This window comes from Natrinema zhouii (assembly GCF_013456555.2).
Lineage (GTDB): Archaea > Halobacteriota > Halobacteria > Halobacteriales > Natrialbaceae > Natrinema > Natrinema zhouii.
Window position 1 is genome coordinate 1,575,852 of record NZ_CP059154.1, and the last position, 115,343, is coordinate 1,691,194.

Below are 115,343 nucleotides of genomic sequence, written 5' to 3' on the forward strand. Positions count from 1 at the left end.
CGTAGATCGTTGCGTCGCTGATCGCACAGATCGGTCCGACCGGCAGATCGGATTCCGCGATCACCCACTTCTCGGTGCCGTCGTACTTGTCGAAGGCGACGAGTTTTTTGTTGTATTCTGGACGGTCGGATAATTCGTGTCCGGGGAAGTAGGTGTAGACGGTGTCACCGCTGATGACCGACGAGACGATGTCGCGGTTAATATCTACTTGCCAGCTAGTGTCGTCGTCGGGGTCAATAGCGCCGACCTCGTACGTGCGGTCATCTGCGCCGACGAACATCTCGTTACCGATCACTACGTCGACTCCTTCCGAGCGCGCTTCTGGAACGATTACCTCTCCCGTTTGTGCGTCGACGATGGTTCGGGCGTACGAAAGCGAGTCGAAGAGAACCGCCGTCTCCGTTGCACGGATCGTATCGTTCGGCCCGCGCTCGAGCCGTTCGTTCCGCCAGACTTCGGCGCCGGTTTCGGGGTGCAGCGCGAGTCGAGTCCCGGCCGCGGCCGACTGAGCTTCCACTGCGGCGTAGACGACGCCGTTCGCCGCAGCGGTAGTGTCGCGAAGGTCTAACGCTTCCTCGGAACTGTCGCGGCTCGATGCGGTGACCGAGTCGAGTTCCCACCGGACCGTGCCGTCGTCGGTCTCGAGGGCGTACAGGGTCCCGTCGGCAACGACGAACACGGCGCCGTAGGCGACCGTCTGGGTCTGGATTGGCTCCTCGGGATTGAACTCGGTCTGCCAGCGGACGCTGCCGTCCGATGCGTCGAGCGCGAAGAGTTCCTCACCCGTGACGTAGACGGTGTCGCCGACGACTGACGGATCGCTCACGATAATGTCGTCGTTCTTCCAGCGCAGCGACCCGTCCGCCGCGTCGTAGGCGGCGACGCCGAACGGGTCTTCCTCGTACGTGTGTGTCGTCGCGTAGACGGTCCCGTCGGCCACGGCGACCGACGGGACCCGATGTTCCCACCACTCGAGTTCGCCGTCCGCGGCGGTCCAGACGGCCTCGAGGTCGCCGTCGAACTCGTAGCCGTCTTCGATGAACCGTGCGTGGCCGGCGCTGCCGGCGAACGACGCCCAGTCCTCGTCCACCATCTCCGGATTCGGAGAGACGTCCGGATCCGGCAGATTCGCGGCGTCGTCACCTTCGGATCCCGCACCGATCGACGCAAGCCCACCAGCCGAAAGCGCTGCACCAGTCGCCAGTACCGAACGGCGATTCCATTCTCCCATACGCCATCGGTACCAGAGACACTGCCGTTACTATCTGGTATCTAAGTCTGAATTACCTCTCCAATAATTGTTTCAAATTAAAAACTATTCAAACGCCGATCCTCACGCTTTAACGCGTGGACGATGTCGACCGTCGCATGCACCGTGGGACCGACGACCGAACTCGAGTGATGCTCTCAACCGGCCACGAGATCACGCTCCCGCTCGAGCTATCGTTCGCGATGGGCGGCGTTACCGTTCCGGCCCGACGCGCGCGACTCGAGGCGGTCCTCCCGGAGGGGGTCTCGTCACTCGCGATTGCCCCCGGCGTCGGCTGCGTCGCACTCATCGGGATTCAGTACCATCGGGTCGGTGGCGGGGATCGAGAGGAGATGGGGCTCGAGCCCTACGACGAGTTCGCCGTCATCATCCCGGCGGTCCGCGGGAGTCGAACGACCCTCCCGCTCGCACAGCTCGCGGACGGCGAAATCGGGGGCTACGTGCACTGGCTCCCGGTCACGACCGATCCCTCGGTCGCACTCGGCCGCGAGTGCTGGGGCTATCCAAAGGAACGAGCTGACATCACGGTGACCGACGGCCCGGACGGTGTTCGAACCGTCGTCGACGGCGACCGCTACGGCGGGCTCGAGACCATCCGACTCGAGGTCTCCCGTCCCCAGCTCAGTTCTCGAGCGCGCGACTGGACGATGGCCAGTTTCACGCGGAAAGACGGCGCTCTCCTGCGGACGAACGCCCAGATTCGGGGCGAGGTGGCGATCGGAATCGGACCGTCAGTCGGGACTCGTCTCGAGGTCACGGCGGAGCTTGCACGGGAGCTCGGCCTGTGGCCGCGACCGCTCACCCGACTGTACGGCTCGGACGTTCGAGCGCGTCTGTTCGACGGCGAGCGGGTAGACGAGTAGCGCAATGCTGGCGACGCCAACGAATTCGAACGGGCCCAGACGAAGCTGAACGGGTCCGAACGGATCTGACCGGATTAGAGCGGTTCCTGCACCCGATTTCGGCTCTTACGGCCGAATCGGTCCCAAAGAACACGCGTAAGTGCGGTGACTCCAAACCGGGTAGTATGACCGAGGAAACCGATCTCGAGGAACTCAGACGCGGCACCGATCTCGTCAAGCGCGGGTTCGCCCGAATGCAGAAGGGCGGCGTCATCATGGACGTCGTCGACCCCGAACAGGCCCGCATCGCCGAGGAGGCCGGCGCTGTCGCGGTGATGGCGCTGGAAGCCGTCCCCGCGGACATCCGCAAGCGCGGCGGCGTCGCGCGGATGGCGGATCCCGGTGACGTCGAGGAGATCGTCGAATCGGTCTCGATCCCCGTCATGGGGAAGGCCCGAATCGGCCACACGAAGGAAGCACAGATCCTCGAGGCCGTCGGCGTGGACATGATCGACGAGAGCGAAGTGCTCACTCCCGCGGACGACGCCTACCACATCGACAAGCGCGAGTTCACCGCGCCGTTCGTCTGCGGCGCGCGCGACCTCGGCGAGGCGCTGCGCCGGATCGATGAGGGCGCGGCGATGATCCGAACCAAGGGCGAGGCCGGCACCGGCGACGTCAATCAGGCCGTCCACCACCAGCGGACGATCAAGGGCGCGATCCGCAAGCTGGAGGGCATGAGCCACGAGGAGCAGGAGGCCTTCGCTCGCGAGATCGAAGCGCCCGCGGAACTGGTCCACGAAACCGCCGAGATGGGCCGGCTTCCGGTCGTCAACTTCGCGGCCGGCGGGATCGCGACGCCCGCCGACGCCGCGCTCATGATGCACCACGAGTGCGACGGCATCTTCGTCGGCAGCGGCATCTTCGGCGCGGAGAACCCGCCCGAGATGGCCGACGCCATCGTGCAGGCGACGAACAACTGGGACGAGCCCGAGACGCTCGCCGAAATCTCGAAGCACCTCGGAAAGGGCATGAAAGGCGACGCGAACGCCGATCTGCCCGAGGAAGAGAAGCTGCAGGGTCGGGGCGTCTAACGGGCACAGCGAGAGCCGGGTAGTGGGTGACGGTCGTCTCTACGACCGAACGCTCTATTTTACGGTGCGGTCGCGACTGTCGGAGCCGTCTACGATCGATACGCGGGGTTCGTCACCGCGAGAAAAACGAGATACGTCACCAGCGAACCAACCGTAAACGAGAGGACGATCGAGGGGGCGACTCGAGCACCCACAACAACTCCTGCGAGTGCGACGACAAGCGTCGCGCCCTGAACGGCGGGGCGCTCCCAGTATCGGCGGACAGCGTCGGGATCTCGAGCGGCGATAGCCTCGAATACGAGCGTCGAGACGGCTCCGACCGCGAGAAATGACGGTGAAAGCACCACGTCGACCAGTACGGACGCGACGGCAGCCGCGACGAGAACGACGACCGCTAGCAGCGCGTCGGATCGAGCGCCCATCTACGAGCCGTCCCGGTACAGTGTCGCCCCCTCGCTGATCGCGGTCTGGTAGGCTCGGCTCTCGACGCCGGCCGCGTCGAAGGCGTCGACCATCGCCGACGCGATCGCCCGTCGATCCCGGCGGTGACAGACTGCCAGAATTCCCGGCCCGGCACCGCTGACCGTCACCCCGGTCGCGCCCGCCTCGAGGGCGGCCTCGCGAACGGCCTCGTAGCCGGAGATGAGCTTGGTGCGTTCGGGCGTGACGATATCGTCGTTCATCCCCCGTCCGACGAGGTCGGGATCGTCTCGAGTCATGCCGACGGTCAGCGTCGCCGCGTTGCCGACCGTGGTGACGACCTCGTCCATGGTGGCCGAATCGGGGACGACGCCGCGCGCGTCCCGCGTCGAGACGGATATTTCGGGGAGGCAGGCGACGACGGGGACGGAGGCGTCGACCTGCGTGACGCCGTCCTCGGTGACGACGGTGAAGCCGCCGAGCAGGGAGGGCGCGACGTTGTCAGCGTGTGCTTCGCCGGAGACGACCGCCTCGCCCTTGGCGGCGACGCTGACGAGGTCCTCGCGGGTGCGGCCGCGGTCGTAGAGGACGTTCAGCGCGACTGCGGCGGCGGCCGCACTCGCGGCTGACGAGCCCAACCCCGAGGAGGGGCGGACGCCCTTGTCGATCCGAATTCGGGCCGGCGCGTCCAGGGCCTCGGCGACCGCACCGACGGTATTCTTGGCCGGATCTTCCGGGATGTACTCGCTGCCCGCCCCGGTAACCGTGATCGTCGTCTCCGGAGCGCGCTCGACTCGGACGACGTCGGCGGGCGTTCCGAGAGCGAGGCCGAAGACGTCGAAGCCACTCCCGAGGTTCGCACTCGTCGCGGGTGCCCGCACGGTGAGCATGCCGATTCCTTCCGAGACGGCAGTCAAAAAGGTAGCGAACGAGACCGGCGCCGGTCGCACATCGACTGCGACGACAGTAACCCGTTCTCGCGTCGAGTGCTGGCGGCTTCCCTGCAATCAGGGACCGCCAGCGCAGTTACTCGTCGTCGTCGGGCGCCGTGCCGAACGTGAACACGTCGTCGCTGTCAGACGACTCGTCGTCTTCGTCGTCGCTGGTTTCGGTCGCATCACTGTCGACCGTTGGCTCGTCGCTTTCTGCGCCACTGTCGCCTCCGGCGGCCGGTTCCTGCTCGTGGCTGGAGTCCGTGCCGTCGACACTCCCGTCATCGAGTCTATCGTCGACCGGTTCGGACTGTTGGGCCGCCGTATCGGTATCGATTGCCGACTCGTCTGCCGGTTCGAAGCCGGGACTCGTGTCGTGATCGTCAGTCGCGAGCGGATCGCTCGTCTCCGCCGCAAGGGGATCGGTCGCACCGCCGTCGCGGTCTTCGATCCCGAGGATCTCTTCCGCACCGATCTCGCCGGAATCGCCGTCGTGCTCCCCGTCAGCGGTCGGATCGGCGTCCGTTCCCTGGTCGGTTTCGCGATTCGACGGCTCGACGGACGTGTCGGCTGGGACAGGTTCGGGTGCTTCGTCGACCGAGTCGTTCCCGAGTATGTCAGCGACTGACTGGTCGGTATCGGTCGCGTCGGCAGCCGAATCGGTCATCCTGGCCTCGTGCGTGTCGTCTGCACTGTCGTCGAACGTGAGGGTGTTGTCCGAATCGGTCTCGCTCGGCTCGTCGTCCGTTTCGAACGTGATCCCTCGATTCTCGGCGTCCGGTCCGCTGGCCGCCTCGGTGTCGACCTCGAGCGTCGACTCGGTCGCTGCCAGCTCCGCATCGGTATCGATCATTGACTCGAGGTTCGCGTCGTCGGGGTCGACGTCGGTGTCGAATCGGTCGAGCGCTTCGGAGAGCTGTGCAGCCTGCTGGGAGAGGTTCGAGGCGGACTTCGTCACTTCGGTCATCGCCGTGGTCTGCTCTTCGGCGGCGGCGGCGACGTTTTCGGACTCGGCGGTGGTCTCCTCGGAAATCGTCGCTGCGTCGTCGATCATCGCGACGACCTCCTGGGTCGAGGCTGCCTGCTCCTCGGTCGCCGCGGAGATTTCCTGCACGCCGACGTTGGTCTCCTGGGCGAGCTGGGCAATCTGCTCGAGTGCCTGCACGGCCTCCTGGACCTGTTCACTGGCGTTCTCGATGTCGTCGCTCGTGCCTTCGACCTCGGCGGCGGACTCCTCCGTCCGCTCGCGGATCGACTCGAGCCGGTCCTCGGCCTCGTCGGCCGCCTCGGCGACGTCCTCTGAGAGGGCCTTGACCTCCTTGGCGACGACGGAGAATCCTTCGTCGTCCTTCCCGCCAGCGGATCGAGACGCCTCGATGTTGGCGTTCAGCGCCAGCATGTTTGTCTGGCGAGCAATCTCGGAAATCGTGTTGATGAGTTCGTCGATCTGCTGAACCTCCTCCTCGAGGCGACGTATTTCGGTGACGGCACCGCCGGCCCCGTCCTCGATATCATCCATTGCAGTGATCGCCGCCTGTGCGGCTTCCTGTCCTTCCTGTCCGGTGTCGACGGTCCGTTCGGCGATATCGGCCACCTCGTTCGAGGAGGCGGCGATTTCCTCGGTCGTCGTCGACAGGCCGCTCATCTCCTGATTGACGGACTGGAGCGATTGATCCTGCCGTTCTGCACCATCGGAAATCTCCTGGATCGAACCGGTCACCTGCTGGGACGCGGAGCGAACCTCTTCGCTCGAGGCTGTCACCTGCTCGGAGGCGGTCGCGACGTCGGTCGCGAACCGGTTGAGTTCGGCGACGGTCCGCTCGATCTCGGCGATCATCTCGTTGAACTCCGAACCGATCGCCGCCATGGCTTCGTTGTCGCTCTCGGCGTCCATCCGAGCGGTGAAGTCGCCGTCACCGGCTGCCTGCATGACGGTGGAGTATTCGTCGGCCTTTTGCTCCAGGCTCTGATTGATGCGTTCGGTCTCCTCCCGGGCCTGTTCAGCCTCCATGCGAGCGGATTCCGCCTCGTGAATCTGGGTCTTCAACGAATCGCGCATCGATGCGAATCCGCCGTACAACTGCCCGATGCTGTCGATACGAGACGAGCTGAGGTCGACCTCGAGGTCCCCCTCCTCCATCTGTTTCGTCTTGCCCGTGAGTCGATCGATCGCCGTCGCGGTGTTTCGTCCGAGCACCGCGCCGATGAGGACGATCGCGGCGACTCCGGCGAACGTAGCGATATACCCGAAGTCCTGGACGGTCTGAACGAAGCCGTAGACCTCGGACGTCGGCGCGTGGGTTACGACGACCCAGTTAGTCCCTTCGACCGGCGCGTACCCGACTGTGTACGGTTCGTCGATAACCGTCGGTGTGGCGGACATCTGAACGACGCCAGCCTGCTGTTCGAACGAGTCCATCGAGCCGCGGAGTTCTTCGCCCAATCGGACCGGTTCCATGGCTGCTTTATCGCCGTATTCGGTGAGCACTCGTTCGGTGTTTTCGTCGAAGACGACGTTGCCCTTGTTGTTGACGACCATCGTGAACCCGCCGTCAGCGCGTTCCCCGCCCTGGAAGTCGCCCGCGATATCCGAGACGCGGACCTCGAGGACGAGCATCCGGTTCTCGCCCCCACCGATCGGACTCACGAACCCGACGACCGGCGTCCCGCCGACGTCGTAGACGTCAGAGACGTACACCTCACTCACCTGATCGAGCACGACGGAGTTGAGCCAGTCTCGTTCATCATCCTGGAAGCTCACGTCGCTCTTCATCGTCGTACTGCCGATGACCCGCTTGTTTTCGGTGTCGTGATCGATTACGTGGGTCGCATGAGCGTCGCCGAACAGTTCGGATTGCTTGTTCTGGAGGAACAGCGTCACTTCCGAACTATCCTCGCTGCGCAACGTCTCTGACGTCGATGTACTGCGCGTCGCCATCTCGTTGCGGTCTTGCCACCGTGAGATCGTCTTCGCTTCGGATGAAGCGAGCGACTGATACTCCGAATTGACGCTGTTTTCGGTCTGCGCCGTGATCTCTCCGGTTGCGAACGTACCAATTCCCCCCACGATTAACCCGATAGCGAGGAGCGCTATAGCGAATTTTAGCGCATACCTCTTTCGAATAAAGTCCGGTATTAGTTGCCGTATCGGCCGAGACATAGTCGGTAAATAGTTTGTTTCTATATAAAACGTCCGGCCAAGGAATAGAGTCCTTTTATCCGACACATCTACCACCCCCGGAAAAGCATAATTATAAGTTATGGAATAGGAAGAAATTTAGATATGTGGCCCTCAGTATTAATTGTGAACACTGTTACTTATTGAAATGGCCAAAACTGTTATATAATCTGTCAAACAACGACGACTGTGCCTCAGAAAAACGCCCCGAGTTCACAAAACAACTTGCCGAGTCGGCGAACGCTGCTCAAGGCAAGTGTTGGTATTGGCGGTGTCGGATTGGCTGGCTGTCTCGATCAATTCGGTTCCGAGACCTCGAAAGAGGTCGACAGCGAATATCCTTCTCTCGGTACGTACCCTGTTACCGGCGACATCGTGAAGTTCGGATTCAACGTGCCGCGGTCGGGAGCGTACTCTTCGGAGGGGGGAGACGAACTGCGTGCCTACAAACTCGCAGTAAAACACCTCAACGAGGGCGGCGGCTGGGTCGACAGCTTCGACGACCTCTCGGGCGACGGGCTGCTCGGCAAGGAGGTCGACTACGCAATCGGCAACACGGAGACGAACGCGGAAACCGCCGCCGACTCCGCCCGTCGACTGATCAATCAGGATGACGTCATCATGATCAGCGGCGGCGCCTCGAGCGCGACCGCAATTGCCCAACAGGAGGTCGCACAGGAGAAGAAGGTACTCTATATGTGCGCGCTGACCCACTCCAACGATACGACCGGAAAGGACTGCGTTCGCTACGGCTTCCGCGAAGTGTTCAACGCCTACATGTCGGGACAGGCGCTCGCGCCGATCGTCACGGACGATTACGGCAGCGACCTCAGTTTCTACCAGCTGTATGCAGACTACTCCTGGGGACAGACCCAGCAGGCCTCGATGCAGTCGGCGTTCGAGGACGAGGGCTGGTCGCAGATCAACAGCATCCCGACACCGCTCGGAACGAAGGACTACTCGTCGTATCTCGAGCGGGCACGCGACTCCGGTGCGGACGTCATCTTCCTGAACCACTATGGACTCGACGGCGCAAACTCGCTGACGGATGCGGTAGAGATGGGGCTGGACGAGGAGGCCGAACTCATCGTTCCCCTCTACAACCGACCGATGGCCCAGGCCGCCGGCGGCGCGATCGACGGGATTTACGGGACGGTCGCGTGGGACGCGCAGATCGAAAGCGATCTGTCGAACACGTTCACCGAGACGTTCCAGAGTGAGTACAACGACCGCATTCCGTCCGGCACAGCGCACCTCGCGTACGCGCAGACGCTCCAGTACGCCGCTGCCGCCGAACGCGCGGAGACGTTCTCTCCGCCACACGTCATCCGCGAACTCGAGGGACACGAGTACGATATCGGGATGGGGCAGGAGACGATGCGCGCTTGCGACCACCAGGCGCAGCGCCCAGTTCCCGTCGTCAAGGGGCTGCCAGAGTCCGAACAGCAAGAGGGTGTCTTCTACGAGATCGAAGAACTCGTCTCCAGCGACCAGGTGTCCTACGACTGCGACAGCGGGCCGGCAGCGCAGTGTTCGCTCGGCGAGTACGGCGACGAATAGGGGGATATCCGTACGTTTCGCCGAACCGTGCCGGTCGAATTCGTCTACTATGATTGATGTGGTGATGGTCGATTCTCTGTAGTCCAACGGACGCTATCGATGACGAAGAGCGAGTGCGCCGACGAGGACTGCTTCTTCAACACCGATCGATGTGGAACTCGTTTCAGCTGGTGAGAGACCGTCGAGCAGCTTCCGTCGGACACAGTGAAGACGGCGGTCGCGAACCGCCGTTCGCAATCGAGACGTTGAACCCGAACTCGAGCAGTAGAGTCCGAACTCGAGCGGTAACTCCATCGGGAAAGCGATGAGCCCCCTGCCCCAGCGCGGGAACACGTCGGCGAGAGCAGCGGATCCGCTGCGAGCGCTCAATCAGTTACGAGTCGTCGGCTTAGTCGTCCGCGTTCGCCTCGAGTGGCTCGTCGATCTCACCGAACCGACCGCCGCCGACCAGCAACGCGCCCGCGAGCAGGCCGCCGACGACTGCGAATCCGGCGATCAGTACGAAGAACGCCGTCTGCGAGAGTTCGCCGAGGACGAAGCCGCCGATCGCGATGCTCAGCGAACCGATCCCAAACTCGGCGAGGTAGGTGTAGCCGTAGGAGAGCCCGCGGGCGTCCGGCGGCGTGTAGATCGCGACGGCGTCCTGGTAGAACGGCTGAATGGCGAAGAGGAAAAAGCCGAGAGCACCACAGAGCGCGACGATCGGAACGAGCCCCGATTCCAGCGCCGTCACCGGAATGAACGCGAGTGCGAGTATCGCGAGAACGACGAAGATGCCCGCGAGCCCCTGCATCGGCGCGACGCGCTTCGTCAGCTTTCCGCCGGCGTACTGGCCCGCCATCCCGACGACCAGCAGGCCGACGTATATGTAATCGGCCGGCTGGATCCCCTCGAGGCCGGCCGGCAGCGCGAGGGACTCGATCACCGGGAGGCCGTGGAGGATCTCGGGGAGATACGTGAGCGTCCCGCGGTAGTAGAGCCCCTCGAATGTGACGAGGACGAAGACCGCGGCGAAGACGCTCGCGAACAGCGTTCGCGTGTTCCCGACGAGGTCCGACAGCGATAGCGCCTCGTCGGGACCGGCCTCGGCGTCGTCCACGACGGCCGCAGTCGGGTCGAACGAGGCGCTAATGCCGTAGAGGACCGCGAGGATTCCCGGAACGGCGAGTATCGCCGCGACGACGGACCATTTGAGGAAGATCAACAGAGTGGCGGCGACGAACGGGCCGAGCGCGATGCCGGCGTTGCCGGCGATCCCGTGATAGGCGAAGACGGTGCCCCGGTCCTCGACGCCGGTGCTGATGAGGGCGAGTCCGGCGGGGTGGTAGACGCTGGCGGCGACCCCCCATAGGATCAGACCGCCCGCGATGGCGTAGATCGAATTCGCGGCGGCGAGGACGAGAAAGGAGAGACTCATTCCACCGAGACAGGCCAGCACGATGGAACGGGGGCCGTACCGATCCGCGAGGATCCCGCCGGGAAGCGCTCCCAGCCCGAACGGCGCGTAGCCGAGCGCGACGACGATCCCCAATCGCGCGACGCCCACGTCGAACTGGGTCAGCCAGACGACCAGAAAGATCGGAATCGAGGTTTCGAACCAGTGGACGAGCGCGTGGCCCGCCATCGTAAAGCCCGCGATCGATCGGTCGTTCGGGCTCAGGGACATATCGGTCGTTGCTCGAACTCGGGTTCCCCGCCCACTTAGCGGCTTGGAAACCGGTACAACCCGGGTGCGCAACGTCGGCGCTACGAAATGAGCATCTGCTCGAGGTCCGCCGGGAGGATCACGTCGAGCTCGCCGGCGGACTCGTACTCGCGGATCGTTTCGATCGTCGCTTCGAACGCGGTGAGGACCTCTCCCTCGAGTCGGTGGAAGAACAGGGAGGTGATCCCTCGCATCGACGCCGTGCGCTCGATGGCGGTTCGAGCCTGTTCGACGCCGGGATCGCCGATTCGAGACATCTGTTGCGGGTTCACGGCGTACCCCTGAACGGGGCGACCGCCCGCGAAGCCGATATCGTGGTACTGCTCAACGAGGTCGAGCGTCCGCTCGTCGTACTCTCCGAACGGGTACGCGAAGTACTGCGCGCCCTCCTCGAACCCCTCCGTCTCGAGCCAGTCTTTGCCCCGGCTGATCTCCGATTCCTGCGCCGCCGGATCGAGCGTCGGCAACTCCGGGTGGGAGTAGCAGTGGTTGGCGATAACCCAGCCGGCGTCGTGGAGTTCGTGGACCTGATCGACCGTCAGACGAGGGAACCCGCCGGGGTCGTCGGCACCGCGGGTCTCCGCTTCGATCCGTCCCGGATTGACGAACGTTACCGCGGGATAGCCGTACTCCTCGAGCATCGGGAGGGCTTTCGTGTAGTCGGTGACGTGCGCGTCGTCGAACTGGATCATCACCTTCCCGGTTTCGGGTCGCGCCACGAGATGGAGGTCGTCCAGCCAGACCGTCTGGCTCCCGTCGCCCGCCCAGACCATGACGTAGATTTTCCGAACGGCCGTGTGATCGAACGTCGACGGGACGCTCTCGACGCCGAAGTTGTACCGCTGGAGCGGGAGCCCGCCCTTGAATCCGCGGCGGTAGTCGAATTCGTTTCCGTCGTCGTCGACCAGTCGGATCCAGGGGACGACGAGGTCGTCCGCCGCAATGGCGAGTCCGGGCACGACATCGGAGAGGTCCCGCGGCTCGGAGAACGTCGTCGCGATCGCGCCGCTCCGTTCACTCGTCGGAATCTCGAATCTGGCGCTTTGCGTGCCGACGATCGACCGACTCGGATCAGGTGTGAGCGTCCCGCCCGCCGTCTCCCACGAGTCGAGCGACTCGAAGTCGTCGATCGTCTCGATCGGTTCCACACCGTTCGACGGTGAACGGGTACCGGATTCGGATTCCGGATCCGGACTCGAGTTCGAACCGTTCCCCGTCGACGAATCGGTGAAATTCGAGGTCGTACAACCGGCCAGACAGATCGACGACGTCAGTGCGAGGTAGGTGCGTCGCTGCATGCACGATCGAACACATTAGGGAGGGGTATTGTTACGGCTCCGTTACTCTCACTGGCTCCAACGTAATAGAGCGATAAATGACTGTGAATACGGTTATATAAGGTTTCGAACTCGAAAAATAACGAGTCTGCCGGATCTGCGCTCGGTGTCAGTCAGTGGCCGTCACCGTCGACCGCCTCCGACGCGCCGTCATCATCGGATTCGTCCCGTCCGCCGATGACGAGTTCGCCGTCGTCGGTCTCGACGTAGACGTCGTCGGCGAACCCGCCCTCGGCGTGGGGGTGATCGGGATCCTCGAGTCGCTCGGGCGTCGAAGGGGCTTCGGGCAGTCCCTCGGGCGGGGCGAACTGGCCGAGGGGCTCGTCGATCGTCACGTCCCAGCGTTCGAAGAACTCGCGATAGCGGTCGTAGTGGGCCTCGAGTTCGTCCGCCGGAAACTCCATCATCTCGGTCCAGCCGTGGTTGTAGAAGTCGAAGTTGGCCTGAATGTGTGTGATCTCGCGGGCCTCGGCTTCGGAGTAGCCCTCCTGTAGCGCCCGCAGGTAGGCATCCATTGTCGCGTCGAAGAGTCCTTCAAGGTGCGCCGTTCGGTCGTCGGCATGCGCGGGGTCAGCCTTGCCGGTGAAGACCCTGGTGTGGAGTTTGACCAACCCCGCGTTGGCGACCGAGCGGACGCCCGGCGTCTCGAGGGCTTTCCGATAGGCGACGTGTTTCGCGTTCTGGCGGAGTTTCATACGCTCGTTTTGGGAGCAGATCGTAAAGAACGGTTCGGACGATATCGATCGGGGCGCGCAGACGTGTTCGATTGCAGCCGCTATCGACCTCGATTGCAGCCGCTATCGACCGGACGGGACCGAGTTGGGATCGTCGGAGATAGCAGCAAACCGTACGCTCTCGAGAAGTATCGGCAAAATAGTTCATAATAGACACTCTACGGCGAATAAATTCGGAACTGAGTTGACGTTCGTTGTGTCACAAGAGTCGACGCGGCAAAATAGACGAGATAGCAACCGACTTTAACCCCCATTACGAACGTTCGGGATATGACTCAGTACGTCATCATCGGTGACGGGATCTCGGGCAGTTCGGCTGCCGAGACCCTCCGGGAGGAAGACCCGGACGCGAAGATTACCGTTATCACCGATGAGGGGGAGACACTGTATAATCGGATTCTCATCAAGGAACACGCGAAAGGGAAGCTTCCCGAAGCTCCAATCTCGATCCACGATGAGGAGTGGTACGCGGAACGCGATATCGATCTCTCGTTGAACACCTACGTGACGAGCGTCGACACCGACGAGAAGATCGTCAACACCCACGAGAGCGGGGAAATTCCCTACGACAAACTGCTCGTCGCGACCGGCGGGACGCCGACACAGCTCCCCGTCGACAACAGCGACGCTGATGGGGTTCACCACTTCTGGACCTTTCAGGACGCCCGCGGGATCCGCGAGCACGCGGAGCGCGCCGATAAGGGCGTCATCGTCGGTGCCGGCCTGCTCGGCATCGACTTCGCTGCCGTCTGTGGCGCACAGGGGATCGAGGCAGACTACCTGATGCGCGGCGATCGGTGGTGGCGCTACGCGCTCTCGGCCGACGGCGCCGAGATCATGCACGACGGCATGCGAAGCGTCGGCGTCGAACCGGTCTTCGACAGCGGCGTCGACCGCTTCGAGGTCGACGACGACGGCCACGTGACCGGCGCAGTCGATCCGAACGGCGAGCGCTACGACTGTGACTTCGCCGGGGTCGCCATCGGGCTGAGCTTCAACACCGAGTTCCTCCGCGGTGCCGGCATCGAACAGGACAACGGGATCGTCGTCGACGAATACATGCAGACCAACGTCGACGACATCTACGCCGCAGGCGACCTCACGCGGTTCTACGACGTGCTGCTCGGCGAACAGGCCCAAAACGGTTCGTGGGGCTCGGCCAAGGAACAGGGCCGCGTCGCCGCGGTCAACATGGCCGCCGACGAGGAAGCCGAAGGGTTCCAGTGGGTCTCCTCCTACTCGATTACCCACTTCGACTTCCCGTTCCTCTCCTTTGGCCACCCCACGCTCGGTGACGAATACGCCGAGCGCCGTTACAGCGACACCGAGTGGCGCCGCGTCGCCTTCAAGGACGGCAAGATCGTCGGCGGCGTCCTTATCGGCGATCTCTCGCCCCAGAGCAAGTTCAAACGGCTGATGCGCGAACAGCGCGTCGTCGCCGATCAGGCCGACGTCCTCCTCGAGCAGTCCGTCGACCTCGACGAACTCGCACCGTCCCAGGAACAGTAACGCGCCGTCCCGTCAGCATTCGACGCGACCGGTTTGGCTTCTACCCTGCTGATCCAACGCCGTATAGCGCCTCGTTCGTCCCGTTCAGTCGCGATTCGACTATTTTGGGTTCAGGATCGATCATCGGTGACCGCATCGAACCCCCCTCGAGGCGGAACGGTTAAGTCAATCCGTGTTATTTGGTATCAATGAGCATGGCTGCAACGAACACGGCTGCCACTGACCTTCGCGGTCACGCGGTAACGCTCGAGCGCGTCGAATCAGTCCCGGCAGATGCACCCGTTCGACACGTCGATCAACTCGAGGGGGAGACGCTGACAGCGTTCTACGAGGCTGTCACCGACGATCGATCCGTTCCCGCTGCGGAAGTGGACCTCGAGGCGGGCGAAATCATCGTCTTTACGGACTATTACCGCGTCGAACGCGCCTGAGTCGGTGGCCGTGGTCACGCCGACCTAGCTGCCCGTATCGAACGTGGACCCGAGCCCAGTAGTCGCAACTGAAACGATTGACGCCGATCGCACGACGGTAGCGCGGGTCGGAGCGAACACAGTGAGCGAGAACCGCGGGGACGCGAACGGTGAGCGAAGCGAGCCGTGAGCGTTCGACGTGAGCGAGAACCGCGGACTATGCGCTTGGGAGTGCAGTGGCGACTGTGGCTGCCCGTATCGAAGTCGTTTTCCCACGTGCGCGCGTTCGATGAGGCATGAACGGCGACAGCGACATGACGCTCGCGTTCGAACTCGAGGCGCTCAAAGAGGTCGCCTCGCCCGAGCGCGTGTTCGAAGACGCCAGAGGCTGGACCGAGTACATCGGCGTCGTCTCCGAGAAACCGACCTACGTCGTGACGAACTTCACGCGGAAGAACCGCATCCGGCAGGACTTCTTCTCCGGCCCCCGCGGGAAAGCGGAGAGCCTCGAGGGCGTCAAAGATCAGTTCAACACCGATCGCTACGTCTACGTCGGTGCCGACGAGGCGGACGAGCAGTTAGCCGACGAGGTCGGCTGGGAGTATCTCGCCGTCGAAGACGCGGCCGAGGCGGCCGACTGGGTGCTGGCGACCCACGCCGAGGACGAGGAGGACGACGCGGAGCAGGTCCGCGACGACTGGCCCTGAAACGCGGCGAGCTACACCTGCGACGAATCAATCGGCGAACGTGATCGTTTTCGAGGGCTCGAGAAGATTCTCGTCGTTCAGTAAAGGGGAAAGACGTATCATTCGAGACTGGTCAACCAGCGTGCGGTGGCGCGCACTGAGCCGCGGTGAATGTCAATGAACCGCGGCACGAAGCCGTGCGAGGTCTTCGCGAACATCGTGAGCGAACGGCTCGGAAGACGCATGCGTGTCTTCCGATGGATGAGTGAACGGAGTGAGCGTTAGCGCGGGACCGACGGTCCCGCGAACCATACGAACGGGCCCTTGGCCCGTGAGTAGAAATCGGCTGGGGAGGATGTGGTAATTCCCTGTTGCCACGGTCGCAGGACACTCGGTCTTATTCACGGTTCACACCCGACGTACCCGAGCGATAGTCCGAGTCGTCGCCCTTATGCCCGACCCACACGAAGCGATAGCAATGGCAGACGACCCCGTTCCGGGTGCCGGTGGCGACGGGCTCGAGCTTCCCTGCGGGGAGACCGTCGACCCCCACGAGATCGATCTGGGCATGCGCGAGTACAACTGTCCCTGCGGCGACGTCCACGCCGTCGTGACGGACGTCCATCCGCCCTCGCGGTTCTTCCCGGAATCGCTCGTGACCGTGCTTCAGGAGACGATCGACACCGACGACGGGTTCGAGGAGTTCGGCACGCCGCATCTGATGGGCGTGGTCCTCGAGGAGTTTCCCGAAGCCGTCGCCATCCACGACGCCAGCGACGACGGAGCCGTCGGCTACACCCTGTTGTGGATGACCGACTTCGACGCTCGGCGACTCCACGAGATCGTCGTCGAACTCGTCGTCGAACTCATGGAGCACGCGATCAGCCACGCCGAGAACGACGACGCCGTCACCGAGTTCGAATCCCAGATGCTCGAGTTCGACGTGGGCGAGTTCGTCGATCAGTACCGGCGACAGCGCGAGTTCGAGAGCGAGCACGATCAACCGCTGTAACGCAGTCTCGGTTCTCGAGCCGTTCAGCCGTAATTTCTCTCGAGTAACGGTTTTTCGAACCGATGAGAGAGATTCACACCCAGTCGCTGGATCGACGGCTACCGTCGCGAATTCGGACTGATTCGGGCTTCCGGTCTCGAAACGGATTCGAATTTCGAAAAGGCGTTTCGAGATTCGTACTGTATCGTGGGGCTTATTACGATGTACGAACTCCACTCCGACAAGACAAATGAGTATGGACACCGCCGCAGACGGCGAGACGGGGGACGAACGCACGATCCTGTTGATCGGCAGTGGGCCGATCCAGATCGGCCAGGCCGCCGAGTTCGACTACTCGGGCGCACAGGCCTGCCGGGCACTTCAGGAGGAAGGCGCCCGCGTCGTCCTCGTTAACTCGAACCCCGCGACGATCATGACGGATCCAGAGATGGCCGACCGCGTCTACATCGAGCCGATCACAACCGACGCCATCGCCGAGATCATCCGCAAGGAGCGACCCGACGGCGTCATCGCCGGACTCGGCGGCCAGACCGGGCTGAACGTCACCGCCGAGCTCGCCGAGGAAGGAATCCTCGAGGAGTACGACGTCGAGATCATGGGCACGCCGCTGGACACGATCTACGCGACGGAAGACCGCGACCTCTTCCGCCAGCGCATGGAGAAGATCGGCCAGCCGGTTCCCGCGTCGACGACCATCTCGCTCGACGAGGGCGAGGAGGTATCGGAACTGACCGAAGCGGACCTGAAAGACCGCGTGCAGGCCGCCGTCGACGAGGTCGGCGGGCTGCCAGTGATCGCCCGGACGACCTACACGCTGGGCGGCAGCGGCTCCGGCGTCGTCGCGGAGATGGACGAACTCCTCCGCCGCGTCCGCAAGGGGCTGCGCCTCTCGCGCAACAGCGAGGTGCTCATCACCGAGTCCATCGCGGGCTGGGTCGAGTACGAGTACGAAGTGATGCGCGACGCCGATGACTCCTGTATCATCATCTGCAACATGGAGAACATCGACCCGATGGGCATCCACACCGGGGAATCGACAGTCGTCACACCCTCCCAGATCGTCCCCGACGAGGGGCACCAAGAGATGCGCACCGCCGCGCTCGACGTCATCCGCGAACTCGGCATTCAGGGCGGCTGTAACATCCAGTTCGCGTGGCACGACGACGGCACCCCCGGCGGCGAGTACCGCGTCGTCGAGGTCAACCCCCGCGTCTCCCGCTCCTCCGCGCTCGCATCGAAGGCGACGGGCTACCCGATCGCCCGCGTGACCGCGAAGGTCGCACTCGGCAAGCGCCTCCACGAGATTACGAACGAGATTACCGGCCAGACGACCGCCGCATTCGAGCCCGCGATCGACTACGTCGTCACCAAGGTGCCACGGTGGCCCAAAGACAAGTTCGACGACGTCGACTTCGAGCTCACGACGGCCATGAAGTCGACGGGTGAGGCGATGGCCATCGGCCGAACCTTCGAGGAGTCCCTGCTGAAAGCCCTTCGCTCGAGCGAGTACGAACCCGACGTCGACTGGGCCGAGGTCTCCAACGAGGAACTCGAGCAAGACTATCTCGTAACGCCGACGCCGGACCGCCCGTACGCGATGTTCGAGGCCTTCGACCGCGGCTACACCGTCGAGGAGGTCGTGGAGCTGACGGGCATCTTCGAGTGGTACACCGAGCGCTACAAGAACATCGCCGACTCGACACTGGCCGCCCAGGAGGGCGACTTCACCGAGGCCGCGATCGCCGGCCACACCAACGCCAGCATCGCGGCGACCGCCGGCGCGGACGTCGACACCGTCGAGACCGAGGTGCCGGGTCGCACCTACAAGCAGGTCGACACCTGCGCCGGCGAGTTCAAGGCCGAAACACCCTACTACTACTCCTCGCGTAAAAACGAGTTCGAGACGGGGCCGCTCATCGGCGACGCCGCCTCGGGCGAACTCGAGGTCGATCGCGACCTCGAGAACGTGATCGTCGTCGGCGGCGGCCCGATCCGCATCGGGCAGGGCGTCGAGTTCGACTACTGCTCGGTCCACGCGGTCCGCGCGCTGCGCGAACTCGGCATCGACGCCTACGTCGTGAACAACAACCCCGAGACGGTGTCGACGGACTACGACACCTCCGACGGCCTGTTCTTCGAGCCGATCACGGCCGAAGAGGTCGCCGACGTCGCCGAAGCCACGGGAGCCGACGGCGTGATGGTCCAGTTCGGCGGGCAGACCTCCGTCAACATCGGCGAACCGCTCGAGGACGAACTCGAGCGCCGCGGCCTCGACTGCGAGGTCATGGGAACCTCCGTCGAGGCGATGGACCTCGCGGAGGACCGCGACCGCTTCAACGCGCTGATGGACGAACTGGGCATTTCCCAGCCCGACGGCGGCACCGCCTTCTCGAAGGAGGAGGCGCTGGAACTGGCCCACGACATCGGCTACCCCGTCCTCGTCCGCCCGTCCTACGTGCTGGGCGGCCGCGCGATGGACGTCGTCTACGACGACGCGGAACTCGAGACCTACATCGAGGAGGCCGTCCGCGTGAGCCCGGAGAAGCCGATTCTGGTGGACGACTTCCTCGAGAACGCGGTCGAACTCGACGTGGACGCCGTCTCCGACGGTCGCAACGTACTGATCGGCGGCATCATGGAACACGTCGAGACCGCGGGCGTCCACTCCGGTGACTCCGCCTGCATGATCCCGCCGCGCTCGCTCGACGAGGACACCCTCGAGCGCGTCCGCGAGGTCACCGAGGACATCGCGGCGGCGCTGAAGACCAAGGGCCTGATGAACGTGCAACTGGCCGTTCAAGACGGAGAAGTCTACGTCTTGGAGGCCAACCCGCGCTCCTCGCGTACCGTCCCGTTCGTCTCCAAGGCGACCGGCGTCCCGATCGCCAAGCTCGCCGCGAAGGTCATGGCCGGCGAGACGCTCGCGAGCCTCGAGGTCGACGAGCAGATCCCCGACCACACCTCGATCAAGGAGGTCGTCCTGCCGTTCGACCGCCTGCCGGGCTCGGACCCGCGTCTCGGTCCGGAGATGAAGTCCACCGGCGAGGTCATGGGGACGGCCAGCGAGTTCGGCACAGCCTACTGGAAGGCCCAGCAGGCCGCCGGCAACGCCGTCAGCGAGGGGACCGCCGTGGTCGACCTCGATATCGACGGCTTCGAGAACCACTTCGACGTGGCCGAGTTCGACGACGTCCCACAGGCGATCCGCGAAAGCGAGGTCGACTTCGTCGTCAGCCGCGACCGCGACAGCCTCGAGATGGCCGTCGAGGAGGAGATTCCCTACCTCTCGACCGAAGCCAGTGCGAAAGCGTACGTCGAAGCGCTCGATGCGTTCGACGGGGAACTCGAGGTCGCCGCCGTCACCGACCGTCCGAAGCAGGCGGCCGAGTGGGGCACGTCGGAATAACGGCTGCTCGAGTCGATCCGTCGTCGATCTCTTCTACAGTATTTCGATCTGAGGATAGCTGTCGTGCGTTCGCTCGAGATGGCGATCCGGTAACGCCGGTGTTACGTAGTTATCTCGGCGTCCGCAAAGACACATATAGCGCTCTCTCGAAAATAACACGTGACTATGACTGAATTCTCTCTCCTTCCGGATACGGCCCGGATCGGCCGTACCGCGCTGCTCGTGACCGATCTCAATGGGATGATCGATTTCTATCGAGACGTCGTCGGCCTCTCGGTTCTCACGCGGCATGAGACGACGGCGATGCTCGGCGTCGGCGACACACCGTTGCTCGACTTGCAGCGAGACGAGAACGCATCGCCCAGGGGTCACGACCAGGCGGGACTCTTCCACAACGCGTTCAAGGTTCCATCGCGCGCCGCGTTAGGTGCCGCACTCGAGCGGATCCGCGAGCACGGGCAGTTAGACGGCGCGTCCGATCACTACGTGAGCGAAGCGCTGTACTGCACCGATCCCGAGGACAACGGCATCGAAATCTATACCGACCGGCCGCGAGCGGAGTGGCCACGTACGAGCGACGGGACGATACGGATCGGAACAGTCCCACTCGATCTCGACGACGTCGTCGCCCAGTCGGACGGAAGCGCGGACGCTCCCGCCGGAACGACCGTCGGACACGTCCACCTGGAGGTCTCCTCGATCGACGCGACGCGGGAGTTCTACGTCGAGACGCTGGGATTGACCGTGCAAACGGAGGCGCAATCGGCACTGTTCCTCGCGGCCGGGGACTACCATCACCACCTCGGGACGAACGCGTGGAACGGCCGGTCGCAGCCCGCGGGCGGTCGCGGAATCGCGTGGTTCGAGTTCGTCGTCCCGGACGACGAGACGCTCGCGACCGTTCGCCGACGCCTCGCCGACGCCGACGTCGCGGTCGGCGACCGTACCGACAGCCTCGAACTCACGGATCCGGACGGGATTTCGATCCGAATTCGGGCAGCGTAGCGTCCGTACATAGATCGATCAGAAGGGTCGCGAGTCGGGACGGCTCACTCGAGCGTGTACCAGTCGAAGCGCTCGGTCGCGTAGCGATAGGCGACGACCGGGGCGATCAGTCCGCCGATCAGGACGATCCAGGCCGTGACGGTGATCCCGCGGGCAGAGATCGAAACGTCGGGAAGCGGGGTCCACGCGGACACCGTCGAAAGCAGCCCGGCGATCAGTTCGGGGGCCTCGAGGTAGAGCACGACGGCGGCGACCGTCGGGAGCGCGATCGCGAGCGTGTAGACGACGAACGCCGTCTTGCTCGGCATCACCGCCTCGCGCTTGTTAGTGAGTTTGACGCTGCCAAAGCGGGGAAACGCCGAGCCGATCCCGGCGGCCAGCGCCGGCGTGACAATCGCGCCGACGACGGTGCCGGCGATCAGTGCGGCGGTGTGCTCGAGCGAAAGCGGGCTGACGAGTCCGAAGGCGAGCGACACGAGGAGAGCGAGCGGCACGGCGACGAGCGCACCGGCGAGCATGCGGCCGCGGATTGCCTGCCGGCCGGTGAGCGTCGACGTGACGACGGCGGGCAGGGCCGGTCCGAGGTCGCCGAGTGGATTGAGCGTGAACAGGACGCCGGCCGCCCAGACCACGTATAGACAGAACATGACGGCCATGAACGAGGGGACCGTACCGTTCTCGATGATCTGCTGGATGAAGCCGAGCGCACCGAGCAGCGGGTAGCCGGCGTACGCCAATCGGATCGGCGCTCGCTTCGTCCGACGAACCGCCGTCACCGCCACCGTCCGGACCGGTCGCGAGACGGTTCCCGGGAGGAGGTCAGCGAGTCGGTCGGACGACGTCTCTTCGTCAATTTCCTCGTCGTCGGTGCGGGCCGGATCCGCGAACCAGTGGCGCTGTGCGGAGGGGACGCCGGCGACGAAGGCGAGCCCGACGAGGAGGGCGGATCCGGCGACCGCACCGGCGATACCGACCGTCGACGGATCGATACCGGGGACCCCGACCAGCAGCAGGTGGCCGGGCCACCCGAGCGGGCTAGTCTGTAACGTCGTGAACAGCGACCACATGACCGTGTTCAGTCCGCCAGTCGCGATCGCGCCGAAGTAGACGACCCAGACCGCGGCGAATAGCAGTGTTCGATACCGGGCGACCGGCTCGTAGACCGTGATCAGGTGACGGACCCAGATGCCGACGACGAATCCGACGGGGATGGCGGTGAGCAGGAGGAGGGCGACCAGCAACGGTGCGACGAGTACCGGAAGCACCGTCCCCGCGCCGTACGCGAACGCGGCAGCGAAAAGCGCCGCAAAGGGTATCAGAATGCTCGCGTAGAGTGCGGTTTCTGCGGCGACGATACCGACGACGGTGTTCTGGACCGCTGTCGACAACAGGAGAAAAGCCGGTTCGTCGACGTCGGCGACGGTCGTTACGGTCCGCACGATCGACATCACTACCAGAAACACCCACAGGACCGCAACGCCGCCGGTCACGTACTCGGTCACCGTAGTGGCGGTGTCCGTGGTGAGGGTTGCGGCAGCAGCCTGCTCGCCTAGTGCCGGCAAGAGAACCACTCCGAGGGCAGTGATGGGACCGAGAGCGAATAGTGCGACCGCTACTATCATCAGCAGTTTCATCCGATCACCGGCGATCGCTCGAAGGGTCCGCCGGAGCTCGAGTCCGGCGACGGTCGTAACGGCGTGAGACATCAGCGCTCACCCCGATTCGGTCGACAGGAGGGCGGTAATTCTGCGTCCATACTCGTTACCGCGGCGTGCTGCCAGTAAACGATTTGGATTTCTGTCATTCCACCGGCCGACGACTGCGATCGAGTTGCAGTGCGCCGTCACAGCGATCATCCTTCCCGCTGGAAACGGCAGCTGAATATGACATACCTTTAATTATACTCGGGCGAAGAGACGCGTATGAGCCCTGTCGACGCCCTCGCCATCGAAACCGACGGACTGACGAAGCGATACGGCGAGACGACCGCCGTCTCCGATCTGACGATGGACGTCGAGCGCGGCACAGTCTACGGCTTCCTCGGCCCGAACGGCGCGGGGAAGACGACCACGATGCGGATGCTGACGACGCTGACGAAACCGACCGCGGGGACGGCTCGCGTCGCCGGTCACTCGATCGCTGACCGCGAGTCCGTCACTCCCCACATCGGCTATCTGCCCGAAGAGCCGCCGGTCTACGACGAGCTCACCGGCCGAGAGCAACTCGAGTACGCCGCCGGTCTCCGAGATATCCCGGAGGACGACGCCGAAGAGCGCATCGAATCGCTGCTCGAGCGCTTCGATCTGCTCGCGGACGCGAACAAACGCATCGAGGACTATTCGAAGGGGATGCGACAGAAGGTCGGCGTCATTCAGGCGGTGTTGCACGAACCCGACGTGGCGTTCCTCGACGAACCGACCAGCGGACTCGATCCCCGCGCAGCCCGGACCATGCGGGATACCATCGCCGACCTCGCCGACCGAAAAATGACGATCTTCCTCTCGACGCACATCCTCCCCGTGGTCGACGAACTGGCCGACGAGATCGGTGTCCTCCACGACGGGAAACTCGTCGCCGAGGGCGACCCGGAGACGCTCAAGACCCGCGCCGAGACCGGCGACGCCCGCAGCCTGGAGGACGCGTTCCTCGAGATCACTCGCGATCACGGCGAGGAGGGACTCCCGAGGGAGCAGGCCGCCGAGTGACTCGAGGCCGTCGCGATGATGCATCGATCAGCTGGGACCTCCGGTTCGACGGAACAGCCTAGGGGCGAAACGAATCAGTGGGCGAAGCGAACCGGACGGGTACAGAACGGTTCGGGTCGAAACGGGCAGAGAGATACGGATACACTCTTAGACCGATCCTATAGCGCTAGATTCCGCCGGATTTTAGTATTCGGCTCCCGTACAGCCATTCGGAGGTGAGAATCGATGATGGAGAGAGGGATCACTGCTATTATCGACTGGTTTCGAGTTGCGGATCGCTTCTCAACGATCGACCGCTACGATCTCCTGCTCGGACTGATTCCGATGGCGTTCGCGGTCGCTGGCCTCGTCGGTCGTCTCTTCGGTCTCCCTACCGAGGCAGCCCTCGTCGGGGGCGTCGTCATCGCCTCGCTCGCCCTGCTCGATGGACTGGTCGTCCGGCCCCCGACGAAGCCTCCTCGAGACGTGTGAATCTCGCTGTTTATCGGGAACTGTCGCAGCCAGAAACGAGACGGCTGCAGGAGTTCGGACCGTATCCGATACCCTCACGCGGTCCCCGTTCGTCTGGACCGATATTTATTTGGATATCTGAAGTAACATTTCTCTATCAATGGTCCTCGAACTCATCTTTCCGGCACTGATCGGATTCGGATTCGTAATGATCGCTGCCTACGCCGGCGCACTCCGGGCATTAGATGTCTACTTCGATCCGGACCGGGACAGCATCTTCCTCTCAGACGCGCCGAGTCGCCGAATACTCGGTAAACACATCCCCTTCAGCGACGGGTGAGAGTCGCGGTGACTGTCTCCGAACAGAATACTCAAAAACGATCGGATACTCTGGTACCTATATGGAGTATCACGAGGCGGCGGACTTCTTATTCGATCTGCGGCGCTTCCGCCCGAAGCCGGGCACCGAGTCGACGACCCGGCTGCTGGCCCACCTCGAAGACCCCCACGAGGGCGTTGATTTCGTTCAGATAGCCGGCTCCAATGGGAAGGGGAGCACGGCCCGACTACTCGAGCAAACCCTGCGGGAGGCGGGCTACTCCGTCGGCCTCTATACCTCGCCGCACCTCGAGGACCTCCGCGAGCGGATCCGTGTCGATGGACGGAAGATCCCTCGAGCGGCAGTCTGCGAGTACGTCGAGGAGGGTCACGAGTACATCACGGAGCGGGCCGCCGACGGCGAGTCCCCCACCTTCTTCGAGACGATGACCGCGATGGCGCTGTGGCACTTCGGCCGCGAAGATGTCGACATCGCCGTCCTCGAGGTCGGCATCGGCGGCAAGTACGACGCCACGAGCGTCGTCGATCCCGTCGCGAGTGCAGTCACGAGCGTCACTCTAGAGCACACGGGAATCCTCGGCGACACCGTCGAGGAGATCGCCCGCGACAAGGCCCACGTCGCGCCCGACGACGCGCCGCTCGTGACGGGCGTCACCGGGAGCCCGCTCGAGGCGATCCGCGACGTCGCCGGCGACGTAGTAACCGTCGGAACGGATTCGGCGGTTGACGCGGACGGTAGCGACGGGTTCCGGCCGGACGTCCGCGTCGCCTACGGTGGTCGGACGAACCACACTGAAGCGACCGTCTCGATCGACGCCGGCGACTGGGACCTCGAGACGCGGATCCCGCTGCTGGGCGAACATCAGGCCGTCAACGCCGGGATCGCCGCCACTCTCGCCCGCCAGATCGACAACGTCTCCGACACGGACCTCGCCCGCGGACTGCGCAACGCCCACTGGCCGGGCCGGTTTGAGGTGATCGATACCGAGCCGCTGACCGTCCTCGACGGCGCGCACAATCCGGGTGCCTGCGAGCGGCTCGCGGAGACGCTCGGAACGTACGAGTACGACGACCTCCACGTCGTCTTCGGCGCGATGCACGACAAGGACCACCGCGCGATGGTCGCCGCGCTGCCGACGCCCGACACCGTCGTGACGACCGAGCCGACGCTCGATCGCGCCGAGGACCGAGACGTCCTCGCCGAGGTGTTCACGGATGCGGGGGCCGAAACCGTCCGGACCGAGGCCGCAGTTCAGGACGCGCTCGCGACGGCGCTCGAGGCCGCCGGGGCCGACGACTGCGTGCTCGTCACTGGCTCGCTGTTCGCGGTCGCGGAGGCCCGCTCGCGGTGGACCCGAACCGACGTCCCGAAACGGGTCCGCGACATCGCCGACGCCCGCGACGCGCTCGAGGGTGCGAACGTCGCCCCGGGTGACGTCGAGCGACTGGACGGCGACGCCGTCCACCGGGTCGTCAGGACGGCGCTGCGGGACCGACAGGCGACCGTCCTCAAGGAAGAGCTGCTCCGACTCGGCGGCGAGTGTGCCCTCTCCGGCCTCGATCGCGACGATGAGGCCGTCGACGCCGTCCTGATGGGGACGCTTACGCAATTCGAGGGCCTCGTCGATGCGCTCGAGAACCGCTCTCGACCGGACGGACTGGCCGACGTCGCACGGGAACTGCGGGATACCCTCGCGCTCGAGGCCGGAGCCGGGGTCGACAGCGATGCGGCGGCCACCACCGAGGGCGGGGACGAACCGACACAGCCACCGAGCCGGGCGGCAGGACGGTCCCGTCCGTCCAGCCGCTCGGCCACCGACGCGAGCGAGTACCCCTGGACCGATCGGACGGCCGTGATGGGCATTCTGAACGTCACCCCCGATAGCTTCCACGACGGCGGGGAGTACGACGCCCTCGAGGACGCCGTCGACCGCGCCGAGGCGATGGTTGACGCCAGCGTGGACGTGATCGACATCGGCGGGGAATCCACCCGTCCCGGCTCGGACCCCGTCTCGGTCGAGGAGGAACTGGACCGAGTTGTCCCCGTGATCGAACGGATTGCCGACCTCGACGCGCTGCTCTCGATCGATACCCGCCGGGCCGCCGTCGCCGACGCTGCGCTCGAGGCCGGCGCGGACATCATCAACGACGTCTCGGGGCTCGAGGACCCCGAGATGCGCTTCGTCGCCGCCGAGCACGACGCGGGGCTGGTGGTGATGCACAGCATCGACGCACCGGTCGTGCCCGACCGCGACATCGAGTACGACGACGTGGTCGCAGACGTGATCGACCAGCTCTCCGAACGCATCCTGCTGGCCGAGAAGGCGGGCCTCGAGCGGAGCCAGATCATCGTCGACCCCGGCATCGGCTTCGGCAAATCCACCGCCGAGAACTTCGAACTCCTCGACCGGATCGACGAGTTTCAGGCGCTGGGCTGTCCGGTGCTGTTCGGCCACTCCCACAAGTCCATGTTCGGGCAGATCGGCCGCGAGGCCGGCGAGCGACTCGAGGCGACCGTCGCGGCCACGGCTCTCGCAACCGATCGCGGGGCCGACATCGTGCGCGTTCACGACGTCCGCGAGAACGTCGCCGCCGTCCGGACGGCGCTCGCGGCGCGCGATCCGGCGCGATTCGAGTGGGAGTCGTAACGAGCGCGCCGTAAGCAGTATTCGGCCACCGTCCTCCAGCACCGGAGAGATGTGAACCTCGGTATCGCGAGCCTGGTAGCAGCCCTGATTCTCGGTTTCCGGGACCGACTCAGTCGTCCCCCGCCAGATCGATCTCGAGCGCGTACTCGTCCGGTCCACAGCCCAGCGATCGGTGCGGGCAGTGCTGGCAGTGCTCGCCCGGCGTCGTCTCCGCGAACGACGGCTCGTCGACCGCCTCGAGGGTTTCGAGCACTGACTCCCACGGCGGGAGCGCGTCGGGGTCAAGAAGATCGACACGGGGGTCGTCGCTCCCGTCGAGGTCGCCGACATACACGTAACCGACGGCCGCGATCGGTTCGTCGAACCGATCCTCACAGGCTCGACGGTAGAGCGACAGTTGAACGGCCTCGTCGGGAGCGATCCGCTCGGCAGTGGCCTTGTAGTCGAGGACGGCGAGCCCGCCGTCGGGGAGCCGCCGCACCGAGTCCACGTAGCCGACCACGTCCCCCGTCACGCCGGCGACCTCCTCGAGCGAGAAGGGGAGCTCCGCGGCCAGCGGTTCCCAGTCGGCGACCGGCCGGTCGAATTTCGGGACACCCGCCTCGAAGTACCGATCGATGCAGGCGAGGACGGCTTCGCGGTGCTCGAGCAGATCCCGCGCGGTGAGCTGTCGGACGGCGGCGTCGCGCCACGCCTCGCGGGTCCGGTACTCGCGGTGGAAGGCCTCCTCGGCGACGTCGTGGAAGATGGTTCCGACGAGACGCGAGGCCGAGTCGTCGGTCGGTTCGGGCGCTCCGCCGTTCGTCTCAGTCGACGAGATGGTCTCGCCGCCCGTCTCCGGCGACCGCTTTCCACCCGCCACAGCCGCCGCGAGTGGATCGTCGATCGCACGAACCGCGTGATCGAGGTAGTGTTTCCGGGGACAGGTCTCGTGGGTGTCCATCGCGGAGTAGCTGTGGCGCATCGCGACCGGCAGCTCGGTCGCGGACGCGAGCGTCTCGACCGGGAAGCGAACGGTGTCGGTCGTCAGCGCGGACGGCCGGCGACCGCTGGGCGCGCGGATCTGCGATCCCCCGTCTGCCCCATCTTCGCCGAGATCTCCACCGTGGCTGGCCGCATCGGCTGCCGGCAACAGCGTGCCATCGCGGAGCTGCCGGCCCAATCGATGGACGGTCTCGATTGCCTCCCGAGTCTCGAGGGGCTCGACGGGGCGGTCGCCGTAGTCGGCGTAGTAGGTGATCGTCCCGGGACTCTCGCCGGCCGAAGCGGCGATCTCATCGGTGCGATCGACCACGGTTTCGGGGTAGGTCTCCCGAACCCGCTCGAAGCTCGCGGTCAGCGACGACCAGAGGTCCATTCGCTGGCCGGTCACCGACCACTCGATGTCGCTCGCCAGACAGGCCTCGGCCGTCGACGCGGCGAGTTCGTCCTCGTCGCCGTCGTACTCGTACTCCGAGCCGAACAGGAACAGGTGGTTCTCGGCACGGGTGAGCGCGACGTGGAGCACCCGCCACTCCTCGCCGACCCGCTCGGCGGCCAGATTTGCGAGCAAGGGCGAATCGACGTCGGCGTCGAGCGTCGCGGCCAGCAGCCGGTATCGGGCCCGCTCGACGTAGTCGCCGTCGACGCACCACTCCTCGTCCGTGAGATAGGGGGCGAGGACCGTGTCGAACTCGAGCCCCTTGGCCTGATGGACGGTCATCACGTCGACGCTGTCGGCCGATCGAGTCCCGCGGGTTCGATCGTTTCCGCCGCCGCGGAGCGTCGCTGCGAGCGCGTCGACGAAGTCGGTCGACAGCGACTGGACGACCCCGTCGGTGTCGTAGGCCTCGACGAATCGCTCGAGGCGGTCGAACTCCGCCCGCTCTTCGCTCGTACAGAACCACTCGATCCGGGTCAGCTCCCGGAACCGGCGGACGAATCCGGAGAGCGGGTAGACGTCTCGGAACCGCTCGAGCGCCTCGAGATGGTCTCGCACTCGCTCGATTCGATCGGGCTGCTCGAGATCGAGCGCGTCCGGATCGGGGTCCATCACGGCGTCGTACAGCGACCCGTCGCGCCGTTGCAGCGTCGCGAGATCGGTCTCCGTGAGCCGATATCGGTAGAGGAGCACGCGCCGAAGGTGGGCGTCCGCGTCCGGCTCGACGAGGACCCGGAGGTACGACAGCACCGTCTCGATGCCGGGCGAAATCTCGCCGCGGGGCGAGCCGGAGATCTCGTAGGGGATCCGCAGCTCCCGGAGTTCGTCCGCGACCGCCTGCGCGTGGCGGTTGGTCCGAACGATGATCGCGATATCGCCCAGCGAGCGTTGCGGGACGTTCGCGGCCTCGCCGTTAAGCAGCCGTGAGACCGTCGTCGCGACCTGTTCGGACGTCGACTGGGGCACCCGATCGCTCTCGACTTTAACGACTCGGTCCGGCGGCTCGTCCTCGTCGTAGGTGCCGGGCGTCCGGCCGTCCTCCCGGAGCGTCTTCGAGGACTGCGGGCCGTAATCGCAGCCGTTGGTCAGGTCCAGGATCTCCTGACGGGAGCGGAAGTTGAGCTCGAGTTCGATCGCCTCGTGGTCGTCGTAGGCGTCGGCCAGCCGGTCGAGTCCTTCGCGGTCGGTGCCGCGCCAGCCGTAGATCGCCTGATCCTTGTCGCCGATCGCGAGCAGGTCCGGTCGGTCCGGGCCGTCCGTGAGTTCGGTGAGGAGGGAAAACTGGGTCGCGTCGGTGTCCTGGAACTCGTCGCAGTAGACCTGCGTCCACTGGCCGGTGATCTCGTCGGCGATCGCTTCGTCATCCAGCAGCCCGGTCGCCGTCCGAACCAGCTCGTCGAAATCCAGCGCCCGCTCGGCCTCGAGGGCGTCGTGGTACGCCGCGTAGACGTCGGTGTAGTGGCGGGCCAGCCGGAGGAACTCGACGTAGTGTTTCAGCCGACCGAACGGCGTCTGTTCGATCCGGCTCGTCGCCGTTCCCCAGATCTGGTTGCCGAACAGCGCCCGCGGCAGGTGTTTCGTCGTCGGCTCGTCCAGCAAGAGCGCCTCGATCGTGTTCGTCACGCACTGCTGGAGCACCCGGAGATAGCGATCGACGTCGCGAACGAAGTCGTCGTCGCGGAAGGCCGCCGGCGCTTCCGCGATCTTCTCCCGGCAGTACGAGACGAGTTTTCCGTAGTCGATCAGCGACTCCCGGGCCGCCTCGCTGTGCTCGTCCCGATTGAAGTAGCGCAGTGCCTCGTTGTCGAAGGACAGCTCCTCGTCGGCGGTTCGCTCGAGCCAGAGGACGAACTCGTTGCACAGCTCGAGGGTGCGCACCGGCGGCAGTCCCGACTGCAGTTGCTCGGGCGCGATGTTTTCCTGGCTCATCGCCTGAATGAACCGGTCGACCGCGTCCGTGAGGTCGGTCGGCGAGCCGTCGTTGCGTCTCGAGGCGGCCGCGAAGCCGTAGTCGGTTTCGGCCAGCAGCCGACCGATGAGTCGCCGTCGCGTGCGTTCGGTGACGACGTCGAACTCGGGCGAGTAGCCCAGATAGTAGGCGTACTCGCGGACGAGCCGGTAACAGAAGGAGTGGTAGGTGTAGACGTTGATCGCCGCCGCCGCGTCGGGATCGAGTCGCTCGGAGACCGCTGCGCGGATGCTCGCGGCGGCCTCGTTCGCGAAGGTCAACACGAGCACGTCGTCGGGATCGACGTCGCCCCGCTCGATGGCGCGCTCGATCCGGACGAGCATCGTCGTCGTCTTCCCGGTGCCGGCCCCCGCGTCGACGGAGGTACAGGCCGCGCGGCTGTCGATGACCGCCTCCTGATTTCCTTTGGGCTCGATGTCAGCGGCGGACGCGAACGCGACCCCGTCGCGATCCCGGTTCGGTCCGCGCTCCTCCTCGTGATCGGCCGCATCCTCGCGATCCCGCTCCGAGCCCGAACCGCGGTCGGTTCGCCGGGACTCCTCAGCCATCGAAACGCACCTCCTCGGCGATGTACTCCTGACAGCAGACGGTATACTCGCAGTCCGGACAGGAGTTGTCCGCGATCCGGTCCCACCGATCGGACGGATCAAACGGTCCCGACAGCAGGCTCGCAGCGACTGCTGCGAGTCGATCGTCAACGGTCTCGTTTCGGTGCTCGTGAGTCATTCCAAAGGTGTGGTGGTCGATGTAGACGTCGGTCAGATCGACGATCTCGAGGCTCGTTTCGACCGTCTCGCGGACCCAGTTCACCGCCGTTCCCGACCGATCGGCCAGCGGGATCTGGACGTATCGGCAGGTCCGATCGCCGAGTTCGAGCCGGTCGCGGAGGGCACGGAGCCCGTCGAGGACGACGGCGGTCTCGAAGAGTGCACCGACGGGAGCCGGTTCGAACGTCGTCGAATCGGCGTCGAAGTGCTCGGTGAAGAGCTCCTCGACGTCGCCCGTCCAGTCGGAGCGGTAGCGCAGGCGACCGAGCGGCGCGAGCGTCGGGACGAACCGGACGCCGACGATCGACGAGCCGTCGCCGTAGACGTAGTCGACCGTCGCATCGATCGTCACCGCGTCCGGTTCGACCGCCTGCGTGGATAGCTCGCTCGTCCCCGAGAGCGGCAATCCCGGCCCGATCAGCTCGCCGCGGGCGGCCTCGGCGTCCAGCCGGGCGATCCCCGCGGCGTGGTCGGCCCCGACGCGCTCCGCATACGCGGCGAGCGTCGCCTCGAGCACTCGGCGTTCGTGGCGGCGCTGCGTCCTGGAGTGAAAGCGCTCGTCGTGGTCGTTCCACAGCGTCGAGAGTCGGTCGCTGGCGGCGGTCTCGAGCGCCTCCCGCTCCGTCTCGCCGCTCCGGAGCGCGTCGCAGAGAGCGCTTCGCAGGAGGGAAACGCGGTCGTCGACCACGTCGTCTTCGCTCCCCTCGAGGCCGTGAACGTGGGCGAATTCGTACCGACGAGGACAGTGCAGCGCGGTCCGGAGGCCGTCGACCGAGAGCGCGGGGTGTGTCGTGGCGGCGTCGGCGTTGCCGTCGGTCTCAGTCATTTCGGACCACCTCACCCGCGGCGAACTCGAACTGCGAGCGGACTGCTTCGGCGAGTTCGGGGTCGATATCCCCGTCCTCGAGCACCACTGCGATCTCCTCGAACAGCGCCTCGGTTTCGCCGAGGTCGGCCTCGCCGCCGGTGCTGGCCTCTCGGAGCACGCGCTCGAGTTCGCCGCGGGGCTGGGCGAGCAGCGCCTCGAGGGCGTTCGTCTCGCCGTGGATCGCCGCGTCGGCGGCGGCGTCGACGTCCTCGAGTTCGAGTCCGGGCGTCGCGTCGATCAGTTGCAGGTAGCGCGACTCGTCGTAGCTCCGGCGCAGGCCGCCGGCACCGCGCTCGTAGGAACAGCAGTAGAGGGCGCGTTCGGCGGCGCGGGCACCGAGCGCGAGCCGCCGGCGGGACCGCTGGGCGTGGTAGGTCTCGAAGGGGTCGCCGATACCGGCGGCGTCCGCAGAACGCGTTGCGTTCTGCTGGGCTGCGGAAGACGACGCTGTCGTCTTCCGAACGTCGACCGTCGCGAACGTGTCCGCGATCGACTCGAGGGACGGATTCGTCACTGCGGGATAGGCCGGCATTGCCCGGAGCCACGCCGTCGGGAACAGCTGGGTGAGGAACTGCTCGCCCGGGTAGGTCTCGTCGATCAGATCCAGCAGGAAGACCGCCTTTCGCGAGTCGTACTTCAGGTCGTCGACGGCACAGACCGTGACGCCGCCGGTCGGCGGCCGCGTCTCGACCGCGTGGACGTATGGCGCGTCGTACTGGATCGTTCGCCGGAGCATCCGGCGCAGACCCTGCCAGTCCGGCCCGATCAGATCCGTCTCCTCGACGAAGCCGGCGATCTCGAGCACGCGACGAACGCCCTCGTACTGTTCGCGGGCGTCGACCCACGCTTCTTCGCGGGCGATCCGCCCCTTCAGATCGGTCTGGCGGATCCAGCGCTCGAGCGAACGACGGACGCTCGAGCCGGCGGTCTCCGCGAGTAGGTCGGGCGAGAACTCGGGTACTCGAGCCCGGAGCCGGTCCAGCGAGGCCGCCTGCGGATCGCTCGAGTCCCGCGCCGGATCGGCGGGGTCCATCCGCTCGAGTCCGTTGCCATCGCGCTCCCGTTCGCACTGGCACGTGACGACCGCGTAGAGTTCGTTCACCGCGGGATCCTCCGCGAGCGAGGGAGTGCCGATCGTGGCGGTCGGGACGCCGGCGTCGCGGAGCCGTCGTCTGGTCTCTGGGACCCGTTCGATCCGCGGGACGGCGACGGCGAACTCGTCGTACGACCAGACGTGGCGGTCGCGTAGCGACTGGATCTCGGTCGCGACCGCTCGGAGTTGCTCGCGAGTGGTGCCGGTGCGGATGCGTCGCGCTCGGCCCCTCGAGTCCGTCTCTGACGAGTGCGTGCCCGCCGGGTCCGCGTCCACTGAGTCGGCTGCCGGCGGGTCACCGTCCGTCGAGTCGGCATTCGGCGACCCCGCTCCGTTGCCGATATCTGCAGATCGATCCGGAGAGGTGCCCGTGGCGAGAAACCGTGCGATCGGCTGGTGTGGCGGCTCGGTGTCGGTATCCCCGTCACGTACTGCTTCGGGCTCGAGCGTCTCGACCGTGAGCCCTGCGTCGGTCGCGATATCGTCGATGCGGCCCGGCTCGACGCGCGTCCGCTCGACGCTGGCGTGGCGCTCGCCGAGACAGACGAGGTCGGCGTCACGGGTGAGCGCCGCGAGATAGCGGCGATCGAGCCGGCGGTACTCCTCGAACTCCACGGCGAGGACGGCGTCGAACGAACTGGTAACTCGCGTTCGGAGTCCGTCCGCGTCCGCCTCGAGTCGCTCGACGGCCTGCGGGATCACGTCCGCCCGCTCGACGTAGCCCCGGTCGTCGAGCTCGGCGTGGAATCGGTCGTTCATCGCGTAGAGGAAGGCCAGGCAGTCGTGGAGGTCGTCGTGATCGTCGAGTCGGATCCGCTGGCGGGTCGCCGCGAGCAGCAGTTGCCCGACGTCGCGGGCGAAACTCTCGTGGGCGGCGGCGCGCTGGAGGTAGGCCGGGACAGATCGGCTCGCCCCGTCGATCACCAGCGAGATGAGTTCAATCCGCTCCTCGTACTCGAGGCGGTTGAGCGTGGGATCGTACTCCTCGATGGTCTTCGAGGCGTGTTCCGGGAGCGACTCGACGCGAGGAGAACGGGGACCTTCCCCCGGCTGGCGGTCGGCGGCCGCCAGCGATTCGGTCAGGGACTCGAGCCCCGCCGGATGCCGTTTCAGGACGAGAACGTTCCGCGGGCCGTACTCGTCCGCGAGATCGGCGTACTCCGCGGCGACGGACGCGAACACGGTCGTGCTCGGCGGCGGCGTGGGGAAGAGCTTACAGAGTCCGTCGAGGTCGGGCGATTCGGGGGTCATCAGTCGGTACGTCACCGAGTATGACGGAGTTCCTATTTAAATTACGGCATCAGCGCGATTCCGCTCGACGGATTACCGCGATCGAAACCGGCTTTCGGGTCGTCCGCATACGGCCCCGAGTGAACTGGGCGTACAGGAACACGGTCCTCGTTCTGTGTACGCTCGCGTTCTTCGCAACGGTCACCGCTCGACTGGTGATCAGCCCGGTCGTCCCCGACGTCGTCGACGCGTTTTCGGTCAGCACCGGCACCGTCGGACTGGCGCTCTCGGGCATGTGGGCCGCCTACGCGCTCTCACAGTTCCCGAGCGGGCTGCTCGGGGATCGCTTTGGCGAGCGGACGATCATCCTGACCGCCATCGGCGGGACGGCTGCCGCGAGCACCCTGCTGGCGGTGTCGCCCACATTCGGCGCGTTCTTTGCGTTCGCCGTCGTCCTCGGCGCGGCGGCGGGGCTCCACTACAGCGTTGCGACGACGCTGCTCACCCGCCTGTTCGACCGGACCGGACGCGCGATCGGGATCCACGTCTCGGGCGCACCGCTGGCCGGCCTCACCGCACCGGTTGTCGCGACGGCCGCCGCCAGTCGATACGGCTGGCGGGCCGCGATCGCCGTGGGCACCGCCGTCGCGATTCCGATCGTCGTCGTCCTCGCCCTTCGGGTCCGTCCGACAGAGCCCCGTCACCCCGATCGACGGCTCCGCGAACAGGTCGACGTCTCGCTGCTCTCACGACTGCTGACCCGGCCGACGCTCGCCTATACGACGGCGCTGTGCGCGCTCGGGGCGTTCACTTGGCAGGCGACGGCCTCGTTTCTCCCCACCTTTCTCGAGGTCGGATACGGACTCTCTCGGACGAGAGCCGGCCTCTTGTTCTCGCTGTACTTTCTCGTCAACGGTGGCGTACAGCCGCTGATCGGGGCGCTCTCCGATCGGTACTCCCGCGATTTCGCCGCCGCGATCACGATGACTGCCGGGCTGGCCGGCTTCGGGACGCTGGTGACCGGTGACGGGCTAGCGATGGCCGTCGCGGGCGTCGCCTGCGTCGGCGTCGCGATGACCTGGGGTGCGCCGCTGCAATCGCGATTCATGGACGCCCTCTCGGACGCCGAGCGCGGCCTCGGATTCGGGCTGGTCCGGACCGCGTACATGCTCCTCGGTGCGACCGGGAGCGTCGCCGTCGGCGCGACTGCGGACCTGTTGGGCTGGACGGCCGCATTCGGCCTCCTCGCGGGAGTCATGGGACTGTCACTCTCGATGATCGCCGCGAACAACACGCTCTCGCTCGGCTACTGAGTTACTCACGCAGCCGGTTGCTCGTCTGGAGGGCACGCGGCTCCGTCGGCACCGCGAGCGACCACCGGTCCGTCGGCGTCGCCGACGGACGCGAGGCTATTCTCGGCTCTCGGCGGACGTTTCCGCGCGCTCGGCTCGCATCCTGTGACCCGCGGCGAGGGTCACGACAGGCTCGTGCGTCGCTACTCCGATACTCATTATAGTGAGTACTGAGTACTGTCCCGCATGGACGATATTTTCGTCGCTCGAGTCATGTCCTCGGCGGTACAGACAGTGGCTCCAGACACGCTCGTCGAGGATGCCGCCAACACGATGCTCGACAACGGAATCGGATCGGTCGTCGTCGTCGACGACGAAAATCAACTCGAGGGGATCCTGACGACCACGGACTTCGTCCGAATCGTCGCCGAACGACAGCCGAAGGATCAGACGCCGGTCTCGGAGTACATGACCACGGACATCGTCACGACCACGGCCCAGGACAGCATCCGTGACGCCGCGGACGTGATCGTCGAACGCGGCTTCCACCATCTCCCCGTCGTCGACGAGGACGAGGGCGTCATCGGGATGGTCACGACGTCCGATCTGGCGGGCTACATCTCGCGCGTGAAGTCGCCAAGCCCGGACGAATAGAGAGGGGACCGGTGAGTTTGACGCAAAGAAAGAGACGGCAGTAGCCGGTTCGCCCACCTGACCGGCTGACCGGTGCTCGAGCCCCTGGAGAGGTACCCGTCAGTGGCTCAGTGGTGGACAGCCACTACTCCACGCAGCGCTGTGCAATCGCGCGAAACCGCATCGGTCGGAACTAGCGGTTCGTCTCAGTTTTGGCGGCCAGTACTCTCGCAGTCGCCGTCGGAATCGTGGTCGCGTTCGGACGGGTTTTCGCGGTCGTCCTCGGTCATCCAGCGGACCGTTTCGTCGAGCTGGTCGCGCAGCGCGCGGGCCTCCGCCGGCGTCAGTTCCGCGTCGGCGTGGCCCGTCCCGTGATCGCCGGCCATCGCGTCGATACTCAACACGACGCGGTGGCTCCCGCGTTCATCGCCGCCGTTCGACTCCGGCCGCACCGAGATGTCGGCCCGGTCGGGATAGTCCCGCGGCGGTCCGAGTTCGAGGTCCGTCTCCCCGCGCGTGACGCCGACGCGGACCCGCTCGGTGTGCTCGAGATCGAACGAGTCCGTCGGATCCGCCTCGAGCGGCGTCGGCTCCGGCTCTCCGGAGTTCATGTCATTCGATACCATGCGTGACAGTCGTCCCGCGACCGCCTTGTCTCTGTTCCCGACAGGTGCTCTCCGAATTGACGAGGAGACACGGAGACGAGGAGGCACGGAGACGTGCAGACGAGCGCAGAGACCGCGGCATCGGCCGGCGTCAGCTCGAGGAACGCGGGACGAACGGCCCGAAATCGGCGGTCCGAGCCGCGATCGTCGCAATCCGAAGCGCGTAGCTCAGCAGGACCATAAAGGGAAGGAAGACGAGGACGACGCCGCCGGCAGCGATTGCGAGCAGCAGCCACGTACTCGAGATTGCTGCGACAATCCTCGCGTACGAGACCAGGAGCAGCCCGCCCCCGACCAGCGTCGGGAAGCCGACGTACAGGAGCATCCGCGAGAGGACAGCGAGTTCGTGCTGGACGTACAGCGTCTTGAAGGTCTGCCGGGCGATCGCGAGGTAGCCGAGCAGTTCGATCAGCTCCTCGAGCGGCTCCGTCTCGTCGAAGGCCGCTCCCCAGTCGTCGCGGAACGTCCGCGCCGCGTGGTAGTAATTCCCCTGATGGTGACCCAGGACGGCTGACAGCGCCTCGAACGTCCCGAACTCGGCGTCCTCCAGCGCGTCGGAAACGGCCCGTCCGTCCGACTCGAGGGCGACGATGAAGCGCTCGAGTTCGTCCCGTTTGTCGGCGTCGGCGTCGGCCGCGAGCGCGTCGGGAAGCCGCCGAGCGCGGTCCACCGTCGCCGTGACGATCACGTTCAGGAACGCGGCCGGCGACGCCGGACTGACGCCCGACGCGGTCAGTTCCTCGACGTCCCGCTGGAAGTCGGTCATTCCCTCGAACCGGTCGCGCAAGTCGGGCGTCCAGCCCAGTTCCTGGGAGAGCACCAGCTGATTGATCGCCAGCACGATCGTGATAAAGGGGAGTGTCCCGCCGACGAGCGAGCCGAACAGCGTCACCACGGCGTCCGCATCGGTCACTGGGAACAGGTCGACGGCGTAGAGCGCGACGACGGCGGCGTACAGGCCGAGCGACAGGATCCCGGCGATCGCCAGCCGGTGGCCGTCGAGTAACAGCCACCGTTTGAGCGGCGATTCGGTTATCTTCTGATAGGTCAACTGGCTCTCCTCGCCGTCCGCGGTCGTGGCGAGTTCCCGGTCGCGTGCGCTCATGTCGGCACCGACAATGGCATCACGGAAAAGAGCGGGTACGGCACTGTCGGCGGCTGATTGTGCGAGCGGGAGAAGCACGGTCCGGATTCGTTCGTGATCGAGCGCTCAGTCGACGGTAAACGTCTCTTCGTCGAGGGACGCGCCGCCGACCCAGCACTCGCGGGCGAACCACGCGAAGTAGCCGACCACGCCGACCGTGAGTACGGCCTCGAGCGGGCCGAGGCCAGTAACGGTCTCGTTCGCGAGGAGGCCCGCGACGCTGACTGCGGCCCATCCGATCGCCAGCAGCGCGATGGCGATCGCGGCGACGCGGGGCCAGCCGAGGGTGGTCGATCCGATCGAGACCCGTTCGCGGTGTCCGGCGGCGACCATCGCACTCCCGACGACGACGAGCCACGAGATAAGCAGGAGTGTCGACGGAGTCGTCGGCGAGCCCAGGACGACGAAACTGGCGGCCAGAAGGAGCGTCGCGACGCCGCTACCGGTGAGCCCGCGCCGGACGATCGTCTTTCCCGCGTTCATGGCAGCGGCGTTGCCGTCCACCGTCGTTAATCGTTCGGATCGCCGCGCCAGGCCCGGGTCGCTATCACCGATCGCCTCCGTGAGACGTGGACGGCGCGTTCAGTCGTCGTCCATCGGTGCCGTCATCGGCTCGACGCGCTCGCCGCGCGGGCCCTCGAGGTCGATCTTCGGGAGCAGATCCCGCAGATAGCGACCGGTGTGGGAATCCTCGGTTCGCGCGATCTCCTCCGGCGTGCCGGTGGCGACGATTTCGCCGCCGTTCTCCCCGCCCTCGGGACCGAGGTCGATGACGTGATCGGCGTTCTTGACGAGGTCGAGTTCGTGCTCGATGACGGCGATGGTGTTGCCGTTGTCAGTCAGCCGGTGGAGCACGTCGATGAGTTTTCGCTCGTCCTCGCTGTGGAGACCCGTCGTCGGCTCGTCGAGCAGATAGAGGGTTTCGCCCGAGTCCTTCTTTCCCAACTCTTCGGCGAGCTTGATCCGCTGGGCCTCGCCGCCGGACAGCGTGGTGGAGGGCTGGCCGAGCGTCATGTAGCCGAGGCCGACGTCCTTCAACAGTTTGAGTCGCCGGCGGATCTGGGAGTTGGACTCGAAGAACTCGTAGGCCTCCTCGACTTCCATCTCGAGCACGTCCGCGATGGTCTTGCCCTTGTAGGTGACGTCCAGCGTGGCGTCGTTGTAGCGAGCACCGTCGCACTCCTCGCAGGGGACGTAGACGTCGCTCAGGAAGTTCATCTCGATCTTCACCGTTCCCTGTCCGCCGCACTCCTCGCAGCGGCCGCCCTTGACGTTGAAGGAGAACCGACCCTTCTCGTAGCCGCGCTGTTTCGAGAGCTTCGTCGAGGCGAACAGCTCCCGGATGTAGTCGAAGACGCTGGTATACGTCGCGGGGTTCGACCGGGGTGTCCTTCCGATCGGCGACTGATCGATCAGCCGCACGGTTTCGATCTGGTCGAGCCCCTCGAGGGCGTCGTGCTCCCCGGGAATCACGCTCGTGTTGTCGTTCATCTGGCGAGCGAGCCCCTTGTAGAACACGTCGTGCATGAGGGTGGACTTGCCGGAGCCCGAAACACCCGTAATGGCGGTAAAGCAGCCCAGCGGGATGTCCACGTCGAGGTCTTTCAGATTGTGCTGGCGTGCGCCGCGGATCGTCAGTGCGCCCTCGGGGTCGCGGCGCTCGTCGGGCACCGGAATCTGCCGCTCGCCCGAGAGATAGTCGCCGGTGATCGATCCTTCGGTCGCTTTGACCTCCTCGACGTCGCCGTTGGCGACGACCTCGCCACCGCGCTTGCCGGGGCCGGGCCCCATGTCGATGACGGCGTCCGCCCGTCGCATCGTCTCCTCGTCGTGTTCGACCACGAGGAGCGTGTTGCCGATGTCGCGCAGTTCCTCCAGGGTGTCCAGCAGCCGGTCGTTGTCCCGCTGGTGGAGTCCGATCGAGGGTTCGTCGAGCACGTAGAGCACGCCGACGAGGCCAGATCCGATCTGCGTGGCGAGGCGGATGCGCTGGCTCTCGCCGCCCGACAGCGTCGAGGCCTCGCGGTCGAGCGTGATGTAGTCGAGACCGACCTCGCACATGAATCCGAGCCGCGCCCGAATCTCCTTGAGGATCTCCTCGGCGATGACCTTCTCGCGCTCGGTGAGGTCGGCTTCCATCGACTCGAAGTGCTCGAGGGCGTCGCCGATCGACAGCCCGTTGATCGCCGTGATCGAGGTGCCGTCGACCAGCACCGCTCTCGAGGCGGGCTTCAGCCGCGTGCCGTCGCAGGCCGGACACGCCGTGGCCGACATGTAGTCCTCGATGTGCTCCCGCGTCGAGTCGGAGTCAGTCTCGAGGTACCGGCGCTCGAGATTGGGAATGACGCCCTCGAAGTGCTTTTTCTTCCGACGGGTGCCGTTCTTGGTGCGCCGCTTGAACAGGACCTTCCCGTCGGTCCCGTAGAGGAACGCCTGCTGAATGTCTTCCTCGAGGTCCTCGAAGGGCGTCGACAGCGAGACGTCGAAGTGCTCCGCGACGGCGTCCAGCCGGGTCTGGTAGTACGATCGGTTGTAGCTCCAGGGTTCGAAGACGTGCTTGAGCGGCTTGGACTCGTCTTGCAGAACGAGGTCCTCGTCGATCTCCTTGGTTTCGCCTAGGCCCTCGCACTCGGGACACGCACCGTGGGGCGAGTTGAAGGAAAAGGAACGGGTTTCGATCTCGGGGACGTCGATCCCGCAGTGCGTACAGGCGAGGTCCTTGGAGAACTCGACGACGAAGCGGTTGTCCTCCTCGGTCTCGTCACCGAGCGCGCCGGTTCGGCGGGCCGCTTCGCCGAGGTCTTCCGCGACCGCCGCCGGCGCGTCCGGGAGGATGACCTTCAGGACGCCCTCGGCCTCGTCGAGCGCCGTCTCGACGCTGTCGATGATGCGGGGGCGGTCCTCGGCGCTGACCTTGACGCGGTCGACGATCACGTCGACGGTGTGGTCGAAGTTCTCGTCGAGATCGGGATCGTCCATCGTGAGGTCGTACTCCTCGCCGTCGATCTCGACGCGGGCGTACCCCTCCGAAACGAGTTCCTCGAAGAGGTCCTCGAAGGCACCCTTCTGGTCGCGAACGACCGGCGCGGCGAGTTTGGCTTTCGTTCCCTCGGGCAGCTCGAGGATGCGCTCGACCATGTTCTGTGCGCTCTGTTCGCCGACCTCGCGACCGCACTCGGGACAGTGAGGCGTGCCGACGCGGGCGTAGAGCAGGCGCAGGTAGTCGTGGAGCTCCGTGACCGTCCCCACCGTCGAACGGGGGTTGTTCGCGGCGTTCTTCTGGTCGATCGAGATGGCCGGCGAGAGGCCCTCGACGGTCTCGACCTGGGGCTTGTCCATCTGGCCGAGGAAGTTCCGGGCGTACGCCGACAGGCTCTCGATGTAGCGCCGCTGGCCTTCGGCGTATACCGTCTCGAACGCGAGCGATGACTTGCCCGAGCCCGAGAGGCCAGTGACGACGGTAAAGGCCTCTCGAGGGATCGAGACGTCGATATCCTTGAGGTTGTGCTCTTCCGCGCCGCGTACTTCGATGGTGTCCTTGCTCATCGTTCGATCGCAGCGGGGGACTGTCCGTCCTGTTGATACGGTTCCAGATTCATTGTACCAGAGTCAGTAGCCGGAAGGCCTTAACGAGTCTGAAAGCTCACTGCCGTGCTACCGATTACCAACCTATGTGTGACCGTCTCGGAGCCATCGTCGATCGGTCGCGATCAGCACGTAATCTGCGACACGAATCGAATCCCGCTTCTCTCCCGTTTTATGAACGCCGAGCGAGAAGGGGACGTATGGACGACGTCGACTTCGACGAACTCGTGGCCTCGGTAACGCTTCGTGAGGAAAACCAGGCGATCAAGAGCTATCAGAACACGGTGGCGATCTCCTGCCCGGCCTGTGGCTCCCAGTTCGACGATCTCATCGTCTGCAAGGAAAATCCGACGAGCCTCAATCTCTCGAAACAGCTGGATCTGTGCGTGGGATCGGCGGACGATCAGGCGGTCATCTTCACGCACAAGAAATAGCGTTCCAACTCCGCTGAACCCCTTTTCAGCTATTTTAGTGAATAGCCCGTTCACTATATGTCCGGACTTATCGTCAGGACTAAAACATATAAGTATCAATTGGTACACTAATGGACATAATGCGGAAAGTCCTTATTGGTGCCGCTATCGGACTTGCAGCCGCTACCCTCTATGACATACTCAATATAGGAAGCCTTCTGGGGCTTTGAGACAAGTATCAGACGTAGAACTGAACAATAGGTAGGTAGTCTACACAGGGGATTCTACCCTGAACTACCTGCAAAGAAGAACAGCAATTCGCTATGTGAACTTGCGAACTTACCGCTGTAATTCTATCAGATGCCAGTGGGATTGTGAGAATTGTGTTGAGTACAGAGCGCGTCTGTTGCGACTATTGAATTCTGAAGACGACGGTAACTATGGGTGCAGGGTAGCCCATGCCCATCATACTGAGTGTGAACTACTGTGAATCCACGGATCGTTCGAGAGTTTTGAGACCAAGATAGACGACTGCTCCTACGAAAAGACCCTCTATAGCTGCGTTCGCCACAACAGATTCGATGAAAGTTAGCTGTATTAATTGCGTGACTGCTGTACCAAGAACCGCAAAAATGCCGGCGGCAAACGCAAATCTGAGTCTAACCATATTATAGTTGTAAAATACACATTTATGACTGTTTTGGTGGTAGATAGCACTCATTGTATTTCCTCCAATTGTATCTCCCGTGCTGAATATACCCTCTCTATTCAGCACGCTATTTCTCACAAAATATGGACAGGTCATAATGGGTCGTGGTAAATAGAGGGCGCAAATCTCGCAGTATGTTACCTCCCAGTTCCTGCAGTGGAATCGCGTAGCACGGGAGAGGACGTTCCACTGGAATCACATTGAGTCATCATTTTGTATCTTTAGCATGAATGCATCACTTATGGTCCCCTATATCAGCGACGTTCTGTTCAACGAGCCACAAGGCCATCCCAACTCACTCATCCAGTTTGGCCTGTCGCTCACCTTCTTGTGCATATTCGTGTATGGTTCGAGTGTCGGCGACGCTGGAGAATTCTTGTGGGTACTATTCCTTATCGTCGGAAGTGCGCTGTTCGGAATCGCCGAGTCCCTCCCCGAGAACCGGCGACAGGCGGCGGGCGTACTCCGCTTCGCGGGAATTCTCGTACTCCTAATTCTGTTGCTATCCGGCTTCCTCCGTCTTGAGTTTCTTATTGGCGGGTAGCCGTCGGCGTTGCCGTTCTCTGTACTAATCTTCCCCTTCGGGCTTATTGATCATTGTAGGGTCAATTCGCAGAGTTACTCCACCTGCTATCTTACAATCTATGGCCACCGATTGCATACACGCTCTATATCCAGCAGGTTGTTTCTGATATTTATCCGGGATGTGGGTGGCCGCTCTAGTAACACCTTCACCTTTACTGACCGAATCGGTACGTTCCAAGTACAAACCCGCCGTCAAGCGACAGCCAGCTAAGAGCAGCGTTGGCAATCATCTCCGAAACGTCTACTTCGCGTCTCGAGCCCCATGTCACCGAATCGACTGACCGCTTCCCGAGCCGTGATCGCTGTGACCCGATCTCGAGTCTGGAAAGCAGTACCCGGACCAAAGTGACTTCGGCCGGTAGCCCCAAGGGAACCCATGACCGACGACGCCGCGGAAACACTCGCGGTCGACGAATTCGTCGAGTACTGCCGGACGCAGGCCGGCTTGCTCTCGGGGAGCGTCGAGACGATGGGCAAGGAGGCCGACGAGCTACTCGACGAGATCGACCAGGAGATGGCCGAGATCCGATCGCGCCTCGAGGCGCTTCCGGACGGAGTCGAAGGGACCGAAACGCCGTCGACCGCGGACGTGCCGGACGCGAGCGAGGTCGACGTCGCGGCAATCGAGGAGTTACAGGAGGAACTCGAGGAGAAGCAACTCCTCGTCGAGGCCAAACAGACCCGAATGCAGGCGTTTCAGGAACTGGCTGCCGGCTACACCGAGTTGGCCGAGGAGCTCGCAGCGACGGCGGACGACGGACGGGACGCACTGACCCGCATCGTCGAGTTCGAGGCCGACGCCGATGCGCCGCTGTACTTCGACGACGAGCGAGAGACGATGGTCGAGGTCGCGGCCGAATCGGCGGAGACGGACTCCGAATAGGCGGTCGCGCTATCTGAACTCCTCGTCGAGTGCCTCGAGCAGCGCGTCGACATCCGCCCGGCTGTTGAACGCGTGGATCGATGCGCGAACCGCGTCCGGATTCGGGAGGTGTCGGATCACGAGACCCTGCTCAGCGAGCCGCTCGACGGTCCGCTCGGGGTCGTCGACGGCGATCGTCACCAGTCCGGACTCGGACGCTCGCGGACTCAGCAATCGCTTGTCCGGAACCCCCTCCTTGAGCCGATCGGTGAGGCGTTCGATTCGCCGGTGGATCGTCTCGAGTCCGATCTCCTCGAGGATCGTGATCGCTTCGGTCAGTCCGGCGTGGGGGGCCGGGCTCGCGGTCCCGACCTCGAATCGCCGCGCCCCCGCCGCGTACTGATAGTCGCCGACGTTCGCATCCTCGACGCTCCGGTAGCCGATCGCCGCGGGGACGCGGTCCCGTTCGACGCCGTCGCGGACGAACAGAAAGCCGGCACCGAAGGGGGCAAGCAGCCACTTGTGGCCCGCCCCGACGACGAAGTCGGCACCCCACTCGCGAACGTCGACCGGAACCTGCCCGGGGGATTGCACGGCGTCGACGAGCACCAGCGCACCGGCGTCGTGGGCGATCTCGACGATCGTTTCGATCGGTAGCCGCGTTCCGTGGGTCCAGGTGAGCGAACTCACACAAAACAGCGTCGCGTCTTCGGCGGCTGCTTTCACCGCCTCGAGATCGAGCCGTCCGTCCTCGTCGACGGCTTCGCCGTCTGCTCGTTGCGTCGGAGACGCAACGCTGGTCTCGAGCACCCGCACCTCGACCTCGTGGTTGCGCTCGAGGCGCTGCCACGGCAGGATCCCCGCGGAGTGCTCGAGATCGGTCCGAACGACGACGTCGTTCCCGTCCCAGTCGAACGCGCCCGCGACTCGGTTGATCCCGTCGGTCGTGCTCTGCGTGAGCGCGATCTCGTCCGGCGACGCTCCGAGCAGGTCGGCGACGGCCGCTCGCGCCTCCTCGTAGGCATCGAACGCCGCGGGGTACATCCCCTCCGCTGTTGGGGCCTCGTACTCGTGGTGCTCGAGGGTCGATTCGGCCGCCTCGACGACCCGGCGCGGGCTCGGGCCGCCGGCGCCCCAGTTACAGTAGACGCTCGACTCGAGGGCGGGCATCGTCTCACGGAGCTCGCTGGGTTCCATAGGTCGACTGTGGGTCGGTATCGTGTTCGGTCTGACGGTCGCCTCGAGTCGCGGGCCGCGAACCGTCGTCGAACGAGGAACGAGCGGTCGGAACCCGCTTTTACCGCACCGTTCGGTGAGAGGGGGGGGGTACTTAACTGCCCATGATATGCGGGGTTTCCGCGATCAGATTACTATTCGTCGGGAACCGTCGTGATGGTTGATCATATGTCCACCACTATATGCAAGTAGGACAATGACCGCAACTCAAATCAACCGGCGGCAGATGGTACAGGCGATCGGAGCGACCGGCGCGCTGGCAGTGGCCGGCTGTCTCGGTAGCAGCACGGAGGGGAACGGTGCGGAAACCAGCGAACCTGCGGATGAGGACGGACTGGAAGCGACGAAAGCGGTCGACATCGAACGGATCGCGCGGGATCCGACGGACGTTCCGGCACCGGTCGACTGGAACGAGCCCCGCACGCACGACGTGACGCTTCGGACCGAGCGAGTGACCGCTGAAATCGAACCGGGCGTTACGTTCGACTACATGACCTTCGAGGGGCAGGTGCCGGGGCCGATGATTCGGGTCCGCCAGGGTGACACGGTCACCCTCACCTTCGACGTCCCCGAGGACATGAACCTAGCGATGCACAACGTCGACTTCCACGCGGTCTACGGCCCCGGCGGGGGTGCCGACGCGACGACGATCGCTCCCGACGATGACCCGACCCAGATCGAGTTCCGCGCGGAGTACCCCGGCGTGTTCATCTACCACTGTGCGGTCCCGGCCATGGACTACCACATCAGTAGCGGCATGTTCGGCTCGATCCTCGTCGAACCCGAAGACGGGCTGCCCGAAGTGGACAACGAGTTCTACCTCGGCCAGCACGAGATCTACACCGCTGGTGAGGTCGGCGAGGAAGGTCACCACGAGTTCGACCACGACGCGATGAAGCGCGAAGAACCCACCTACGTCATCTTCAACGGGCAGGCCTACGGCTTCACCGCCGACGGCGTCGGCCCCATGCAGGCCAACACCGGCGAGACCGCCCGGGTCTACTTCGCCAACGGTGGCCCGAACCTGCTGAGCTCGTTCCACCCGATCGGGAACGTCTTCAGCAACCTCTACCGCGACGGCGACCTGCTGAGCGAACCCGCGAAGAACGTCGAAACGACTCCCGTCGCGCCCGGCACCACCATCGCCGGCGAGATGGAGTTCCCCGTCCCCGGGCCGGTCAAGCTCGTCGACCACGCCCTCTCGCGGGTTGTCCACCGCGGCGCTCTCGGCGTCATTGACGTTCAGGGCGAGGAGAACCCCGACGTCTACGACGAGGATCCGTGAGCGGGAACGGTCCGCTCGACGATACCCCGTTTCTTTCTGTTCCACTTCTTCCTCGAGTCAAAGTCGTCGCTCGAGCCGGGCCTATTGCTCGAGTTGAACCCGTCACTCCGATCCGATGGCCTCGTCGCTCTTCGATCCGGCACTGCTGACGAGAATCGAGAGCCGTGCCAGGGACCCGTCAGTGGTCACCCAGAAGCGACTGCCTAGAGCTCCCCGCTCAGAACGACCTCGTTGTCGACCCGCTCGAGCATGTCTTCGGTGACGACGTAGTCCTCCTCGTCTTCGCCCTCCCAGCCGACCGACGCGAGTACCTGTTCCGCCACGCTGGGGTTGGGATCGACGAAGGCTCTGCGCCCGTCGACTTTGGCGACGATACCGAGTTCCTTGCCAGCGACATCGACGACTGTCTTTCCGACATCGTCGTCAGTCAGTGGTGCTGTCATATCCGTGATTACGGCGACCGCCCGGGTAAGTGACCGGCCGTCCCGTGCCGGTTCGATGATCGGAATGTCGGTTCGACGCGAAATGATGGCTCGGATGCGGGATGGCGGCTTGGATGCGAAACGTCAGCCTGAACGAGCGCGGCATATACCGCCTGCAGCTGCTGGCCAGAGGAAGCTATCCGTGCGCCCCCGGACTATTTGACACCGGTCGTCGATACTTCGACCGACGCGCCCTCGCCGCGCGATCACTACCCATGACACAGACACTCGAGATCAGCGACGACCTCAAGGAGCGACTCGACAACCACTGCGAGGAGGGCCAGTCACCCGAGGAACTCGTCGAAGAACTGGTTGCGATGTACGAGACCGAGGGGGCCTTCCTGCAAGAGGGCTACTCGGAGTAAGGCGACGAGTGTGGACCCTGCGCAGTCGTCACCGGGACGAACCGACGAGCGGACGCCCACAGTATGTGAAATGATGACACTCAAGTAGGTCGTCCGCCTAGTAGTTCACATGCACCTATTAGTCGCCCTCGAGGACTCGGAACCGGGATGGGCGGCACTCGAGTTTGCGTGTCGGGAACACGGCGACGACGAGATCACGGTTCTCCACGCCGTCGACCCGACGAGCAGCGGGTACGGCGAGGTCGCACACCTCGGTCCGGATGCGCTACTCGAGCGCCAGCGCGAGGAGGCCCAGGACCTGCTCTCGTCGGCCGAGGATCGCGCGGCCGAGGAGGGCTGTTCGATCGATACAGCGGTCGTCACCGGGCAGCCGGCGGACGTCATCGTCGACTACGCGACGGAGAACGCGATCGACCTGATCGTCGTCGGCAGCCACGGCAGAACCGGCTTCTCGAGGGTCTTGCTCGGCAGCGTCGCGGAACGGGTCGCTCGGCAGGCTCCCGTGCCCGTGACGATCGTTCGATGAGAATCCGTGCGACACTGCTAGTTGCGTTTTTATGCGTTGTTCAGCCTTCCCGTATCTGGAACAGCGTCTGCTGATGGAATTGAGTGAGACAAGGCGTCTCGCTATCGTGGCAACAGGGAATCGCCACGCCCTCCCCAGCCGATTCGCTCACGCCGTTCGGCGTTCGCTCATCCCTCGCACGGCTTCGAGCCGCGGTTCATTGGCATTCACCGCGCCACAGCGCGCGCCACCGCGTGCCAGTTTCTCAGTCTAAGCGAGACGTAGAGAACCGCTATTGAACGACTGTGAGGAAAATCTCGTTGAAACGAGTCAATAGGACTACTATCGGAGCAAAAGGAGGGATATTAGATTGGACTCGGTTCAGGTCAGGCGTCAGTGATCGTGGTCGTGATCGTGCGAATGGTCGGCCGGCTCACCGCCATCACTAGCCGCATCGATGTCTCCGCCGGCGACGAGCGCGTCGTGGTCGCCACCCATCATGTCCATGTTCTTCAGGGTGTCGCGCTCCTCGAACTCCTCGACGGCGTCGAGGAGGTCCTCCTGTGTCAGCGTCGTGCGGTCCTCGGTCAGCGCCTCGAGGACGGCCTCCCGGAGCACCATTCGGAGGTCGCTCCCGGTCAGCCCCTCGGTGACCTCGGCGATGAGGTGGGGATCGAACTCGTCGATGTCCATCGTTCGAGTAATGAGACCGAGGATGTCCGCCCGCATGCCGGAGTCGGGCTTCGGGAAGTTGATAATCTCGTCGAAGCGCCGCCAGGCGGCGTCGTCTAACTGGTCGGGGTGGTTGGTCGCCCCGATGAGCAGGACGTCGTCATCGATGAGCGAGATGTTATCGATGCTCTTGAGCAGCGTGTTGACCGCGCGTTTGAGCGCGGCGTGTTCGTCGCTGCGGCGGGTCTTGGCAACGAAGTCGAACTCGTCGATGAAGAGGATACACGGCGAGAGCCGTTTGGCGACCTCGAAGGTCTTGTCGACGTTTTTGGCCGTCTCGCCGAGATACTGCGAGGTGATCATCGAGAGTTTGACCTCGACGAACGGCAGATCCATGTCCCGGGCCAGCGCCTGTGCAGTCGACGTTTTCCCGGTCCCTGGCGGCCCGACGAACAGCAGTTTGCCGATCTCACGCAGGCCGATATTCGCGAGGTAGTCTCGGTGTTCGATCGCTTTCGAGATTTTGTCCAGTTCGTTCTCCTGATCCTTCGTGAGGACGAGGTCGTCGAGCGTGATCTCGACCTCTTCGGGGGCGCGGACTTCCACGAGGTCGAGCATCTCCTCGTCGTCGTCCTCGTTGAAGTACTCGTTGAGGAGGCCGTCGATCCAGACCCGATCGGCCTGAATCGGCCGGTTCTGCTCGCGTGCTTCCTCGTGGGTCACGCCGACGTCGTACGCCTCGTGATTCGCGAAGTATTTCGCCAGCGTCGGGTTCTCGAGCAATCGCTCGTCGCCGACGCGGTCGATGAACCACTCCTCGGCCATGTCCTGCTGGGCGAGGGTAATCGTGCCGGAGAACTCGTCGCGCTCGGTGAACATCAGGTCGGCGACGGCGTCCCACGGCTGGTCGACGTCGGTCGCCTCACGTGCAGTACTCGTCGTGACTGACAGCGGGCGACTGATTCCGGCGGGTTTTCGGGGACTGCCGCCGCTTCCCTCGTTCCCGTCATCACTCCCACTCTCGTCGTCGACGCCGCCGGTCCAGTATACCTGGCGGAACGACGGCGGGAGGTCGTTCTCGTCTAGCGTCCGGTCGTCCGAATACACGCTCGTCGTGAGCAGAAACTCAACGACATCGAGCGCCGCATCACTCATTCCGTGAACGTATTCACTACACGTTCTTAACAGCGTCGTCATGCACAACGTATGCGACGCTGTTCCACCCGAACGGGCTGCAACCGCGTTTCGAGTCCGGAAATCAGCACAACCGTTTTCGTCCATCGGCTCACAGTCACCCGTATGAACGTGTTGCTGGGTCTGGGTGGCAGCGACGAGTCGGTGAAAACGCTCCACCAGACCATCGAGCGAACGCGAGACGTCGGCGACGAGCTCACCATCGTCGTCGTCGATAAACCCGAGTCGAAACGATCGCAAGACGAGACGTACCAACTGGCCGTCGACCGGCTCGAGGAGGTCGGTCTCGACGACATCCCGGTCGAGAAACTCGAGGGCGATCCCGGGAGCGCACTCGTCAATTACGCCGAACAGGGCGAGTTCGATCAGCTGGTCATCGGCGGCGGCACCCTGAGCCCGATGGGGAAGATCCAGCTCGGACCAATCACGGAGTTCGTCCTATTGAACGCCCCGACAACGGTCAAGCTGGTGCGATAACGATGGTCGGAACGCGACAGTATCCGGACGAACCGTCCGGTCCGTTCCCCTCGCCGCCGACGACTATCGAGGACGGCAAGGGTCGGTCGATCGAGTTCCGCGCACCGGCGGCGTTCGCGACCGAGGCGCTCGAGGACGTCGTCGACATGTACCGCAAGTTCGATCCCACCGACCGAGCGCAGGGGATTCCGCCGACTGGCGAGGATCGCATCCGCAACTGGCTCGAGGCGATCGGCGAGGACAGCGTGAACGTCGTTGCCAGACACGACGGCGACGTAATCGGTCACGCGATGCTCGTCCCCGACACCGACGATCTATCGACGGTCGAGCACAAGGGGGACATCGAGTGGGAGCTGGCGATCTTCGTCCTCCAGACCTATCAGCGGGCCGGAATCGGCACGGTCCTGCTCGAGCAGCTACTGGGCCACGCGAGCGAGATTGGAATCAAACGCGTCTGGCTGACCGTCGAGCGCTGGAACAATCCCGCGATCGCCCTCTACGAACGAGTCGGATTCGAATCGACCGGGACAGAGAGCTTCGAACAGGAGATGGCGATCCTGCTCGACGGGGACGATTGAGGTTCGGCCAGTCGCTGCTCCATCCGGCTACACGGAAAGGACGGGCTGGCTCGCGTAGGAGAGGACGTATTCGGCGGCTTTCTCGAGGACTTCAGCCTCAGCGCCGGTAACGGGTTCTCGGGGAAGGACGATGAAGTCGGCATCGATGGCGTCAGCGGTGTCGAGGACGACGTTACCGGGGTGGCGCGTCTTCCGCGTCTGGGAGAACCCGTCGTCGACGGAGGTCGCGAGCGTAACGCCTGCCTCGTCGGCGATATCGCTCACGTCGTCGAAAAAGCCCTGCGTGTTCTCCGCGATATCGGTTTCGTCGACCGTACCGACGTCTAATCCCCGGATGACGCCACGTCCGAGGACGTACAACGCGTGCACGGAGGCGTCGTAGCGGTCGGCGACGGCGATGGCGTACTCGACGGCTGTGGCTGACTCGTCGCTCCCGTCAACCGGTGCGAGAACGGTGTCGACGGTAAACGGCTCGCTAGCGTCCATACGCGGCAGTGAGTGTTCCGTCGCAAAAAAGCCACCCCACCGAACGCGTCCCCGACCGGTTCGGTGCACGTGATCCGAGCGGTTCACCCTGCTTGTACGGAGACTACACTCGCACAGAGACCTCGCTTACACGGAAGCCTCGCTCGCACGGCAGTCCGCTTGCATGGCGGTCCGCTACCTGAACAGGGACGTTTAAGCAACCAGGTGCGCAACCTCTCGATATGTTCGATACGGTCGTGGTCGCCACCGACGGCTCCGAGAGCGTGAAACGGGCCATCGACGTCGCGCTCGATCTCGCGGATCGCTTCGAGGCCGACGTCCACGCCCTCTCGGTGGTCGACGCCAGCGAAGTCGACGCCTCGCCTGAGCAGCTCCGGGAAGAACTCCGTACCGCCCTCGAGACGACCGCCGACGCCGCGATCGCCACGGTCGAGGAGCGCGCCGAAAGGGAAGTGACGACCGAGATCCGCAAGGGGCGTCCCGCCGCCGAAATCTGTGAGTACGCCCGCGAGATCGATGCGGACGTCGTCGCGACCGGGACTCGCGGTCGCCACGGAGAGAATCGCCTCCTGCTCGGCAGCGTCGCCGAGCGGATCGTCCGTATCTCGCCCGTCCCCGTGTTGACGGTGCGCCAACTCGAGCCAACGGGCGACGATGACGATACCCCAAGCGAAGCGCTAGCCGCCGACGCCTGATCCGACGCGACGGACGCTGGCCCGGCGTCTCACGATACCGGCGGTTACTTCCCCGCCGGTCACGCAGCACGTACCATGTACGACGAACTCATTCAGAGCGGCGATCTGTCGCTCGCCCGGAAATCAGTGCTCCCAGGAACCGGTTTTTTCCTGCCCGATACGCTCGAGGAGGACCTCGAGGACCAGCAGACCGCAGCCGCCCTCGAGGGGGCCGAGGTCGCGGTCATCGCGGACCCGGACGCCGACGGACTGGCCTGCGTCGCACTCATCCGAGAGGCCTACGGCGACATACAGAACGTGCCCGAACCCGACGAGGATGCAGCCGAGGACGACGACGATGCGAACCAGCCGGAGCCAGTCGCCGACGCGACTGACGACGCCGACGAACAGAACGTCGTCATCGCGGCCGGCGACGCCGAGGAGCCCCTCGAGGAACCCGAACCGACGCCCCACAACGTCGCGCTCATCCCCGCGAGCCCCCACAACGTCGAGGACGCGCTGGCTCGCGTCGCCGAGTTCGGCGACGAGGGGATCGACTGCTTCGTCTGCGACCTCGCGCCGGATCGCTACGAGTACGTCGAGGAGGAACTCGCGGCCGCGCTCGAAACCGCAGACCGCGTCGCGTGGTACGACCACCACCAGTGGGGCGACGACGTGGCGCAGGCGGTCCGCGACGCCGGCGTCGACCTCGTGGTCGGCGACTCCGACGAGGAGTGCAGCGCCGACGTGGTCTATCGCTCGCTCGAGTACGACTTTAGCCCGATGTACGAGGAACTGGCGGCCGTCACCCGGGATCACGACCTCTGGCTGCGCGAGGACCCGCGCAGCGACGATCTGGCGGATTACGCCTACTGGACCGACCCCGCGGAGTACGTTGAGGTCGTCCGCGAGTACGGCGTCGACCTGCCCGAGTGGGTCACGGACTACATCGCCGAGCGCCGCGTCGAGAAGGAGGCGCTCATCGACCAGGCGGTCGGCCGGGCGGAGCTTCGCGAGATCGGTGGCTACACGGTCGGCATTACCTACGGCCGCTGCTCACAAAACGAGGTCGCCGAAGCGATGCGCGAGCAGGGAGCCGACGCCTCGGTGATCGTCAAACCCGCCGGCTCGGCCTCCATTCGGGGCACCGACGAGTTCGAACTGTGCCACGAGGTCGCGGGGAAGGTCAACGGCGGCGGCCATCCGAAGGCCGCGGGCTGCAAGCCCGACATCTACGACGACATGCTCGACTATGCGAACCACTGGACGACGCGCGGTGCCGTGACGAAACGCGTCATCCTCAACGCGTTCCGAGACGTCGTCGAGGAAGCGGACGAGGATGCCGACGGCGACGCGGACACCGACACGAGCGAGGACTGACCGGCTCAAGGAGTCTGCGTGAATCGAACGTCGGACCGAATTAGCTTCTTTTTCTCGTCGAGTACAATTAATAGATACTTCAAAATACTTCTACTATAAACTCAAAACAGATCGGTATGTCTCAACGACGTCTCTTCGCCGGAACGGCCGCTGCGGTCGGCGTCCTCGCACTCGTCCACGCTGGGTTCACGTGGCCGATATACGCGACGCTCGCGTTCTTCGGTGGCGGTGCACTCATCGCGTTCGTCGGCGAGGCAGTCGTCATCAATCTCGACTGGCTGGAACACCATATCGGCCCGAAAATCGTCGGTGTCCCACTCTACGTGCTGTTCGGGTGGACGGGGACGATCTACGTCGCGTTCCGCGTTGCGCTCCTCGTAACCGACGGCTGGACGGCAGTCGTCGCCGCTGGCGCGCTCGCGACCACCTACGACGTACTCACCGACCATCGGGGCGTCGCGGACGGCCACTGGACGTATATAGACGACCTTCCCGGTCCCCGGTATCGCGGCGTTCCCTGGTGGAACTTCGTCGGGTGGTTCGCCATCAGTTGTCTCACGGCGGCACTCGCCGTCGTCTTCCTCTGATTCGTTCCTCGTGACCCTGTCCGTCTCCGCTCACTGCCGCGACGCGAAGTACCGCATCACCAGCTGCAACACGTGAACGAACACGCCGGCGACGGCGATGTAGACGCCGATCGTCTGGAGCGCGACCGATTCGCTGCGCTGGTCGCGAACCTTCCAGATCTCCCAGCCCAGCCGAAGCAGGAAGCCGAGGAAGATGAGGACGAAGCCGACGAGCAACACCGGCGCGACGAAGGTCCCGATCAGAATCGCGACGATGCCGCCGATGAACGCGTAGTTGGCGTAGGAACCCCAGTGCTCGAACGTCTTCGATCGCGCGTAGACGTAGGCGGCGATGACGGCCGTCAGCACCGCGACGACGACCGCCGTCACGGCGAGGATCGTCAGCTGGGACTCTCGAGGCGCGAAGCGAAGCACGCCGGCTCCGAAGACGCCGAAGGCCAATTGCAGAATGACCATTCCGACGAACGCAATTCCCATGTCCCCGCCTTCGACGCCTCGCTCGGCGACTAACTGCCCGGCCATGATGGCCGCGCCGTAGGCGAGCGCGCCGATGATCGGGAACGAGAACAAGTAGTCGTTGACGGACGCCAGCGGCGTCACCACGAGGACGTACATCAACAGCACGTTGATCGCCATCAGGGCGCTCGCACCGCCGATCACGCGCGCTTCACGGCTCGAGAGACCGAACCCGCGACCGGTCTCGTACGGGGTTTCGGTCGAACTCATGATCTCGTTATAGTCCGCTGAGCCGCAAAAGGCTACGGCCTACTCCTGACAGATGCTATTGTGACGCCGAGTGACTACAGGCTGGCAGCCGTCGGCAGTTGGCGATCCGCGGTCGGTGATCCGCAGTTGGCGATCCGCGGTCGGTGATCCGCAATCGGCGATCCGCTCTCTGCGATCCATGATTCGCCACCCGATATCCGCTATCCGTCCGCCTCGCCCACGTTCCATCGATCCGAGAACGCCGTCCCGCAGGTGCACTGGGCGTAGGCGTGGACGACGTCCCCCTCGGCGTAGATGCCGCCGACCTCCTCGTTTTGTGCCTCGGCGAACGCGAAGACGAACTGGATCTCGTGTTCTCCGTCTGCCGCTGCGTCCGGACAGTGCCCGCCCGTCAACTCGTCGTCGATCTCCCCCTCGTTGCTCATCGCGGACTTGGCGAACTCCATCGCACCGGTGCCGGTCGCCGCCTGAAAGGCGTTCCGCCCGCGCTCGCCGTCGATCACGATCAGCGTCCCGTCGTCGACGCGCTCGCCGAACTCCTCGAGGCGCTCGTCCGACACGTAGGAGTCGGCCAGAAACAGCGCCACGTCCTCGAGTCGCTCGCCCGCCAGAAACGCCTCGCGTTGGTCACTCATGGCGTCGGATTCGCGCTCGAGGTGGAAAAAGGGCGGTATTCGGATTTTCGGCCGGGTTCGAGGGCGTCGGCTGAGGCTTCACTCGTCACTGGTGGACATCGATCTGCATAAAAAATGTACCGCCGCGGTACTCCCTGACAGCGGACTCACGACCTGTCGTTCGCGAGTGATTCGACGGGCGAACGGAGCCGCTGAAACGACACGCCCAGTTGCGACGGTCGCGTCTGGGACGCGTCGTTTCAGTGGCTCGAGTGGGCTTAGACCTCGAGATCTGACGCGGCCAGCATGACCTGCAACGCCTCGCTGGGCGACATGTCGTCGTCGAGCTGGCTCGCGTACCACGTCAGGAGGTCGACGAACACCTCGCGGACGTCGTGCGACGTCGCGTGATGGTGTGCAATCTCCCCGTCGGTTTTCAGCGTGATGTCGACGCCGTGTGGTTCGGCCGCATCGGTGAGGTCAGCGTGTGTGTGGGTGGACGACTCGGACTCGCTCTCAATGGAGTCATCGGTCAGTATAGTATCCATCGTCTCGGCATCAGCTGACTCGTCCGTGCGAACGAGATACCGGTTGTCACCCAGTTCGGCGATGTTGTCCGTCTCGAGCGAGAGTTCGTCGGGGGTGAGAATGCCGTCGTCCTGCGTGTCGTCAGGGGTCATCTATTGCTACTATCGTGGGTCCGTGAGTATTGTAAGTCTACGCTCTCGAGTGGGTTCTCAATCGCCGCTTTCGTTGGCGACCGTCTCGTCGTCCGCGCCGTCGGAGTCGTCAACGGTTCCGTTGGGATCGTCGAGGGAGACATCGTTTCCATCGGCCTCGACGTCCTCTCCGTAGACCTTCGAGTTCATGATGTTGTTCCAGAGCGAGAACCGGTTCATGTCGATAGCGGTCCCCGATCCGCTGCCGTTGGTTTCGTTTCCGGCGGACTCGTTCCCGGCGGTTTGGTTGCCGACGGTCTCGTTGTCCGTCTCGAGGTCGTCGCCTCCGTCCGCCGTACTATCGAACTGGTGGATCCACTCGGTGTCAATTCCCCAGCCGTGGGCCTGCTCGTCGAACGGATTCGAGATCTCGGTGTACAGGAACTCGATGTCCGATCCGCGGTGGATCAGGGCCTGTTTGTAGATCTCGTAGATCACCGTGATTTCCTCGTTGGATTCCTCGACGTCGGTCGCGTCGGAGCGATAGGTGAGGTAGAGTTCGTCGTCCCCTCGAGCGAGTCTGTCGACCTCGATATCGTGGTCTTCGAGGAAGTAGTAGAACTCGCCGGGCGTTCCGTCCGGGGGATCCGATGGCTCTTCGGGTTCGATCAGATTGCTCGAGTTGGTGCCGAGCAGCGAGCCGAGGCAGCCGGCCGTGGCGGCCGTCAGCGCAGTCCCGGCGGCCGCGCCGAGAACGCGTCGTCGAGAGGGAGTCGAAGCGGGGTCGTCCGTCATGTACTGCTCTGATCGCGGAACCCGCAAAAAGACCCGGACGATATCGAACGCTGAGTCGAGACCAAACTCGAGCCGTCAGCCGTCTCGACCGGGACTTTGTCACAGTACGAGACGTCTCTGACGGATAGATCCAGTCGGATCTGGAGTCTTTCTACCCGGCTCGGCGTCGGAGAACGAGACGCGGCGGTTCGTTACCCCGCGTCTCGAGTGTCTGTGTGTGCGTGGAACCGACGGACGATCAGGCCTCGAGATCTGATGCGGCCAGCATGACCTGCAGTGCCTCGCTGGGCGACATGTCGTCGAGTTGGTCGGTGTACTATGTCAGGAGGTCCACGAACACCTCGCGGACGTCGTGCGACGTCGCGTGATGGTGTGCAATCTCCCCGTCGGTTTTCAGCGTGATGTCGACGCCGTGTGGTTCGGCCGCGTCGGCAAGTGACCAGCAGTTTCTGGGGTAACGACCGGTGACTCCGCCAGTGGACCTCCCGTATCGCTAGTAGCGAAGAGGTCCGTGTTTTGTTTGTCAGTGTCGGCTCGAATCACGTACTGATTCTCGGCGAGTTCTTGGACGTAATCTCCCTCGAGCACGAGGTCGTCGAGCTCGAGGATCGTATCAGTGTCTGAAGTATCAGTCATGGGTTTCTGATTGGAAGGTACTGCTCGAGGAGGTCAGCGATTGGGAGCGCGAACTGTCGACCGCTACCGAAGTACTCCAGCCCCGAGAGGAGCAGGAATACAGCCATGGCGGCGACGGCAAGCGCGAGTGCGAGGGCCCCGATGCGATCCCACCGGTCAGTTCGTGTCGCGACAACGATCCACACAGCGAGGACGCCGGCGATACAGAGGTTGACGATCGCGTGCGTCTGGACGATGGTCCCGACGGACCAGTTGACCGCGCCGAATACAGCGATTGCGATCGTGACACCGATAGCCGTGAAGCCACACACCGCCAGCGCGAAGGGACGCCACTCCCGGTTCGTGACCCGACGGATCGGCTCGAGGCGGAACACGCCGTACAGCAAGATGGGGACGATCGGGGCGAGATAGCGAACCGTGATCGTCGAATGAAGCGGCAGTCGAGAGATGTACATGAGCGTGAAGAGGCAGACGTAACAGAAGGCGAATAGATCCGTCTGTGTGAGCGGATCACGCAGCTGCTGTCGAACGGAGTGAGTCCGTTCGATCCGTTTTGCCGCGACGACGGGAACCGCGACGAGCGCACCGAGGACTGGTGCGGACTCGGCGATCGTCAACTCGACGGTCTGGCCCCCAGTTTGACTGTAATTAACGCCGGGGATTCGACCGCTTCGAAGAAAAACGTGGGAGAGGCGATCAGCACTCAGCGCGTCGAATCCGGTGTTGAGCACTCCGCCGAAGACATCCAATGCGTCCCGTGTGCCGTCGATTCCCGCCGAGGCCGTAGCGATCACCGCGCTAACGAGCGGGGTGAGGACACCTGTCGGGCCGGTACTCGAGTCGCTATCGACGGGTCCAGTTCCACCGTCGCTTCCCGCAGCGGATTCCCCGCCGGCTGTTTCGGAACCGGTCGCACCGGGATCGGCGTTTTCGACCAGCACGTCGCCACCCGTGTACGCCGAGAGCAACCGCGGTGGTTTGACCGGATTCCCGGAGATGAGCGTGTTCGTCACGAAAAACGGCACCAGCGAGAGGACGAAGACACCGCCGATGATACCGAGCGTCCGCGGGTCCCTCGAGCGAGCCGTCAGCAGATCCGCCGGAAGGAGGACGGCGAGTAGCGCCAGCGCTTCCGGGGCGTGAATCCACGCCGTCGCGCTGACTGCTGCGTAGGCGAGCGATCGGAACGCGACCCCCTCGTCGCCGTTCGCGATAGCGACGCGACTTCGGTAGAAGCCGTACAGCGCGATCAGGGCCAACAACGCGGTCAGTACGTGCCGTTTCGGGATCGACGCCCAGAATCCGATCGGGACGAGGACGACGCCCGTGATCCCGGCCGCCGTCGCGACTCGTCTCCCGTGTGCGTGTGCGAACAATCGGTAGAGGACGACCGGAACGAACCCGGCCGCGACCATCGTACTCACCTGTAACGCGACCAGTGGAAAGAGTCGCGGCGGAAGGGCAGTCGCGGTCGCGAGGTTCGCCTGAAAGAGGACGAACGCGAGCCCGCAGCCGACCAGCGTCGCGAGACGGCCGCGCTCGAGCAATCGACCGAACTGAATACAGAAGCCGAGCACGAGGAAGCTCCACAGCGCTGCGATGGCGATCCGCGGGCCGGCGACGAGCACGACCGCCTCGAGCCCCAGGAGGAACGGCAGCGCGAAGACGATCTGCCCGTAGTTTCGCGCGTAGAGCCGGCCATCGAAGATATTCATCCCCGGCGTCGAGGGATCCGTCGGCTCGTAAACGGCCTGCGTGATGTGGAGGTGTCCCTCCGAGACGGCCACGAGTCCGTTCCCGATGGCGAACGTGTCGACGATGAAAATGTCGACGCGCCACAGGAGAGCGAACAGCACGAGCGCCCCGAGGTAGATGGTGAGCCCAGTTCGGTCACCGAACAGCAGCCGAACGAGTAGCGTCCGATCGACCTCAAAGTCGGTCAGTTCTTCGCGGACGCGATGGGCGGTGCTCATTCGGGCACCTCAAGCACGACCGTCTCTTCGGTCACGGTGAACACCATGTCGTCGGATTCGGCGGTGACCGTGACCGTTGCCTCGACGCTCGAGTTGGCAGTCCCTGCGACGGACTCGTCAGGGATCGAGAGCGGAACCGATCGCTCCGTTCCCGCGGCGACGCTGCTAGTTGCGGTCCCCTCGTAGTTGAGTTCAGGGATCGAAATTCGATAGGTGATCGTAACCGATTCCGCGCCGGTTTCGACGTAGACCAGCGCGTCGGGGATCTCGAGTCGATGTGAGTCGGTGTCCGTTTCCTCGAGCGAGAGGTTTGCAGCGGAAACCCGCTGCGGGGAGACGAACAGTTGCCGATCGAGGGAGACACTCTCTTCGTTTCCGGCGAAAGCGGTGTAGAGATCTGCGGATTCGTCAGCGGGGTCAGTAGCATCGATCGCTGGTACCAGCGGTCCGGCCGCGAGCGTAACGAGTAGTATGCAAAGCGCGGTTATAGCGACGCACTGGTGTTCTAGTTCCATAAAAATCGGTGGGAAAGAGTCCCTATTTAGACGATGACGTAGTTCTTGTCACCGAAAGTATTCGGGACAGTGACCCCGTAAACGGACGTTGCACCAGACTGGTCAACGAGCGTAAGGGTAGCATCGGAGCCGGTCTCGAGACCGTGACCGTTCGATTCAACCTGTGAGAGGTCAATATTAACGGAGACCCGTTCGTCGCTGTTGATGAGTGCGTCAGACTGACCGCTCTCAGGAGTTTCTAACGTAGTTGAGAACGTTTCACCATTTGCAGTCCCATCGGCATACGTCAGTGTTTTAGCCGTCGTATCACTCGTATACTGAATCGTCATAGAAGTCAGATCGATTTCTTCAGATCCAGCCGACTTTTTAATCGTCAAACTAAGATCACTGACAACGTCCACGTCTGGCGTGTCAGTATCATCATCTATGTCCACATCACTAGTGGTCGTCCCAACCGCATCGATCACCGAAATCTGATTTGCGACTTCCTGTTGCGTGTCGGATCCAGTACTCGAGGCCTGACTCTGGAGGAGTCCGGCCGTGTTGATTAGTACGCCCGCTGCGATCGCTGCCACAAGCACCATTGCGATGAAGACGATCAGGGTACCGATACCGACCTGACCGCGTTCGTCTGCGTCTGTAATTTTTTCGAACATTATGTGTACACCCTGAATGCCGCCCTCGCCCGTTCGTTCCCGTCGTGGGTTTCGGTCCCACCATGGAACCTCGAGACGCCCGCGTGGACGTCGGACTCCGGCTCAACGGGACCGACCCGTCGCTCCCTCGATGGGTATAGAGACGGGTCAGTTATCGTGTCCCGTCGAAGTTCGGAGTGAGGCGAGTAGTTTGGCATCACAGTATTTGGGGATGTACCCCGACGAAGGCAACGAACAGATAGACTATCAAGCTCCGTATCATTTCAACCGGCGTATCGAAACTCGACTCACGTCTCGAAACGCGGGACGAACTCGAGCATACACCTTTAGGAGCGCCCTTGCTACTGAGGACTAGTATGACCGTATCGTCCGGCAAAGAAGACCGCCTCCGACGACAGGTGATGAGCCGAGTGACGGGCTCGCAGAGCTAAGATGGATTTCGGACTCGCCTCGCTGCGAAGCTTCATCGAAGACTTCCTCAGTGATAGCGGCGGCCGTCGCGGCCGCGATCGCGAGCAGCGCCGACAACAGCAGGACGATGGCGGTGCCGACACGGCCAACGCACAGGCCGGAGACGATTCTGCGGAGGACTCCAGTGAGGAGTCGGCAGACGAGGAACGAAACGAGTCCGACGAGAAGAGCGGTGGCGGACTGTTCGGTCGCGGGAAGGGCTCGAGCGGCGACGAGGAGGACTTCGACGATCTCTTCTACCGGATCGAGGAGCTCGAGGAGGAACTCGAGAACAAGGAGTCGACGCTGGGCACGGTGCAGGACTCCCAGCGGCAGGTCGCGGACCAGGTCGAGGAGATGAACGACACGGTTCGCCAGCTGCTCGGCGTGTACGACATGTTGACCGACGACGTGAACCCGTTTACCGGCGCGGGCGAGGAACGAAACGGGTTCGGCGTCTTCGGCGAGGACGAGGCGACGACCGACGGCGGGAGCGAGACAATGGCCGAGTTCCAAAGCGAAACTGGGTCATCGAAACGCGAGGAGACGGTCTCGTTCGACGATCTCAAGGGCGTCATCGAGGACGCGGCGGCTCAGACCGACGGCTCCGGCGACGAGCCCGGCGGCGAGGCGATCACGTTCGACGAAGACGACGGCGACGACGACACCCGCGTCGAAGTGCAACCGACCGAGAGCGTCGACGGCCCCGATCCGGAGCGGCGTGCGGACGTCGACGCGACGGACGCGGCGGACGATGACGAATCGGACGTGACCCTCGCGTCGCTCGCGGACACGTACGCGAGTGACATCATCGTCCTCGAGTGGCTGACCGACCTGGTCCGGACGGCCGGGCCGGCCGCGACGCTGCGTGCGATTTCGTACTACGCCGAGATCGGCTGGATCGGCGACGAGGTCAAAGACCACCTCGAGGCAATGCTGAGCGGCCCCGATCTCGACATTCACGTCGATCCGGAGACGACGCCGGACGAACTGACCGCCGAGGATCACGCCGATAGCTACACGTACATCATGAAGCTACAGGAGATCCACGAGACGAAACGGGAAGTCGGTCCGGATACCGGAGCGGGGCCGTAGCAATGCGTTGGAGCGACGAGGGAGGACGGTGATCGGACGTGGGATTCAGTACCAGCGGCGCGACGGCGATTATCCTCATCGGCGCACTCATCGCGGCGGGGATCGCCTACCCGGTGTTCCACACGGCACAGGAGGAACGACGGACGGCGATCCAGGACCGCGACGATCGGACGTTATCGATGCGGAACACCGCGATCGCGATCGACTCGTGGAGCTACAACGAGAGCGGCAACGAGAACTTCAGTATGAGCATAACTAACACCGGTTCGACGACGCTCTCGGTTGCCGAGACGGATCTGCTAGTCGACGGCGTCTACCAACCCGAGGGCACGTACGAGACGAACGTTGAGGGGAGCGCTGAACGCGATCTGTGGCAGCCCGGCGAGACGCTGAACGTGACGACCAACAGGACGACCGAACTGAACAGAGTGAAACTGGTAACCGAGTACGGAATCGCCGAGACGGTAACGGAGATTGGAGCGTGAACCATGGCAGGTGACTCGGTCTCCACACTGATTCTGTTTATCGCCGCGATGTTAGTTGCCGCCGGCGTCGCCGGGACACTGATAACCAACGTCAACGAACTCAGCAACTCGGTCGACACCCAGAGCAGCGACGTGACGGACAAGATCGACACCGACATCGAGATTATCAGCGATCCGGGAAGTGATGCAGTCTACGATTCGAACGCGGAAAACGTCACGCTCCTCGTGAAAAACACCGGTCGAGAGACACTCGCAGCCGACAGTAGCGCGATCGACGTGCTGATCGACGGCTCGTACGTCTCGAACGATGAGTTTACCATCACAGTCACGGACGACGGTCCCTGGCGTTCCGGATCGGTCGCTGAACTCGAGATCGACCGGTCGCTCGCGACGGGCGAGGAGCACCGAATTAGCGTGACCGTCAACGGTGCGGAGGAGGTGTTCGAGTTCTACGTCCAACCATGACTGACTACTACTCCATCGGGTTGACCGATCAAGATCGTGTGAACACCGCCATTGGCGGCGGGATTCCATCGGGGAGTATCGTACTCATCGAAGGCCAGGACGGCGCGGGCAAGAGCGCGCTCTCCCAGCGGTTTTCCTACGGCATTGCCTCCGAGGACGCCTACGTCACCTATATCTCGACGGAGCTCGAGTCCTGGGAGTTCGTCCAGCAGATGCACTCGCTGTCCTACGACGTGGTCGACCTGCTGTTGGACGAACAGCTACTCTTCTTGCACGCGAACATCGACACCCACGACGAGGGCCGAGAACGCCAGCTCCTCGCGCGACTCGCGAGCGCGAAAACGCTCTGGAAGGCCGATGTCGTCTTCGTCGACACGCTTTCGGCACTGTTGCGGAACGATCCCAACTATGAGGGAGTCATCGAGGTAGGCGACGAGGACCACGTCATTCAACGACTCGTCACGTTCCTGCGCCAGATGACGATGAAGGACAAATCGGTTGTGCTGACGGTCGATCCGACGAGCGTCAGCGACGACGCGTTGCGACCGCTACGGAACATGGCAGACATCTACTTCCAGATCGAGACGAACACGGTCGGCCAGGAAATCAGACGGAAAGTTCTGGTCCGGCGCTTCCAGAACATGAAGAGTCCGGTCGACGACTCCATCGGCTTCACCGTCCAACAGGGACGGGGGATCTCGATCGTCAGCAGGACGGTGGCCTAAATGTCCGACTTCGGAAGCGCGCGGCTCGAGAACGAACTCGACGCACTGGCCGACGAGCACCCCCACCTGCGGGAACACCTCGAGTGGTTCCACGAGGAGTACGGCGAGTATCCGAAGCTCATCGACGAACCGTCCGGGGAGTGGGAGTCGAACCGGCCGAACGTCATCTACGAGGCCGAGGCACCGATCTTCTGTCACGTCCACGGTGATCTGGGGATCGACACTACCTACTACTGCGTCGAGCCAATCCTCAAGGATACGGACAAGGCGCTGTACGACCAGATCAGACGGCGAATCCTCGACAAGAGCGTGACGCGACCCGCACCGGGCGATAACGAGGAGTTCGAGGAGCACCTGGACGAACTGCTGGACGAAGTCGTCGAAATCACGTCGGGAATCACCGGGCAGTCGATCGGCCGGCTGAAGTCCTTCGGCACGAGCAAAGTCTCGCTTTCGCAGGATCAGTTCACCCGATTGCGATACCAGCTCCAGCGCGACATCGTCGGACTCGGCCCGCTGGAACCGGTGATGGTCGACACGGCCAACGAGGACATCCACGTGATCGGGCCCAAGCAGTGTTACCTCGATCACGGCACCTACGGCATGATCTCGGCGACGGTCGACTTCGGGACGCCCGAGGAGTTCGAGCAGTGGCTCCGAAATATGGGCGAACGGATGGACCACCCCGTCAGCGACTCCGACCCGATCATCGACGCGACCCTGCCCGACGGCTCGCGTATCAACATCATCTACTCCGACGACGTCTCCGTCCAGGGGCCCTCGATGACCATCCGACAGGGCGAGGAGATCCCGCTGTCGGTCTTCCAGATCACGAAATGGGGGACGATTTCCCCGGAACTGGCCGCCTACCTCTGGCTCTGTCTCGAGAACGAACAGACCGTGTTCGTCGTCGGCGAAACGGCGTCCGGGAAGACGACGACGCTGAACGCGGCGCTGTCGTTTATCCCGCGGGACGCGAAGATCTACACAGCGGAGGACACCTCGGAGGTCATCCCGCCGCACAACACCTGGCAGCAACTGCTCACCCGCGAGGGGTCGGGCGACGAGTCGGCCGACGTAGATATGTTCGACCTGGTCGCGGCCGCGCTCCGATCGCGACCGGACTACATCATCGTGGGTGAGGTCCGCGGGGCGGAAGGGCAGATGGCGTTCCAGGCAGCCCAGACCGGTCACCCCGTCATGCTGACCTTCCACGCCAGCGACATCGTCTCGATGATCCAGCGCTTTACCGGCGCGCCGATCAACGTCCCCGAGACGTTCATGGACAACTGCGACGTCGCGCTGTTCCAGAACCGGGTGAAGCAAGGCGACGACGTCCTCCGGCGGGTGACCTCGGTCCAAGAGATCGAGGGCTACTCCGACTACGAGGGCGGCGTCGTCACCCGGCAGGCCTTCAAGTGGGACCCCCGCGACGACGATGTCGCCTTCACGGGCCGGAACAACTCCTTCGTCCTCGAGGAACAGATCGCGACGCTGCTGGGCTACCAGGATACCCGGAAGATCTACGACGAACTCGACCGCCGCGCGGAGATCATCCGCCAGCTCATCGACGCCGACGTGCTGGGCTACCACGAGGTCAACGACGCGATCGCCGGCTTCCATCGCGACGGCCTTGAGGGGCTGCCAATCCGGATCACTGGTATCGACCAGTTCGCCTAGTCCCATGTCAACTGACTCCCAGTCCGAGTCCGTGCCGGATATGAGCGCTCGATCGACGCTCGAGTCGCTCAATATGGCGTACGCGAACATGGATATGTCCGTGTCGCGGTATCTGCTGCTCGTCATCGCGCCCGCGTTCGCGTTCCTCATCGGGACCGGAATCGCGGTCGTCGTGCTCGGGCTCTCGCTGATGATCGGCCTCCCGGTCATCCTCCTGGGACTGTTGGCGATGGTCGTCGCGATCATCTACCCCAAGCTGGCACAGGACCGCAAGCGCAAACAGATTCGCCAACGCTTTCACCTGTTTTTGACCCACATCACCGTCCTCTCGATGACGAACATCAACCGCGTCGAGATCTTCCGCACCCTCGCGGAGGAAGAGGAGTACGACGCCTTGGCCGAGGAGATGGGACACCTCGTCGCGATGGTCGACACCTGGAATCAGAGCCTCGACGATGCCTGCCGGCTCCGCGCCAAACAGACGACGAGCCCGCTCCTGACGGACTTCCTCGAGCGGCTGGCGTACACGGTCGGCGGCGGCCAGCAGATCAGCGAGTTCCTGATCGACGAACAGGACACGATCATCCAGCAGTTCGTCACCCGGTACGAAGCGGACCTGGGGAAACTCGACGTGATGAAGGAGCTGTACATGTCGATGATGCTCTCGGTGGCGTTCATTCTCGTGTTCGCGATCGTGCTGCCGATCCTGACGGGAACGAGTCCGACGCTGCTGATCGGCGGCACCATCGCCATGTTCTCGATCGTACAGGTCGCGTTCATCTACGCGATCCACGTCATCTCGCCGTACGACCCCCTCTGGTACATCGAGGAGACGGAAGGGACCGGCCCGCTCACCCGGATTCCGCGAGCGCTCGCGATCGGTATCGGCTGTAGCATCGTCCTCGCCGTCGTCATGGGACTGACCGCCCTCGGGTACGTTCCGCCGATCGCCGACCGCGTCCCGCTGGCGATCATGGTCGCGATCCCCGTGACACCGCTGCTCCTCCCCGGCTGGCGGATGCGACAGGAAGAACAGAAGGTCAAGGTCCGCGACGGAGAGTTTCCGAGTTTTATCCGCGCACTCGGCGCTGTCGAGAGCGTCAAACAGACCTCGACCGGGAGCGTCCTCGAGAGCCTGCGGCGCAAGGACTTCGGGGCGTTAACTGACAACATCGACGCGCTGTACAAGCGGCTCAATATGCGGATCGACGACATCCGCTCGTGGCGGCTGTTCGCGGCGGAGACCGGCTCCTATCTGATCCAAAAGTTCGGCGACATGTACGTCGTCGGTCGCCAGATGGGCGGCGATCCGAAAGTTCTCGGTCAGGTCATCAGTGAAAACCAGAACGAAGTGCTCAAAGTCCGCGAGCAACGCGATCAGGCGACGATGACCCTGATCGGCGTCCTCTACGGGATCACCGCTTCGGCCGTCTTCTCGTTTTTCGTCGGCCTCGAGGTCGTCGAGATCATGATGGAGATCACGAGCGGGATGGACCTCGAGGGGCAGGGCAACTTTACTGGCGGCCTGCTCAACACCGAGCAATACAACATTCAGATCATCGAGTACCTGTTGCTCCTGACGATTCTCATCAACGCTGCACTCTCGGCGATCATGATCCGGATCACCGACCGCGGCCACATCATCAGCACGCTGGTTCACTTCGTCTTCCTGACCTGGCTCGGTGCCGTCATCGCGGTCATCACGGAGTACGTCGTTAGCATGGCAATCAGCGTCTAGCGGCGGTCGACCCTGTCCCCGCTTGCATCGGCACTCGTCCCCCGCTCGCATCAACCGTTAATCGACTCGACCCCGATCGTTTGCAGCCGCACCCCCCTCGAACCGTTGCGGTGACGACTCACCGCTCGTAATGACGGGAATGTTCTTGAGTCGTGCACGACTGCACTACAATAGACCGGCGACACCAGCCACCCATGACAGACTCACAACCATACCTCGAGACGCTCGAGCGATCGGCCGGGCGAACCAACGCCACCATCCAGTGGGCGCGCTTTCTCGGCGAAACGTTCGGCACGACGGGCGCACTCAACTGTCTTCGGTACTACGAGGACCTGGGCTGGATCAGCCCACTCGTCCGCGAGCAGATGACCTCGTACCTTCGCGGGCTCTCTCTCGGGGAGATCCACAACAAACGCTACGACGAACCGACGACGCTCGAGTATCCCCTCGAGTCTCTGAGCGGGACGCTCTTTAGCGCACACGCACAGACCCTCGAGTACATCGCGAAGATCCGAGGCGACGACCTCGAGGAACACGTGATGATCGCACGGATGGCCGAGCGGCGAGTCGAACGGCGAATCGATGACGATGCGGACGAGAGCGATGAACCGAACGAGATGGTGAGTATCATCCGCGACGGCCCATCATCCCACTGACCATCTATCCATCATGTGGCCACCACACTTATCAGTAGTTTCGCCTTCTTGACCGTAATCTTCAGTACTAATACTGTTTCTACGATTTTCTGTACAAACGTTTCGTTCTATAGAGCCATCTGAGCTATTGCCAGACGAGTTCCTGAGAGGGCAGTTATTGTGTTATTCACTACTAGTTGAATTATATCCATTCTATACTGTTCGGTTCCCTGTCTCTTAATACGGGTCGGTGTCAGGAACATAATAGCCGTGAGTGGGGCCATCCCCAATCAGCCGCGACAGTGCGTGGTCGCTGGCTACGGACTGGCCCACATCACGTACCCCCCATAGGTGATCGTCAATGCGTGAGGAGACTCCCAATACCGAAGCCGTGCTCGACCAACTGTCGAAAGCGGTGACTTCGGACTACCAAGCGGAATCGTACGATATCTCGCTCGGATCGACCGATGATGCGAGCAGAGACGTAGAACGCGAACTCGACGAACTGATGGCGCAGGTAAACAGCGCGCTCCCGACCGACGAGGTCCAGTTCGACGAGGCCATCATCAAGGAGAACTTAGACGAAATCCTCCTGATGCTCATCGCGCTCCACGAAGAAACACACGGGAAAGAGCTCCTCTCGGATCTCACCCATCTCTTCGGGGCGCAGCTGAGCCCGGGCACCGTCTACCCGAGCCTGCACAACTTAGAGGAGGAGGACGTGCTCTCGATGCACGCCAAGGTCCGAACCAAGGAGTACTCGATCGCTGACGAGGAGTACGTCCGCGCGACCGTCGAGCGAGCGATGCTGCAACACCTCGCCTTCGGCATGCTGCTGTACGCGTTTCTCCCGCGACTCTAAGCCGCTTCTGTTTTCCGCGCTCGAGTGGAGTACGAACTGCGTTCTCGAGTCCGAAGTCACCGCAGCAGCGACGGGTTCGAGTGAAGAGAGCCATAGTCACTCAGGAGTGAGGAAAGCGACAGTGTCCCAGGCGTGAGCGACATCGGTTCCAGCTACCGCTCGGATACCACGAGATCGATCGCTCGGAGATTACTGGTCCTCGAGATCCTTCGCGATCTCGCTCAGACTGTCGCTTGGCGGCTCCCGCGCGTCGTAATAGGCCGTCTCGCCGGGTGCACGAAGTCCGTAGAGGAACTCGGGTTCGACGACGTCGATCAGCACCGAGCCGCCCCCCGAGACGTCGTGGTCAGTCGTCCACTCGGTGAGTCGGTCGGTCGCGCCGCTGGGATCGCGGGCCTGATCCGGCGTCTCGTAGATACCCGGAATCGACAGGTCGTCGCCCGTCAGCGCCCGCTCAACGCGGGCGAACAGTTCTTCGCCGTCGAGAGCGACCCGGACGACCTCGTCGGTCGGAAACGCACCGCGTTCGTCGGCCGGTACCTCGAGTTTGACGCCGGTCGCCGTCTCCGTACACGTCGACCGGACCGTCTCTACCGAGGGATGGTCGCTCGCAATTCTGTCTCCCATGAAAATGAATCGAAGGAATCGCCGCGATTACTCGTCGTCGTCGCCGCCCTCGCCGAGGAGGTCGTCGACGTCGGTGCTCCCGCGCTCGGCGATCGAGGCGTTGACCTGTGCGACGGCGTCGGAGATTTCGCGACCCCGAACCGTGATCCGGCGGCGCTCGCCGTCACGCTTTGGATGATAGCCAGTCTGTCGGCCCTTCATCAGCACTTGCGTCAGGTTCGGCCCTCCAACCTCGCCGTTGAGCGGGCGACCCGCCTCGTCGGAGCCGCCAGTGATCTCGAGTGTGTAGCCGTCGAGCCCGACCGAGCCGCCGTCGACCTCTTCGCCGATCGACTTGCCCATGAATCGGTTCGCGTCCTGTTCTTCCGCCTCGAGCTGATAGGACGACCCGGATTCGGGGTCGCCGACAACGACCGTGAAACTTGCCATGCCCGACGGAAGACGGCCGTCGCTCAAAAGATCATCGATCGACCTTTTGCTCTGCGGGCGCGCCTATGGCGCGCCCTCGGCAAAACGTCGATGAAAAGCACTCCTCCTTCCATTCCGCTCACTTCGTTCGCTTCATGTCAGTCGTCGGCCCGCTCGCTCCCTTCGGTCGCTCGCGGTCGGTACTGGGCAACCGCCTGCCTTTCCCCGGGTTAGACGGCTCTCGCGTTGCTCGAGCCGTCCGCCCGGCCACGAAATTGTGACCGTTCGTTTCCGATGCTAACTGCACAGGTTGCCGATCGCTCGAACAGTCAAGTAGGTCCGACCCCTACGACGAGTCGTGTTCATCGATCCCGGACGACTCGAGATCCGCCTGCGCGAGGAGTTCGACGGAACGATGGGGCAGTCGCGCGTCGTCGTTCGGCAGGCCGTCGATCTCGCGGATTCCAACCAGTACGAGGGGGACGTGGGTGTAACGCTGACGAACGATATCGTCATCGACGAGCTGTCTGACGCCCCCGACGGAACCCCACCGGAGCGGTGGAACTGGTGGATCGGCTCGCTCGAGGTCGCGTACGGCGGCTACGGCCGGTTCGGGATCCGAAAATATCGGAAATGACTGCCCGATCGGGAGGGCAACACCGATTGTCTTCCACGACGTAGAGGGGGCCACAATGAGCGAGCTATCGCGACCAGTCTGGCCGGCGTATCCGCTGTCGGCGCTCGTCGCCGGCCTCGGTCACTGTTATCTCGGCCGGTGGAAACGCGCCGGGATCTGGTTCGTCTGCTACGGCCTCGCGCTCGCGTTCTTGAGTGCGCGATCGGTGTCGGGTGCGCTCGAGCCGGGTGAGCCGTTCGTCGTGACAGCACTGCAGTTCGACGCGGTGCGCTTCACCGACGTCGCCGTGCCGCTCGCGATCCTGTTGATCTGTCTCCTCGACGTCTATCTCATCGGGCTGACCAAACGGACCGCCGCACGGCAGACCGATGCGAACGACCTTCGCTCGAACAGTTCCTGACGCCGCTGCAAAGAGCCGTCCGCTCGAGAGAGGGTCACTAGACGGAGAATATCGCCGTCTACGGCCCGCGTGATTTTTGTGCACATCCGACGAACGATGCGTATGGGACGTCTCAGTTCCGTCCTGCTACAGGGAATCGGCGTACTCGTACTCGCGCTCGTCGCGTTGAGCGTCGTCGGAACGATCGTCGGTATCGCGCTCTCCGTCGTCGTCACCGTCCTCTCGATACTCGTCTCGCTCGCCATCCTGGGCCTCATGGTCCTGGCAATCGTCGGACTGGTCTCCCTGTTCAGTGGCGACGAAGCCGCCAGTACGGAGACCCAGCCACCACAGCGCTCCGACGACCCAGTTACTACCGAGGAAGGGCTTCGCTCTCGGTACGTCGCCGGCGAACTCGACGACGACGAGTTCGAGCGAGAACTCGAGCGCGTCCTCGGACCGGACGAGCGACGCGGTCGAACGGACTTCGATCGCTCGAGTTCCCGACAGCCCTCAAGCGAGCGACATCGGCTCTGGGAACGCTGACACCGACTCCGGAATCGCTGGCACCGCCACCGGGACCGCTACTCTCAGTTCTCGCTCTCGGATGCAGACGACGAGTTTCTCGACCGGAATCGACGAACCAACGGAGGCAAACGGAGCGAGACCCAATGGACTCGTAATGGACGTCCAGTTGTTGGGTGGCGCGCGCGAGATCGGTCGGAGCGCGATCCTCATCGACGACTCGCTCTTGCTCGATTTCGGGATGGATTCGGGGAATCCGCCGTCGTTCCCGATCGGTGACGTCGATCCCGACGCCGTCGTGGTCAGTCACGGCCACCTCGATCACGTCGGCTCTGTCCCCGCGCTCCTGTCGGGCGACGCGCGGCCGCCGATCCACTGGACGCAACCGACGTACGATCTCACCACGGTCCTCGCGCGAGACACGCTGAAGCTCCACGGCGGGAGCTACGACTGTCCGTTCACCGAGGCGGAACTCGCTCGCATCGCGGAAGTCTCCGAGACCCACGGCTACGAGAGTCCGTTCGAGGCCGCCGGCTACGAGATTACGTTTTTCGACGCCGGCCACGTTCCCGGCAGCGCCCACGTGCTCGTCGATGACGGTGAGACAAAACTGCTCTACACCGGCGACTTCCACACCGAGGAACAGCGGTTACTCGACGGCACCACCGCGCGGCCCGAGGCCGACGTGGTCCTCTGTGAGAGCACCTACTCGGACGTGACGCGACCGCCGCGGCCCGAGATCGAACGCGAGTTCGCCGAGAGCCTCCGGACGACGATCTGGGAGGGCGGCACCGTCGTCGTTCCCGCCTTCGGCATCGGCCGCACGCAGGAGGTCCTCTGCATCTGCGAGGAATACGACCTCGAGTGCTACGTCGACGGGATGGGCAAACGCGTCACGGAACTCTTCTTGCGCGACCGAAACCGAGGGTTCCTGCGCGACCCCGACCTCCTGCGGCGCGCGAAGGGCAACGCCCGATTCGTCGACGGACGCGACGGCCAGCGTCGGCGGATTGCCGAACAGAACACCGTGATCGTCACGACCAGCGGGATGCTCCACGGCGGTCCCGCGATGACCTACGTGCCCGCGATCCGCTCCCATCCGACGAACAAGATCGCCATGACGGGCTATCAGGTCGAGGGGACCCCCGGTCGCGACCTGCTCGAGACGGGCAGCGCCGAGATCGACGGCCGAGTGATGCCGGTCAGCGCGCAGGTCGAACAGTACGACTTCTCCGCGCACGCGGATCGGGACGGTGTTCGCGCGTTCCTCGAGTCCTACGCGGACGCGACGGTACTGATCAACCACGGCGATCGCTGCGAGGCGTTCGCGGCGGAGTTGCGCGCTGACGACTACGACGCAACAGCGCCTGAACTGGGCGAGCGAATCGCGGTCTGAGCGGTCGGGTGATGCTCGCACTCTGGCTACGGTCCGGCACGTTCAACGAGCATGGTTTTCCGTCCGGTCGTGGTTCTCGCGTGCGTGACAGACACAGATTCGGACGCCGGCCCCGACGCCGACGTCGACCTCGAGGAGCTCGAACTGAGCGAGGCCGAACGGGCGGCGCTCCACGAACTCCAACTGAGCATCGAGCACGTCCACCGAGCCTACGGGACGCTGCTCGAGTTCCACCACCAGCTCGGCCACGCGATGGACCGGCTGGGCGACACCGAGGACCGGCTGCGAGAAGCCGGCCACGAGCAGTGGGCGAACGCCCTCCGGGACGACCACCGTCCCGCGGGCGCGATCAGCGACCAGTGGACGTTCGAACTCGTCGAGGAGTTTTCCGACGAGTTCCTCGAGGACGTCGACGCGTTTGAACGCGAGGTCAGAGAGGAACTGGCCGACGGCATCGATCACGTTACCGAGCGCCGACAGAAACGCGAACTTCGCGAGCGCGCCGCGGACGGCGAACGCGACTGATCGCCCGCCTCGAGCGCGCTCGCGGAGCGTCGGAGTCAAACGTCTCGCCCGGAGTCGGAGGAGAGCGTGTCATGCGAAGTCGCAGGTGAAGCGCTCGCGCGGCGTCGCCGGTGGCCTTCGCATGGTTTAAGCCCGCGCTGCCTGCATGTCGACACAATGAGCGACGAGAGTCAAGAACTCGGAATCACCGAGTCGAAATCGCACAAGCCCGGGGAGTGGTACGCCGAGGTTGTCCAGAAGGCGAACCTCGCGGACTACGCCCCGATGGGCGGGTTCATCGTCACGAAGCCGCGCGGCTACGCCCTCTGGGAGGCCATTCAGGACTCGCTGGACGGCTGGTTCAAGGAGACCGGCGTCGACAACGTCTACTTCCCGATGTTCATCCCCGAGAGCTACCTCGAGCGGGAGAAGGACATCGTCGAAGGGTTCGACCCCGAGGTCGCGTGGGTGACCCAGGGCGGCCACGAGGAACTCGAGGAGCGACTGGCCGTCCGTCCCACGAGCGAATCGATCATCGCGCCCTTCATGGCCGAGTGGACCCGCAGCCACCGCGACCTGCCGATGCGGCTCAACCAGTGGTGTTCGGTCGTGCGCTGGGAGGCGACGGAGACCAAGCCGTTCTTCCGGACGAAGGAGTTCATGTGGCAGGAGGGTCACACCGCCCACGCCTCGAACGCGGGCGCGTGGGAGGAGGTCTGGACCCGGCTGGGCCAGTACGAGCGCGTCTACGAGGACGTGCTGGCGATTCCGGTGCTGCGGGGCAAGAAGCCCGAACACGACAAGTTCCCCGGCGCGGATACGACGACGACCGTCGAGGCGCTGATGCCCGACGGCAAGTCCGTTCAGGGGGCGACGAGTCACAACCTCGGCCAGAGCTTCGCCGAGGCGTTCGACATCACCTTTGCCGACGAGGACGAGGCCGAACAGACGGCTTACACCACCTCGTGGGGACTCTCCTGGCGGGCGATCGGGGCACTCATCATGACCCACTCCGACGACCAGGGGCTCGTGCTCCCGCCGACGGTCGCGCCGACACAGGTCGTCATCGTCCCCATCTGGCAGGAAGATACCAAGGACGACGTCCTCGAGTACTCCGAAGAGATCGCCGAGGACCTCGAGGACGCCGGGTTCCGCGTCGAGCTCGACGACCGAGACGAGCGCAATCCCGGCTTCAAATTCAACGAGCACGAGCTCAACGGGATCCCCCTCCGGCTGGAGATCGGCCCCCACGAGGTCGACGACGGGGAAGCAACGCTGGTCCACCGGCCGGACAACGAACAGTCCGTCGCCGAGCGCGACGAGATCGTCGACGCCGTCGACGAGCATCTCGACGAGATCTACGACAAACTGTACGAGGCGGCCGAGGAGAACCTCGAGGAGAACGTCCGAGAAGCCTACAGTCCGGAGGAGATCCTCGGGACGATCGGCAAACACGGCGGCTACGTGAAGACGGCGTGGTGTGGCGACGAGGCCTGCGAGGAGGCTATCAAGGAGAAGATCGCCGCCGAGATCGTCATGCAGCCCCTGGCCGACGAGGGCGGGGAGACGGCCGGCGAGGTTCCCGAACCCGACCGCGACGAATGTGGCGTCTGTGGCGATCCCGCCGACGAAATCGCGTACTTCGCGAAGTCGTACTGACCGCGGCATAGCAGCCGACGAGTCCAGCGTGGACTCGTCCAGTCGAGAGCTCGCTCGGGCGATAGTGACTATCCGATCACCGAACCCAGTTTACGCGAACCTAACTCTTTAGCCAGTGATTGCTTACCCGATGGATCATAACTAGATGCATGTGGTGTTCACTCTGGTGGGTGGACACTACGTGCCTCTGACAATACTCCCCTCATAGGGGAGCTTTCTCGGAACTGAGCCCTGCTTTCCGTCCCCAGTAGCCAAACGCTCGCGAGCCGAACAGTCGTGATTAATCATGCTATATTTACCACTATACACCTTATATTCATACATATGTGCTTATAATACACTTAGTCATAATGGATTAGCCTCTTATACCTGATCCCGCTACGTGACTCCATGTCACAGCCACATATAGCGTCATCCGCCGAGCGTTCGACGGGGCTCGCCGATCCCGCGGACGCACGGTCGAACTGCGGCGTCGGCGTCGTCATGGATCTCGACGGAGATGAGGGCCACGACGTCGTCGCCGACGGACTCGAACTTCTTCGAAATCTCGAGCACCGCGGGACGACCGGTGCGGAGAAAAACACCGGTGACGGGGCCGGCATCATGCTCCAGACGCCCGATTCGTTCTTCGAACGCGTTCTCGACGCCGATCTGCCGGATACCTACGCCGTCGGTTCGCTTTTTCTCCCACAGGACGAGGCGGCACGGGAAGCGCTCGTCTCGCTGGTCGAGGAGACCGTCGACACCTACGGCCTCTCGGTCCTCGAGTGGCGGGACGTCCCGACGAACAACGACGACCTCGGGAAGACGGCCGTCGACTCCGAGCCGGACGTCTGGCAGGTCGTCATTGCACCCGAAGACGATATCACCGGCGACGACTTCGACCGACGACTCTACGTCGCCCGCCGGGCGCTCGAGAACGCCGTCGAAAGCGCCGATATCGAGAACGCCGAGCGCTTCTACGTCGTCTCGCTGGACTCGAAGACGGTCGTCTACAAGGGGCTTCTGAAGGGCGTTCAGGTTCCCGCTTACTATCCGGATCTCACCGACGAGCGGATGGAATCGAACTTCGCGATGGTCCACGAGCGGTTCTCGACGAACACGCTCGGTGCCTGGCACCTCGCCCATCCCTACCGGAACATCATCCACAACGGCGAGTTCAACACCATTCAGGGCAACATCAACTGGATGCGCGCCCGCGAGACCGATATCGAAAGCGACGTCTTAGAAGACCTCGAGGCGGTCAAACCGATCATCGACGATCCAGAGCAGTCCGATACGGCGAGCGTCGACAACGCCCTCGAACTCCTCATGCAGGATGGTCGGGACCTCGAACACGCCCTGCGGATGCTCGTTCCCGAGGCCTGGCGCGGCGACGACGCGATGGACGAGGACCGCAAGGACTGGTACGACTTCCACGCCTCGCTCGTCGAACCGTGGGACGGCCCCGCGCTCGTCGCGGCGACCGACGGCGAACGCGTCGGTGCAGTGCTGGACCGCAACGGATTGCGTCCCTGCCGGTACGACGTGACGACGGACAACCGCCTGATCATGGCCAGCGAGGCCGGCGCGCTCGAGACCGACCCTGAGAACATCGAGGAGCGCGGCCGCCTCAAGCCCGGCCAGCTGTTCCTCGCCGATCCCAACGAGGGACGCGTCATTCCCGACGAGGAGGTCTTCGACGACCTCACCGACGACCGCTACGGCGAGTGGGTCGAGCAGGAGCAAGTTCACATAGACGACATCCGGACCACGAACGATCGGATGCCGCAGGGGGCCGTCGACGGCCTGCGCGACCATCAGGCCGCCTTCGGTTACACGCACGACGAACTCGAGAACCTGATCGAGCCGATGACCCAGAAGGGGAAAGATCCCGTCGGCTCGATGGGCGACGACACGCCGCTCTCCGTCCTCACCGAGTTCAACCGACCGCTGTTCTCCTACTTCAAGCAGCTGTTCGCGCAGGTCACCAACCCGCCGCTGGACTACATCCGCGAGGAACTGGTCACCTCGATGGAGTCGCGCCTGGGCTTCCAGCGCAACCTGCTCGACGAGTCGCCCGAACACGCCCGCCAGCTCGTGCTCGACTCGCCGATTCTCACCGACGCCGAACTCGGGTCGATTCGCGACTGTTCGGCCAACGACATCACGGCCGCGACGATCGACATCACCTACGAGCCCGCGAGCGAGGAACTCGGCACCGACCTCGAGGCGGCGCTCGAGCGGGTCCGCGAGGACACCGTCGAGGCGATCGAAGCGGGTCACGACGTCATCGTCCTCTCGGATCGGGCCGTCGACGACGACCGGATCGCGATCCCGAGCCTGCTGGCGACCGGCGGCGTCCACCACCACCTCGTGCGCAACGGGCTGCGCAACCACGTCGGGCTCGTCGTCGAGTCCGCCGATCCGCGCACGGTCCACCACTTCGCGACGCTGGTCGGCTACGGTGCCGGCGCGGTCAACCCGTACCTCGCCTACCAGACGATCGAGGACATCACCGCGGGCCCCGACGGCGCGGACACCGAAGTCGCGATCGACGCCTACGTCGGCGCGGTCGAGGACGGCCTCCTGAAGATCATGGCCAAGATGGGCATCTCGACCGTCGAGAGCTACCAGGGCGCCCAGATCTTCGAGGCCGTCGGGCTCGATAGCGGCCTCGTCGCGGAGTACTTCGAGGGCACCGAGAACCGCACCGAGGGAATCGGTCTCAGCGAGATCGAGGAGGACCTCCGCGAGCGCCACGCGACCGCCTTCGACGACGGCGAGGAGTCCGACCTCGACCGCCACGGCGAGTTCGAACACCGGTCGGACGGGATTCACCACCAGTGGAACCCGCAAACGGTGGGTGCGCTCCAGCAGGCCGTCCGCTCGAACGACTACGAGCGCTACCAGGAGTTCGCCGAGCTGATCAACGACCAGCAACAGGAACTCCAGACGCTCCGAGGCCTGCTCGAGTTCGATTCCGATCGCGACCCGATCCCGGTCGAGGACGTTGAACCGATCAAGGACGTCGTCCAGCGGTTCTCGACGGCCGCGATGAGTCTCGGGAGCCTCTCGCCGGAGGCCCACGAGAACAACTCGATCGCGATGAACCGGCTGGGCGCCAAGTCCAACTCCGGCGAGGGCGGCGAACCGCCCGAGCGGTTCGACACCGAACGCGAGTGTAACGTCAAGCAGGTGGCGTCGGGCCGCTTCGGCGTCACGTCGACGTACCTCTCGAACGCCGACGAACTGCAGATCAAGATGGCGCAGGGCTCGAAGCCCGGCGAGGGCGGCCACCTCCCCGGATCGAAGGTCAACGAGATGATCGCCCACGTCCGCAAGTCGACGCCCGGCGTGGGGCTGATCTCCCCGCCACCGCTGCACGACATCTACTCCATCGAGGACCTCAAGCAGCTGATCTTCGATCTCAAAGCCGCGAACGAGGCGGCGGACATCAACGTCAAGCTCGTCTCCGAGGCCGGCATCGGCACGGTCGCCGCCGGCGTCGCGAAGGCCAACGCCGACGTGGTCCACATCTCGGGTCACGACGGCGGGACCGGTGCGTCGCCGCGCACCTCGATCAAGAACGCCGGTCTCCCCTGGGAGCTCGGTCTCGCCGAGGCCAACCAGATGCTCTGTGCGACCGGCCTCCGCGACCGCATCCGCGTCTCCACCGACGGCGGGATGAAGACCGGGCGCGACGTCGCCGTCGCCGCCTTGCTGGGTGCCGAGGAGTACATCTTCGGCACCGCCTCGCTCGTCACCGGCGGCTGCGTGATGGCCCGGCAGTGTCACAAGAACACCTGCCCGGTCGGCGTCGCCACCCAGCGCGAGGACCTGCGCAAGCGGTTCCCCGGCGAGCCCGAACACGTCATCAACTACATGACGTTCATCGCCCAGGAGCTGCGCGAACTCATGGCCGAACTCGGCTTCGAGACCATCGACGAGATGATCGGTCAGGTCGACGTCCTGGAACAGCGCACCGACGTCGACCACCCGAAGGCCCGCAAGGTCGACCTCTCGGAGGTCCTCGCAGACCCCGGCAGCGACGTCCGCCGGAAGATCCGCGAGCAGGATCACGAACTCGAGGACCAACTCGACCGGGACCTCATCGAGGCCGCGGCCGACGCCATCGAGGACGGCGAGCCCGTCTCGCTCGAGACCGACGTGACGAATGTCGACCGAACCGTCGGCGCGATGCTCTCGAACCGCATCACCAGTCGCTACGGCGAGCCCGGCCTCCCCGAGGATACGATCACCGTCGACATCGAGGGCACCGCCGGCCAGAGCTTCGGTGCGTTCCTGGCGAGCGGCGTCTCGATGCACCTCGACGGCAGCGCGAACGACTACGTCGGCAAGGGGCTCTCGGGCGGGAAGCTCACGATCCGAACACCTGAGACGGCCGCCTACGATCCCACTGAGAACATCTCGATCGGCAACGTCGCGCTCTACGGCGCGACCGACGGTCAACTGTACGTCAACGGCGTCGCGGGCGAGCGATTCGCGGTCCGCAACTCTGGTGCCAAGGCCGTCGTCGAGGGCGTCGGCGACCACGGTTGCGAGTACATGACCGGCGGCGTCGTCGCCGTCCTCGGCGAGACCGGGAAGAACTTCGCCGCCGGCATGTCCGGGGGCGTCGCCTACGTCTACGACCCCGACGACGACTTCACCGAGCGAGCGAACACCGGCATGGTCTCGCTGCACGACGACCTTGAGGAGAAGGACGAGGAGATGCTGCGCCGCCTCGTCGAAAATCACGTCGCCTACACCGGCTCCGAGCGAGGCGAACGCCTGCTCGAGAACTGGGAGCGCACGCTCGAGGCCTTCGTGAAGGTCATGCCAGAGGCCTACTACGAGGCCATCACCGAGCAGGGCAGCGACGACGTCCGCAACGAACTGCCGGGCGCGCCCGAGGCGGCCGTCGAGGCCGGATCGGCGAGTTTCGCAGCCAGCGACGACTAGCGCGGTCGCAGCCCGTTCGACGACTCTCGCGATTCGCACTTACTCGAGGACGCCGCCTTCCTGTACCGCAGTCTCCCGTATCGCCGCTACGCCGGGCGCTGCGAGAAGGTGCGTATCGCAGTCACAGTCCGAAGCGCCGAACCCGGAGACGGGCTCGCCCGGCAATCGGTCGGCCAGTTCGCACTCCCGGTCGGCGTCCGGGAACGTAATGGCGGTCTCGAGTCGCGTAACGGGATGCCCGAGCAGGTAGTCGATGTGCCAGTGGCGAGTGTTTCGGTCGCCGACAGCGAGTTCGCGGTGGTGATTAACGCGGGCAAAACCGCCAGGGCCCAACGCGCTGCCGACGTAGGCGTACGTACCGGCGTCGAACTCGCGGTCACCGAGCGCACCGACCTCGATGGTCGCCGACTCGGTCACGTCGATGACGAGGACGTACGTGCCGCTCATACCGGATCGTCGTGCCGGCGGCGGCAAAAACGAGGTGATTTCGGGGTCCGGTAGCGGCTACCGGCCGGCGACTCGAGGGGGTTACCTCGACCGGTCCTCGTCACGAGCCTGATCCTCGTCAGCGATCGGATCGCGCTCGTGGACGTGCCGACGGTTGCTCATATCGTCGTTCTGCAGTTGCTGATTTCGGTCACCGCTCGAGCCCCGGTTTGATCCGGAGCCGTCCGTCCAGTCGCCCTGCTCTGATCGCCGTCTCTGTTGCTGGTGCTCGAGACCACCGCCGGACTGCTGCTCTCGGTTCATGCGCCCGCTCGAGGAGCCCTGGGTGTCTCGCCGGTCCTCCTGCCGGCTGAACTGTTGGCTGACCTGATAGTCGCGGTTGGGTCGCTGGCCGCGCTGTCCGCTTCCCTGATCCCGTTGGGTACCGGACTGATGGCCTTCGCTCCGCTGGTGGCGACGGGACTCGGGCTGGCCCCGCTGGAACTGGCTCCCGTGTTGCTCGCTGCCCCGCTGGGACCGGTTTCCTTGCTGGTCTTGCATCCTGTTCTGTTGCCCGCGATGCTGTCGGCCCTGATAGCCCTGTTCGCGGTCCATCGGTTCGGAACCGGTGTCCCGGCTCTCGTGCCAGCGCTGCTGGGCACCCTGTCGCTCCTCGCCGCGCTGTGTGCCCTGCTGGCCGCGTTGAGATCGGTTATCACGCTGGTGACCCTGTCGCATGCCGCCCTGCTGCTGACTGCCCTGCTGGCGATCGGACCCCTCGGTTCCGCGCTGGCCCTGCATGCGGTCCCGTTGACCCTGCATGCCGCCCTGCATACTGCGCTGGCTCTGCTGGCCTCGTTGCATACCGCCCTGCTGACCCTGCTGGCCCTGCATATCGCCCTGCTGTCCACCGCGATGTTCCTCGTGTCGGGCTTCGCCGCCGTACGCGAGGTTTGCTTCGTCTATCGCGTTCGTTTCGAACCCGCTGCGCTGTTGTCGGTTGTCCTGTCGCTGCTGCCTGGTCTGCCGTCCTCGCTGTTGGTCGGGCTGTTGCCGCCGTTGCTGATCGGGTTGTCCTCGCTGTTGGCCGGTCTGTTGTCGCCGTTGCTGATCAGGTTGTCTTCGTTGTTGTCCAGTCTGCTGCCGTTGCTGACCTGGCTTCCCCCGCTGTTGTTCGGTCTGCTGCCGTCGCTGCTGTCCGGACTGTTGCTGTCGCTGCTGATTTGGCTGTCCTCGTTGGTGTCCAGCCTGTTGCCGCGGCTGTTGTCCGAACTGTTGCCCTCGGTGTTGTTCAGGTTGCTGTCCGGTCTGCTGTCGCTGCTGCTGATTAGGCTGTCTCCGCTGCTGCTGGTCAGGCTGTCTCCGCTGCTGACCGGACTGTTGTCCGCGCTGCTGGGTATCTTGCTGCCCGAACTGCTGTCCGCGCTCACCGCGTTGCGCCGACTGCTGGCTACGCTGTGTCCGCTGTTGACCGCCGTGCTGTTGCGTTTGTCCGCCCTGTGGGTATTCTCCCTGCCCCCGGTTGGGCTGCTGCCCGCGCTGGGGGCCTCTGTCGTTTGTCGTTCCGGAACCACGCCCCCAGCCGGTATCAGCGGACGTGTCCTGATGGCCCTCTGTTCGTTCGCGCTCACGCCTGCGGTGCTCGGGGCCCCGGGCATCGATATCATCGCTGTCGCCGCCCTGTCGTCCCCGATTGGTCTCCTGGCCCCGTCCTTCGCGTCGGTTCTGACTGCGCTCTCCCCTGTGGCTCGAGTGCTCGATATCTCGGTCGTCCGTCCGTCGGCCGCTGTCGTATCGGTCGTTCATGGGTGTGTGGATCGTCGGCTGTGAATTCGGGAGTCGATCACCGACTCGCCCCTGATCGACGCGCTGATCGCTGCTGGTCCTGGTGCAGCGTGTGGTGCTATCCCGAACGAGCGCATAAAACCCGAGCGTGAGTTCGCGTGCATGCCCAGTACAGGGTACAGAAGGAGTGACAACGGCGAATACGGACCGAACCGGTGGCAGAGTCTCCGCTCGGCTCGAGGACCGCATTCGGCTCGCGGTCCGTGGCGTCACGCGAGCGAAACGGAAGCGATTCGTGGCAGTCTCGAGGGCCACGTTCGAAGCCGTGTCGAACGGTTCGTATCGTCACTCCGTCGGCCGTCTATCTAGGCTGGTTCGGTTGCGGTGGTCCGCTTCCCAGGTCGTACACCTTCCGTGCGTCCGTGTTCGGACCAAATGCGAACAACCCGCGAGCGGGCTCGTGTTCGTACGTCACCCACTGTGGCAGAAACTGGGCCCCGATCAGTTTGCGAACGGCGAGCTGTTTGAGTCGGACGTCCGTCGCGAGTCGATCGGTCAGTCGGAGGTCGACGATCCCATCGAAGGCGTACTCGGACTCGGGAGCGTTCTCGTCGGCCGTCGACGCGGCGGCGACGACCGGAACGAATCGCGCCTTACAGACCGTCGCCCGGAGCTCTTCGACGAAATCGTAGACCTGCCGATCCCGGAACACCGTCTCGAGTTCGTCGAGCGAGTCGATCGTGACCAGTCCGGTCTCGGTCATCTCGAGGTCGTCGAGCGCGCCGGTGACACTGTTCGTCAGTTCGCGGCGGTCGCTGGGATCGCGCACCTCGACAATCGCGTCCGCGGCGGCCTCGCCGACGAACGTCGTCCACTCGTTTCGCTGTTCGAGAAACGCTTCCCGATCGTCGAGCCGGTGGGTGTAGCAGTCGAGGATCCGCAGGCGATCGTTCTCGAGCGCCGGCAGGACGTTCCACCCGTTCTGATAGAACCGTTCGAGCGTCGCGGTCGGCGGATTGGCGAGGGAGACGACGACAGCGGGTTCGCCGCGCTCGAGGGCGCGCCAGACAAGTTCGATGCCGAGTTCGGCTCGGCGAGTGCCCTCGTCACCGGAGAGGAGGAGAAACGAGTCCGCGGGGATGCCGTTCGGGACGAGCGAGTCGAGCGGTTCGACGCTGGACACGAACCGCTTGTAGGCGCGGGGATCGGAGAGCATCGAGTCGTCGGTGGCGTCGCGGCACGCCACCGAACAGTACCGGCCGTCGTCGCCCTCCTCGACGTCGCCGGGGATCGGATACCGACAGTGGTCGCACTCGAGCGGATAGTCGGGAGCGCGATCCGTCCAGAGCCGTTCTGACATATCGATCCGCCCTACGACGGAGGGGTCAAAAGAACCCGCCCCTGTACGTCACCGCGCTTACCGGTCGCGGGCCGGTACCGATCGCCGTCGCGCTCCGTCACCGATTACGGCACTCAGTCGACGGTTCAACATCTGGCGGATCCAATAGCGCCGTCTGCTCGACGGCCGACAGCATCCCTCAGAACGGGCGAAGAATTCACGTCTCGCGTTCCATCAGTCCGAGTGATAGCTACCAGCGGAGATACATGCTACTGAATCGCTCGAAGCTCTCCGTGAACGAAGCGGTCGGCGTCCCGGGCAGGTAGACTGGGGTCTCAGATCGCTTGATCGAAACACCGGTAATCGGATCTCTGCGTTCGGATGCGTCCATGTATCGGTTTCGAGCCGGGGCTATTTACGAGTTTTCCACCGTAATTTTTGTATTCCTAATTAATGATCATTGGTGGCAAATTCACACGTGGTACTGTCGCTCACGTGTCATCGAAGATCTACAGCGCACTCGGTGTACGCAGTGGTTCCAGAAAACTCGGAGCGAACGGCGGAACCGGAATGGCGACAGAATGAACTGCCGGTACCGCGGAACGCTCTTCTCGCGTCGACTCGCTCGTCCGCCACAGTTTTTTCCCGCAGTCGTGACGGTCACACATGGACAGCGCACTCGTTATCGGCGGCACTCGCTTCATCGGCCGCCACCTCGTCGACGACCTGCTCGAGCACGACTACAGCGTCACCCTGTTCACCCGCGGAAACAGCGGGAACCCGTTCGCCGAGGACGAACGGGTCGACCACGTCGAGGGCGACCGGACGAACGACACGGCCCTCGAGGCAGCCGCGACGACGGTCGATCCCGACGCGGTCTTCGACTGCGTCGCCTACCACCCGAAGGACGTCCGCGCTGCGACCCGCATCTTCGCGGACTGCGAGGCCTACGTCTACGTCTCGAGCGGGGCGGCATACGGCCGCGAGGAGATCCCCAAGCGGGAGGGCGAGACGGCACTCGAGACCTGTACGGCCGAGCAGGCGACCGACGACTCGTTCGAGACCTACGGCAATCGGAAGGCGGAGGGAGACCGCACCGTCTTCGCGGCGGCCGAGAACGGCGTCCGCGCCATGGCCGTCCGCCCGCCGATCGTCTACGGGCCCCACGACCACACCGAGCGACTCGACTGGTGGATCGACCGCGTGAACCGTTTCGACCGCGTCGTGGTGCCCGGCGACGGGACGAACCTCCGCCACCGCGTCTACGTCGAGGACGTGGCCAGCGCGCTCCGGATCGTCGCCGAACGCGGCGCGCCCGGCGAGGCCTACAACGTCGGCGATCGACGGCTCGTCACGCTCGCGGAGATGATCGAACTGGTGGCTGACTCCCTCGATCGCGTGGCGCGTAGCGCCACGGAAAAGGTGAGCGGCAAGCGGAGCGAGCCGAGAATGGGCGACGTGGAACTCGTCCGCGCCGGCCCCCGCGAACTCGCGGCCGGCGACATCGAACTCGACGACTACCCCCTCTACCGGACGTACCCCCACGTCCTCTCGACGGCGAAACTGGCTGCCCTCGGCTGGGAGTCGACGCCGCTCGAGGCGGCGATGGACCGCTCGGTCGCGGACCACCTCGAGAGCGACCGCGACGGGAGCGATCACGGGCCGGACCGGGACGCAGAAGAGCGCGTGCTGGGGATTCTGGACACGTTCTGATCGAGTCCGTTCAGACGCGTCGGACCTCGTCTCACCGAACGTGACGAGCGATGACAGACGCTCGGGGACGGAGCAGCCGGTGACAAAACCGATTATGCGGTCCGGTGTCCGGCCCCGATGGCGAACTCGACTCGGTCCGACGAGGCCAACGTTACCACTCGGCGACGCTGCCGTCGTCGTGGGTCCAGACCGGGTTGTGCCAGTCGACCGGCTCCTCGGATTGCCGTTTCACGTACTCCTCGTCGATCTCGATGCCGAGTCCGGGGCCGTCCGGGATATCGACGTAGCCGTCCTCGTAGTCGAAGACGTCGGGATCGGCCAGGTAGTCGAGGACGTCGCTCGTCTCGTTGTAGTGGATGTCGAGGCTCTGCTCCTGAATGAGGGCGTTCGGCGAGAAGGCGTCGACCTGAATGCACGAGGCCAGCGCGATCGGCCCCAGCGGGCAGTGGGGCGCGACGGCGACGTCGTAGGCCTCGGCCATGCTCGCGATCTTCTTGACCTCCGTGATCCCGCCCGCGTGCGAGAGGTCCGGCTGGATCAGATCGACGACGCCCTGTTCGAACACCGACTTGAAGTCCCACCGCGAGTACATCCGCTCGCCCGTCGCGATCGGGATCGTCGTGTGCTGTGCGATTTCGGGGAGGGCGTCGTTGTGCTCGGGCAACACCGGCTCTTCGACGAACATCGGCTCGTAGGGCTCGAGCGCGGTCACGAGCCGCTTTGCCATCGGCTTCGAGACCCGGCCGTGGAAGTCGACGCCGATGTCGACCTCGTCGCCGACGGCCTCGCGAACAGCCTCGAGGCGATCCCGAGCCGCGTCGACGGCCGCGGGGGAGTCGATGCGGCGCAGTTCGGCCGTCCCGTTCATCTTCAGTGCCGTGAAGCCGTCCTCGACCTTCTCTCTGGCGGCCTCACCGACGTCGGCCGGTCGGTCGCCGCCGATCCACTGGTAGACGCGGAGACGATCGCGCGCGGCGCCGCCGAGCAGCTCGTAAACCGGCGCGTCGAAGCGCTTGCCCTTGATGTCCCACAGGGCCTGATCGATGCCCGCGATGGCGCTCATCAGGATGGGGCCGCCGCGGTAGAAGCCGCCGCGGTAGAGCCGCTGCCAGTGGTGCTCGATCCGCGCCGGATCCTCGCCGAGCAGGTATCCCTCCATCAGCTCCTCGACCGCGGCGCGGACGGTGCGCGCCCGGCCCTCGACGACCGGTTCGCCCCAGCCGACCGTCCCGTCGCTGGTCGTCACCTTGAGGAACAGCCACCGCGGCGGGACCTCGTAGAGTTCGTAGTCAGTAATCTCGCTCATCGGTCCCCTCGCGAGTCACGAGATGGGGCGATCGATCGGTCCGTCTCGGGCGTTCCTCCGACGGCAATCGCGCTCCTCGACGGAGCGCACGCAGAAGTAACCATACGGATGCTGTCGGACGACGCGGTCATAAACGCGTCGCTCCGACCGGTCGGATTCCCCCCGCTCGAGCGCGGACATCGGGGAACCGACGCGAATCGGATCGGATCGAATTGGATCGGACTGCTCGCGGCACGGCCGCGAACCGCTCGAGGAAAAACCGTATGACCCCTGCGTGAGTCAGGGAACCTATGTTCGAAAAGTCGACGTGGATCCGCCTGCCGCGAAACGTCGTCGTCGGCCACGGCGTTCGCAACGAGGTCCTCGGTGTGGTCAACGACCTCCACTTACAGGGACGACCGCTGTTCGTCACGAGCCCGACGCCCCGCGAGGTCGCCGCGGACCCCATCGCGGCGGACTTCGAGGCCGCCGGGATCGAGCCCGCGATCGTCACGATCGAGAGAGCGACCTTCGAGGCCGTCGAGCGGGTGATCGAGGTCGCCGAGGCCGAGGACGTCTCCTATCTGGTCGGCATCGGCGGCGGGAAGGCAATCGACATCGCGAAACTGGCCAGTCACCACCTCGATATGGGCTTTCTCTCGGTGCCGACGGCGGCCAGCCACGACGGGATCGTCAGCAATCGCGGCTCCGTGCCAGACGGGGACTCCCGCCACAGTGTCGCCGCAGAGCCGCCGCTCGCGGTCGTCGCCGACACCGGCATCCTCGCCGACGCGCCGTGGGAGCTGACGACCGCCGGCTGTGCGGACATCATTTCCAACTACACCGCCGTGATGGACTGGCGGCTCGCCCAGCGGCTCAAGGACGTCGAGTACTCCGAGTACGCCGCCGCGCTCTCGGAGATGACCGCCGAAATTCTCGTCGACAACGCCGATCTCATCCGGCCAGGACTCGAGGAATCCGCCTGGGTCGTCACCAAGGCGCTCATGTCCTCGGGCGTCGCGATGAGTATCGCCGGGTCCTCGCGGCCGGCCAGCGGCGCGGAGCACCTCTTTTCGCACCAACTCGACCGACTGGCACCCGACGCGGCGTTACACGGCCACCAGGTCGGCGTCGGCTCGATCTTGACCGCCTATCTCCACCAGGGCGGGGACGGTATCTGGCGCGACATTCGCGACGCGCTCTCGAGCATCGACGCGCCGACGACCGCCGACGACCTCGGGATCGGCGATGAGACGGTGATAGAGGCGCTGACGACCTGCCACGAGATCCGGGACCGCTACACGATCCTCGGCGACGGGATGAACGAGCGCGCCGCTCGAGACGTGGCGACGAAAACGGGCGTCATCGACTGACGCGACGACTCGATGGCGAGTGACGAACTCGTCGACCGGCGATCAGCCCAGATCAGCACGTTCGAACCGCCAGATACCGAGCACGAGCGGGATGACCAGCCACGCCAGCAGGATTCCAATCATCGCTTCTCCCTCGAGATACCACGGACTGTCCGGCGGTATCTGGCCAACTTCGGCTGGAAAGACGAGGTCGAGTGAGTTGACGAACGCCATCAGCGGACTCACGACCGATTCGACGAACCTGAGGATATCCATAGAGAGGTCCGCTCCGAGCAGATCATTGAAGATCCAGTCGAGAGCCGTGTTCACCAGTCCGAATAGGGCGAGGACGTTCGTGACGAAGAAAAAGCCGATTACGCCGCCCATCGCTCGCGATCGGGAGGCCGTCGCGGCGGAGATACCGATCGCGATCGAGACGTACGTCAGGGTGAACAGAATCGTCAATGCGAGCGTCCCGAGGAACATCTCGACATCGAACGACGTGTACCAGAGTAGTCCGAGGACGGCGCCGACGCCGAAACCGACGAGGATCGCTCCGACGACGACGGCCGAGCGGGTGAGAAACTTCCCGAGAACGACATCGCGGCGACTGTTCGGAATCGAGAGCATGTACTTGATACTCCCGGACTCGCGTTCGCCGGCGATCCCCAGGTAGGCGGTCACGAGCGCGATGAGCGGGATGATCATCGCACCATAGTTGGTCAATCCGAGTAGGGCGCTGTAGAAGTTGGGGTCCTCGATTCCGTTCTGGCCGAAGTAGAACATCAACACCGCGATGAGCACGTAGAGGCCAGTGACGAACCAGATCATCTTGGCCCGGCGGACGTCGAGGAAGTCCTTCTTCGCGACGTCGAGCGTGCTCATGCCGTCACCTCCGGCGCCGGGGCCTTCTCCTCGTCCGTCCGCTCGTCGTTCGTATAGGTGTTGAACAGTTGCTCGAGCGAGGTGTCCTCGGAGATGATGTCCTCGACAGTCGTCGCCCCGGCAACCCGTTCGACGACCTCGACCTTGGCCGACGGGTCGGCGCAGGTCGCCGTGATCGTCGTCCCCTCGACGCTGACCGAGCGGACGCCCTCGAGTCCCTCGAGGGCGAGCGAATCGGGCACCGTCGCGACCTCCAGTGAGATCGGCGCGCCGAGGTTGAGGTCGCCCTGCAGGTCGTCGAGCGTGCCGGTCGCGACTAGGTTCCCCTCATTCATGATGCCGATCCGGTCACAGACGGCCTCGACCTCCCCGAGGATGTGACTCGAGAAGAAGACCGTGGTCCCCCGCTCGGCCTCCTGTTGGATAATCTCGCGCATCTCCTGCATCCCCGTGGGATCGAGCCCCGAGGAGGGTTCATCGAGGATCAGGAGGTCGGGGTCGCCGACCAGAGCCATCCCAAAGCCCAGTCGCTGGGTCATCCCCTTCGAGTAGCCGCCGGCGGCTCGGTCGCCGTCCTCGCTGGTGAGCCCGACCCGCTCGAGGAGTTCGTCGGGATCGTCGTCGGTCCCTTTCGTGTCGATGACCCATTGGAGGTGTTCGCGCGCGGTGAGTCGATCGTAGACACTCGCGCCTTCGGGGAGGACGCCGATCCGGTGGCGGATCTCGTCGGTGTCGGTCTGTGCGTCGAGTCCGAGCACCGTCGCGGTCCCCTCGGAGGGACGCACGAAGTCCAGCAGCATGTTGATCGTGGTCGACTTCCCGGCGCCGTTCGGGCCGAGGAAGCCGAATACTTCGCCTTCTTCGACGGTCAGGTCGAGGTCGTCGACCGCGAGGACATCCTCGCCGTACCGTTTGGTCAGGGCGGTTGTTTTGATAGCGGGCATACATGATCCTCCCGACTACCGAAATGTAAATCTTGCTAAGTGTGAAGGGAACTATTAACGACCGGCAGATAATAACAAACGCGGTGAACCGATCGCCACTCGACGCACCGGATCGCTGGGTTGGAGGCCGTCCCGGACCGACTCAGACGTGCTCGTCGAGGAAGTCCGCGATTTCGGAGTAGGCTTCGATGCGGTTCTCGAGCTTCGAGAAGCCGTGTCCCTCGTCCTCAAATATCAGTTTTCGGACCGGAACGCCCTGTTCGGCCGCTTTCTCAGCGATCTGTTCGGCTTCGCCGACCGGGACGCGAGGATCGTTCTCGCCGTGGAGGACGAACAGCGGGGCCTCGATCTGCTCGACGTTGTTGATCGGAGAGATCTCCTCGAGGAACTCGCGATCATCGGCGAGCGAGCCGTACTCGGCCTCGCGGAGTTCGCGCCGCCAGTCACCGGTGTTCTCGAGGAACGTGACGAAATTCGCGATGCCGACGACGTCGACGCCGGCGGCCCAGAGGTCGGGGTACTCGGTCAGCGCGGCCAGCACCATGAAGCCGCCGTAGGAGCCGCCCTTGGCGGCGATCCGATCGGGATCGATTGCGGGATGATCCTGCAGCCACTCGACGCAGGCTCGAATATCCGCGACCGAGTCCATCCGCTTTTCGACGTCGTCGAGGGCGGCGTACTCGGCGCCGTAGCCCGACGACCCGCGGACGTTCGGCTCGAAGTAGGCGTAGCCCCGATCGAGGAAGTACTGTTTGACGCTCGAGAAGGAGGGACGACGCTGGCTCTCTGGGCCGCCGTGGATGTCGACGATGACGGGTGTCTCTCCCGCTTCGTGCTCGTCAGGCAGCGTGAGGAAACCCGGTACCTCGAGCCCAGCGCGAGACGACGTCTCGCGTGCGGACGGGCGTGGCCCGTCAACGCCGAAGCTCTCCACGCCGACCAGATCGGAGTCGCGAAACGATTCCGGAGGGATACCTGCAGTCGGCGCGCTGGTCCATTGCTCAGTCTCACCGCTCTCGAGATCGACCACGAAGACGTTCGTGTTGACCGCGTCGCCGGTCGTCGACAGCGCGAACCGTTCCGCGTCGGGATCGAAACTCACGCCGCCGGAGATACCGCCCGGCAGATCGGGTTCGGGGAAGGTCTCGAACGCGGTCGGCTCATCGGCGTCGAACTCCCCGACCGTCAGGTCGGTGTACCCCTCGACGTTTCGCGAGTAGACGAATCGCCCGGTCTCGTCGTCGAGCGCGATACCGCCGACGTTCCAGCCGTCCCCGTCGGCGACCGTCTCGAGATCCTTCGTCTCGAGGTCGAGGTAGGCTAAATACAGGGTGTCGGTGTCGCCCTCGTCGGTCACGAGGTAGATACCCTCGCCGTCCGGAGCCCAACTGGCGCTCCGGTAGCGCACATCGCCCTCGTGGGGCGTGAGGTGCTCGAGTTCGCGCTCGTCGGCCGCGAGATTGAGGATGTAGAGGTCCTGATCGAAGTTGGAGTAGGCCTGCGAGACGAGCAGCCGGGAATCGTCGGGGCTCCAGCCGGACAGCGAGAGCCAGCCGTCGCCCTCGTAGACGAGGGTCGCATCGTCTCCCCGCTCGTCGCGGTCCTGGACGTAAACGTCGAAGACGGACTCGTCGCGGCGGTTCGAGGTGAAGGCGAACTGATCGCCGTCGTGGCTCCAGCCGCCCCATCTGTGTTTGGCGTCGGGCATCGCCGTCAGATTCTCGATCTCGCCCGTCTCGGCGTCGAGCCGAAATAGCTGGGCGCGCTCGTTGCCGCCCTCGTCCATTCCGAAGATTAGCTCCGGTCGCTCGGGCGACCACGAGGCGAAGGTTACTCGCTCGTCGTAAAACGTTCGCTGCTCGGGCCAGGATCGGGGTTCCTCGAGCGTCCAGATCTGCGGCGTACCTGTCGTGTTCATCAGGAAAGAGAGCCGTTCGCCGTCGGGACCGAACGACGCGCCGTAGGCGCTGCGGACGTTGAGATAGCGCTCGATATCGTAGTTTCCCATGGCAGGGGCGTACGGACTCGAGCGGGTAGACGTTTCGGTCGAACGGGCTCGCGGAGGCGGAGCATCCCGTAAGAGCCGTAAAGGCCGGCTATCCCCGTTCGCCGACGATTACGATGGCGTGTCGACTCGAGTGACAGGTGGCTGATTGGCCGCCGTGGCGGCGGTTCGCTCGGCTGATGGCTGCGCTTAACAATACCGTCTCTCGTGGCGAACACAGTCGATGCCAGACGAGACCGACTCGTCGTCGACTGGGGCCGTCCTGGTGACGACTGTGATCATCCTCGCGGCGTTCGGGCTGACCGTCGCAGCCGTCGGCCCGGAGCTGTTCGTAGGCGATGGAGACGACACGCCCGAGTCCGACGGCGAAACGGAACCGCTGGAGGAGCACGGAACCGACAGTAATGAGACGGGGACAGATGATGCCGGGAACGAGGGTGACGACCGCGCGGACGGAGAGTCGGCGACTGATCCGAGCGAGGAAAACGAAACCGAGAGCGGTGATACCGAGACTGGCGACACTGAGACTACTGGTACCAACGAGACTGCCGATGGGAACGAAACTGAAGAAGACGATGTCACTGACGGTGACGAATCCGGAGGGAATGAAACCGAAGCGGGGAGTGACGAAACCGAAGACGAAGCGCGAGAGGCCGAGGAGGACGACGAGACGGACGAGGAGCTCAACGAGACGGGAACGGGGACTGACGAGGACCAGAGCGATGACGAGACGGCTACCGATGACAGTGATGACAGCGGGAACGACAGTGAATCGACTACCGACGCTGATGAGACCGATAACGGCACGAGCAACGATGACAGCACGGACGAAGGCGACGATTCGGACGACACCGACGGCGGCTTCTTCGACGGGATCGGATCGTTTTTCGAGGACCTCCTCCCCAGCGGCGAGGATGACGAGTAATCGCTTCGAGTCCAACACTCGATTCACAGAAACCAACGACGGCTATCCGTCGCTGTGTATCCCTCATTACCGGCCGAATCCGAACGAAGTCTGTGGTTGAGCCTCAAGCCCGAGGGCGATTCAGTAGCGCAAGACTGCTCGTATCGCTCGAAGCGAGATGCGATCGGCTCGATAGACCGAGTCGAGTGGCGACAGCAGTAATTGCTTCTATTGCGGGCCCACACCGTATTCATTGGGACAGGGGCCACGGTACCCGATATTTCGTTCAGGTATGACGAGAATATGGGCGAGTATTTCGGTGACGGCAGTGGAACTGTAACAGTTTTGCTTCTGATAACCCATTGTTTCATCCGGGTAAACTTGGCCGTATATCTGGCTTCAAATAATCCAATTCACCTTGTATAATGGCGCCAGAAATTTCCAATCGTTCAGTCGCCTGTGTGGTGTCCATAACGAAGAACACGATTGTCGTCGGATTGGCCTGCAGTTTGAGAAAACCATGAGAGACGAATCAACGGGGCGGGTCGATCCGAACTGGAGAAACGGTATACGGACATCACTGACAATTTTCGTCGTCTTACTGGCAGTCGTCGGTATGACGTTCGGCACGGGGATCGCCATGGCGAGTGGCGATTCGACGACACACGCGGCGTCAGCAGCAGACGACGATCAGACAGCCAAATTCACGGCACTCGATGTCACAGTCGAGTGTCAGCTCGAAAGTGGACAGATCAACGTTTCGAACCCGAATGACGTGCCGGCCGAGCTCACGCTCGAGCGGGTTGACAGTGATCAGTCACCGTCTCAGCAGGAAAACGAGACGGTCGAAGCCAACGGCAACATCACGTTCTCCGACCTCGAGGACGGAACGTACAACCTCACTGCTGAAGCGGACGGAATGGAGGTTCCGGTCGAGATTCCTGACGACGTCACTCCCGACGAGTTGGACGAGAACAAAGAGAACCTGATCGTGATCGACTGCGCTGCAGACGGGAAGCAGGTCAGCACCAGTGCAGTTGATAGTGGGACTGGAGAGTCAACCTCCACGGATAAGCAGGATAAGCAAGTTACCACAGACAAGCAAGACTCCGCAGATAAGCAGGCTACCACAGACAAACAGGACAAGCAAGCTACCACGGATCAGCAGGACTCTGCAGATAAACAAGCTACCACGGATCAGCAAGACTCCGCAGATAAGCAGGCTACCACGGATCAGCAGGACTCTGCAGACAAGCAGGCTACCACGGATCAGCAGGACTCTGCAGACAAGCAAACTACCACGGACGAGCAAGACGATGTTTCAAAAGATCGGCAGGACCAAACTGCACAGCAGCAGGTCACAGATGACACTGCTAATAGTGATCCGACTGCCGGCGCCCAGAATGGCGATAAGGGTCAGCAGTTAGACGACGAAACTGACGCCACTGAAGACGACGGTACGGACGGCAATGACGTCACTGACGGTGACGATGGCGCTAACGACAAAGACGTCACCGATGGAACTGATGGCGAAGACGGTGCTGGCGACAAGAATGGTGCCGATGGCACCGACAGCGAGGGCGACGACAAGAACGACGGCAAGGACAAGGGCGACGATAAACACGACGACAAGAACGACGATAAACACGACGACAAGAACGACGGCAAGGACAAGGGCGACGATAAACACGACGACAAGAACGACGATAAACACGACGACAAGAACGACGGCAAGGACAAGGGCGACGATAAACACGACGACAAGAACGACGATAAACACGACGACAAGAACGACGGCAAGGACAAGGGCGACGATAAACACGACGACAAGAACGACGACAAACACGACGACAAGAACGACGACAAACACGACGACAAGAACGACGGCAAGGACAAGGGCGACGATAAACACGACGACAAGAACGACGACAAACACGACGACAAGAACGACGACAAACACGACGACAAGAACGACGACAAACACGACGACAAGAACGACGACAAACACGACGACAAGAACGACGACAAACACGACGACAAGAACGACGACAAACACGACGACAAGAACGACGACAAACACGACGACAAGAACGACGACAAACACGACGACAAGAACGACGGCAAGGACAAGGGCGACGATAAACACGACGACAAGGGCGACGACAAACACGACGACAAGAACGACGACGGCAAGGACAAGAACAACGGCGAGGACAAGAAGGGATCTAACGAAAAGACTGAAGACACGGCAGGTCCGGCCGAACCAGCCGAACCAGCCGAACCAGCCGAACCAGCCGAACCAGCCGAACCAGCCGAACCAGTTGAGCCAGTCGAACCAGTTGAGCCAGTCGAACCAGTCGAACCAGCTAATCCGAGTGTTTCGTCAGGTTCGGGTGGCCCCAGCGGGTCCGGAAGTCCCTGACGAAAGGTTCGGTCGCACGCCATCACCACTGCTGTAACGTTTTTTCCACCGCGATCCGATATTCCTGCTGACCGTCTCGAGTTCCCGATAGAGTGAAAAAAGTGACTTTATAGCCCGGGGCTACGTGGCGGCCGAATATGCGAATCGCGTTCGTCTCGTTCGAAACGGTTCACCACCGCGATACCGAGACGAACCAGCGGTTTCGAACCGTCTACGAGCTGTTTGCGGAACGCGGCCACGACGTTCACTGTTACTGTGCCGGGTTCTGGGCCGGCGACGAGTCCACGTTCGAGCGAGACGACGTTACCTACCACGCGGTCTCCACCGGCACCGATGCCCGGAGTTCGTTTCTCCTCCGATTGCCGTTCGTCCTCGCGGCTGCGAGTCCGGACGTGATCCACGTCGGCGCGCAGCCGCCGAGTCAGGTGCTTGCGGCCAGCTGGGGATCGACACTCGCGCGTGCACCGTTGCTCCTCGAGTGGTACGGCGACGACGGCGTATCCGACACGCGGTGGACCCGCCTCGCGGCGGGCCGACCGGCTCGGATCGTTACCCCCTCAGAACTCGTTGGAACGTGGGTCCGTGAACTCGGAGCCGACGGCGAGCTCGTCGAGACCGTCCCGAACCCGATCGATTGCGACCGAATTCAGCGTGTGGAGCCGGGCGAGGACGTCGACGTGATCTACGCCCGCCGACTCGACGAAGGGGCCAACCTCGAGAGCCTGCTGTTGGGGCTGGCCGAACTCCGCGGCCGCGACTGGTCCGCGAATGTCGTCGGCGACGGCCCCGAACGCGAGACCTACGAGCAGCTCGCACGAGATCTCCGGATCGAGGATCGCGTGACGTTCGTCGGTGAGCTCGATCTCGACGAGCGGATCGCGGCCTACCGCGGGGCACACGTGTTCGCCCAGACGGCCGATCACTGCGTCTTCCCGACGGAGATGCTGTGGGCGCTCGCCGCGGGCTGCGTCGGCATCGTTGAGTACCACGCGAACTCGAGCGCCCACGAACTCGTCGAAGGCCGGGATCGAGGGTTCCGGACCACCAGCGAGGACGAACTGGCAGAAGCCATTCTCGCAGCGGGCGACCTCGAGCACCGCGCGTACGACGAGGCGTTCGCGGACTACGATCGGTCCGCGATAGCAGAGCGGTATCTCGAGCAGTACCGCACGCTACAGGACGAATACGGGCTGCTCTGAGCAGTGCCAGCGGCGGCGATTTCGTTCGACCCGGTCGCCGCTCCGGACGGAGTTAGATATATGTCGTCGAAAAAGAAAGTACAGTCATGAACGACGACTGTGGTTTCTGCCGAATCATCGCTGGCGACCGATCGGCACACGTCCTCCACGAAGACGAGCGGACGATTGCATTTCTCGACGCGAATCCGGCCGTGACAGGACACAGCCTCATCGTTCCGCGGGTCCACGAGGAAGACGTCCTGACGATCGACGAATCGGTTTCGACGGCGATCTTCGAGACGGTTCGAACCGTCGCGAACGCACTCGAGGCGACGCTCGAGCCGACCGGGTTCAGCGTCTTTCACACCAGCGGGCCGCTGGTCGGGACCGTCGACCACGCACACGTCCACCTCGTGCCCCGCTTTACGGACGACGACGTAGCGCTGTCGTTGCCGCGGAACCGTCTCGATCCCGATGACGCCACGGCCCTGACGGGTCGCGTTCGAGCCCACCTGTGATGGGGTCATCCCTCGAGCACCGAGTCGACATCGATGCTCGTCGCGATCCGCGTCGGCGCTCGCAGTGATCGACGTCGACGCTCAGAGATCGAACTTCGCGGCCGCCGTCTCCATATCCTTGTCACCGCGACCCGAGAGATTCACGAGGATGGTGTCGTGTTCTCCCTCCTCCGCGAGTTCGATCGCGCGAGCAATCGCGTGGCTGGACTCGAGTGCCGGGATGATTCCCTCGGTTTCACTCAGTTCGCGGAAGGCCGCGAGCGCTTCGTCGTCGGTGATCCCCGTGTATTCACAGCGACCGACGGCACGGAACATGGCGTGTTCGGGGCCGACGCCGGGGTAATCCAGTCCCGCTGAGACGGAGTGGACGTCGACGTCGTCGTCGATGACCCGCGTCTTCATGCCGTGCAGGACGTCGTCCGTTCCCTTCGCGAGCGGGGCCGCGTGTTGGCTCGAGTCCGATCCCTTCCCGCCGCCCTCGGCGCCGTAGAAGTCGACGGGATCGTCGCGGAAGGCATGGAAGAGACCGATCGCGTTCGAGCCGCCGCCGACGCAGGCGACCGCCGCGTCGGGGAGGTCACCGGTGCGCTCCCGAATCTGTTCGCGAGCCTCGCGACCGATGACGCTCTGGAAGTCACGAACCATCCGCGGGAACGGGTCGGGACCGACGACGCTGCCGACCAGATAGTGGGTGTCCTCGACGTTCTCGGCGAAGTCCTCGAGCGCGGCATCGACTGCGTCCGCGAGTCCTTCGTCGCCCCGGGTTACCTCGTTGACTTCCGCCCCCATCAGGCGCATCCGGAAGGCGTTCATCTCCTGGCGTTCGACGTCCTTTTTGCCCATGTAGATCTCCGTCTCGAGGCCCAGCAGCGCGCCGACCATCGCGGTCGCGGTGCCGTGTTGTCCGGCACCGGTCTCGGCGATCAGCCGGTCGCGGCCGGCCCGCTTGGCGAGCAGGGCCTGCCCGAGGCAGTTGTTGATCTTGTGCGCACCGCCGTGGAGTAGGTCCTCGCGCTTGAGGTAGATCTCGGCACCGTAGCGCTCGCTTAGGTTCCGTGCGTAGTACAGCGGGGTCGGTCGGCCGGCGAACTCCTCGAGCAGGCCGCGCAATTCGGACTGGAACTCGTCGGTGGTCGCGACGTCGTCGTACGCCGCGGCGAGTTGGTCGAGCGGTTCTCGAAGCGGTTCCGGAACGTGTCGACCGCCGTATCCCTCGAATTCTCCGTTTTCCATGCTAATGGCTTCCGCGCTCATCACCAAGTATGTTCCGCGGTGACGCCCGGCCTCCGCGGTCGGCGGTAGAGATATCACTGCGACCGTCGACGGAATGCAGTCGGATTCGGAGCCGGCCGTCAGAACAATACCAGCAGCGCCGTCAGCGAGAGCGCACTACTGGCGAGCAACGCCAGCAGAACGACGAGAGCGGGCAGCAGCCCGGTCGCCCTGAGGTTACCGAGTCGGATTTCGGTTCCGAGGCCGACGAACGCGAGTGCGAACAGCCAGTCGTAGGCGTGCTCGATCGACGCCTGCTGTGCCGCGGAAAACAGGCCGGCACTCGCGATGAGGGCAACTGCGAAAAATCCGAGAACGAACGTCGGGAACTCGTCCCAGAGCGTCCGGAGGGACGGGCGACTGCCGCCCCCGGATCGGCTGTAGTACCCCGCGTACGCGAGCACGACGACGCCGATCAGCGCGTTTCTCGAGAGCTTCGTCATCGTCGCCCACTGTCCGGCTACCTCGGAGTGAGCGAAGCCGACCGCGACGACGGGTCCCGTCGAGAACATGCTGACGCCGGCCCAGATCCCGAAGACCGTCCCGGAGAGGTCCAGCAGGTCGCCGACGATCGGGTAGACGACGATCGTGATCGCGTCGAACAGCAGGACCGTCGCCGCCGCGTAGGCGATCTGGTCCTCGCGCGCGCTGATGGCACCGGCGACCGCGACGACCGCGGAGACGCCGCAGATGCTGGCACCGGCCGCGAGCAGCGAGCCGAGTTGCTCGGTCAATCCGAAGACGTTCCGTGCGAGCAGTTCGACGAAGAGCAGCGAGAGCGCGGCCGCAACGACCACGAGGAGGAAGACGGGGCCGCCGACCTCGAGGACGGTGTCGACCGATATCGACGCGCCCATAAGGACGATGCCGGCCCCCAGCCACAGGTTGTGCGTCGCGAGACCGGGCTCGAGCCACGTCGGAATGCCGACGACGTTCGTCGCGACGAATCCGAGTGCGATGGCGAGTAGCAGCCGGTTGAATCCGAGCGACTGCGCGAGCGCCTGCGCCAGCAACGCGCCGAGACAGAGGGCGACGAACCCCGGCAGGAGACGACGAACGATCATCTCGTCACCGAGGAATCTGCAATTCGAGTGCGGCGACCAGTGCGACGATCGCCACCCCGACGACGGTCTTCCAGTCACGTTCCAGCGCCAACCAGCGGACCGTCCCGGTGTCGACGTTCGACCGCCATCCATCGATCGCCATGTGTCCGGTCTCCGGGCGCCACCACAGTTAACAGTTGCCGATCGGTCAGTGATCCGGGCGCACGTTGCCGGTCCGGATGGCGGAGTTGTCAGCGGGGGAGTTTGTCCGAATCCCCTTCTTTGGTGCTCGAGAGCCCTTCACACCGTCGTCTGGTTGATGGTATGGCAACTTGCTCGACTACTCGCGGCGAACCGCACGACCAGTTGCAGCCGGGGGACATTCAGGGGATGTTCACTTCCGTCTTCGACGTCTCGGATCGACCATGGCCGGCGACGACCACCGCGAGCCCGACGAACACTTAAAGCGAGTCCGCGAGCGCCTCCAGCAGGCGACAGATAGCGCGGACCGGACGGTCAAGTCACAACTGAACTCGATCACTGCAGGGGTGTTCGAGGAACAGGAGGGGCACCTGACCCAACCCGAACCGGGGCCGAAGGCCGACCGGATCGCCGAGGTCGCCGAGAAGCTCGAGGGGCTCGCGGACGAGGCGTCGGGCGAGACGGTCGATCACGTCCTCGCCGCTCGTAACCACTGTCTCGAGTACCTCGAGGAAAGTAGCGGCGCCGAATAGGGCAATTCCGTTCAGCGGTCGACGCTCCCGAGCACGATGTCGAGACTGCCCAGCGACGCGATCAGGTCCGCGACGTACTCGCCCTCGGCCATCTCCGGGAGCGCCGAGAGGTTGTGGAAACACGGGCTGCGGATCTTGAACCGCGCCGGCGAGTTCGAGCCGTCCGCGCGGATGTAGATTCCGAGTTCGCCCTTCGCGCTCTCGACGGCGCGGTAGGTTTCGGTCCCCGCGTCCGGCTTCAGCGTCCGCGGGACGTTGCTCTGTACGGTTCGCTCGTCTTCGGGCCAGTCCTCGAGCAAGTCGAGACACTGCTCGATGATCTTCGCGGACTCCTCGACCTCGCGGAGGCGAACGAGGACGCGCGCGTGATTGTCACAGCTGTCCTCGGTGACGACGTTCCACTCGAGGTTCTCGTAGTAGCCGTAGGGGTCGTCCCGGCGGAGGTCGTAGTCGATGCCGGAGCCGCGAGCGACGGGGCCGGTGCAGCCGTAGTCCTTGGCGACCTCGGGCTCAAGGATGCCGGTATCGATCGTCCGCAGCTGGAAGATCTCGTTGCCGGTCAGCAGATCGTGGTACTCGTCGACCTTGGCGGGGAGTTCGTCGAGGAAGTCCCGACACTTCTCGATGAACTCCTCGCGGGGCTCGGGGAGATCCCAGCAGACGCCACCTAGCCGGAAGAAGTAGAACATCATCCGCTGACCCGTGAGATCCTCGAGGATGTCCTGGACGACCTCGCGGTCGCGCATGCCGTACTGGAAGATGGCGGTGAAGTCGCCGTAGACGTCCAGCGCGAACGTCGAGACCGCGAGGAAGTGACCGAGCATGCGGCCGAACTCGGTCGCCATCGTCCGCAGGATCTGGGCGTACTCGGGGACTTCGATGTCGGCGATGTCCTCGATGGCGCGGGCGACCGCCCACTCGTTGGGGAGGTTCGCCGTGTAATCCCAGCGGTTCGAGTACGGGATGATCTGGTGGCGATACGTGCCCTGCTGGCACATCTGCTCCTCGCAGCGGTGCAGGTAGCCGATGTCGGGTTCGACGTCCGCGACCGACTCGCCGTCGAGCACCGTCTCGAGGTGGAGGACGCCGTGGGTTGCCGGATGGTGGGGACCGATATTGAGAAACATCGTCTCCGATTCCTCGCCGCGGTGGTCCTCCCGGAGCGGGTTCGCGTGTTCGGTGTAGCTGACGACCTGTGGCTTGTCCTGATCGTAGTCCAGCGCGAGCGGATGGCCCTGCCACGAGTCGGGAAGGAGAATTCGGGTGAGGTTCGGATGGCCCTCGTACTCGATTCCGACGAGGTCGAAGGCCTCGCGCTCGTGCCAGTCGGCGGTGCGGAAGACCGGTTCAGCGGACTCGCAGACGGGGTCGTCCGTCGGCAACGGCACGATCAGCGTCACCTCGTGGGTCCGCCGGTCGTACTTCGTCATGTGGATGATCGACTCGTAGCGGTCCTCGTACTGTTGAGGAGTGATACACGAGAGGTGGTCGAACCCCGCCTCATCGCGCAGTAAGCCCACCACCTTCCGGACCTCGTCGGGCCGAATCACGAAGGCGGGCGCGTTCTCGTGATCGTCCCGCCCGATCGCGTAGTCGTCGAGCAGGGACTCGAGTGCGGCCTCGTCGACGCCCGCTTCGCGGCGGTGGTCGTGCTCGGGATCGATGCGCTCGGGTTCGGGTTCCGATGTCTCACTCATTGGACGGTCCTCGCCACGCCGACGACCGGCGTTTCGAGAGGCTACAGGTGACGCGGAAATGAGGGTTTTGTCGCATTGTGGTGACTCTCTGTCTCGATTGAACGACGGCGGCCGTACGCGGCGACGAGGGACGGCCGCAAGTGGCGGGGCCCCCACGATCGGTAGTGAAGACGCCCGCGATCGGCGACGGAGACGTCGTCTCGCCCATCGAAACCGTTTATGTATCTCGTCGCCCGTAGCATGGGACATGTCTCGAGGGCTCGACTGGTTCGACGCGTTCCGCGAGGTCGCCCCCGAGTGGGCCATCGTCCTGCTCGGGCTGGTGACCCAGCTCGGGGACGTCTGGTTTCTCGGGGTCGTCGTCGGGACCGTCTACTGGGTGTCGACGACGCGCCGGGACGAGGCCGCCGCCGTTTTCGGGCTGCTGTTAGCCGGACTCTCGCTCATCACGGGCCTGAAGCACGTCTTCGCGCTCCCGCGGCCGGAGCGGGTGCTCGTGGAGGTCGGGGCGCTTCCGGAGACGGTGCACCCGCTGTATCAGGCCACCGCGACGGCGACCGGCTACGGGTTTCCGAGCGGCCACGCACTGATGACGACGATCGTCTACGTCAGTCTGGCCGAATATCTGTCCGTTGGCACGCGTCGACAGCGATACCTCGCTGCCGCCGGACTCGTGACCGCCGTCTGTCTCTCGCGGGTCGGCCTCGGCGTTCACTATCTCGCCGACGTCGTTGCCGGCGTCGCCATCGGGCTGGTGTTTCTGCTGCTCGTCTGGAGATTCCTGGATCGGTACCCGGGGCATCGCGGCACGCTCGGATTCGGACTCGCGACGGGTCTCGCCGCCGTCGCCCTCGTGACGAGTAACGTCGACCTCGATGCCGTACTCCTGTTCGGCACGTCCCTCGGCGCGTTCGCCGGCTGGCAACTCGCCCTCCTCGCTCGCGGGCTGGACGCCAGACGCGGGCCGATACGAACCAGCCGCCCGCTCGCTGCGAGAGCCGTCGTCGTCGTCCTCTCGGTCGCCACGCTCGTCGCGCTCATCGGCTACTACTGGCCCGTTTTGCTGTTCGCCGGGAGCGGCGTTCTCGGACTGCTCGCCGCCGCGTTCGTCACCGCACCCGTGCTGTCCCGTCTCGAACGCGTCGACAGTCTTAGAGGACGGTCCCCCTCGCGTTCGCGGTAGCCCGCGTCGTACCGCTGACCCGCGACACCGGTCGCGGCCCCACGCGGGTAGTTACTCTTCGTTCTCGTCCGAATCCTCCGCGCCCGCGGCGTCAGTCTCGTCCGTCTCCGAGTCGGACTCGTCTGCGTCCGGCGGATCGACCTTCATATCGGAGGCGTCGTCCGCGGGGCTCTCCTCCGGTTCCGTGTCCGCGGTCTGGGTCGGCTGAGCCTGTGTGGGATCCGGCCCCGTCGCTTCGCTCGTCTCGTCTGCCATCGCCGAGTCGGAGACGTCGATCTCTACCCCTTCGGCATCGGTCTCGCGTCGGGGTTCTTCCTCGTCCGCCCCGAGATCCGGTCGAGATTGGGATTCGTCCTCGTCAGGCTCCTCGGTGAAATCAATCTCGGAGCCCGACTCTTCCGCATCGTCGATCCCCGGTTCCGCCGAGATATCACCGTCGGACTGGATCTCGGACTCTCGTCCGGAATCGACGCGTTCGGCGGCGGCGCTGGCTTCGTCCGAGGTCTCCTTTCCGTCGGTCCCCTCGTCGACGTCCGGCACACCCTCGGTCGCGGGCTCGCCGCTCGAGCGGCGCTTGCTGAGCCCGAAGCCGACCAGCCCGGTGCCGACGATACCGAGCGGAATCGCCCGCGAACGGTTCGCAGCCAGCGACCGAATCGCGGCCGCCAGCACGAGTCCGCCGCCGATCAGCGGGAGCGTTCCGCTCTCGAGTGCGGTGGATGCCGCCGAGGCGGCTTGTCCGACTACCGTGTCCAGTTCCTCGAGGTCCTTGATGTCCTCGAGGTCATCGATCTCGTCGAATTCGCCCATCGAAGCGTCCGTCGTCGCGTCGTTTTCGTGATTTGTAGTCATTGGAGAGTCTCCGAGCGACAGTGCTGGTGAGCCTCGATCGTTGAATCGACTCGCTGGCAGGCCGCTGGCCGCAGCCTCGCGAGCCGCCGGGTCACCAGTGATCCGCTCATGGTACCTACGATGTCCGATCGGATGAATATTCGACCGGCAGATGAATACCGACTCCGAGCGCACCGGCCAACTCGGCACGCAGGAGCGATATCGAACGCGGCCGAAATCGGCGGTTTTCACCCGAAGAGCGGGCGATATCTCCGATTACGGCCCTGCATACTCCGGCCCCGTGACCTTCACTGCGTGCCGTTGAAGGAGTAATCATGTCGGACTCTAACGGACGTGACGACGAGTCACATAGTACTGTGCGGAACGTCGTTCTCGTCGTTCTCGATACGGCCCGGGCGAAAAGCGTCGGCATGCAACCGCTTCCGACCGATCGCCCCGACGTCGATGGGGGGGCGTCCGGCGCAGGTGCCGCTCCGGGCGAACTGAACGGAGCCGCCTCGAACGACGATGGCGTTGGCGCACGTCCGACGCCGACGCTGACGCGACTGGCCGACGAAGGAACCGCGTTCCAGAACGCGTTCGCGACCGCGCCCTGGACGCTCCCCTCCCACGCGTCGTTTTTCACTGGGACCTATCCCTCTGATCACGGCACGCACGGCGGACACACCTATCTCGACGATAGTCTGCGAACCCTTCCTGAAGCGTTTTCCGACGCGGGATTTCAGACGATCGGCGTCTCGAACAACACCTGGATCACCGAGGAGTTCGGCTTCGACCGCGGGTTCGAGGACCTCCGCAAGGGGTGGCAGTACATCCAGTCCGACGCCGACATGGGGGCAGTAGTCCGCGGCGAAGACCTCCAGGAAAAGCTTAGCGCGACCCGAAACCGACTCTTCGACGGCAACCCGCTGGTCAACGCCGCCAACATTCTCTACAGCGAACTCCTGCAGCCGGCCGGCGACGACGGCTCCGACCGGGCCACCGACTGGATCGCCGACTGGCTCGAGAGCCGTAACGACGAGCGGCCGTTCTTCCTCTTCTGTAACTTCATTGAACCCCACGTCGAGTACGATCCGCCGAAGGCGTACGCCGAACGGTTCCTCCCCGAGGGAGCCAGCTACGAGGAAGCGACCGCGATCAGACAGGACCCCCGCGCCTACGACTGCGAGGACTACGACATCTCCGACCACGAATTCGCCCTGCTTCGCGGCCTGTATCGAGCGGAACTCGCCTACGTCGACCAGCAGGTCGGCCAGCTTCGAACGGCGCTCGAGGAGAGCGGCGAGTGGGAGGACACCCTCTTCGTCGTCTGTGGCGACCACGGCGAGCACATCGGCGACCACGGCTTCTTCGGCCACCAGTACAACCTCTACGACACGCTGCTCAACGTCCCCCTCGTGTTCCACGGCGGCCCGTTCACCGGCGGCCACCGTACCGGCGTCGGGCGACAGCAGGATCTCGTCCAGTTACTCGATCTCCCCGCCACGCTCCTCGAGACGGCCGGGATCGACGATCCCGAGCTACGCAAGCAGTGGTCGAGCCGATCGCTCCATCCCGAATCGAACGCCGAGCCGCGCGACGCCGTCTTCGCCGAGTACGTCGCCCCTCAGCCCTCGATCGAGCGGCTCGAGGCCCGCTTCGGCGAGATTCCGGATCGCGTTCGAGAGTTCGATCGGCGGCTGCGGGCGGTCCGCACGGACGAGTACAAGTACGTCCGCGGCGACGACGGCTTCGAACGCCTCCACCGCGTCCGGACCGACCCGCTCGAGCGGACCGATATCAGCGACGGAAACCCGCAGCGAGTGCGGGCGCTTCGCCGGCGGCTCGAGGAGCGCTTTGAACCGCTCGAGACGAACAGCGCGGCGGCGGACGGGATGCCGGCGGGTGGTGCATCAGCGGACGGCACGTCGGAGGAAGTCGAGATGAACGAGGGAACCAAGGAGCGACTGGCGGATCTCGGTTATTTGTGACGATACCGCGGCAGGAGGAGGTATCATCCTCGTTCGTTCAGGAAGGGAAGAAGCTCGTCGTAGCGGGCTAACACCGAAGATGCGTTTCAGAGAAGGGGCCGTGACGGTGAGCGTTTTGCGACCGTAACAACAGGAAATCGCCACGTCCACCCTAGCCGATTTCTCCGATCGTCAGCCGTCTTCGCTGCCGTTCAAACAGCGGACAGCGCGCCACCGCGCGCGGATTGACGGTCGTGACGAAAAGCGATATTAAACGTACAACTGTACACGCGGGGACGTTTCTGGCCGTCGTCGGAACGTCGCCCCGTGTCCTCCACTTCGCCTCCCGAAACGACATCGTTCCCGTACCCGACGCAGATCGTCTACGACGGGCGAGCCGACGAGTTGCGCGTCGCCGTCGACGTCGCTCCGACGGCCCGCGAGGACGTGATGGTCGAGGCCGGCGCGCGTCGCCTCCGGATCGCGATCACTCGCGAGGCCGACCTCGCCGAGCGAACCGTCACGCCCCTTCCCCCTGGCCATGTTTTCGGCGACGACCGCGAGGCCATCTACAACCACGGCGTCCTCAGCGTGACCCTCGAGGCCGTCGAATGCTGGCGGTAAATCGAGCCCGTTCGGCCGCCCCCGCCGGTATTCGCTTGCGCCCGTTTGATCCCGCGGCCCGTCAAATGAGCCGTCATGCGATGAGCGACGACTATTACACGAAAGACGATTTCACGGGCGAACTCGAGCTCGACGAGTCGCGCTTCGATCGGGAGCCCGACGACGAGACGATCGAGACAGTTGCGTCGAACGTCGAAGATCGAAACATCGAGGTGCACATTGTCGACGATGGCGAAGCCGCGCGGGAACACCTCCGCGAGCAGATTCCGGAGGGGGCGGACGTGATGGATGGCCACTCCACGACGCTCGAGGAGATCGGCTTCACCGACGACCTCGAGGCCGAAGACGGCTTCGAGTACCTCGGAAACGGCATACGGGAGATCGACGACGATGCGGAACGGTCCCGGGCGCGCCGGGAAGCGACGACCGCCGACGTCTTCGTCGACAGCGTCAATGCGATCGCCGAGAGCGGCGAACTGATCGGGGCCAACGCGCTCGGCAACGCCGTCGGCGCGTGGCCGTTCGGCGCGGAAACCCTGTTACTGGTCGGGAGCACGAACAAAATCGTCGACGACTGGGAAACGGCCGTCGAGCGCGTCCGCGAGTTCGCCTACCCGCTAGAGGACGCCCGCGCGGAGAAGGTGTACGGCCAGGGCAGCACCGTCGGCAAGCTCGTCTCTCTCGAGCACGAGCGGGTCGACGACCGGACCCAGCTCGTGTTGATCGACGAGCCCCACGGGTTCTGAGCGGGTAATCCAGCTCCCAGACGCCGCCGCGGCGTGCCTGCAGCACGCTTTTGCTCGCCAGTCGGATAGGTGGACGCGAGTCCCGGAATTCGACCAATGGCCACCCACAATTCGAGCACCGGCGACGGATTCGTTCCCTTCTTTCGCCGCTACGCGAAGTCGTGGGTTCACGCGGTCGCGGCGGCCGGCATGACCGCCTTCGGGACGCTGACAATCGTCCACCGCGGGTTCGCTCTGCTCGCGCTCGCCTCCTACGTCGTGCCGCCGATCGTGCTGTACGTCCTCGGGCCATCGACCGATCGGCCCGATAGCGACACTGCAGCCGACCGCCGGCGTGACACGGCGAATGACGAGCGAGCGACGGAGGCGGGGACCGCGCCGCTCGAGCGCGCCGAAACCGAGGACGATACCGACGCGGCGGCCATCACTGAACCCAGAGGTGGCACTGAAACCGACCGTGTACCCGAAAGCGGCGGAAACAGTTCAGCGGAGGTGCGTCACGACACCGACCCGAGCGGCGACGACGAACGTACAGCCGCTCGAGCGACCGAGGCCGAGCGCTCCCGCAGTTGGGAACTCGTCGACGTCCCCACCGAGACGACGCTCCGGGACGTCTGCGTCACCGAAACGGGAGCGGTCTACGCGGTGGGCGACGACGGACAGGTGCTCACTGCAGGCCCCGGCGACGGTGACCCCGCCGAGCGCGAGTGGACGGTCGTCCTCGAGGACGGACCGGCCGCCGAGGGCGAGAACCTCAGCGGGGTCGACGCGACCGCTGACGGCGGGGCTGTCTGGATCGCCGGCGACAGCGGTTCGGTTGGCCGGCTCGAGGCCGATACCAGCCGCCACACCGACTACTCGGCTCCGGCGGGGATCACCGACAACTGGCCGGGGGTCGCCGTCGGTGGCTCGAGCGGCGACGAAACGATACTGCTGATCAACGGCTCCGGCGAAGTCCTCCGCGGGCGCTATCGCGACGGCGAGTGTTCGTGGGACGAGCCCGTCACACCCGGTGGCGGCTCGAGCCTGAGCGGGATCGCCCTCGCCGACGCGTCGGTCGGCTACTGCTGCGATACGAACGACGGCGTCTTCGAGACGACCGACGGCGGCGGCTCCTTCGATCGCATCGGGCCCGTCGAGGCCGGCGGAACGCTCGAGAACCTCGCGACGCTGGGGCAGGGTGACTGCCTGGTGAGCGCCGACGACGGCGTCGTCCACCGCTACGGCGGCTCGACGTGGACGCCCGAGCGGGTCGGCGAGGAAGCCATCTGTGGCATCGCTCGCCGGACGGGAGAGACGGTCGCCTGCGACGCGGATGGGATCATCCACGAACGGACCGAGGCCGCGTGGGAACAGGTCGACGCGCGTGCACCCGAGTCGCTGCTGGCCGTCTCGGTCGATGCGGACGGCGAGCGGGCAGTCGCGGTCGGAGAGGACGGAACTGTCGTCGAGCGTCGGTGAGACTGATCGACTGGGATACGATCGACGGAAAGCCGGGCCTCGAGACGGACGGAACTGACGGTAGTGTCGAGTTCATGATCGCTCGGGGTCCGCTGTTCGTCGGCTCGAGCGGACCGAGTACTAATCGAATCAATCGAGTAATTCACGACCTGTCGGATCGGCGTATTCAAGGCAAACCACCATTCCACTCCGAAGCGAATATCGGACTAGCACGACGCATTGGGGGACAGCTCTCGGTTACCCTGCAGACAGCCGTGAAACGGCCATCACCATGAGTACACGCAAACGAACGGCGACGCGATACACCGTTCGCACGTTCGAACCCGATGACCGATCGGTGTTCCTGTCGCTGTACGAATCGGTGTTCGGCCACGAGCGGAACGCGGACTGGTTTCGCTGGAAGTTTAGCGAGAACCCGTATGTCGACCACGTCCCGATCCTCGTAGCGAGCGAGGGCGGCGACCCAGTCGGGTTCCGGTCGTTTTTCGCCCAGGAGATGCGCATCGGCGGGGTCGTCCGGACCGCGTTCCAGCCCTGCGATACGATGGTTCACCCGGATCATCGCGGGCGCGGACTGTTCGGTCGCATGAACGAGCGGGCCATCGAGCGCTACACCGACGGGGAGCCGTCGTTTTTCTTCAACTTCCCGAATGAGAACTCGAAGCCCGGCAACCTGGCATACGGCTGGCGCGAAATCGGGACAGTGCCGGCCTACTACCGGCCACAGAACCCCATCAGCGTCCTCGAGGATCGGATCAAAGCCGGGCCAAGGAGAGACGTTACTGACGCCCAGTCGAGTGACGACGGTCCGGCCACCACCGTCACGGACACGCTCGAGGACGCCATCGCGACCTCTCAGCGGGCCGGCGATCGGCTGCTCGTCGACTCCGACTCCGAGTTCGAGCTCGAATACTATGAGACGCCACCGGCGGACACGCTTGCGGCCATCTATCGCCGATCGATTCCCGAGGCGATCCACTCGAACCGAACTGCAGCGTTCTATCGCTGGCGGTTCGACAACCCCATACACTCGTACGCGGCCTACGTCGCCCGGCGGAACGGCGAGCCCGTCGCCGCGCTCGTCATCTCGACCGAGGACGATCACGTGCGGATCGTCGACGCGCTTCCTCGGACGGTCGAATCGGAATCCGAGCCGCTCAATCGCCTGCTCGCCTCGGCGCTCGACGACTGCGCGGATCGAAGCTACGTCGAAGCGTTCGGGAAAACGCTCCCCGCGCCGCTCCGGTTCCGGTTCTACCCCGATACCCGATTACCGCTGTCCGCGCTGATCAAGCCGACCTCTCGAACGCTCCTCGCGCGCAATCTCGGAGACGAGATCGACCTCGAGTCGAGTTCGATCGCGTCGTGGACGTTCTCCAGACTCGATCTGGACACGACGTGAGGCGGTGAGTCGGGCCGCCGGCTGACGATGAGAGCCACCGGAATCGACCACAGTTATTGCCGTCGAACCCGCAGCCACTACCGTGAGCGATCGACGCGCGGGCGACGACCGGCGCGACCGCTGTCGGCTGTGCGGGTCGCCGCTCTCGGAGACGTCCAACGAGTCGGCGAGCGGGTTCTGTTCGGCCGGTTGTCGCGACGTCGCCGCCGAGTTCGGCACGAGCGGCGGCGACAGCGCGATTGACGGCGATAGTGCGATCGACGGCGGTGACGTGACTGACGACGGTGACGTGACCGACAGCGGTACGGACGACACCGATCGGGACGGCACCGTCCGCACGTTCTTCCGAGTCGACGGGATGCACTCGGCGACCTGCGAGGCGTTCCTCGAGGCCGTCGCCGAGGACCGAGCCGGCGTGACCGACGCCGAAGCGAGTTACGTCACGGAGACGGTCCGGGTCGACCACGATCCGGATCGGGTTTCGGCGGACGCGCTCGAGAACGCGCTGAGCACGGTCGGCTACACGGCGTACCTGCGCGAGGACGCGACCGCCGACGACGAGACCGGTGGAACGCGGCGCTCGCGGGAGATGTCCGGCCTCCGGAAGCGCCGCGCGGACGACATGCTCGAGATGCGGTACGTAGTCGGCGTCGTCTTCGGCTCCTTCCTCCTGTTACCGTTTCTGGCCGTCCTCTATCCGATGTTTCTGACCGACTTCACCGACTGGGGCGCGCTCTCGCAGTTCGACGACGCCTTCACGGGCTTCAGCGGCCCGATGTACATGCCCCTGTTTCTGGTGATGACGGGCGCGATCCTCTACCTGACCGGCGGGCCGCTCCTGCGGGGCGCGTACGTCAGCCTGAAACTCCGGCGGCCGACGACGGACCTGCTCGCGGCGCTGACGATCTGCAGCGCGTACGTCTACAGCGTCGCCGTCTCCGGACTCGGACGCAACGACCTCTACTTCGACCTGACGATCGTCGTCGCCTCGATCGTGATGGGCGCGACCTACTACGAGGCGACGGTCAAGCGCCGTGCGACGGACCGGCTGACCGACCTCACCGTCTCGCAGGTCGACACGGCCCGGCTGTACGCGTCGGACGGCTCTACGACGGAGATGCCAGTCGCGGACCTCGAGGCGAGCGATCGGGTGCTCGTCCGCGAGGGCGAGCGCATTCCGGTCGACGGGACGCTCGCCGAAGGCGAGTGCGCGGTCGACGAGGCCGTCGTGACCGGGGAGTCGCTCCCGGTGACGAAACGCGAGGGGGACGCGGTGGTCGGCGGCTCCGTGGTGACGACCGACGCGGCGGTCGTCGACGTCGGCGAGCGGACGACCAGCAGCATCGACCGGCTCACGCGGGTCGTCTGGAACGTCCAGAGCGCGGACCACGGCGTCACGCGCCGGGCCGACGAACTCGCCGCACCGCTTGTTCCGATCGTCCTCGTCGCCGCCGTCGTCGTCGGCGCGGGCTCGCTCGTGAGCGGTGCGAGCGAACTATCGGTCGCGCTGGCCGCCCTCATGACCCTCATGGTCGCGAGCCCGTGGGCGCTCGGCTTCGCGACGTCGTACTCCGTCGCGACGAGCCTCGAGGCGGCGCTCGAGCGCGGGATCGTCGTCTTCGACGAGACGATCTTCGAGCGCCTGCGCGCGATCGATGTCGTCGTCTTCGACAAGACCGGGACGCTGACGAGCGGCGAGATGTCCGTGCTCGAGGCCGACGCTCCCGACGACCTCCTGGCGGCCGCCGCGGCTCTCGAGCAGCGCGCGGCCCATCCGGCGGCGGCGGCGATCGCCGACGCGTTCGACGGAAGCGGTGGCAGCGACGGAGGCAGTGACCGCGACGACGACGGCAATACGAGCGGGCCGGCTCGCGCGGACGGCGGCGCGGCTGCGGCGGGTGACCGAGCGGTCAGTGATTTCCACACCCACGCGACCGGCGTCGAGGGTACCGTCGACGGTCGAACCGTGCTGGTCGGCCATCCCGACCTCTTCCGGGAGCGGGGCTGGACGCTCGGTGACGCGCTCGAGGCGAGACTCGAGCGGGCTCGGGCGGCGGGTCGGCTCCCGGTCGTCGTCGGCCGAGACGGGGCGGCTGAGGGGGTCGTGATCGTCGGCGACGAACCCCGCGAGGCGTGGGAGGAGACGATCGAGGCCCTGGACGCGGACGGGGTCGATATCGTGGTCCTGACCGGCGACGACGGGACGTCGGCCGACGTCTTCGACCGGCATTCGGGCGTCGATCACGTCTTCGCCGGCGTCTCGCCCGAGGGAAAGACGGCGGCCGTCAGGCGGATGAGAGGCGACGACCGAGTCGCGATGGTCGGCGACGGAACGAACGACGCGCCCGCACTCGCCGCGGCCGATCTGGGCATCTCGCTGGGGAGCGGCACCGCACTCGCCGCCGACGCGGCCGACGTCGCGATTGCCGACGACGACCTCGCCGCGGTCGAGGAGGCGTTCGCGCTGGCGCGGGCCGCACGCGACCGAATCAGGCAGAACCTCGGGCTCGCGTTCGTCTACAACGCGATCGCCATCCCGCCGGCCGTCCTCGGGATCGTGAACCCGCTGGTGACGACCGTCGCCGTCGTGGTCGGCACCCTCCTCATCGTCGGCAACGCGGAGCGATCGCTCGTCGACGACTGATCGTCACGCCTCTTCCACTGCGTTTCGGGTGCTCTCGAGGAGCCCTCGCGAGACGGCTCGGGAAGTAACAGGATTTCCCCGAGACGGCACCGGGCAGTCGTACCGCGAGGCCAAACTACTCGGGGCACCACGACCCATCCACGTGCAGATGGACGACCGGATGAGTCGACGTCGTGCGTACGGTGCTGTCGCGGTCGGGACGGGCGGCTACACCTGCCTGATGTTCGTCTGGTTCTCGCTGCCGGCGTCCCTTACGACGATCATCGACGATCTCGGGCTCTCGGGCACGCAAGCCGGTGTCGTCGCGGGTGCGGTCCCGTTGACCTACATCCCGATCGCGCTGGTTACGGGCCTGGTCATCGACCGCGTCGGACCGGGTCGGAGCCTTGCGGCGGGCGTCCTGATCTACGGCGTCGCCCAGGTCGGTCGCAGTTTCGCGGCCGGGTTTCCGTCGCTGCTCGCGGCGACGCTGCTGATCGGCGTCGGCGCGACGGCCATCACGTTCGGGCTGCCGAAACTCGTCTCCGTGCTGTTTCCACCCGACGAGACCGGCGTCCCGTCCTCGATCTACCTCGTCGGCGCGTCGACGGGAACGGCCGGCGCCTTCGCCGTCGGGCGGCCGATCCTACAGCCGCTGCTGGGTGGCTGGCGCGAACTGTTCTTCTGGAGCGGGATCGTCGCGATTGGCTACGGCGTCCTGTGGGTCGTCGTCGCTCGTCGGTTGGGGATCGACGCTCGAAACCGCGCGGCCAACGACGCCGACGCGGCGGACTCGTCGCTTTCGCTCGCCGCCGTTCGCCGGGATCTTGCGCTCGTGCTCACCCACCGCGAGCTACAGCTCGTGGTCGTTATCGGGACGATGTACCTGCTGATCGCCCACGGGATGCAGGGGTGGCTCCCGACACTGCTCGAGGCCCGGGGCTACTCACCGGATCGTGCCGGGCGGACGACGAGCCTGCTCGTCGCCGCCAACGTCGTCGGCGTGCTGACCGTCCCCGCGGCGGCCGACCGACTGGGCGCTCGCCGCACCGCGCTGATCGCGTGTGGCCTCGTCGCCACGCTCGGAATCTCGGGCGTGCTCTCGAGCGGCCTCGGACTCGTGCTTCTCGGAAGCGTCCTCGTCACCGGCTTCGGTTTCGGCGGCCTGTCGCCGCTCATTCGGGCCATTCCACCGGAACTCGAGGGGATCGGCGCGCGGCTGACCGGCACGGCGGTGGGATTCATCTTCGCCGTCGGCGAGATCGGTGGCTTCCTCGGCCCGGTACTGATCGGGACGCTGTACGACCTCACCGGCTCGTACGCACCGGGGCTGGGAATCCTCGCGACTGGCGGGCTCGTCGTGGCGGTCGCCGGCGGCGTGTTGCAGTTCCGATACGGTGACGCCTGACCGAACGCGGTGGCGTCGTGAAAGACGCGCTCGAGCCGACCGCGTGCTCAGACACGTCACTCCTTTGGCCGTCCGCGGAGTTACGGCCGACCATGTGGCAGGGCGACGGCTACTGGCTCGTCCGGTTCGTCTTCCAGCGGGGTCTCGCACTGTTGTATCTGCTCGCGTTTCTCGTCGCGGCGAACCAGTTTCGGCCGCTGGCGGGCGAGGACGGGCTGTTGCCGCTCGAGCGGTACGTCGAGGGCGTCTCGTTCTGGGACCGGCCGAGCCTCTTCTACTTCGTGCCGAGCGACCGGGCGATCGCCATTGCGTCCTGGATCGGCGTCGTGCTCTCGGCGCTGGCGCTCGTGGGAGTGCCGTACTGGCTCCCCGTGGGATTCGCGACGCCGGTTTCGATGGTCCTGTGGGCCGCGCTGTGGGCGCTCTATCTCTCCTTCGTGAACGCGGGCCAGACCTTCTACGGCTACGGCTGGGAGTCGATGCTCTGCGAGACCGGGTTTCTCGCGATCTTTCTGGGGGCGGGATCGGTCGCACCGCCGTTCGTCGTGATCTTGCTCCTGCAGTGGGTGCTGTTTCGCAACATGTTCGGTGCCGGGCTGATCAAGCTCCGCGGCGACGACTGCTGGCGCGATCTGACCGCCATGGACTACCACTACGAGACCCAGCCGATTCCGAACCCCGTGAGCTGGTTCGCCCATCGCCTCCCGGATCGGTTTCACCGCGTTGAGACGTTCGGGAACCACGTCCTCGAGCTTCTGATACCGTTTTGCTACTTCGCGCCACAACCGCTCTCGGCGCTGGCCGGGCTGGCGACGATCGGCTTTCAGGGGTGGCTCATGGTCACCGGCAACTTCGCCTGGCTGAACGCGCTCACGATCGTGCTGGCGATCCCGACGTTCAGCGACGGCGTGCTCGAAGCCGCGCTCCCGATTTCCGCGCCCGCGACCGCGCCGACGCCGCTCTACCTCGAGGTCCTCGCGATCATCCTGGCCGTGATCGTGATCGTCCTGAGCGTCCAACCGGTGCGAAACATGCTGTCCGAGAGCCAGCTCATGAACACGTCGTTCGATCCGCTCAACCTCGTCAACACCTACGGCGCGTTCGGCTCGATAACGCGGGACCGCTACGAGGTCGTCGTCGAAGGGACCGCCGACGAGGAGCTCACGCCGGAGACGGAGTGGCGGTCCTACCGATTCAAGGGCAAGCCGACCGATCCGGAGCGCCGGCCGCCACAGGTCGCACCCTACCACCTCCGGCTCGACTGGCAGCTGTGGTTCGCCGCCATGTCGCCGACCCCGCGCCGGAGCCCGTGGTTCCCGCGATTCCTCGCGAAGCTGCTCGAGGCCGATGCGGAGACGCTTGCGCTGCTCGCCGAGGACCCGTTCGACGGGGAGCCGCCGGCCCACG

General features: G+C 64.4%; 100 protein-coding genes (2 of these 100 cut by a window edge). 58 read left to right on the top strand and 42 right to left on the bottom strand.

Annotation, left to right across the window (positions count from 1 at the left end; all coding sequences use genetic code 11):
* Positions 1-1,231, bottom strand: partial view of an outer membrane protein assembly factor BamB family protein gene (locus HYG81_RS26515; RefSeq protein WP_180842643.1) — the 5' portion only. The gene continues 506 nt to the left of window position 1, outside the view; only the first 1,231 of its 1,737 coding nucleotides appear in the window; the start codon lies at positions 1,229-1,231; its stop codon lies beyond the left edge, outside the window.
* 137 nt (positions 1,232-1,368) lie between these two features.
* Between HYG81_RS26515 and HYG81_RS26520 the strand changes: the two genes are divergently transcribed.
* Together HYG81_RS26520 and pdxS are read left to right on the top strand one after the other, a co-directional pair.
* Entirely contained in the window at positions 1,369-2,133 is a 765-nt protein-coding gene (locus HYG81_RS26520) for an acetoacetate decarboxylase family protein (protein WP_180842644.1), read from the top strand.
* 164 nt (positions 2,134-2,297) lie between these two features.
* Complete coding sequence (pdxS, locus tag HYG81_RS26525; protein ID WP_180842645.1) at positions 2,298-3,206, top strand: pyridoxal 5'-phosphate synthase lyase subunit PdxS; 909 nt, start codon at positions 2,298-2,300, stop codon at positions 3,204-3,206.
* An 89-nt stretch (positions 3,207-3,295) separates the two neighbouring features.
* Here pdxS and HYG81_RS26530 read toward each other — a convergent pair whose 3' ends face one another.
* The 3 genes from HYG81_RS26530 to HYG81_RS26540 form a co-directional block, all read right to left on the bottom strand.
* A complete protein-coding gene (locus tag HYG81_RS26530) occupies positions 3,296-3,628 on the bottom strand; it encodes a hypothetical protein (RefSeq protein ID WP_180842646.1) in 333 nt (110 codons plus the stop codon).
* The gene (locus HYG81_RS26535; protein WP_180842647.1) at positions 3,629-4,516 is read right to left on the bottom strand and encodes a homoserine kinase; all 888 of its coding nucleotides are present in this window, start codon (positions 4,514-4,516) and stop codon (positions 3,629-3,631) included.
* Between the two features lie 136 nt (positions 4,517-4,652).
* The gene (locus tag HYG81_RS26540) at positions 4,653-7,718 is read right to left on the bottom strand and encodes a methyl-accepting chemotaxis protein (protein ID WP_180842648.1); all 3,066 of its coding nucleotides are present in this window, start codon (positions 7,716-7,718) and stop codon (positions 4,653-4,655) included.
* 243 nt (positions 7,719-7,961) lie between these two features.
* Between HYG81_RS26540 and HYG81_RS26545 the strand changes: the two genes are divergently transcribed.
* Positions 7,962-9,296 (top strand): substrate-binding protein, encoded by a 1,335-nt coding sequence (locus HYG81_RS26545; RefSeq protein WP_425607545.1) that lies wholly within the window; start codon positions 7,962-7,964, stop codon positions 9,294-9,296.
* 388 nt (positions 9,297-9,684) lie between these two features.
* On the opposite strand, the gene HYG81_RS26550 is transcribed toward HYG81_RS26545, so the two are convergent.
* The 3 genes from HYG81_RS26550 to HYG81_RS26560 all read right to left on the bottom strand — a co-directional run bounded on the left by HYG81_RS26550 (position 9,685) and on the right by HYG81_RS26560 (position 13,033).
* A complete protein-coding gene (locus HYG81_RS26550) occupies positions 9,685-10,962 on the bottom strand; it encodes an MFS transporter (RefSeq protein ID WP_180842650.1) in 1,278 nt (425 codons plus the stop codon).
* Positions 10,963-11,042: 80 nt separating this feature from the next.
* Positions 11,043-12,299 (bottom strand): polysaccharide deacetylase family protein, encoded by a 1,257-nt coding sequence (locus HYG81_RS26555; RefSeq protein WP_180842651.1) that lies wholly within the window; start codon positions 12,297-12,299, stop codon positions 11,043-11,045.
* A gap of 152 nt (positions 12,300-12,451) precedes the next feature.
* The gene (locus HYG81_RS26560) at positions 12,452-13,033 is read right to left on the bottom strand and encodes a DUF6149 family protein (protein ID WP_180842652.1); all 582 of its coding nucleotides are present in this window, start codon (positions 13,031-13,033) and stop codon (positions 12,452-12,454) included.
* 309 nt (positions 13,034-13,342) lie between these two features.
* On the opposite strand from HYG81_RS26560, the gene HYG81_RS26565 reads away from it, so the two are divergent.
* From HYG81_RS26565 to HYG81_RS26590, 6 genes are all read left to right on the top strand, one after another.
* The gene (locus tag HYG81_RS26565) at positions 13,343-14,581 is read left to right on the top strand and encodes an NAD(P)/FAD-dependent oxidoreductase (protein WP_180842653.1); all 1,239 of its coding nucleotides are present in this window, start codon (positions 13,343-13,345) and stop codon (positions 14,579-14,581) included.
* Between the two features lie 188 nt (positions 14,582-14,769).
* Positions 14,770-15,012 carry a DUF7979 domain-containing protein gene (locus HYG81_RS26570; protein WP_180842654.1) on the top strand — a complete coding sequence of 81 codons (243 nt, stop codon included), beginning with the start codon at positions 14,770-14,772 and terminating at the stop codon, positions 15,010-15,012.
* A 275-nt stretch (positions 15,013-15,287) separates the two neighbouring features.
* On the top strand, positions 15,288-15,698 hold the full coding sequence (locus HYG81_RS26575) for a DUF7124 domain-containing protein (protein WP_180842655.1): 411 nt from the start codon (positions 15,288-15,290) through the stop codon (positions 15,696-15,698).
* Between the two features lie 457 nt (positions 15,699-16,155).
* Positions 16,156-16,689: a DUF5815 family protein gene (locus tag HYG81_RS26580; RefSeq protein WP_180842656.1), complete on the top strand. Its 534-nt coding sequence runs from the start codon at positions 16,156-16,158 to the stop codon at positions 16,687-16,689.
* Positions 16,690-16,918: 229 nt separating this feature from the next.
* Positions 16,919-20,095 (top strand): carbamoyl-phosphate synthase large subunit, encoded by a 3,177-nt coding sequence (gene carB, locus HYG81_RS26585; RefSeq protein ID WP_180842657.1) that lies wholly within the window; start codon positions 16,919-16,921, stop codon positions 20,093-20,095.
* Between the two features lie 165 nt (positions 20,096-20,260).
* The gene (locus HYG81_RS26590; protein WP_180842658.1) at positions 20,261-21,100 is read left to right on the top strand and encodes a VOC family protein; all 840 of its coding nucleotides are present in this window, start codon (positions 20,261-20,263) and stop codon (positions 21,098-21,100) included.
* Between the two features lie 44 nt (positions 21,101-21,144).
* Here the strand turns inward: HYG81_RS26590 and HYG81_RS26595 are convergent, their stop codons facing one another.
* Positions 21,145-22,806, bottom strand: coding sequence for a hypothetical protein (locus HYG81_RS26595; protein ID WP_180842659.1), 1,662 nt, complete (start codon positions 22,804-22,806; stop codon positions 21,145-21,147).
* 216 nt (positions 22,807-23,022) lie between these two features.
* On the opposite strand from HYG81_RS26595, the gene HYG81_RS26600 reads away from it, so the two are divergent.
* The 4 genes from HYG81_RS26600 (at position 23,023) to folP (ending at position 27,242) form a co-directional block, all read left to right on the top strand.
* The gene (locus tag HYG81_RS26600; protein ID WP_180842660.1) at positions 23,023-23,805 is read left to right on the top strand and encodes an ABC transporter ATP-binding protein; all 783 of its coding nucleotides are present in this window, start codon (positions 23,023-23,025) and stop codon (positions 23,803-23,805) included.
* Positions 23,806-24,030: 225 nt separating this feature from the next.
* Entirely contained in the window at positions 24,031-24,276 is a 246-nt protein-coding gene (locus HYG81_RS26605) for a DUF8015 family protein (RefSeq protein WP_180842661.1), read from the top strand.
* Between the two features lie 139 nt (positions 24,277-24,415).
* The gene (locus HYG81_RS26610) at positions 24,416-24,595 is read left to right on the top strand and encodes a hypothetical protein (protein WP_180842662.1); all 180 of its coding nucleotides are present in this window, start codon (positions 24,416-24,418) and stop codon (positions 24,593-24,595) included.
* A 61-nt stretch (positions 24,596-24,656) separates the two neighbouring features.
* On the top strand, positions 24,657-27,242 hold the full coding sequence (folP, locus tag HYG81_RS26615; protein ID WP_180842663.1) for a dihydropteroate synthase: 2,586 nt from the start codon (positions 24,657-24,659) through the stop codon (positions 27,240-27,242).
* 109 nt (positions 27,243-27,351) lie between these two features.
* Here folP and HYG81_RS26620 read toward each other — a convergent pair whose 3' ends face one another.
* From HYG81_RS26620 to HYG81_RS26630, 3 genes are read right to left on the bottom strand one after another with little or no spacing between them, the layout of a single operon-like run.
* Positions 27,352-31,179, bottom strand: a complete 3,828-nt coding sequence (locus tag HYG81_RS26620; RefSeq protein WP_180842664.1) for an ATP-dependent DNA helicase — start codon at positions 31,177-31,179, stop codon at positions 27,352-27,354.
* Positions 31,172-32,224: a PD-(D/E)XK nuclease family protein gene (locus HYG81_RS26625; RefSeq protein ID WP_180842665.1), complete on the bottom strand. Its 1,053-nt coding sequence runs from the start codon at positions 32,222-32,224 to the stop codon at positions 31,172-31,174. Before HYG81_RS26625 ends, HYG81_RS26620 begins: the two co-directional genes overlap by 8 nt.
* A complete protein-coding gene (locus HYG81_RS26630; protein WP_180842666.1) occupies positions 32,217-34,610 on the bottom strand; it encodes a hypothetical protein in 2,394 nt (797 codons plus the stop codon). The genes HYG81_RS26625 and HYG81_RS26630 overlap by 8 nt, the downstream gene beginning before the upstream one ends.
* 119 nt (positions 34,611-34,729) lie before the next feature.
* Between HYG81_RS26630 and HYG81_RS26635 the strand changes: the two genes are divergently transcribed.
* Positions 34,730-35,902 carry an MFS transporter gene (locus tag HYG81_RS26635; protein ID WP_180842667.1) on the top strand — a complete coding sequence of 391 codons (1,173 nt, stop codon included), beginning with the start codon at positions 34,730-34,732 and terminating at the stop codon, positions 35,900-35,902.
* 225 nt (positions 35,903-36,127) lie between these two features.
* On the top strand, positions 36,128-36,535 hold the full coding sequence (locus tag HYG81_RS26640) for a CBS domain-containing protein (protein WP_180842668.1): 408 nt from the start codon (positions 36,128-36,130) through the stop codon (positions 36,533-36,535).
* Positions 36,536-36,720: 185 nt separating this feature from the next.
* Here HYG81_RS26640 and HYG81_RS26645 read toward each other — a convergent pair whose 3' ends face one another.
* From HYG81_RS26645 to uvrA, 4 genes are all read right to left on the bottom strand, one after another.
* Positions 36,721-37,140, bottom strand: coding sequence for a hypothetical protein (locus HYG81_RS26645; RefSeq protein ID WP_180842669.1), 420 nt, complete (start codon positions 37,138-37,140; stop codon positions 36,721-36,723).
* 130 nt (positions 37,141-37,270) lie between these two features.
* Complete coding sequence (locus tag HYG81_RS26650) at positions 37,271-38,284, bottom strand: DUF7972 family membrane protein (RefSeq protein WP_180842670.1); 1,014 nt, start codon at positions 38,282-38,284, stop codon at positions 37,271-37,273.
* A gap of 105 nt (positions 38,285-38,389) precedes the next feature.
* Complete coding sequence (locus HYG81_RS26655) at positions 38,390-38,806, bottom strand: DUF7994 family protein (RefSeq protein WP_180842671.1); 417 nt, start codon at positions 38,804-38,806, stop codon at positions 38,390-38,392.
* Positions 38,807-38,905: 99 nt separating this feature from the next.
* Positions 38,906-41,869 carry an excinuclease ABC subunit UvrA gene (uvrA, locus tag HYG81_RS26660; protein WP_180842672.1) on the bottom strand — a complete coding sequence of 988 codons (2,964 nt, stop codon included), beginning with the start codon at positions 41,867-41,869 and terminating at the stop codon, positions 38,906-38,908.
* A gap of 239 nt (positions 41,870-42,108) precedes the next feature.
* Here uvrA and HYG81_RS26665 point away from each other — a divergent pair, with 239 nt between their 5' ends.
* From HYG81_RS26665 to HYG81_RS26675, 3 genes are all read left to right on the top strand, one after another.
* Positions 42,109-42,342 (top strand): DUF7385 family protein, encoded by a 234-nt coding sequence (locus HYG81_RS26665; RefSeq protein ID WP_180842673.1) that lies wholly within the window; start codon positions 42,109-42,111, stop codon positions 42,340-42,342.
* Positions 42,343-43,271: 929 nt separating this feature from the next.
* Entirely contained in the window at positions 43,272-43,574 is a 303-nt protein-coding gene (locus tag HYG81_RS26670) for a DUF8011 family protein (RefSeq protein WP_180842674.1), read from the top strand.
* A gap of 417 nt (positions 43,575-43,991) precedes the next feature.
* Complete coding sequence (locus HYG81_RS26675) at positions 43,992-44,498, top strand: hypothetical protein (protein WP_180842675.1); 507 nt, start codon at positions 43,992-43,994, stop codon at positions 44,496-44,498.
* A 9-nt stretch (positions 44,499-44,507) separates the two neighbouring features.
* On the opposite strand, the gene HYG81_RS26680 is transcribed toward HYG81_RS26675, so the two are convergent.
* On the bottom strand, positions 44,508-45,674 hold the full coding sequence (locus tag HYG81_RS26680; protein WP_180842676.1) for an aminotransferase class V-fold PLP-dependent enzyme: 1,167 nt from the start codon (positions 45,672-45,674) through the stop codon (positions 44,508-44,510).
* Between the two features lie 235 nt (positions 45,675-45,909).
* Between HYG81_RS26680 and nirK the strand changes: the two genes are divergently transcribed.
* The gene (nirK, locus tag HYG81_RS26685) at positions 45,910-46,998 is read left to right on the top strand and encodes a copper-containing nitrite reductase (protein ID WP_180842677.1); all 1,089 of its coding nucleotides are present in this window, start codon (positions 45,910-45,912) and stop codon (positions 46,996-46,998) included.
* A 203-nt stretch (positions 46,999-47,201) separates the two neighbouring features.
* Here the strand turns inward: nirK and HYG81_RS26690 are convergent, their stop codons facing one another.
* Complete coding sequence (locus HYG81_RS26690) at positions 47,202-47,441, bottom strand: hypothetical protein (RefSeq protein WP_180842678.1); 240 nt, start codon at positions 47,439-47,441, stop codon at positions 47,202-47,204.
* 254 nt (positions 47,442-47,695) lie between these two features.
* Between HYG81_RS26690 and HYG81_RS26695 the strand changes: the two genes are divergently transcribed.
* Positions 47,696-47,845, top strand: a complete 150-nt coding sequence (locus tag HYG81_RS26695; RefSeq protein ID WP_180842679.1) for a DUF7557 family protein — start codon at positions 47,696-47,698, stop codon at positions 47,843-47,845.
* Positions 47,846-47,954: 109 nt separating this feature from the next.
* A complete protein-coding gene (locus HYG81_RS26700; protein ID WP_180842680.1) occupies positions 47,955-48,371 on the top strand; it encodes a universal stress protein in 417 nt (138 codons plus the stop codon).
* Positions 48,372-48,743: 372 nt separating this feature from the next.
* Here the strand turns inward: HYG81_RS26700 and HYG81_RS26705 are convergent, their stop codons facing one another.
* A complete protein-coding gene (locus HYG81_RS26705; protein ID WP_180842681.1) occupies positions 48,744-50,177 on the bottom strand; it encodes an ATP-binding protein in 1,434 nt (477 codons plus the stop codon).
* A gap of 144 nt (positions 50,178-50,321) precedes the next feature.
* Here HYG81_RS26705 and HYG81_RS26710 point away from each other — a divergent pair, with 144 nt between their 5' ends.
* Together HYG81_RS26710 and HYG81_RS26715 are read left to right on the top strand one after the other, a co-directional pair.
* The gene (locus HYG81_RS26710; protein ID WP_180842682.1) at positions 50,322-50,693 is read left to right on the top strand and encodes a universal stress protein; all 372 of its coding nucleotides are present in this window, start codon (positions 50,322-50,324) and stop codon (positions 50,691-50,693) included.
* A gap of 2 nt (positions 50,694-50,695) precedes the next feature.
* A complete protein-coding gene (locus HYG81_RS26715; RefSeq protein WP_180842683.1) occupies positions 50,696-51,271 on the top strand; it encodes a GNAT family N-acetyltransferase in 576 nt (191 codons plus the stop codon).
* A 27-nt stretch (positions 51,272-51,298) separates the two neighbouring features.
* Here the strand turns inward: HYG81_RS26715 and HYG81_RS26720 are convergent, their stop codons facing one another.
* Positions 51,299-51,757: a universal stress protein gene (locus tag HYG81_RS26720; protein WP_180842684.1), complete on the bottom strand. Its 459-nt coding sequence runs from the start codon at positions 51,755-51,757 to the stop codon at positions 51,299-51,301.
* Positions 51,758-51,978: 221 nt separating this feature from the next.
* Between HYG81_RS26720 and HYG81_RS26725 the strand changes: the two genes are divergently transcribed.
* From HYG81_RS26725 to HYG81_RS26735, 3 genes are all read left to right on the top strand, one after another.
* Positions 51,979-52,452 carry a universal stress protein gene (locus tag HYG81_RS26725; RefSeq protein ID WP_180842685.1) on the top strand — a complete coding sequence of 158 codons (474 nt, stop codon included), beginning with the start codon at positions 51,979-51,981 and terminating at the stop codon, positions 52,450-52,452.
* A 75-nt stretch (positions 52,453-52,527) separates the two neighbouring features.
* Positions 52,528-53,811 (top strand): DHH family phosphoesterase, encoded by a 1,284-nt coding sequence (locus HYG81_RS26730; RefSeq protein ID WP_180842686.1) that lies wholly within the window; start codon positions 52,528-52,530, stop codon positions 53,809-53,811.
* Between the two features lie 116 nt (positions 53,812-53,927).
* Positions 53,928-54,398 (top strand): carotenoid biosynthesis protein, encoded by a 471-nt coding sequence (locus HYG81_RS26735; protein ID WP_180842687.1) that lies wholly within the window; start codon positions 53,928-53,930, stop codon positions 54,396-54,398.
* Between the two features lie 30 nt (positions 54,399-54,428).
* On the opposite strand, the gene HYG81_RS26740 is transcribed toward HYG81_RS26735, so the two are convergent.
* From HYG81_RS26740 to HYG81_RS26775, 9 genes are all read right to left on the bottom strand, one after another.
* The gene (locus tag HYG81_RS26740; RefSeq protein ID WP_180842688.1) at positions 54,429-55,124 is read right to left on the bottom strand and encodes a hypothetical protein; all 696 of its coding nucleotides are present in this window, start codon (positions 55,122-55,124) and stop codon (positions 54,429-54,431) included.
* 200 nt (positions 55,125-55,324) lie between these two features.
* Positions 55,325-55,759 (bottom strand): DUF5807 family protein, encoded by a 435-nt coding sequence (locus HYG81_RS26745; protein WP_180842689.1) that lies wholly within the window; start codon positions 55,757-55,759, stop codon positions 55,325-55,327.
* Between the two features lie 257 nt (positions 55,760-56,016).
* Positions 56,017-56,418, bottom strand: coding sequence for a DUF7500 family protein (locus HYG81_RS26750; protein ID WP_180842690.1), 402 nt, complete (start codon positions 56,416-56,418; stop codon positions 56,017-56,019).
* Positions 56,419-56,475: 57 nt separating this feature from the next.
* The gene (locus HYG81_RS26755) at positions 56,476-57,192 is read right to left on the bottom strand and encodes a DUF8159 domain-containing protein (RefSeq protein WP_180842691.1); all 717 of its coding nucleotides are present in this window, start codon (positions 57,190-57,192) and stop codon (positions 56,476-56,478) included.
* Positions 57,193-57,508: 316 nt separating this feature from the next.
* Positions 57,509-57,595 (bottom strand): hypothetical protein, encoded by an 87-nt coding sequence (locus HYG81_RS45745; protein ID WP_425607546.1) that lies wholly within the window; start codon positions 57,593-57,595, stop codon positions 57,509-57,511.
* A complete protein-coding gene (locus tag HYG81_RS26760) occupies positions 57,586-57,828 on the bottom strand; it encodes a hypothetical protein (protein WP_180842692.1) in 243 nt (80 codons plus the stop codon). Before HYG81_RS26760 ends, HYG81_RS45745 begins: the two co-directional genes overlap by 10 nt.
* Positions 57,825-59,801 carry a hypothetical protein gene (locus HYG81_RS26765; protein WP_180842693.1) on the bottom strand — a complete coding sequence of 659 codons (1,977 nt, stop codon included), beginning with the start codon at positions 59,799-59,801 and terminating at the stop codon, positions 57,825-57,827. Before HYG81_RS26765 ends, HYG81_RS26760 begins: the two co-directional genes overlap by 4 nt.
* Positions 59,798-60,316, bottom strand: a complete 519-nt coding sequence (locus HYG81_RS26770) for a hypothetical protein (protein WP_180842694.1) — start codon at positions 60,314-60,316, stop codon at positions 59,798-59,800. Before HYG81_RS26770 ends, HYG81_RS26765 begins: the two co-directional genes overlap by 4 nt.
* A 26-nt stretch (positions 60,317-60,342) precedes the next feature.
* Positions 60,343-60,972 (bottom strand): archaellin/type IV pilin N-terminal domain-containing protein, encoded by a 630-nt coding sequence (locus HYG81_RS26775; protein ID WP_180842695.1) that lies wholly within the window; start codon positions 60,970-60,972, stop codon positions 60,343-60,345.
* Positions 60,973-61,404: 432 nt separating this feature from the next.
* Here HYG81_RS26775 and HYG81_RS26780 point away from each other — a divergent pair, with 432 nt between their 5' ends.
* The 8 genes from HYG81_RS26780 to HYG81_RS26815 all read left to right on the top strand — a co-directional run bounded on the left by HYG81_RS26780 (position 61,405) and on the right by HYG81_RS26815 (position 69,107).
* Complete coding sequence (locus HYG81_RS26780) at positions 61,405-62,517, top strand: FlaD/FlaE family flagellar protein (RefSeq protein ID WP_180842696.1); 1,113 nt, start codon at positions 61,405-61,407, stop codon at positions 62,515-62,517.
* Positions 62,518-62,555: 38 nt separating this feature from the next.
* Positions 62,556-63,002 carry an archaellum stator protein ArlF gene (gene arlF / locus HYG81_RS26785; RefSeq protein ID WP_180842697.1) on the top strand — a complete coding sequence of 149 codons (447 nt, stop codon included), beginning with the start codon at positions 62,556-62,558 and terminating at the stop codon, positions 63,000-63,002.
* A 3-nt stretch (positions 63,003-63,005) separates the two neighbouring features.
* A complete protein-coding gene (gene arlG / locus HYG81_RS26790; RefSeq protein ID WP_180842698.1) occupies positions 63,006-63,467 on the top strand; it encodes an archaellum stator protein ArlG in 462 nt (153 codons plus the stop codon).
* Positions 63,464-64,192: an archaellum protein ArlH gene (gene arlH / locus HYG81_RS26795; protein WP_180842699.1), complete on the top strand. Its 729-nt coding sequence runs from the start codon at positions 63,464-63,466 to the stop codon at positions 64,190-64,192. The genes arlG and arlH overlap by 4 nt, the downstream gene beginning before the upstream one ends.
* Entirely contained in the window at positions 64,193-65,872 is a 1,680-nt protein-coding gene (locus tag HYG81_RS26800; protein ID WP_180842700.1) for a type II/IV secretion system ATPase subunit, read from the top strand. It abuts the gene before it with no gap.
* A gap of 4 nt (positions 65,873-65,876) precedes the next feature.
* Positions 65,877-67,610 (top strand): archaellar assembly protein FlaJ, encoded by a 1,734-nt coding sequence (flaJ, locus tag HYG81_RS26805; RefSeq protein WP_180842701.1) that lies wholly within the window; start codon positions 65,877-65,879, stop codon positions 67,608-67,610.
* Positions 67,611-67,804: 194 nt separating this feature from the next.
* Positions 67,805-68,266: a FlaD/FlaE family flagellar protein gene (locus tag HYG81_RS26810; RefSeq protein WP_180842702.1), complete on the top strand. Its 462-nt coding sequence runs from the start codon at positions 67,805-67,807 to the stop codon at positions 68,264-68,266.
* A 340-nt stretch (positions 68,267-68,606) separates the two neighbouring features.
* Positions 68,607-69,107 (top strand): helix-turn-helix transcriptional regulator, encoded by a 501-nt coding sequence (locus HYG81_RS26815; RefSeq protein WP_180842703.1) that lies wholly within the window; start codon positions 68,607-68,609, stop codon positions 69,105-69,107.
* A 189-nt stretch (positions 69,108-69,296) separates the two neighbouring features.
* Here the strand turns inward: HYG81_RS26815 and HYG81_RS26820 are convergent, their stop codons facing one another.
* Both HYG81_RS26820 and HYG81_RS26825 read right to left on the bottom strand, forming a co-directional pair.
* Positions 69,297-69,734, bottom strand: coding sequence for a DUF7112 family protein (locus HYG81_RS26820; RefSeq protein WP_180842704.1), 438 nt, complete (start codon positions 69,732-69,734; stop codon positions 69,297-69,299).
* Positions 69,735-69,761: 27 nt separating this feature from the next.
* Positions 69,762-70,163 (bottom strand): 30S ribosomal protein S6e, encoded by a 402-nt coding sequence (locus tag HYG81_RS26825; RefSeq protein ID WP_180842705.1) that lies wholly within the window; start codon positions 70,161-70,163, stop codon positions 69,762-69,764.
* 337 nt (positions 70,164-70,500) lie between these two features.
* Here HYG81_RS26825 and HYG81_RS26830 point away from each other — a divergent pair, with 337 nt between their 5' ends.
* From HYG81_RS26830 to gltB, 7 genes are all read left to right on the top strand, one after another.
* Complete coding sequence (locus HYG81_RS26830; RefSeq protein ID WP_180842706.1) at positions 70,501-70,779, top strand: WNWW family protein; 279 nt, start codon at positions 70,501-70,503, stop codon at positions 70,777-70,779.
* Between the two features lie 55 nt (positions 70,780-70,834).
* Entirely contained in the window at positions 70,835-71,179 is a 345-nt protein-coding gene (locus HYG81_RS26835) for a hypothetical protein (RefSeq protein WP_180842707.1), read from the top strand.
* Between the two features lie 102 nt (positions 71,180-71,281).
* On the top strand, positions 71,282-71,704 hold the full coding sequence (locus HYG81_RS26840; protein WP_180842708.1) for an SHOCT domain-containing protein: 423 nt from the start codon (positions 71,282-71,284) through the stop codon (positions 71,702-71,704).
* A 136-nt stretch (positions 71,705-71,840) separates the two neighbouring features.
* Positions 71,841-73,079, top strand: coding sequence for an MBL fold metallo-hydrolase (locus HYG81_RS26845; protein ID WP_180842709.1), 1,239 nt, complete (start codon positions 71,841-71,843; stop codon positions 73,077-73,079).
* Between the two features lie 84 nt (positions 73,080-73,163).
* Positions 73,164-73,604, top strand: a complete 441-nt coding sequence (locus HYG81_RS26850; RefSeq protein WP_180842710.1) for a hypothetical protein — start codon at positions 73,164-73,166, stop codon at positions 73,602-73,604.
* Between the two features lie 156 nt (positions 73,605-73,760).
* Positions 73,761-75,242 carry a proline--tRNA ligase gene (proS, locus tag HYG81_RS26855; protein WP_180842711.1) on the top strand — a complete coding sequence of 494 codons (1,482 nt, stop codon included), beginning with the start codon at positions 73,761-73,763 and terminating at the stop codon, positions 75,240-75,242.
* 390 nt (positions 75,243-75,632) lie between these two features.
* Complete coding sequence (gltB, locus tag HYG81_RS26860) at positions 75,633-80,186, top strand: glutamate synthase large subunit (protein WP_180842712.1); 4,554 nt, start codon at positions 75,633-75,635, stop codon at positions 80,184-80,186.
* Between the two features lie 39 nt (positions 80,187-80,225).
* Here the strand turns inward: gltB and HYG81_RS26865 are convergent, their stop codons facing one another.
* Together HYG81_RS26865 and HYG81_RS26870 are read right to left on the bottom strand one after the other, a co-directional pair.
* A complete protein-coding gene (locus tag HYG81_RS26865) occupies positions 80,226-80,633 on the bottom strand; it encodes a GIY-YIG nuclease family protein (RefSeq protein WP_180842713.1) in 408 nt (135 codons plus the stop codon).
* Positions 80,634-80,714: 81 nt separating this feature from the next.
* Positions 80,715-81,476, bottom strand: coding sequence for a hypothetical protein (locus tag HYG81_RS26870; RefSeq protein WP_226777532.1), 762 nt, complete (start codon positions 81,474-81,476; stop codon positions 80,715-80,717).
* Between HYG81_RS26870 and HYG81_RS26875 the strand changes: the two genes are divergently transcribed.
* Positions 81,471-82,442, top strand: coding sequence for a hypothetical protein (locus tag HYG81_RS26875; RefSeq protein ID WP_226777533.1), 972 nt, complete (start codon positions 81,471-81,473; stop codon positions 82,440-82,442). The two genes, HYG81_RS26870 and HYG81_RS26875, sit on opposite strands and share 6 nt — an antisense overlap.
* Positions 82,443-82,758: 316 nt before the next feature.
* Here HYG81_RS26875 and HYG81_RS26880 read toward each other — a convergent pair whose 3' ends face one another.
* Positions 82,759-83,757, bottom strand: a complete 999-nt coding sequence (locus tag HYG81_RS26880; RefSeq protein ID WP_180842716.1) for an RAD55 family ATPase — start codon at positions 83,755-83,757, stop codon at positions 82,759-82,761.
* Between the two features lie 645 nt (positions 83,758-84,402).
* Here HYG81_RS26880 and HYG81_RS26885 point away from each other — a divergent pair.
* Positions 84,403-85,449, top strand: a complete 1,047-nt coding sequence (locus HYG81_RS26885; RefSeq protein ID WP_180842717.1) for an NAD-dependent epimerase/dehydratase family protein — start codon at positions 84,403-84,405, stop codon at positions 85,447-85,449.
* Positions 85,450-85,600: 151 nt separating this feature from the next.
* Here HYG81_RS26885 and dgoD read toward each other — a convergent pair whose 3' ends face one another.
* On the bottom strand, positions 85,601-86,755 hold the full coding sequence (gene dgoD, locus HYG81_RS26890) for a galactonate dehydratase (RefSeq protein ID WP_180842718.1): 1,155 nt from the start codon (positions 86,753-86,755) through the stop codon (positions 85,601-85,603).
* A gap of 290 nt (positions 86,756-87,045) precedes the next feature.
* On the opposite strand from dgoD, the gene HYG81_RS26895 reads away from it, so the two are divergent.
* Positions 87,046-88,107, top strand: a complete 1,062-nt coding sequence (locus HYG81_RS26895; RefSeq protein WP_180842719.1) for an NAD(P)-dependent glycerol-1-phosphate dehydrogenase — start codon at positions 87,046-87,048, stop codon at positions 88,105-88,107.
* A 42-nt stretch (positions 88,108-88,149) separates the two neighbouring features.
* Here the strand turns inward: HYG81_RS26895 and HYG81_RS26900 are convergent, their stop codons facing one another.
* From HYG81_RS26900 to HYG81_RS26910, 3 genes are all read right to left on the bottom strand, one after another.
* Positions 88,150-88,971, bottom strand: coding sequence for an ABC transporter permease subunit (locus tag HYG81_RS26900; RefSeq protein ID WP_180842720.1), 822 nt, complete (start codon positions 88,969-88,971; stop codon positions 88,150-88,152).
* Positions 88,968-89,915: an ABC transporter ATP-binding protein gene (locus tag HYG81_RS26905; RefSeq protein WP_180842721.1), complete on the bottom strand. Its 948-nt coding sequence runs from the start codon at positions 89,913-89,915 to the stop codon at positions 88,968-88,970. Before HYG81_RS26905 ends, HYG81_RS26900 begins: the two co-directional genes overlap by 4 nt.
* 142 nt (positions 89,916-90,057) lie before the next feature.
* A complete protein-coding gene (locus tag HYG81_RS26910; RefSeq protein ID WP_180842722.1) occupies positions 90,058-91,923 on the bottom strand; it encodes a S9 family peptidase in 1,866 nt (621 codons plus the stop codon).
* Between the two features lie 220 nt (positions 91,924-92,143).
* On the opposite strand from HYG81_RS26910, the gene HYG81_RS26915 reads away from it, so the two are divergent.
* From HYG81_RS26915 to HYG81_RS26930, 4 genes are all read left to right on the top strand, one after another.
* A complete protein-coding gene (locus tag HYG81_RS26915) occupies positions 92,144-92,845 on the top strand; it encodes a hypothetical protein (RefSeq protein ID WP_180842723.1) in 702 nt (233 codons plus the stop codon).
* Positions 92,846-93,440: 595 nt separating this feature from the next.
* Complete coding sequence (locus HYG81_RS26920) at positions 93,441-95,246, top strand: hypothetical protein (protein ID WP_219628720.1); 1,806 nt, start codon at positions 93,441-93,443, stop codon at positions 95,244-95,246.
* A gap of 137 nt (positions 95,247-95,383) precedes the next feature.
* Positions 95,384-96,445, top strand: coding sequence for a glycosyltransferase family 4 protein (locus tag HYG81_RS26925; RefSeq protein ID WP_180842724.1), 1,062 nt, complete (start codon positions 95,384-95,386; stop codon positions 96,443-96,445).
* An 86-nt stretch (positions 96,446-96,531) separates the two neighbouring features.
* Complete coding sequence (locus HYG81_RS26930) at positions 96,532-96,942, top strand: HIT family protein (RefSeq protein ID WP_180842725.1); 411 nt, start codon at positions 96,532-96,534, stop codon at positions 96,940-96,942.
* Positions 96,943-97,023: 81 nt separating this feature from the next.
* Here the strand turns inward: HYG81_RS26930 and trpB are convergent, their stop codons facing one another.
* From trpB to HYG81_RS26945, 3 genes are all read right to left on the bottom strand, one after another.
* Positions 97,024-98,175 carry a tryptophan synthase subunit beta gene (trpB, locus tag HYG81_RS26935; RefSeq protein ID WP_180842726.1) on the bottom strand — a complete coding sequence of 384 codons (1,152 nt, stop codon included), beginning with the start codon at positions 98,173-98,175 and terminating at the stop codon, positions 97,024-97,026.
* A gap of 119 nt (positions 98,176-98,294) precedes the next feature.
* Positions 98,295-99,278 (bottom strand): YeiH family protein, encoded by a 984-nt coding sequence (locus HYG81_RS26940; protein WP_180842727.1) that lies wholly within the window; start codon positions 99,276-99,278, stop codon positions 98,295-98,297.
* Between the two features lie 4 nt (positions 99,279-99,282).
* On the bottom strand, positions 99,283-99,420 hold the full coding sequence (locus HYG81_RS26945) for a hypothetical protein (RefSeq protein ID WP_180842728.1): 138 nt from the start codon (positions 99,418-99,420) through the stop codon (positions 99,283-99,285).
* A 262-nt stretch (positions 99,421-99,682) separates the two neighbouring features.
* Here HYG81_RS26945 and HYG81_RS26950 point away from each other — a divergent pair, with 262 nt between their 5' ends.
* Positions 99,683-99,991 carry a DUF7553 family protein gene (locus tag HYG81_RS26950; protein ID WP_226376046.1) on the top strand — a complete coding sequence of 103 codons (309 nt, stop codon included), beginning with the start codon at positions 99,683-99,685 and terminating at the stop codon, positions 99,989-99,991.
* Positions 99,992-100,002: 11 nt separating this feature from the next.
* On the opposite strand, the gene HYG81_RS26955 is transcribed toward HYG81_RS26950, so the two are convergent.
* Positions 100,003-101,688 carry an NADH-quinone oxidoreductase subunit D gene (locus HYG81_RS26955; protein WP_180842729.1) on the bottom strand — a complete coding sequence of 562 codons (1,686 nt, stop codon included), beginning with the start codon at positions 101,686-101,688 and terminating at the stop codon, positions 100,003-100,005.
* Between the two features lie 247 nt (positions 101,689-101,935).
* Between HYG81_RS26955 and HYG81_RS26960 the strand changes: the two genes are divergently transcribed.
* The gene (locus HYG81_RS26960) at positions 101,936-102,871 is read left to right on the top strand and encodes a phosphatase PAP2 family protein (protein WP_180842730.1); all 936 of its coding nucleotides are present in this window, start codon (positions 101,936-101,938) and stop codon (positions 102,869-102,871) included.
* Between the two features lie 51 nt (positions 102,872-102,922).
* On the opposite strand, the gene HYG81_RS26965 is transcribed toward HYG81_RS26960, so the two are convergent.
* Positions 102,923-103,723 carry a prolipoprotein diacylglyceryl transferase gene (locus HYG81_RS26965; protein WP_180842731.1) on the bottom strand — a complete coding sequence of 267 codons (801 nt, stop codon included), beginning with the start codon at positions 103,721-103,723 and terminating at the stop codon, positions 102,923-102,925.
* A gap of 314 nt (positions 103,724-104,037) precedes the next feature.
* On the opposite strand from HYG81_RS26965, the gene HYG81_RS26970 reads away from it, so the two are divergent.
* The 8 genes from HYG81_RS26970 to HYG81_RS27005 form a co-directional block, all read left to right on the top strand.
* Complete coding sequence (locus HYG81_RS26970; protein ID WP_180842732.1) at positions 104,038-105,693, top strand: sulfatase; 1,656 nt, start codon at positions 104,038-104,040, stop codon at positions 105,691-105,693.
* Between the two features lie 306 nt (positions 105,694-105,999).
* Entirely contained in the window at positions 106,000-106,296 is a 297-nt protein-coding gene (locus HYG81_RS26975; RefSeq protein WP_180842733.1) for an Hsp20/alpha crystallin family protein, read from the top strand.
* Positions 106,297-106,376: 80 nt separating this feature from the next.
* The gene (locus HYG81_RS26980) at positions 106,377-107,042 is read left to right on the top strand and encodes a lactate utilization protein (protein WP_180842734.1); all 666 of its coding nucleotides are present in this window, start codon (positions 106,377-106,379) and stop codon (positions 107,040-107,042) included.
* 96 nt (positions 107,043-107,138) lie between these two features.
* A complete protein-coding gene (locus HYG81_RS26985; protein ID WP_180842735.1) occupies positions 107,139-108,503 on the top strand; it encodes a WD40/YVTN/BNR-like repeat-containing protein in 1,365 nt (454 codons plus the stop codon).
* A gap of 271 nt (positions 108,504-108,774) precedes the next feature.
* Positions 108,775-109,905, top strand: a complete 1,131-nt coding sequence (locus HYG81_RS26990; protein WP_180842736.1) for a GNAT family N-acetyltransferase — start codon at positions 108,775-108,777, stop codon at positions 109,903-109,905.
* A gap of 82 nt (positions 109,906-109,987) precedes the next feature.
* Positions 109,988-112,549, top strand: coding sequence for a heavy metal translocating P-type ATPase (locus HYG81_RS26995; RefSeq protein ID WP_180842737.1), 2,562 nt, complete (start codon positions 109,988-109,990; stop codon positions 112,547-112,549).
* Between the two features lie 148 nt (positions 112,550-112,697).
* Positions 112,698-113,936: an MFS transporter gene (locus tag HYG81_RS27000; protein ID WP_180842738.1), complete on the top strand. Its 1,239-nt coding sequence runs from the start codon at positions 112,698-112,700 to the stop codon at positions 113,934-113,936.
* 92 nt (positions 113,937-114,028) lie between these two features.
* A protein-coding gene (locus tag HYG81_RS27005) for a lipase maturation factor family protein (protein ID WP_180842739.1) crosses the window boundary here: on the top strand, positions 114,029-115,343 show its 5' portion. 146 nt of this gene lie beyond the right edge of the window; 1,315 of the gene's 1,461 nt are visible here — the first part of the coding sequence; it begins with the start codon at positions 114,029-114,031; the stop codon falls past the right edge of the window.

What these genes read in the sequence shown, in the direction of transcription:
- HYG81_RS26695 (WP_180842679.1), top strand. Translation starts at nt 47,696, where the DNA reads ATGACACAGACACTCGAGATCAGCGACGACCTCAAGGAGCGACTCGAC.
- HYG81_RS26575 (WP_180842655.1), top strand. Translation starts at nt 15,288, where the DNA reads ATGAACGGCGACAGCGACATGACGCTCGCGTTCGAACTCGAGGCGCTC.
- HYG81_RS26610 (WP_180842662.1), top strand. Translation starts at nt 24,416, where the DNA reads ATGGTCCTCGAACTCATCTTTCCGGCACTGATCGGATTCGGATTCGTA.
- HYG81_RS26570 (WP_180842654.1), top strand. Translation starts at nt 14,770, where the DNA reads ATGAGCATGGCTGCAACGAACACGGCTGCCACTGACCTTCGCGGTCAC.
- HYG81_RS26600 (WP_180842660.1), top strand. Translation starts at nt 23,023, where the DNA reads ATGAGCCCTGTCGACGCCCTCGCCATCGAAACCGACGGACTGACGAAG.
- HYG81_RS26940 (WP_180842727.1), bottom strand. Translation starts at nt 99,278, where the DNA reads ATGATCGTTCGTCGTCTCCTGCCGGGGTTCGTCGCCCTCTGTCTCGGC.
- HYG81_RS26675 (WP_180842675.1), top strand. Translation starts at nt 43,992, where the DNA reads ATGACCGACGACGCCGCGGAAACACTCGCGGTCGACGAATTCGTCGAG.
- HYG81_RS26605 (WP_180842661.1), top strand. Translation starts at nt 24,031, where the DNA reads ATGATGGAGAGAGGGATCACTGCTATTATCGACTGGTTTCGAGTTGCG.
- uvrA (WP_180842672.1), bottom strand. Translation starts at nt 41,869, where the DNA reads ATGAGCAAGGACACCATCGAAGTACGCGGCGCGGAAGAGCACAACCTC.
- nirK (WP_180842677.1), top strand. Translation starts at nt 45,910, where the DNA reads ATGACCGCAACTCAAATCAACCGGCGGCAGATGGTACAGGCGATCGGA.
- HYG81_RS26595 (WP_180842659.1), bottom strand. Translation starts at nt 22,806, where the DNA reads ATGTCTCACGCCGTTACGACCGTCGCCGGACTCGAGCTCCGGCGGACC.
- HYG81_RS26895 (WP_180842719.1), top strand. Translation starts at nt 87,046, where the DNA reads ATGTTCGAAAAGTCGACGTGGATCCGCCTGCCGCGAAACGTCGTCGTC.
- HYG81_RS26985 (WP_180842735.1), top strand. Translation starts at nt 107,139, where the DNA reads ATGGCCACCCACAATTCGAGCACCGGCGACGGATTCGTTCCCTTCTTT.
- flaJ (WP_180842701.1), top strand. Translation starts at nt 65,877, where the DNA reads ATGTCAACTGACTCCCAGTCCGAGTCCGTGCCGGATATGAGCGCTCGA.
- HYG81_RS26925 (WP_180842724.1), top strand. Translation starts at nt 95,384, where the DNA reads ATGCGAATCGCGTTCGTCTCGTTCGAAACGGTTCACCACCGCGATACC.
- HYG81_RS26880 (WP_180842716.1), bottom strand. Translation starts at nt 83,757, where the DNA reads ATGTCAGAACGGCTCTGGACGGATCGCGCTCCCGACTATCCGCTCGAG.
- HYG81_RS26840 (WP_180842708.1), top strand. Translation starts at nt 71,282, where the DNA reads ATGGGACGTCTCAGTTCCGTCCTGCTACAGGGAATCGGCGTACTCGTA.
- HYG81_RS26810 (WP_180842702.1), top strand. Translation starts at nt 67,805, where the DNA reads ATGACAGACTCACAACCATACCTCGAGACGCTCGAGCGATCGGCCGGG.
- HYG81_RS26900 (WP_180842720.1), bottom strand. Translation starts at nt 88,971, where the DNA reads ATGAGCACGCTCGACGTCGCGAAGAAGGACTTCCTCGACGTCCGCCGG.
- HYG81_RS26905 (WP_180842721.1), bottom strand. Translation starts at nt 89,915, where the DNA reads ATGCCCGCTATCAAAACAACCGCCCTGACCAAACGGTACGGCGAGGAT.
- HYG81_RS26655 (WP_180842671.1), bottom strand. Translation starts at nt 38,806, where the DNA reads ATGAACGCGGGAAAGACGATCGTCCGGCGCGGGCTCACCGGTAGCGGC.
- HYG81_RS26700 (WP_180842680.1), top strand. Translation starts at nt 47,955, where the DNA reads ATGCACCTATTAGTCGCCCTCGAGGACTCGGAACCGGGATGGGCGGCA.
- HYG81_RS26630 (WP_180842666.1), bottom strand. Translation starts at nt 34,610, where the DNA reads ATGACCCCCGAATCGCCCGACCTCGACGGACTCTGTAAGCTCTTCCCC.
- HYG81_RS26970 (WP_180842732.1), top strand. Translation starts at nt 104,038, where the DNA reads ATGTCGGACTCTAACGGACGTGACGACGAGTCACATAGTACTGTGCGG.
- HYG81_RS26835 (WP_180842707.1), top strand. Translation starts at nt 70,835, where the DNA reads ATGAGCGAGCTATCGCGACCAGTCTGGCCGGCGTATCCGCTGTCGGCG.
- arlH (WP_180842699.1), top strand. Translation starts at nt 63,464, where the DNA reads ATGACTGACTACTACTCCATCGGGTTGACCGATCAAGATCGTGTGAAC.
- pdxS (WP_180842645.1), top strand. Translation starts at nt 2,298, where the DNA reads ATGACCGAGGAAACCGATCTCGAGGAACTCAGACGCGGCACCGATCTC.
- HYG81_RS26640 (WP_180842668.1), top strand. Translation starts at nt 36,128, where the DNA reads ATGGACGATATTTTCGTCGCTCGAGTCATGTCCTCGGCGGTACAGACA.
- HYG81_RS26535 (WP_180842647.1), bottom strand. Translation starts at nt 4,516, where the DNA reads ATGCTCACCGTGCGGGCACCCGCGACGAGTGCGAACCTCGGGAGTGGC.
- HYG81_RS26920 (WP_219628720.1), top strand. Translation starts at nt 93,441, where the DNA reads ATGACGTTCGGCACGGGGATCGCCATGGCGAGTGGCGATTCGACGACA.
- arlG (WP_180842698.1), top strand. Translation starts at nt 63,006, where the DNA reads ATGGCAGGTGACTCGGTCTCCACACTGATTCTGTTTATCGCCGCGATG.
- HYG81_RS26950 (WP_226376046.1), top strand. Translation starts at nt 99,683, where the DNA reads ATGGCCGGCGACGACCACCGCGAGCCCGACGAACACTTAAAGCGAGTC.
- HYG81_RS26740 (WP_180842688.1), bottom strand. Translation starts at nt 55,124, where the DNA reads ATGAGTTCGACCGAAACCCCGTACGAGACCGGTCGCGGGTTCGGTCTC.
- HYG81_RS26755 (WP_180842691.1), bottom strand. Translation starts at nt 57,192, where the DNA reads ATGACGGACGACCCCGCTTCGACTCCCTCTCGACGACGCGTTCTCGGC.
- HYG81_RS26865 (WP_180842713.1), bottom strand. Translation starts at nt 80,633, where the DNA reads ATGAGCGGCACGTACGTCCTCGTCATCGACGTGACCGAGTCGGCGACC.
- dgoD (WP_180842718.1), bottom strand. Translation starts at nt 86,755, where the DNA reads ATGAGCGAGATTACTGACTACGAACTCTACGAGGTCCCGCCGCGGTGG.
- HYG81_RS26665 (WP_180842673.1), top strand. Translation starts at nt 42,109, where the DNA reads ATGGACGACGTCGACTTCGACGAACTCGTGGCCTCGGTAACGCTTCGT.
- HYG81_RS26725 (WP_180842685.1), top strand. Translation starts at nt 51,979, where the DNA reads ATGTTCGATACGGTCGTGGTCGCCACCGACGGCTCCGAGAGCGTGAAA.
- HYG81_RS26540 (WP_180842648.1), bottom strand. Translation starts at nt 7,718, where the DNA reads ATGTCTCGGCCGATACGGCAACTAATACCGGACTTTATTCGAAAGAGG.
- HYG81_RS26770 (WP_180842694.1), bottom strand. Translation starts at nt 60,316, where the DNA reads ATGGAACTAGAACACCAGTGCGTCGCTATAACCGCGCTTTGCATACTA.
- HYG81_RS26775 (WP_180842695.1), bottom strand. Translation starts at nt 60,972, where the DNA reads ATGTTCGAAAAAATTACAGACGCAGACGAACGCGGTCAGGTCGGTATC.
- HYG81_RS26800 (WP_180842700.1), top strand. Translation starts at nt 64,193, where the DNA reads ATGTCCGACTTCGGAAGCGCGCGGCTCGAGAACGAACTCGACGCACTG.
- HYG81_RS26915 (WP_180842723.1), top strand. Translation starts at nt 92,144, where the DNA reads ATGCCAGACGAGACCGACTCGTCGTCGACTGGGGCCGTCCTGGTGACG.
- folP (WP_180842663.1), top strand. Translation starts at nt 24,657, where the DNA reads ATGGAGTATCACGAGGCGGCGGACTTCTTATTCGATCTGCGGCGCTTC.
- HYG81_RS26715 (WP_180842683.1), top strand. Translation starts at nt 50,696, where the DNA reads ATGGTCGGAACGCGACAGTATCCGGACGAACCGTCCGGTCCGTTCCCC.
- HYG81_RS26870 (WP_226777532.1), bottom strand. Translation starts at nt 81,476, where the DNA reads ATGCAACGAGGCCAGCAGAGCCAGCGCAGTATGCAGGGCGGCATGCAG.
- HYG81_RS26760 (WP_180842692.1), bottom strand. Translation starts at nt 57,828, where the DNA reads ATGACTGATACTTCAGACACTGATACGATCCTCGAGCTCGACGACCTC.
- trpB (WP_180842726.1), bottom strand. Translation starts at nt 98,175, where the DNA reads ATGGAAAACGGAGAATTCGAGGGATACGGCGGTCGACACGTTCCGGAA.
- HYG81_RS26745 (WP_180842689.1), bottom strand. Translation starts at nt 55,759, where the DNA reads ATGAGTGACCAACGCGAGGCGTTTCTGGCGGGCGAGCGACTCGAGGAC.
- HYG81_RS26565 (WP_180842653.1), top strand. Translation starts at nt 13,343, where the DNA reads ATGACTCAGTACGTCATCATCGGTGACGGGATCTCGGGCAGTTCGGCT.
- HYG81_RS26960 (WP_180842730.1), top strand. Translation starts at nt 101,936, where the DNA reads ATGTCTCGAGGGCTCGACTGGTTCGACGCGTTCCGCGAGGTCGCCCCC.
- HYG81_RS26550 (WP_180842650.1), bottom strand. Translation starts at nt 10,962, where the DNA reads ATGTCCCTGAGCCCGAACGACCGATCGATCGCGGGCTTTACGATGGCG.
- HYG81_RS27000 (WP_180842738.1), top strand. Translation starts at nt 112,698, where the DNA reads ATGGACGACCGGATGAGTCGACGTCGTGCGTACGGTGCTGTCGCGGTC.
- HYG81_RS26945 (WP_180842728.1), bottom strand. Translation starts at nt 99,420, where the DNA reads ATGGCGATCGATGGATGGCGGTCGAACGTCGACACCGGGACGGTCCGC.
- gltB (WP_180842712.1), top strand. Translation starts at nt 75,633, where the DNA reads ATGTCACAGCCACATATAGCGTCATCCGCCGAGCGTTCGACGGGGCTC.
- HYG81_RS26690 (WP_180842678.1), bottom strand. Translation starts at nt 47,441, where the DNA reads ATGACAGCACCACTGACTGACGACGATGTCGGAAAGACAGTCGTCGAT.
- HYG81_RS26955 (WP_180842729.1), bottom strand. Translation starts at nt 101,688, where the DNA reads ATGAGTGAGACATCGGAACCCGAACCCGAGCGCATCGATCCCGAGCAC.
- HYG81_RS26980 (WP_180842734.1), top strand. Translation starts at nt 106,377, where the DNA reads ATGAGCGACGACTATTACACGAAAGACGATTTCACGGGCGAACTCGAG.
- HYG81_RS26930 (WP_180842725.1), top strand. Translation starts at nt 96,532, where the DNA reads ATGAACGACGACTGTGGTTTCTGCCGAATCATCGCTGGCGACCGATCG.
- HYG81_RS26765 (WP_180842693.1), bottom strand. Translation starts at nt 59,801, where the DNA reads ATGAGCACCGCCCATCGCGTCCGCGAAGAACTGACCGACTTTGAGGTC.
- HYG81_RS26885 (WP_180842717.1), top strand. Translation starts at nt 84,403, where the DNA reads ATGGACAGCGCACTCGTTATCGGCGGCACTCGCTTCATCGGCCGCCAC.
- HYG81_RS26910 (WP_180842722.1), bottom strand. Translation starts at nt 91,923, where the DNA reads ATGGGAAACTACGATATCGAGCGCTATCTCAACGTCCGCAGCGCCTAC.
- HYG81_RS26530 (WP_180842646.1), bottom strand. Translation starts at nt 3,628, where the DNA reads ATGGGCGCTCGATCCGACGCGCTGCTAGCGGTCGTCGTTCTCGTCGCG.
- HYG81_RS26990 (WP_180842736.1), top strand. Translation starts at nt 108,775, where the DNA reads ATGAGTACACGCAAACGAACGGCGACGCGATACACCGTTCGCACGTTC.
- HYG81_RS26965 (WP_180842731.1), bottom strand. Translation starts at nt 103,723, where the DNA reads ATGACTACAAATCACGAAAACGACGCGACGACGGACGCTTCGATGGGC.
- HYG81_RS26590 (WP_180842658.1), top strand. Translation starts at nt 20,261, where the DNA reads ATGACTGAATTCTCTCTCCTTCCGGATACGGCCCGGATCGGCCGTACC.
- HYG81_RS26650 (WP_180842670.1), bottom strand. Translation starts at nt 38,284, where the DNA reads ATGAGCGCACGCGACCGGGAACTCGCCACGACCGCGGACGGCGAGGAG.
- HYG81_RS26845 (WP_180842709.1), top strand. Translation starts at nt 71,841, where the DNA reads ATGGACGTCCAGTTGTTGGGTGGCGCGCGCGAGATCGGTCGGAGCGCG.
- HYG81_RS26750 (WP_180842690.1), bottom strand. Translation starts at nt 56,418, where the DNA reads ATGACCCCTGACGACACGCAGGACGACGGCATTCTCACCCCCGACGAA.
- HYG81_RS26730 (WP_180842686.1), top strand. Translation starts at nt 52,528, where the DNA reads ATGTACGACGAACTCATTCAGAGCGGCGATCTGTCGCTCGCCCGGAAA.
- HYG81_RS26645 (WP_180842669.1), bottom strand. Translation starts at nt 37,140, where the DNA reads ATGGTATCGAATGACATGAACTCCGGAGAGCCGGAGCCGACGCCGCTC.
- HYG81_RS26825 (WP_180842705.1), bottom strand. Translation starts at nt 70,163, where the DNA reads ATGGCAAGTTTCACGGTCGTTGTCGGCGACCCCGAATCCGGGTCGTCC.
- HYG81_RS26735 (WP_180842687.1), top strand. Translation starts at nt 53,928, where the DNA reads ATGTCTCAACGACGTCTCTTCGCCGGAACGGCCGCTGCGGTCGGCGTC.
- HYG81_RS26560 (WP_180842652.1), bottom strand. Translation starts at nt 13,033, where the DNA reads ATGAAACTCCGCCAGAACGCGAAACACGTCGCCTATCGGAAAGCCCTC.
- HYG81_RS26670 (WP_180842674.1), top strand. Translation starts at nt 43,272, where the DNA reads ATGGTCCCCTATATCAGCGACGTTCTGTTCAACGAGCCACAAGGCCAT.
- HYG81_RS26780 (WP_180842696.1), top strand. Translation starts at nt 61,405, where the DNA reads ATGGATTTCGGACTCGCCTCGCTGCGAAGCTTCATCGAAGACTTCCTC.
- HYG81_RS26705 (WP_180842681.1), bottom strand. Translation starts at nt 50,177, where the DNA reads ATGAGTGATGCGGCGCTCGATGTCGTTGAGTTTCTGCTCACGACGAGC.
- proS (WP_180842711.1), top strand. Translation starts at nt 73,761, where the DNA reads ATGAGCGACGAGAGTCAAGAACTCGGAATCACCGAGTCGAAATCGCAC.
- carB (WP_180842657.1), top strand. Translation starts at nt 16,919, where the DNA reads ATGAGTATGGACACCGCCGCAGACGGCGAGACGGGGGACGAACGCACG.
- HYG81_RS26710 (WP_180842682.1), top strand. Translation starts at nt 50,322, where the DNA reads ATGAACGTGTTGCTGGGTCTGGGTGGCAGCGACGAGTCGGTGAAAACG.
- HYG81_RS26580 (WP_180842656.1), top strand. Translation starts at nt 16,156, where the DNA reads ATGGCAGACGACCCCGTTCCGGGTGCCGGTGGCGACGGGCTCGAGCTT.
- HYG81_RS26520 (WP_180842644.1), top strand. Translation starts at nt 1,369, where the DNA reads ATGCACCGTGGGACCGACGACCGAACTCGAGTGATGCTCTCAACCGGC.
- HYG81_RS26815 (WP_180842703.1), top strand. Translation starts at nt 68,607, where the DNA reads ATGCGTGAGGAGACTCCCAATACCGAAGCCGTGCTCGACCAACTGTCG.
- HYG81_RS26625 (WP_180842665.1), bottom strand. Translation starts at nt 32,224, where the DNA reads ATGACTGAGACCGACGGCAACGCCGACGCCGCCACGACACACCCCGCG.
- HYG81_RS26555 (WP_180842651.1), bottom strand. Translation starts at nt 12,299, where the DNA reads ATGCAGCGACGCACCTACCTCGCACTGACGTCGTCGATCTGTCTGGCC.
- HYG81_RS26620 (WP_180842664.1), bottom strand. Translation starts at nt 31,179, where the DNA reads ATGGCTGAGGAGTCCCGGCGAACCGACCGCGGTTCGGGCTCGGAGCGG.
- HYG81_RS26720 (WP_180842684.1), bottom strand. Translation starts at nt 51,757, where the DNA reads ATGGACGCTAGCGAGCCGTTTACCGTCGACACCGTTCTCGCACCGGTT.
- HYG81_RS26680 (WP_180842676.1), bottom strand. Translation starts at nt 45,674, where the DNA reads ATGGAACCCAGCGAGCTCCGTGAGACGATGCCCGCCCTCGAGTCGAGC.
- HYG81_RS26820 (WP_180842704.1), bottom strand. Translation starts at nt 69,734, where the DNA reads ATGGGAGACAGAATTGCGAGCGACCATCCCTCGGTAGAGACGGTCCGG.